Annotated in this window: 61 protein-coding genes, 1 other RNA gene and 2 pseudogenes; 33 read left to right on the top strand and 31 right to left on the bottom strand. The window is 46.8% G+C overall.

All coding sequences use genetic code 11. The features are described from left to right. Positions 1 to 174: 174 nt before the first annotated feature. Positions 175 to 1,035, bottom strand: coding sequence for an RNA polymerase sigma factor RpoD/SigA (locus tag RDN79_RS11205; protein WP_005641668.1), 861 nt, complete (start codon positions 1,033 to 1,035; stop codon positions 175 to 177). A 143-nt stretch (positions 1,036 to 1,178) separates the two neighbouring features. Further along, the gene (locus RDN79_RS11200; protein WP_298549893.1) at positions 1,179 to 2,777 is read right to left on the bottom strand and encodes a Do family serine endopeptidase; all 1,599 of its coding nucleotides are present in this window, start codon (positions 2,775 to 2,777) and stop codon (positions 1,179 to 1,181) included. Between the two features lie 453 nt (positions 2,778 to 3,230). Between RDN79_RS11200 and rnpB the strand changes: the two genes are divergently transcribed. The 3 genes from rnpB (at position 3,231) to RDN79_RS11185 (ending at position 6,443) form a co-directional block, all read left to right on the top strand. Continuing rightward, an RNA gene (gene rnpB / locus RDN79_RS11195) (RNase P RNA component class A) lies at positions 3,231 to 3,589 on the top strand. 95 nt (positions 3,590 to 3,684) lie between these two features. Further along, the gene (locus tag RDN79_RS11190; protein ID WP_298549892.1) at positions 3,685 to 5,043 is read left to right on the top strand and encodes a YihY/virulence factor BrkB family protein; all 1,359 of its coding nucleotides are present in this window, start codon (positions 3,685 to 3,687) and stop codon (positions 5,041 to 5,043) included. A 35-nt stretch (positions 5,044 to 5,078) separates the two neighbouring features. Then, positions 5,079 to 6,443, top strand: coding sequence for an MATE family efflux transporter (locus RDN79_RS11185; protein ID WP_298549891.1), 1,365 nt, complete (start codon positions 5,079 to 5,081; stop codon positions 6,441 to 6,443). A 178-nt stretch (positions 6,444 to 6,621) separates the two neighbouring features. On the opposite strand, the gene RDN79_RS11180 is transcribed toward RDN79_RS11185, so the two are convergent. Further along, entirely contained in the window at positions 6,622 to 7,224 is a 603-nt protein-coding gene (locus RDN79_RS11180; protein WP_298549890.1) for a riboflavin synthase, read from the bottom strand. A 79-nt stretch (positions 7,225 to 7,303) separates the two neighbouring features. On the opposite strand from RDN79_RS11180, the gene RDN79_RS11175 reads away from it, so the two are divergent. The 6 genes from RDN79_RS11175 (at position 7,304) to RDN79_RS11150 (ending at position 9,768) form a co-directional block, all read left to right on the top strand. Beyond that, entirely contained in the window at positions 7,304 to 7,735 is a 432-nt protein-coding gene (locus tag RDN79_RS11175) for a nucleotidyltransferase substrate binding protein (protein WP_298549889.1), read from the top strand. Beyond that, entirely contained in the window at positions 7,732 to 8,040 is a 309-nt protein-coding gene (locus RDN79_RS11170) for a nucleotidyltransferase domain-containing protein (RefSeq protein ID WP_298549888.1), read from the top strand. The genes RDN79_RS11175 and RDN79_RS11170 overlap by 4 nt, the downstream gene beginning before the upstream one ends. 6 nt (positions 8,041 to 8,046) lie before the next feature. Continuing rightward, a complete protein-coding gene (locus RDN79_RS11165; protein WP_298549887.1) occupies positions 8,047 to 8,388 on the top strand; it encodes a TM2 domain-containing protein in 342 nt (113 codons plus the stop codon). Positions 8,389 to 8,435: 47 nt separating this feature from the next. Continuing rightward, positions 8,436 to 8,735 (top strand): nucleotidyltransferase family protein, encoded by a 300-nt coding sequence (locus tag RDN79_RS11160; protein WP_298549886.1) that lies wholly within the window; start codon positions 8,436 to 8,438, stop codon positions 8,733 to 8,735. After that, positions 8,728 to 8,919 (top strand): HepT-like ribonuclease domain-containing protein, encoded by a 192-nt coding sequence (locus RDN79_RS19075; protein WP_298549885.1) that lies wholly within the window; start codon positions 8,728 to 8,730, stop codon positions 8,917 to 8,919. Before RDN79_RS11160 ends, RDN79_RS19075 begins: the two co-directional genes overlap by 8 nt. A gap of 636 nt (positions 8,920 to 9,555) precedes the next feature. Then, a complete protein-coding gene (locus RDN79_RS11150) occupies positions 9,556 to 9,768 on the top strand; it encodes a hypothetical protein (RefSeq protein ID WP_298552181.1) in 213 nt (70 codons plus the stop codon). A 77-nt stretch (positions 9,769 to 9,845) separates the two neighbouring features. Here RDN79_RS11150 and RDN79_RS11145 read toward each other — a convergent pair whose 3' ends face one another. From RDN79_RS11145 to RDN79_RS11090, 12 genes are all read right to left on the bottom strand, one after another. Further along, a complete protein-coding gene (locus RDN79_RS11145; protein ID WP_298552182.1) occupies positions 9,846 to 11,231 on the bottom strand; it encodes a Fic family protein in 1,386 nt (461 codons plus the stop codon). Between the two features lie 90 nt (positions 11,232 to 11,321). Then, positions 11,322 to 12,968, bottom strand: coding sequence for a diphosphate--fructose-6-phosphate 1-phosphotransferase (locus RDN79_RS11140; RefSeq protein ID WP_298552184.1), 1,647 nt, complete (start codon positions 12,966 to 12,968; stop codon positions 11,322 to 11,324). Between the two features lie 121 nt (positions 12,969 to 13,089). After that, the gene (locus RDN79_RS11135) at positions 13,090 to 13,809 is read right to left on the bottom strand and encodes a hypothetical protein (RefSeq protein ID WP_298552186.1); all 720 of its coding nucleotides are present in this window, start codon (positions 13,807 to 13,809) and stop codon (positions 13,090 to 13,092) included. 1 nt (position 13,810) lies between these two features. Beyond that, positions 13,811 to 14,833 (bottom strand): AAA family ATPase, encoded by a 1,023-nt coding sequence (locus RDN79_RS11130; protein WP_298552188.1) that lies wholly within the window; start codon positions 14,831 to 14,833, stop codon positions 13,811 to 13,813. After that, positions 14,830 to 15,978 (bottom strand): DUF262 domain-containing protein, encoded by a 1,149-nt coding sequence (locus RDN79_RS11125; RefSeq protein WP_298552190.1) that lies wholly within the window; start codon positions 15,976 to 15,978, stop codon positions 14,830 to 14,832. Before RDN79_RS11125 ends, RDN79_RS11130 begins: the two co-directional genes overlap by 4 nt. Before the next feature lie 118 nt (positions 15,979 to 16,096). After that, positions 16,097 to 18,421: a GH92 family glycosyl hydrolase gene (locus RDN79_RS11120; RefSeq protein ID WP_298552191.1), complete on the bottom strand. Its 2,325-nt coding sequence runs from the start codon at positions 18,419 to 18,421 to the stop codon at positions 16,097 to 16,099. Positions 18,422 to 18,567: 146 nt separating this feature from the next. Further along, complete coding sequence (locus RDN79_RS11115; RefSeq protein WP_298552193.1) at positions 18,568 to 20,856, bottom strand: GH92 family glycosyl hydrolase; 2,289 nt, start codon at positions 20,854 to 20,856, stop codon at positions 18,568 to 18,570. 17 nt (positions 20,857 to 20,873) lie between these two features. Further along, the gene (locus RDN79_RS11110) at positions 20,874 to 23,201 is read right to left on the bottom strand and encodes a GH92 family glycosyl hydrolase (protein WP_298552195.1); all 2,328 of its coding nucleotides are present in this window, start codon (positions 23,199 to 23,201) and stop codon (positions 20,874 to 20,876) included. 16 nt (positions 23,202 to 23,217) lie between these two features. After that, entirely contained in the window at positions 23,218 to 24,324 is a 1,107-nt protein-coding gene (locus RDN79_RS11105; protein WP_298552197.1) for a basic secretory protein-like protein, read from the bottom strand. A gap of 379 nt (positions 24,325 to 24,703) precedes the next feature. Next, the gene (locus tag RDN79_RS11100) at positions 24,704 to 26,326 is read right to left on the bottom strand and encodes a RagB/SusD family nutrient uptake outer membrane protein (RefSeq protein WP_298552198.1); all 1,623 of its coding nucleotides are present in this window, start codon (positions 26,324 to 26,326) and stop codon (positions 24,704 to 24,706) included. Positions 26,327 to 26,350: 24 nt separating this feature from the next. After that, positions 26,351 to 29,422: a TonB-dependent receptor gene (locus tag RDN79_RS11095; protein ID WP_298552210.1), complete on the bottom strand. Its 3,072-nt coding sequence runs from the start codon at positions 29,420 to 29,422 to the stop codon at positions 26,351 to 26,353. A gap of 703 nt (positions 29,423 to 30,125) precedes the next feature. Further along, positions 30,126 to 30,458 carry a hypothetical protein gene (locus tag RDN79_RS11090; RefSeq protein WP_308573227.1) on the bottom strand — a complete coding sequence of 111 codons (333 nt, stop codon included), beginning with the start codon at positions 30,456 to 30,458 and terminating at the stop codon, positions 30,126 to 30,128. A 327-nt stretch (positions 30,459 to 30,785) separates the two neighbouring features. On the opposite strand from RDN79_RS11090, the pseudogene RDN79_RS11085 reads away from it, so the two are divergent. After that, positions 30,786 to 32,030, top strand: a pseudogene (locus RDN79_RS11085) (AAA family ATPase); the annotation flags it as partial. Between the two features lie 17 nt (positions 32,031 to 32,047). Here the strand turns inward: RDN79_RS11085 and RDN79_RS11080 are convergent. After that, positions 32,048 to 36,103 carry a hybrid sensor histidine kinase/response regulator transcription factor gene (locus RDN79_RS11080; protein WP_298552203.1) on the bottom strand — a complete coding sequence of 1,352 codons (4,056 nt, stop codon included), beginning with the start codon at positions 36,101 to 36,103 and terminating at the stop codon, positions 32,048 to 32,050. 113 nt (positions 36,104 to 36,216) lie between these two features. Here RDN79_RS11080 and RDN79_RS11075 point away from each other — a divergent pair, with 113 nt between their 5' ends. The 4 genes from RDN79_RS11075 (at position 36,217) to RDN79_RS11060 (ending at position 39,341) form a co-directional block, all read left to right on the top strand. After that, positions 36,217 to 37,335: a TlpA disulfide reductase family protein gene (locus tag RDN79_RS11075; protein ID WP_298552205.1), complete on the top strand. Its 1,119-nt coding sequence runs from the start codon at positions 36,217 to 36,219 to the stop codon at positions 37,333 to 37,335. A gap of 119 nt (positions 37,336 to 37,454) precedes the next feature. After that, the gene (locus RDN79_RS11070; RefSeq protein WP_186927939.1) at positions 37,455 to 38,147 is read left to right on the top strand and encodes an iron-sulfur cluster assembly scaffold protein; all 693 of its coding nucleotides are present in this window, start codon (positions 37,455 to 37,457) and stop codon (positions 38,145 to 38,147) included. Then, a complete protein-coding gene (locus tag RDN79_RS11065) occupies positions 38,140 to 38,331 on the top strand; it encodes a hypothetical protein (protein WP_008145831.1) in 192 nt (63 codons plus the stop codon). The genes RDN79_RS11070 and RDN79_RS11065 overlap by 8 nt, the downstream gene beginning before the upstream one ends. Positions 38,332 to 38,339: 8 nt before the next feature. After that, positions 38,340 to 39,341, top strand: coding sequence for a GGGtGRT protein (locus RDN79_RS11060; RefSeq protein ID WP_008145829.1), 1,002 nt, complete (start codon positions 38,340 to 38,342; stop codon positions 39,339 to 39,341). Positions 39,342 to 39,651: 310 nt separating this feature from the next. Here the strand turns inward: RDN79_RS11060 and RDN79_RS11055 are convergent, their stop codons facing one another. After that, the gene (locus RDN79_RS11055; protein WP_298551664.1) at positions 39,652 to 41,790 is read right to left on the bottom strand and encodes a VapE domain-containing protein; all 2,139 of its coding nucleotides are present in this window, start codon (positions 41,788 to 41,790) and stop codon (positions 39,652 to 39,654) included. Positions 41,791 to 41,969: 179 nt separating this feature from the next. Here RDN79_RS11055 and RDN79_RS11050 point away from each other — a divergent pair, with 179 nt between their 5' ends. Together RDN79_RS11050 and RDN79_RS11045 are read left to right on the top strand one after the other, a co-directional pair. Next, positions 41,970 to 42,119, top strand: coding sequence for a hypothetical protein (locus RDN79_RS11050; RefSeq protein WP_298551662.1), 150 nt, complete (start codon positions 41,970 to 41,972; stop codon positions 42,117 to 42,119). Between the two features lie 221 nt (positions 42,120 to 42,340). Next, positions 42,341 to 43,738: a putative oxidoreductase C-terminal domain-containing protein gene (locus RDN79_RS11045; protein WP_298551660.1), complete on the top strand. Its 1,398-nt coding sequence runs from the start codon at positions 42,341 to 42,343 to the stop codon at positions 43,736 to 43,738. A gap of 184 nt (positions 43,739 to 43,922) precedes the next feature. Here RDN79_RS11045 and RDN79_RS11040 read toward each other — a convergent pair whose 3' ends face one another. The 4 genes from RDN79_RS11040 to RDN79_RS11025 all read right to left on the bottom strand — a co-directional run bounded on the left by RDN79_RS11040 (position 43,923) and on the right by RDN79_RS11025 (position 50,895). Then, positions 43,923 to 44,942 carry an endonuclease/exonuclease/phosphatase family protein gene (locus tag RDN79_RS11040; RefSeq protein WP_298551658.1) on the bottom strand — a complete coding sequence of 340 codons (1,020 nt, stop codon included), beginning with the start codon at positions 44,940 to 44,942 and terminating at the stop codon, positions 43,923 to 43,925. Between the two features lie 21 nt (positions 44,943 to 44,963). Next, a complete protein-coding gene (locus tag RDN79_RS11035; protein ID WP_298551656.1) occupies positions 44,964 to 46,502 on the bottom strand; it encodes a SusD/RagB family nutrient-binding outer membrane lipoprotein in 1,539 nt (512 codons plus the stop codon). A gap of 12 nt (positions 46,503 to 46,514) precedes the next feature. Next, entirely contained in the window at positions 46,515 to 49,832 is a 3,318-nt protein-coding gene (locus tag RDN79_RS11030; protein WP_298551654.1) for a SusC/RagA family TonB-linked outer membrane protein, read from the bottom strand. Between the two features lie 175 nt (positions 49,833 to 50,007). After that, positions 50,008 to 50,895, bottom strand: a complete 888-nt coding sequence (locus RDN79_RS11025; protein WP_298551652.1) for a FecR family protein — start codon at positions 50,893 to 50,895, stop codon at positions 50,008 to 50,010. Positions 50,896 to 51,135: 240 nt separating this feature from the next. Here RDN79_RS11025 and RDN79_RS11020 point away from each other — a divergent pair, with 240 nt between their 5' ends. Further along, entirely contained in the window at positions 51,136 to 51,717 is a 582-nt protein-coding gene (locus tag RDN79_RS11020) for an RNA polymerase sigma-70 factor (RefSeq protein ID WP_298551650.1), read from the top strand. A 58-nt stretch (positions 51,718 to 51,775) separates the two neighbouring features. Here RDN79_RS11020 and RDN79_RS11015 read toward each other — a convergent pair whose 3' ends face one another. Both RDN79_RS11015 and RDN79_RS11010 read right to left on the bottom strand, forming a co-directional pair. Continuing rightward, positions 51,776 to 53,356, bottom strand: coding sequence for an Rne/Rng family ribonuclease (locus RDN79_RS11015; protein ID WP_298551648.1), 1,581 nt, complete (start codon positions 53,354 to 53,356; stop codon positions 51,776 to 51,778). Positions 53,357 to 53,584: 228 nt separating this feature from the next. Beyond that, a complete protein-coding gene (locus RDN79_RS11010; protein ID WP_005636204.1) occupies positions 53,585 to 53,857 on the bottom strand; it encodes an HU family DNA-binding protein in 273 nt (90 codons plus the stop codon). Between the two features lie 48 nt (positions 53,858 to 53,905). Between RDN79_RS11010 and mutY the strand changes: the two are divergent. From mutY to RDN79_RS10985, 5 genes and pseudogenes are all read left to right on the top strand, one after another. Then, positions 53,906 to 55,135: pseudogene (gene mutY, locus RDN79_RS11005) on the top strand (A/G-specific adenine glycosylase). Between the two features lie 43 nt (positions 55,136 to 55,178). Then, the gene (gene ssb, locus RDN79_RS11000; RefSeq protein WP_298551646.1) at positions 55,179 to 55,682 is read left to right on the top strand and encodes a single-stranded DNA-binding protein; all 504 of its coding nucleotides are present in this window, start codon (positions 55,179 to 55,181) and stop codon (positions 55,680 to 55,682) included. 25 nt (positions 55,683 to 55,707) lie between these two features. Further along, positions 55,708 to 57,048, top strand: coding sequence for a gliding motility-associated protein GldE (gene gldE, locus RDN79_RS10995; RefSeq protein ID WP_298551644.1), 1,341 nt, complete (start codon positions 55,708 to 55,710; stop codon positions 57,046 to 57,048). Next, entirely contained in the window at positions 57,049 to 57,624 is a 576-nt protein-coding gene (locus RDN79_RS10990; RefSeq protein ID WP_298551643.1) for a gliding motility protein GldD, read from the top strand. Then, positions 57,624 to 58,244: a 4'-phosphopantetheinyl transferase superfamily protein gene (locus tag RDN79_RS10985; protein WP_298551641.1), complete on the top strand. Its 621-nt coding sequence runs from the start codon at positions 57,624 to 57,626 to the stop codon at positions 58,242 to 58,244. The genes RDN79_RS10990 and RDN79_RS10985 overlap by 1 nt, the downstream gene beginning before the upstream one ends. Before the next feature lie 40 nt (positions 58,245 to 58,284). Here the strand turns inward: RDN79_RS10985 and RDN79_RS10980 are convergent, their stop codons facing one another. The 7 genes from RDN79_RS10980 to RDN79_RS10950 all read right to left on the bottom strand — a co-directional run bounded on the left by RDN79_RS10980 (position 58,285) and on the right by RDN79_RS10950 (position 64,143). Then, positions 58,285 to 59,847 (bottom strand): ATP-binding protein, encoded by a 1,563-nt coding sequence (locus RDN79_RS10980; protein WP_298551764.1) that lies wholly within the window; start codon positions 59,845 to 59,847, stop codon positions 58,285 to 58,287. 88 nt (positions 59,848 to 59,935) lie between these two features. Next, positions 59,936 to 60,676 carry a shikimate dehydrogenase gene (locus tag RDN79_RS10975; RefSeq protein WP_298551639.1) on the bottom strand — a complete coding sequence of 247 codons (741 nt, stop codon included), beginning with the start codon at positions 60,674 to 60,676 and terminating at the stop codon, positions 59,936 to 59,938. A gap of 21 nt (positions 60,677 to 60,697) precedes the next feature. Further along, positions 60,698 to 61,465 (bottom strand): bifunctional demethylmenaquinone methyltransferase/2-methoxy-6-polyprenyl-1,4-benzoquinol methylase UbiE, encoded by a 768-nt coding sequence (gene ubiE, locus RDN79_RS10970; RefSeq protein ID WP_298551637.1) that lies wholly within the window; start codon positions 61,463 to 61,465, stop codon positions 60,698 to 60,700. Positions 61,466 to 61,476: 11 nt separating this feature from the next. Continuing rightward, the gene (locus RDN79_RS10965) at positions 61,477 to 62,424 is read right to left on the bottom strand and encodes a phosphoribosylaminoimidazolesuccinocarboxamide synthase (RefSeq protein WP_298551635.1); all 948 of its coding nucleotides are present in this window, start codon (positions 62,422 to 62,424) and stop codon (positions 61,477 to 61,479) included. A 21-nt stretch (positions 62,425 to 62,445) separates the two neighbouring features. After that, a complete protein-coding gene (locus RDN79_RS10960; protein ID WP_298551633.1) occupies positions 62,446 to 63,471 on the bottom strand; it encodes a PhoH family protein in 1,026 nt (341 codons plus the stop codon). A gap of 124 nt (positions 63,472 to 63,595) precedes the next feature. Further along, positions 63,596 to 63,910 carry a type II toxin-antitoxin system RelE/ParE family toxin gene (locus RDN79_RS10955; RefSeq protein ID WP_298551631.1) on the bottom strand — a complete coding sequence of 105 codons (315 nt, stop codon included), beginning with the start codon at positions 63,908 to 63,910 and terminating at the stop codon, positions 63,596 to 63,598. Further along, positions 63,901 to 64,143 carry a hypothetical protein gene (locus tag RDN79_RS10950; protein ID WP_298551629.1) on the bottom strand — a complete coding sequence of 81 codons (243 nt, stop codon included), beginning with the start codon at positions 64,141 to 64,143 and terminating at the stop codon, positions 63,901 to 63,903. The genes RDN79_RS10955 and RDN79_RS10950 overlap by 10 nt, the downstream gene beginning before the upstream one ends. A gap of 98 nt (positions 64,144 to 64,241) precedes the next feature. Between RDN79_RS10950 and RDN79_RS10945 the strand changes: the two genes are divergently transcribed. Further along, positions 64,242 to 64,910, top strand: coding sequence for a DUF5715 family protein (locus RDN79_RS10945; protein WP_308573223.1), 669 nt, complete (start codon positions 64,242 to 64,244; stop codon positions 64,908 to 64,910). A 74-nt stretch (positions 64,911 to 64,984) separates the two neighbouring features. Here the strand turns inward: RDN79_RS10945 and RDN79_RS10940 are convergent, their stop codons facing one another. Further along, positions 64,985 to 65,338, bottom strand: a complete 354-nt coding sequence (locus RDN79_RS10940; RefSeq protein ID WP_298551625.1) for a co-chaperone YbbN — start codon at positions 65,336 to 65,338, stop codon at positions 64,985 to 64,987. 152 nt (positions 65,339 to 65,490) lie between these two features. On the opposite strand from RDN79_RS10940, the gene RDN79_RS10935 reads away from it, so the two are divergent. The 10 genes from RDN79_RS10935 (at position 65,491) to RDN79_RS10890 (ending at position 82,101) form a co-directional block, all read left to right on the top strand. Further along, complete coding sequence (locus tag RDN79_RS10935) at positions 65,491 to 66,075, top strand: RNA polymerase sigma-70 factor (protein WP_298551623.1); 585 nt, start codon at positions 65,491 to 65,493, stop codon at positions 66,073 to 66,075. A 228-nt stretch (positions 66,076 to 66,303) separates the two neighbouring features. After that, on the top strand, positions 66,304 to 67,329 hold the full coding sequence (locus RDN79_RS10930) for a FecR family protein (RefSeq protein ID WP_298551622.1): 1,026 nt from the start codon (positions 66,304 to 66,306) through the stop codon (positions 67,327 to 67,329). 228 nt (positions 67,330 to 67,557) lie between these two features. Next, positions 67,558 to 71,067 (top strand): TonB-dependent receptor, encoded by a 3,510-nt coding sequence (locus tag RDN79_RS10925; protein ID WP_298551620.1) that lies wholly within the window; start codon positions 67,558 to 67,560, stop codon positions 71,065 to 71,067. Positions 71,068 to 71,085: 18 nt separating this feature from the next. Beyond that, the gene (locus tag RDN79_RS10920; RefSeq protein WP_298551619.1) at positions 71,086 to 72,927 is read left to right on the top strand and encodes a RagB/SusD family nutrient uptake outer membrane protein; all 1,842 of its coding nucleotides are present in this window, start codon (positions 71,086 to 71,088) and stop codon (positions 72,925 to 72,927) included. A gap of 91 nt (positions 72,928 to 73,018) precedes the next feature. Beyond that, complete coding sequence (locus RDN79_RS10915; RefSeq protein ID WP_298551618.1) at positions 73,019 to 74,083, top strand: family 43 glycosylhydrolase; 1,065 nt, start codon at positions 73,019 to 73,021, stop codon at positions 74,081 to 74,083. A gap of 16 nt (positions 74,084 to 74,099) precedes the next feature. Continuing rightward, positions 74,100 to 75,098 (top strand): glycoside hydrolase family 43 protein, encoded by a 999-nt coding sequence (locus RDN79_RS10910; RefSeq protein WP_298551617.1) that lies wholly within the window; start codon positions 74,100 to 74,102, stop codon positions 75,096 to 75,098. A 176-nt stretch (positions 75,099 to 75,274) separates the two neighbouring features. After that, on the top strand, positions 75,275 to 75,844 hold the full coding sequence (locus tag RDN79_RS10905; RefSeq protein ID WP_298551616.1) for an RNA polymerase sigma-70 factor: 570 nt from the start codon (positions 75,275 to 75,277) through the stop codon (positions 75,842 to 75,844). Positions 75,845 to 75,920: 76 nt separating this feature from the next. Then, complete coding sequence (locus RDN79_RS10900; protein WP_298551615.1) at positions 75,921 to 76,898, top strand: FecR family protein; 978 nt, start codon at positions 75,921 to 75,923, stop codon at positions 76,896 to 76,898. Positions 76,899 to 77,103: 205 nt separating this feature from the next. Then, a complete protein-coding gene (locus tag RDN79_RS10895; RefSeq protein WP_298551614.1) occupies positions 77,104 to 80,382 on the top strand; it encodes a TonB-dependent receptor in 3,279 nt (1,092 codons plus the stop codon). Positions 80,383 to 80,394: 12 nt separating this feature from the next. Then, positions 80,395 to 82,101: a RagB/SusD family nutrient uptake outer membrane protein gene (locus RDN79_RS10890; RefSeq protein WP_298551613.1), complete on the top strand. Its 1,707-nt coding sequence runs from the start codon at positions 80,395 to 80,397 to the stop codon at positions 82,099 to 82,101. Positions 82,102 to 82,175 lie beyond the last annotated feature (74 nt).

Raw genomic sequence — 82,175 nt, 5'->3', positions numbered from 1 at the left:
ACTTTTTTTCATCTTTATCCACATCTCTATTTTCAGGCTTTACACACGGCGTTTATGTGTGTATAATATGTATAAGAAAAGACCCAGCCTAAATCATAAACAATAATAAAAAAGGAAAGCCCCCTACCCTGACGGATAAGAGGCTTTTAATCCTTTTGTCTTCCTCCGAAGAGGTTAACCTAAATACGATTTGAGGAGCTTGCTACGTGTTCCTTGCCTTAATCTTCTAATTGCTTTTTCCTTGATCTGGCGGACGCGCTCTCTTGTGAGGCCAAATTTGTCGCCAATCTCTTCCAATGTCATTTCCTGACAGCCAATACCGAAAAACATTTTGATTATCTCACATTCTCTTTCGGTTAATGTAGCAAGTGCTCGATCAATTTCTTTTGCCAATGACTCGTTCATCAACGACCGGTCAGCGATAGGAGCGTCATCGTTAACAAGCACATCCAAAAGACTGTTGTCTTCGCCTTCTACAAAAGGAGCATCCACTGAGATATGCCTTCCCGATACTTTTAGGGTATCCGAAATCTTATCTACCGGAATATCCAGTTCGTCTGCAAGTTCTTCAGGAGAAGGTCTGCGTTCGTTTTCCTGTTCGAATTTAGAGAAGGCTTTGCTGATTTTATTCAACGAACCAACCTGATTCAACGGGAGACGTACGATTCTTGACTGTTCTGCCAAAGCTTGCAAAATAGATTGACGAATCCACCACACAGCATAGGAAATAAACTTAAAACCTCTGGTTTCGTCAAATTTCTCAGCCGCCTTAATCAACCCCAGGTTTCCTTCATTAATAAGGTCTGGTAAACTTAACCCCTGATTTTGATATTGCTTAGCTACAGATACAACAAAACGCAGATTTGCCCTGGTTAATTTTTCCAATGCTCTCCGGTCGCCTCTTTTGATAGCCTGTGCCAATTCTACTTCTTCTTCTACTGTGATCAGATCTTCCCGGCCTATTTCCTGAAGATACTTGTCAAGAGAAGCGCTTTCGCGATTGGTAATGGACTTTGTGATCTTTAACTGTCTCATCCAATAATTTTATATTGAGAATATCAGGGTGCAAAGATAATATTATTTTTATTGACAGAATTGGCTGGATGCACCCTACACCCAGCCAATTATAAACCTTTAACAATCTTCCCGCCAAATAAGACGAATATAACGTTATTTTATTATTCAGCCAGATCTATAGCATATACTTTCGTACGTCCATTATTCGGATAGAAACCTTTTACTACGATGTAACGATCATCATTGATGTAACGATCGTCATTGTTACCTTTCAAAACCTTGTCAACTATTTTTTCAAGCTGCTCAGGAGATGAAATCTTCTGATCGTTTACAACCATGATGATGAAACCTTTCTTGATACCGGCATCTTTCAGTTTACCATTCAGCAAACCGGTTACTTCAATACCATAGCTTATACCTAATTCACGTTTCTGTTCGCTTGTCAACGCACTGAAAGCGGCTCCCAAAACTTCGGCGCTGTCGGCGGCTCTTTTCACTACTGCAGTGCTGCCCTGTGCGTTACGAAGTTCTACATTAAACGTCTTGGTGCTGCCGTTACGGTCTACAGTTACCTGCACTTTGTCACCCGGACGATATTTGCTGATCTGTTCCTGCAAAGCATTCGCAGATTTTACTTTTGCACCATTTACGGCAACAATCACGTCACCCTTTTCAATACCGGCTTCCTTGGCAGTACTGCGGTCCGCGAAATCAGCCACACATGCACCTTCGGAAACTTTTATCTTGGATTTCAGGGCGCTCAGTTCATCTTTCTGTTTAGCCGGCAGATTCGGATAGCCCAGCATGTCGGCGATATCACCCACGCTCATAATCTGGACACCCAGAATAGCACGCTGTACGGCACCAAACTGTTTCAAGTCGTTTGCCACTTTCCCTGCAATGCTGATAGGCACTGCAAACGAGTAACCGGCAAAGTTTCCTGTTTCGGAATAAATAGCGGTATTGATACCGACCAATTCACCTTTTGTATTCACCAGCGCTCCCCCGCTGTTACCGGGGTTCACGGCCGCATCGGTCTGGATGAACGATTCGATCTTGCTCTTGTCTCCGCCTCCCATCGAGATGCCACGTCCTTTCGCACTCACAATACCGGCCGTAACCGTAGAAGTAAGATTGAACGGATTACCGACTGCCAACACCCACTCTCCGACTTTCAGTTTTTCAGAATCGCCGAACGGGATGGTAGGAAGATCTTTCGCATCGATCTTAAGCAAAGCGATATCCGTCGTCGGATCGGTTCCGACCAATTTGGCAGCAAACTTGCGGTTGTCATTCAATGTCACTTCCAGCTCGTCTGCCCCATCGATCACATGGTTGTTCGTTATAATATATCCATCAGTCGAAATGATCACTCCGGAACCGGCTCCTACCCGTGGTTGCGGTTGCGGACGCTGGAAACCTCCGCCTCCACGTCCTCCGAATCCGAAGAAGTATTCGAACGGATCGACATACTGCGGTTGATTGCCTCCGTCGGCATATTGTTTGGCATTTGTCGTGGCCTTAATATGCACAACGCCATGAACCGTACTTTCTGCAGCCGTAGTAAAATCTGTATTCTCTGCAGCAACCGTGTTATAACCGGCTAACCGGATCGGCTGATTGAAGGTATTTGCTGAGCCTGAAGCACTATATACCGGTTGATTCTTATGAATCAGGTAAGCACTCGTCCCAACAGCCGCCCCCGCACTGATTGCAGCTACGAGAACGATACCAAGCACATTTTTCCACATCTTTTTCATACTCTTTTTATTTTATCAAACATTTAAATTTAACATTTTTCTTTCGGCAAAGAAAACTCAAAAAACGTGCGATTATTCCATTTGCGACTGTTTTTTTATCACTTTTAACGGCACTCCGCAAGGGCTTAACTGCGATTAACAGTACTGTGTAATGCAAAGTACCTTTTTAACAATCTACCGTCTGACAAATGGTCATACATTCAATAATATAACAGCAAGAAAGGCAGAATGTTTCCCATGAGCCTGCCATTAGATGCCGATGTATTTTATTTTCGACAACGTCGAAAACATATACGACAACACCGAGCATATACACGACAACGTCGAACATATACATGACATTATCGAAAACAAATTAGACTGGCAGAAAAAGCAAAAGAGAACCTGCTCGAACCATTTTGATGTGGTGATCCATTTTCAATTGTCAATTAAAAGAATTACCTTTGTCCCATTGCAGTCTGCCGGTCTGTCGCTCGTCCTTCGGGACGGGAGGAACGTCCGGGCAACAGAGAGCACCATACTTCTTAACGGGAAGCTGTCCGCGAGGGCAGAGTAGCGTAACAGAAAACGACCGCCGGACCTGTCCGGTAAGGGTGAAAAGGCGAGGTAAGAGCTCACCGGATCTTATAGCAATATAGGATGCCGTACGTCTTATGGGTTGTAAGGTCATGTATACCGGCGCATGTAGGATTGCTCGTCCGATGCCGGGGGGTAGACCGCTAAAGCTTACTGGTGACAGTAAGACGAGATAAATGGCAGACGCTCCCGTGCAAGCGGGAGTACAGAACCCGGCTTATAGGCAGACTGCTTTTTTTATAATGTGCCAGTATACCAATTCAACAATATGCCGATTAAATGGTTTTCTATTGGTATATCGGCACATTTAATTTATTGGCACTTATTATATATGAAAACAACCGGTAAAAAGACGCTCGGAGAACGGATCAACGCTTTACTGACAAGAACGATCCGTTTCGTCACTTACGACATTTGGCGGATCACCGAAAATGAAGTAAGCGGACTGAAAGAACTTTATATAAACATCATCAAGACCATCATTCTTGCCGTCAGGGGGTTTCAGAACGAGAATCTTCAAACGAAAGCCTCTGCCCTCACCTACAGCACCCTGCTGTCCATCGTGCCTCTTTTGGCGGTTCTATTGGGGATAGCCAAAGGGTTCGGCTTCCAGAACACCGTACGCCAGGAATTGTTCGACTATTTCCCCGGGCATGAGACGGAGTTGACCAAGGCTTTCGAATTCGTCGAAAGCTATCTGGAACAGGCACAGGGCGGCGTGATCATCGGGGTCGGCCTGATCATGCTGTTTTATACGGTTGTCAACCTGATCTCGTCCATAGAAGACACGTTCAACGATATCTGGCAGATACAGAAATCGCGCCCGTGGTACCGGAAGCTATCCGACTATCTGGCCTTGTTCCTGATTTTGCCGGTCCTGATGACGGCATCCAGCGGTTTGTCCATCTTCCTGTCCACTTTGCAGAACTCATTTATCAACCAGTACTTTTTCTTCACTCCGCTGGTCGAATTCATACTGAACATTACGCCTTATATCATTACGATCCTGGCATTTACGGGACTCTACATTTCATTGCCCAACACAAAGGTCCGATTCGTGAACGGCCTCGTGGCCGGGTTCCTGTCAGGCACCGCTTTCCAGTTCTTCCAGTTTATCTACATCAGCGGGCAGATCTGGGTGAGCAAATACAATGCGATCTATGGTAGCTTTGCCGCGCTGCCTTTGCTGTTGCTGTGGTTGCAACTGTCCTGGCTGATCTGCCTGTTCGGGGCGGAAATCTCGTATGCATCCCAGAACGTGAAGAAGTTCAGTTTCGAACGGGACAGCAAGAACATCAGCCGGCGATATAAAGACTTCCTCACGTTGCTGATCGCGTCCCTGATCATCAAGCGGTTCGTGAAAGGGGAAAAGCCTTATACGGCGGATGAACTGTCGGACGCTTACCGCATACCGATCCGCATCACGACACAGATACTCTACCAGTTGACCGAACTACATATTATTATCGAAGTCAATTACGGGGATGACGAACGGGTCGTCCACTACCAGCCGGCGATCGACGTAAACAAGATCACGGTCAGTTACCTGCTGACACGCATGGACGAATACGGATCGGAAAACTTCAAGATCGACACGTCCCGGTTGTTCAGCAAAGAATGGAAAGCCTTGCTGAAAACCCGCGAAGACATGATTAAGGCGAATGACAATATTTTGTTGAAAGACCTTTGAACGATTGACAATGGAAAATTGACAATTATTAGGGGATGGATAAAAGAAAAGGGAATACGGATCTGACAGAGGGGAAGGTATGGAAGGTGATCGTTCGCTTCGCTTTGCCGTTGCTGATCGGGAATCTGCTGCAACAGCTCTATAGCATAACGGACAGCATTATTGTCGGACAGTTTCTGGGAAAAGAGGCGCTGGCGGCAGTATCGGCCTCCTTCTTCATCTATTACTTCATCATTTCGTTCGTGATCGGTGTCGGAAGCGGGACAACGGTGGTTATTTCACAACTTTTCGGAGCGAAACAGTACCAAAAGGTACAACTTGCGTTCTCCTCATTCTTCATCTTCATGTTAGTCGGGGGCGTGATACTGTCCATTGCGGGGATTATTTTCGCAGAGCCGGTTTTCCGCCTGACCAATACGCCGGAAGAGGTCATTCCGCAAGCGGTGGCTTATTTCCGCATTTACATAGGAGGGACATTCCTGTTCGTGACCTTCAACAGCATCATTTCGATTTTGCGAGGCGTGGGCGAGTCCGTCCGCCCTATGCTGTTCATTCTGATCACGACTGTCCTGAACATTGCGTTCGACCTGCTTTTCATACTCGTGTTCAAATGGGGCATCGAGGGGGCGGCACGGGCGACTGTCATTTCGCAGGGGATCGGCATGTGTATCGCCTTAGCGTATGTAAACAATACACACCCCTTGCTGTCCATCAAGAAACAAGATATGCTGTTCGACTGGAAACTGTTCAGGGAGAGCCTTAAAATCGGACTGCCGACAAGCGTACAGCAATGCGCGATCGCCCTCGGACTGATCGCCCTGTTGGGGATCGTGAACAGTTTCGGGACCAATACGCTGACGGCTTACGGGGCCGCCGGGAAAATAGACACGATCATCACGCAGGCCGTCCTCACCCTGTCGGGGGCGTTGGCGGCTTTCTGCGGACAAAATATCGGGGCCGGGAAACTGGACCGGGTGAAAAAGGGAGTACGGTTTACGATGTACACGAATATAGTCCTGGGACTGTTGACTTTTGCCGCCGTCTACCTGTTCGGCGACGAAATGATGAAAGTGTTCACGAAAGACGCAGATGTCGTGGCGATCGGGAAGGAATATCTGCTGATTATCGGCGGTTTCTTCATTGTACACGGGGCGCTGAATGTGTACAACGGGGCGCTCAGGGGAGCCGGAGACACCTTGTTCCCGATGATAACCAGCCTGGTCTGCCTCTGGCTGATCCGTATTCCCCTCGCCTATTATCTCAGTTCTTGGCTGGGACGCAGCGGGATCTGGTGGGCGATCGGTATCAGCATCGCAATCGGGCTGATCGTGACCTTTATCTATTATAAGATGGGAGTTTGGAAACGGAGGTGTATTATTAAAGAAGAGGCAAAACAATAAATGATGATTTCCAGACCATGCTTTCCTCTATCCCTCTCTACCGAAACAAAGGACAAAAGAGCAGACGGCGCGATACACGCCGCCTCCAGAATACGCTGCAATTTCTACTTTTCGACCGGCCGCGCGGGATCGGAAACCCGGTCACTTTGGCGCCTGCTTACCTAAGAAAGGAGATCTTTCATTTGAACTGCATCATTTTGCTGATATACTTGCCGACAATGTCGAATTCGAGGTTGACAACCGTCCCTTTTTCGATCTGGCAGAAGTTGGTATTGTCGTGCGTATAGGGAATGATCGCCACCTGGAAACTGTTCTGCTTCGAATTGCAGACGGTCAGGCTCACACCGTTGACACAGACGGAACCTTTCTCGACGGTTATATATCCCTGCCCGGCCATCTCCTTGTCGAACGGATATTCGAACGTATAATACCAGCTTCCGTTGGCATCTTCCACGCTTGTGCAAACGGCGGTCTGGTCGACGTGTCCCTGCACGATATGTCCGTCCAGGCGTCCGTTCATCATCATGCTGCGTTCCAGATTCACGAGCGAACCCGGTTTCAGAAGCCCCAAGTTGGAACGTTCCAGGGTTTCGCGCATGGCTGTAGTAGTGAATGTATCGCCGTCTTTGCGGACCACGGTCAGGCAGACGCCATTGTGGGCCACACTCTGGTCTATTTTCAATTCATCGACAAAAGAACATTTCATGGTGATATGAATATTGTCCTTATCATGCTCGATCGCCACGACCTGAGCTGTTTCTTCTACAATTCCTGAAAACATAAGATTGTTGTTTTAATGATTATCGGAGGGCGAAGATACGGAAAATAACTATATTTGCCACATACAAAAATCATTCAAGATGGAAGAACAAGATATACGTTGGCAACAACGCTTTTCCAATTACCAAAAAGCATTGCTCAAACTACAACAGGCGGTCGATATTTTATCGGAACAACAAAAGAGAGACGAAGAAATAGACCAACTCCTGCAAGAAGGCTTGATACAACGTTTTGAATACACGCATGAACTCGCTTGGAAAGTCATGAAAGATTACGCCGGCTACCAAGGATACACAGATATCCACGGGTCACGCGATGCTATTCGGAAAGCCCTGGAAATAGGACTTGTCGAAAACAAACGTTGGATGGAAACAATCAACGACCGCAATCTGACCTCCCACAATTACAACAACGAAGTGGCGACAGAGATATACGACAACATCGTCCATATCTATTATCCGCTGTTCAGACAATTCGAGCAAAAAATGTCTTCTTTAATTTCAAGCAAATGAAATATGGTTTAAGCGATACGGAATGGAACCGGTTGGAAACCGTCTTCAACCGGTATCCAAACATTGAACGAGCCATCTTGTACGGTTCACGTGCAAAAGGGAACTACAAGCCTTTTTCCGATGTGGACATCACGCTCGTCGGCGAACGATTGACCCGCAGTGAACTGAACCGGATCGTGCTGGACATAGACGACTTGCTTTTGCCCTATCAATTCGACGTGTCCATTTTCCACAGACTGACCAATCCGGACTTGATAGACCATATCGAACGGAAAGGAATCATTTTGTATCAAAGAAATACTTAATATAATATGGAAGCAGACAAAGTAGACAAGTTCCTTCTTGCCAATGAAAGCAAATTCCCCGATTATGAAATACCGATCCACCGGTTGCTCGACCTTCCTCCTGAAAAAGAGGCGGTTTTGGTAAAAACCCGTTTCAAAAGCCCAGGCGACATGCTGCTTGTTTCTTTTTTCTTCGGATACTTCGGGCTGGACCGTTTCATGATCGGAGACAAGATCAAAGGAATCTTCAAACTGCTCACATTCGGCGGCTTGAGCGTTTGGTACTTGATCGACTTATTCCTGATTATGGGGGCGACAAAGAGGAAGAATATGAAGAAGCTGGAAGAGATCGTGAAAAAGGATATTTGATTTTTCGGATTTAAAACATACCTTTGTTCCAAGCAAATACAACAAATATGGATTTCTTCAATAACTATCTGCCAGGTATAATAGCTTTGTGCAAAAAGCATAAGGTCAAAAAGTTATTTGCTTTCGGTTCTGTCCTGACCAATCGTTTCAATGATAAAAGTGATATCGATTTAGTTGTCGATTTTGAAAATGTTCCATTGGAAGAATATGCCGATAACTACTTTGACCTGAAAGATTCACTATCATCCATCCTCCACCGGGAGATAGATTTATTGGAAGAACAGGCAATCCGCAATCCGATTTTGAGAAAGAATATCGATAGTTCTAAACTTATCATTTATGGATGAATATATAGAAATGCATTTGAACGATGTCCTTCTTTCCATAGAAGAAGTAGAAAGTTATTTCATCGGACAACCTAAATTATTCGAGAATTTCAAAAAAGACATTCTCAGGCAACGGGCTATCGAACGTAATGTTGAAATTATGGGAGAAGCGATCAACAATTTGTCAAGATCGTCGATCTGGTGATCAAAGAACTCGACTAATGCATTCATCACCCTTCCGTTCCGGGACATGAAGACGATGCAATCCATCAGCTGGGTAGCCAGTTGGTAGGTTTTACGGGTGTTCTCCACATTCGGTTGCCGCATGTAATAAGCGAAACATCTGAAAAGGACAGTGATCAGGCGATCCCAAGGCAATTCCAGTTGCACCATCAGGCTTTTTATGCATCGTAACTGGTGAAGGAGATAATCCAGATCTTCTTCATCGCTTTTGTTGGCAAACGCTTTCCGGATACGGCTGGCTTCTTCCCTGAAAAAGATTTCTTGGACTGCTTCTTTCGGAAGTGTCAAGGTGTTTGCTGCTTCCATAATAAATAAGGTATTAAAAGTGGGGCGAAAATAGAACGGTCCCGCCTTTCCCGTTACTCAACACTTCCCAGAAGCTGGAGGCACATTAATGCTCCCCACGGGGGTACGGAACCGCCTATGGGGATAGAGACAGGCATAAAAATGCCTGCATCCATGCAGAAGCAGGTTCACTGCTTCCGGGAAATAATGTTAGTCGCTGCAAATATAAGTTTTTTCGTAAACATGCAAATAAAAAAAGGCCGAAAATATAGCGGATTCGTGCTCTTTGGCTTTCTAAAACAGCGGTCCCGACTTGGGTAAATTACTTTTTGTCACAAAAACGACCGTCCCAACTTGGGAGGACTACTTTTCATTTCAAAAGTGCCTGTCCCAAGTTGGGACGGCCACTTTCATCCGAAGCGTCAACACCCTGATCGCCGAAACTCGCACCGCCCGCAACCAGCGCGGCAGCAAGAAGAAAGGAGAAGGAGGAGGAGCCGGCGATGAACGGCCGGGCGAGCTGTAATACCGGATATGATTCCCCGAACCATCCTGGTTATAGCCTCCTTTTCCAACCGACAATCCACGAAAGACACGCAACAGCTATTCCGCTTTGGCCGCCTTTCTTATGCTTAAAAGGATACCGGCTTTTATGGACTGAATCATTCGGGCTATATCTTCCAAAGAAGGATAAGTCGCATATGGGTAAAGTTTATCCGGATCAGAGGCAAAGGTATAATAGGTTTCTTCCAGGAATATACGGCCATCTATCCTAACGGCTATCGATTCCATATTATATTCCCGCTTAGGTTCGGATAAATCGATCCGAAAAACGAATGCATGGGCATTTCCAAGTATCTCTTGTGTTTTAGGGTCATCCAACGTTTCTTTTGAAACGGAAGATGTTTGCATCATTCCATCCGCAATCAGGTCAAGCCCTTTGCTGATCCAGTCATATTTCCGGACAGACATAAAAAATACCTCCGAAGGGGCAACCGCTTCCTCTAACTTCTTCACGAAGGGTTTATACACCTTTTCCAATACATCCAAAACCATCTCGACGCTAAACTTAGGCGAATCGTTTTTCACCTCTTCTTTCCTTATCTGCCGCTGCAAAACAGCCAATTCTTTTTCAAAATCATCTTCCTCTTCTATATTCTCGCCTTTAGCAGCCTTTATGCCGATTCGCAAAGCACGTTCCGCACAATCATTCAGATAACCGACAAACGGCCTGATTTTATCCAGCGAAGCATTCGCACCATCCGAAGGAGTCAGGCCGACCGCCACATCACATTGATGCAGAACCCGCAAATAATTTTGCTTATCTTCCGTATGGATCACAATCATCGGATAACCGTTCCGAAACAATATATAATTCACCAACAGGCGTGCAATACGCCCATTACCATCTTCAAAAGGATGAATGCGGATATAGCGGTAATGCAACAAGGCGGCCAGTTCCACCGGAGATAGGACGCCTTTTGCCGCCTCCGCATTATACCAATCTACCAAATCCGTCATAAAAGCGGGTGTTTCTTCCGGCAATGCATAATGAAATTCCTCCCCTGTCGCTGTTATAACCGAATTAGGGCGGGATTTATACACTCCGATCTTTATCTCCATACGCGTCTTTGTGCCTGTAGGGGTTTTGGCATCCTTCCAATAATCCTGGACAAGAATTGTCTTATTCAGTTCACGGATAAATTGCTCGGTCAAGGGACGTTCTTTATCCATTGCTTCCTGTTTCATCATCTCCAGACCGACATTATGGGCTTTCATTTCTTCATAATCTTTCAAGGAAGCAGAGCCGGATGTCTCGCCAAACATAAACAAAAGTTTTGTTTGGCCATACGTCAGTGTATTCCCCTCCAGATGATTCGAATTATAATTAAACTCTAACCTGAACTTGCGGTCTAACCGCTTCTCATCTTCCGGCTTCAGAGGCTGAAGGGCCTGCCATTCGTCCAATAACTGCTGCAAATTATCCATATCCTTTTATTTTTCCGTAAAGATAAAAAAATAGAGGTAAAGCGAAATGCCTTACCTCTATCATTTATTGATTATATCTCGTTGGATATATTATTTAGCCTGTTCCAACTGCAATGTCTTGGTCGGTTCGTCGCATACTTCAGTCGGGCCGAAATACTGGATAGGGCCGGGATAGACATAGCTTGTCGTCATTGCCCATTCGTCGCGGTTGGCAGCGAATTTCTTGAAAGGAGCGCCGTCGAGTTTCACCAAGGCTTTCTGGATAACCGGTTTCATTTCGCCGTGACGTTTTTCCATGTTCATCATCATGGTTACGGGGATACCGCCGGCGATCCACTTGTCGGCCGGAGCAGTCGTGTTGCGCACGGAAGACATATAACCGGTCTTGCCGGCAGCGATCAGGCAGGAAGCCGTATAGCCCAAGGAATAGCAGTAGTCTGCATCGTAGTTGGACGGAGCGGCGCAACGGCCTTCATAACCGAAGAAGTGGTGCTGTGCGGCGAACTTGCCGGCGTATTTGCCTTCAGCCTTCCATTCAGCCAACTTCTTGCCGACCATTTCAGAAAGCAATTTTTCTGTTTCGATCAGAGAAACCTGTACGTTTCCGTGCGGGTCGCGATCCAAAGACAACTGACGTGCCACGCCTTCCGGCAGGGAAGCATACAAGTCGGAGTTTTCTTTTGTCAGCTTGCTGATGATATAAGCACGCTGTTCGCTCTTCTTGATCATCTTGAATTCGGTATCGTGTTTAGCCAGGAAGTCGTTCAACTCGGCGATCAGGCGTTTCATGGCCGGAACGAATTCGATCAGGCCTTCGGGGATCAGCACCGTACCGAAGTTGTTGCCCTCGGCAGCACGTTTTGCAACGATGCCGGCGATATACGTCACGATATCGTCCAAAGACATGTTCTTTTCTTCCACTTCTTCAGAGATGATACAGATGTTCGGCTGTGTCTGCAAAGCGCATTCCAGAGCGATGTGGGAAGCGGAACGTCCCATCAACTTGATGAAGTGCCAGTATTTCTGTGCGGAGTTGCAGTCACGCTGGATGTTGCCGATAACTTCCGAATAAACCTTGCAAGCCGTGTCGAAACCGAAAGAAGTTTCGATCTGTTCGTTCTTCAGGTCACCGTCGATTGTCTTCGGACAGCCGATTACCTGTACACCTGCGTTGATTGCTTTGTAATATTCGGCCAATACGCACGCATTCGTGTTGGAATCGTCGCCACCGATGATAACCAGTGCCTTGATGTCCAGTTCTTTCAGGATTTCCAGACCCTTGTCGAATTGTTCTTTTGTTTCGAGTTTGGTACGACCTGAACCGATCATATCGAAACCACCCGTGTTACGGTATTCGTCGATAATGTCAGCCGTCAGTTCCATATATTTATGATCGATCAGACCACCGGGGCCCAGGATGAAGCCATACAGACGAGAAGCTGCGTTGTTAGCCTTGATACCGTCGAACAGACCTGCAATCACGTTATGACCGCCAGGAGCCTGGCCGCCGGAAAGGATCACACCGACATTCATGGCCGGCAGCTCTTTCTTCTCGTTACTCTTTTCGAAAGTAACGACAGGCATTCCGTACGTGTTCGGGAATAACTTTTTGATTTCGTCCTGATCGGCGACTGATTGTGTGTACTCACCATCTACGGCTTTTACAGCGCCTTTCAATGCAGCGGGAACCTTTGGCTGGTAAGCTGCTCTTGCAATTTGTAATGCACTCTTTGTCATTTCTTAATCTGATTTATTTAGAAAGTATCTGATTCCTAATTAAAGGCGGTGCAAATATAGAAATTTTTCTGTATTCGCGAAAGAAGATAATACGATATAGCCCTTTATTCCGCATTTTTCTTCAGCCATTCACTAACAGCCTGTTTTCCTGAACAGGCCTAACCACATAAGTCAGTTCCTTACCCGTCAATTCCAAATACATAAAACCGCTGGATAAGATGATTTCCATTTTATTATCAATCACGATATATCGATCATGATGGGTCAACAGTGAATCATCCAAGGAAAAAGACCATTGAGGATTATACTTTTGCAAATCAGCAACAGCACTATCATTCAAATGCTTCGAATGATAGACAAGTTCTACTTTTTTGTTCGGCAAAATCAATTTCAAGACATCCTTACAGGCATTCAGGTATTGATCGTACAGGCATATTTTTTTCGCATCCTGGCATAGTGCTCTTATGTGCCTGATCGCCTTATCTCTATGGACATTTCTATAAAAACAACCGGTGATATGGCTACTGATCTGATCGGACATGATATTGACATACGGATAATCCGTTCTGTCATCACACAATATCAATTTATAGTCAGTCTTTCTTGCCAGTTCTTCCAAAGTCTGCTTTGTTAACCGGGCATACTTTAAAGAGTCATAAAGACTTTTCGACACACGATCGCCAATCCCGATATCATCTAATTGTCTGGTATTGGTCAGAAACTCGCCACAACGAAACTTAAGCAAGTGCAAGAGTATATCTTTATCATAGTCCTGATGCTCCTTAAACAAATAATATTGCTTATACAAAGTATCAGACAACACAAAACTATATTTCCCCATATTATTCCATTTCAAGCAGTTCAGCTAAAGTCGCATCGAAAAAACCTTCCGGGAAGTCACGAGTAAACTTGCCATCCTCTTTAAAACCAAGTACAATGAACGGATTCTGGATGCCCTCTTTATACAAAATGGTCACATCATCTTTCAAAAAACGCTTTTTATAAATCTCATAACCGACCTTATATATAAGGTGTTCGCAATGTGTTTCTATGATTACCTGTATACCGGCTCTAACAATAAAGGCCAAGAATTCACCAACCTTTGCCTGACTGGCCGGATGAAGATGGATTTCCGGATTTTCGATAAGAATAACATCATTCTTTTTTGCCCGCAAGCACATGATCAACATTTTGGTAAGATAACTTACGCCAGCTCCCAACTGGAAAGGCGAAATATTTCCCAACCCGTCACTTTTATACTGTACCTCGACCACATCATCCAAACGGCGTTCCGTCTGCAACTCCGTCGGTATATCTAAAATATAAGACAACCAATAATTCACCTGAGCAGATAAAGTATAAGAGGAATCATCTTTAATCAATTCCGGCATTAAAGGATTAGATTTTTCTTTTTCAAATGAACCTACTATATACTCACCGACTACGCCCACTTTAAACTGTGGCGAAATTTTGGAATGCAACTCCGCCCCGATTCTATTGGCAGACAAATAGTATAAATTTTGCTCTATGTCGATCGGCATGTCGGCATCCTCTTCCGAAGGAAGAAAAACCAAAGAGAGTTCATTTGTTCCGTGATAGGAAATATGCACATTATCGATATCGATATCGACCCTGACACTTTTTGCATTATAATACTTATTTCTAATTGTATCGAATGTCAGATTCACAATAGTATCCAGTAAAATTTGTCCATTTTTCCCTATCCTGCGAACAGGAAGTAATACCGACTGTATCAAACTTGACTTACCTGCCGAGTTAACACCCGTTACAATTGTAAAAGGCTTTATCTCCAAGTTCTCATCATGAAGACATTTATAGTCTTTTATTTGTATATGTTTTATCATAACTGAATCCTGTTTATTATTTTATCCATTCGATCAAACCTGAAAGAGACACTTGTAGTCGAGTCTATATTACCGGAAAAATAACGGGAATCATCAAACTCTTCCTTTACAGATTCTATATCCAGTATGAGTCTTGACGCCCATGTGTAATCGATTTTCTCAGGGACAAAAGAAAACAAATAACTTAATGCCTCAAAGAGAGGCATGTTTATAGGTCTTCTAATCCCATTTCCCGAAAAACGAAAACCATTTTCTCCTAAAAGATCATAACTGATCTGCATACAGCGAATAAATAGATTCTCATAATCTACAATCAATTTTTCAGGTGCATTATCATTCACATAAACCATAAAACGAGCCAGAAAATCATCTATATCCCCCCGGTATTGGAGAGCCGGAATATCTTTAAACTCTCCACGATGCAACATCAGGAAGGCCATTGCCCGTAAAACGACATATTGGTCTTTCATCCTTTCTTTATTAATAGAACGCCCTGTCGCAATCAAAAATTCGGGAGAACAGCAAAGTTTATCCAACATCCGTGTGCAACGTCCACGGTATAAGGCATTCCTCATTTCCTGCTTATTCAAAGGAGTTCCTCCGCGATTTACCCGGTCAAAGATATCATACTTTACCCGCTCAGGAGTCGGAGGCTGTATAATGTAAAAAAGTAATTGAAAGTCTTCAATAACTCCCTGTTGCTTCAAATCCAAATCCGCAAAACAACATCCATTAAACTGCTTCAATATCCTCAGATTATTCAATTTGAACTTTCCTTCCAGAAAATCCAGAATAGCACTTATCCTTTGTCGTCCGTCAACAACTTGCTTCTTCCCATTCTTATCCTCAAATAAATACATTAATGGTATAGGAATTCCCATTAGGATCGATTCGATCAGCTCGGACTTCTGCCTCTGTTTCCAGACATCATGCCTCTGGAAATCCGGATCAATTATTAATTCTTTCCGCTTCAGGCAAAGTGTATGCAAATGCATAATACTATATTGAGCCTTTTCCACCCTCACTTCGGCATTCGGATATATGGTATATGAATCATCTCCGTTTATTGACAGATCGGCTTGTTCCACATCGCTAACCACATTTTCATCACTGTTTATTATTGATGTTTCATCTTTTATATCCATATTTCCCATATATTTATCCTGATTTACGATTGAGCAATAGTCTTTAAATTAATAAAGAGATAAATGTTTCATGCAAAGATATTGAGATTTATCGGAAAATCGAATAGAAATCGTCCATTTACTTGCTATCAGATATTTGGTAAAACATCGTTTTGCCCGGTGACGACAACGAGGCGGGACGGGCGTCCGCCGAAACGGCACGCTTGTAGTTCGGTTTGCCGCTCATCACAAAGTGCAGGGTAATTCCTGCCTGCACATCCTCATAGGCCAGATAGGATTTATCATATTTCTTTCCGTTGACATATAGCTCTTTGACATAGACGTTCTCTTCCGACCAGTTTTCCGTGGTCATCTTTATTTCGTTTCCGTTGCTCATCCGGATCGAAAGCGCCTCTACACACGGAGAGCCGATGTTATAGATATTGCTGGAAGGGGCTACCGGATAAAAGCCTGCGCAGTTGAACATATACCAGGCCGACATCTGTCCGCAGTCGTCATTCCCGCTCAACGAGCCCGGTTCGTTGCCATAAAAACGGGCAACGATCTCCCTGATCCACTTCTGGCATTTCCAGGGTTTGCCTAAATAGTTGTACAGATAGGCGACATGATGGCAAGGTTCGTTACCATGCCAGTAGCCGCCGATACGCCCTTGAATATCGTGAGCGCCCGGTATATCATCCGGCAACTCGACGGTGAAGAGTTCATCCAAACGTTCCTCGAACCACTTTTTTCCTGCCAGGTTGATATATCCCTGTACGTCGTGCGGGACGGTCCAGGTGTATTGCATGGTGAACCCTTCCGTAATGTCTCCCCAGCCATTGACGGAACCCGGTCCCTGGTAGGCGATCGGGGCAAACGGCGTACGCCAGTCCCCTTTGCTGTCACGGCCACGCATATACTTCGTTTCCGGGTCGATCAAGGTCTGGTAAGACAGCGAACGGTTCAGGAAATACCGGTAATCGTCAGTCTTGCCCAACGCCTTGGCGGCCTGTGCGATGCAATAGTCGTCATAGGCATATTCCAAGGTCTTGGAAACCGACTCCGCCTCTTTGTCAAACGGGACGTAACCATTCCGCATATAGTCGGGCAGACAGTCGTAATGTTCGTTCAAGGCAGTCGTTTTCATCGCCTCATACGCCCGTTCGTAGTCGAAGCCCTTCACCCCTTTGACGATCATATCCGCCAGGACGGAAACCGCATGATAGCCGATCATGCACCATGTCTCGTTCCCGTAAAAAGACCAGATCGGGAGCATCTTCTCCACGCTCTTGTCAAAGTGGGCCAGCATCGAGTTGGCGATATCGGCATTTATGTCCTGATGCACTAAGTTGAACCAGGGATGCAAAGCCCTGTAGGTGTCCCACAAGGAAAAAGTCGTATAGTTGGTAAAGCCTTTCGCCTGCCCGATATTCTTGTCCAGGCCCCTGAAACGGCCATCCGCATCCTGGAAAACAAACGGATGGAGGGCGGCATGGTAGGCGGAAGTATAAAACGTTTCCTTTGTCTTGCGGTCGGCGGTAATCCGGTATTTTTGCAATTCTTTCTCCCACAGGTCCTCCCCTTTCTCCTTGAGGCTGTCGAATGTCAACCCGTCCAGTTCCTGCATGTTCATCTTCGCTCCGGCGGTACTGACGGAAGAGATGGCCGTTTTCACGATCACCTCCTCCCCTTCCCCGGTTGCGAAAGAGAGGCAAGCCATCAGGTTCTTCCCCCAGGCCTCGCGGTCGCTCCTGAACCGGGATGTATTATAGATCACCGGCTTTTTATCCTGCATGAAACGCAGGCCCGTCAATTTTCTGGAAAAGACAGCCGTAAAATAGACGTGGCGTTCAGGCCCCCATCCTTTCACCAGCTTATAGCCCGTGATGGTCGAATCGTTTTCCATACGCAGATTGGCCCATTCGCACGACTGCCAAAGCGTATGGTTCATATCGATCATGATAAATGATTTTTCCGATTCGGGATAGGTGAAACGGAACATTCCGCTCCGCAGTCCTGCCGTCATCTCCGCCTTTACTCCGTAGTCCTGCAAGCGAACGGCATAATAGTCAGGAGTGGCCTGTTCCTCGTCATGCGTGTACCGGGAGCGATAGCCCTCATCAGGGTTCTCACGGCTTCCGGGTTCCAGTTTCATCTCTCCGGTTCCGGGGATAAACAGGAAATCGCCCAGGTCGGGAATACCGGTCCCGCTAAGATGCGTCAGGCTGAAGCCCAGGATCGAAGTGTGGTTATATTTATAGCCGGCAGCCGCGTCATAGTATTTGGCATCCGTATCCGGACTGATCTGGATCCCTCCGAACGGGATCTGCGCCCCCGGATACACATTGCCGTAACCATCCGTTCCTACCAGCGGATTGACGTATTCCGTCAATTTTTCATTCTGTGCCGTGCCGGATAAGGCGGCACACGACGCAGCGATCAAAGTACAAATTCGTAATTTCATATTCAAACTATTGTCGTTATAAATAAAAAGGACTATCTGAAACAAGGTCCAAATAGCCCTTTTGATTATAGTTTTGCCGGAAATGCTATTATAATTAAGTGCTTATGTTAATATTAATGCTTCCGGCTAATCTATATACATTCCGATTATTTTCCCAATTCATTGGAGAATGAGTAAGGAGCGTCACTGTCCTGCGTACCCCGGCTCTTGTTCGGTGTGGCCGACATATTATAAAGAATGTTCATGCCACGCATCAGGTCGCCATGTGTCAGATAATTCTTCGTATAGTTCTTGCCATTCACTTTCATAGACGAGATGTAACGGTTCGCCTCGCCATTATTGTTGGCCTTGATCACGACCTTCTTGCCGTTTTCCAGATTCAGCGTCACGCTTTTGAACAGCGGAGACCCCAAGATATACTGGTCCGTACCCGGACAAACCGGATAGAAGCCGAGAGCCGAGAATACATACCATGCCGAAGTCTGCCCGTTGTCCTCATCCCCGCAATAGCCGTCGGGAGTCGCGAAATAGAGTTTGTCCATCACTTCACGCACCCAATACTGTGCTTTCCAAGGTTCGCCGGAATAGTTGTACAGGTAGATCATGTGCTGGATCGGCTGGTTGCCATGCGCATAATTCCCCATGTTCATAATCTGCATTTCGCGGATCTCATGGATCACGCCGCCGTAATAGCTGTCATCGAACAAAGGCGGGACATTGAATACGGAATCCATCATGGCATTGAAACCGACCTTTCCTCCCATCAGTTCGATCAGCCCCTTCGGGTCATGGAAAACCGACCAAGTATAATGCCAGCTGTTGCCTTCCGTAAAGGCGTCTCCCCATTTCAGCGGATTGAACGGAGACTGGAACGAGCCGTCCTCGTTACGACCACGCATCAACTTGGTTTCCGGATCGAACAGGTTCTTATAGTTCATGGCATGTTTGGCGAAAATGGCAATTTCGGATTCCGGTTTGCCCAAAGCCTTCCCTAATTTATAGATAGCCCAGTCGTCATAAGCATATTCCAACGTGCGGGCGGCGCTTTCGTTGATTTTCACGTTATAAGGCACATAGCCCAATTCATTGTAATATTCATATCCTAAGCGTCCGGTCGATTTCACCTTCGGATGTACGCTGTTGGCCCCATGCACGACAGCCTCCCAAAGCGTCTCGATATCATATCCGCGAAGTCCTTTCAGGTAAGCATCCGCCACGACGGAAGCCGAGTTATTGCCGACCATGCAGCCACGATGTCCCGGACTTGCCCATTCCGGCAGGAAGCCGCTCTCTTTATAGGTATTGGCAAGCCCCTCCTGCATCTTCGTATTCATATCCGGATACATCAGGTTCAGGAACGGGAACAGGCAACGGAACGTATCCCAGAAACCGGTATCGGTGAACATATAACCCGGCAACACCTCTCCGTTATACGGGCTGTAATGCACCACTTTGCCATTAGCATCCAATTCGTAGAAGCTGCGCGGGAAAAGCAGCGAACGGTACAGGCAGGAATAGAACGTGCGCAGTTTGTCCACGTCGTTATCTTCGACAGCAATACGTCCCAATGTCTCATTCCATACCTGACGGCCGGCCTCGGCTATTTCGTCAAACGAACGGCCGCCCAATTCATTCAGGTTCAATTCCGCCTGTTCAGGGCTGATAAAGGAAGAAGCTACGCGAGCATGGACAATCTCGCCCTTGCGGGTGGAAAACCCGATAATGGCACCGGTATGGTTCTCTTTCGCTTCGGTTTCGCCTTTGCGGATCTCATCGTCGCCGACAGTCGCCTTATAGGTAAACGGTTTGTCGAACACGACGACGAAATAGTTTCGGAAGTTCTGAGGAACCCCTCCGCTGTTACGAGTCGTATAGCCGACGATCTTGTTTTCTCCGGGTATGATCTTGATATAAGAACCACGGTCGAAAGCATCGACAATCACATACGAGTTGTCCGATTCGGGGAAAGTGAAGCGGAACATGGCGGCACGTTCCGTCGGCGTGATTTCCGTCACAACGTCATGGTCTGCCAGATACACCCGGTAATAATTCGGTTTTGCCACTTCTGCCTTATGGGAGAACCAGCTGGCGCGTTTATCCTGGTTAAACACCACTTTACCGGTAACGGGCATGATGGCGAACTGTCCGTAATCGTTGATCCACGGGCTGGGCTGATGAGTCTGCTTGAAACCACGGATTTTGTCCGCGTCGTATGTGTACGCCCAGCCGTCTCCCATCTTTCCGGTCTGTGGCATCCAGAAATTCATACCCCAGGGCATGGCAATCGCCGGATAAGTATTACCTGTCGAAAGGGATATTTTCGACTGGCTCCCGACCAGCGGATTCACGTAATCCACCAGGTCCTTTTTGTCGGCCGCATCCACCGTAAAGAGGCTGCTGCAAAGCGTAATCGCTAAAATAAATAATTTCTTCATGGATAGAATATGTTTAATTAATTAGAAGACAAAGAATAGGGTTTGTCAGTCCCCGTAAAGAGACGTTTCTTGTTGGGGGAAGACGACATCTCGAAAGTCAGGACACCACCATCCATGATATCCTGCTGGGTGATATATCCTTTTGTATAAGGCTTGCCGTTCAACTTGACCGACTTGACATAGCGGTTCTTGTCGCTCACCTTGTCGGCCTTTACCTCAAAAGTCTTTCCGTTTTCCAGCATAACCTTTATATAAGGCAAGTAAGGAGCTCCTAACACATACTGGTCCGTACCCGGACAAACCGGATAGAACCCCATCGAAGACAGGATATACCAGGCAGACATCTGGCCGCAATCGTCGTTACCGCACAGGCCGTCGATATTATTGCGGTACATTTTATTCATGATTTCACGCTGCCAGTATTGCGTTTTCCAAGGTTGCGAGGTCCAGGCATACAGGAACGGGATATGATGGCTCGGTTCGTTGCCATGCACATAGCCGCCCAGCAAGCCTTCCTCCGTCACATCCTCGGTCTGGGCGAAAAACTCGGCAGGCAGGTGCATCGTAAACAGGGAATCGAGCTTGGAGACAAACGACTTGTCGCCTCCCATCAGGCGGATCATATTATCCACATCCTGCGGCACATAGAAAGAATAGTTCAAGGCATTTCCTTCGATAAAACCTTCGCCATGCGTGTTCAGCAAGTTGAAATTCTCTTTCCAGCGTCCGTCGGCATAACGAGGACGGGCATACCCCATATTCGTATCGAAAACATTCGTATAATTGGCCGCCCGTTTTTTATACGTATCGGCAACAGAACGGTTGCCGGCCAAAAGCGCCGTGTGGTAGATGGTCCAGTCGTCATAGGCATATTCCAACGTCAGGGAAGCGGCGCTGCCGTTATGGTCGAGTGCGACATACCCCTTTTCCATGTATTCGCCGGTCCCGTCCAGGTAAGGGATCGTGGAACTGCTCACCATCGCTTTCAAAACCTCTTCCTTGTCTAACGGAAGACCTTTCGCCACGGCATCGGCCAAAACGGAAACGGAATGATATCCGATCATGCACCAGTTTTCATTTGCCATATGGCTCCAGATAGGCAAAGCCTTATGCACGCTTTGCTCGCAATGCTTCAGCATAGAGCGGGCGATATCCGTATTTACCCGGCGGTTGATGATGTTGAACAGCGGATGCAGGGCACGATAGGTGTCCCAAACGGAAAAGACCGTGTAGTTCGTGAAATCGTCCGCCTTGTGGATATTATGATCCAATCCGCGATACAGTCCGTCCACATCCGTATAGACACAAGGATTGATCATGGTGTGATACAAAGAGGTGTACAGCATCGCCAACTGGTCGTCCGTGCCATTGGCTTCGATAACGGACAATTCCTTATTCCAGGTTTCACCGGCACGAGCCGCCAACCGGTCGAAACTATGGCCGGAGGCTTCAGCCTGCAGATTTTTCAAAGCACCGTCGGCACTGACTCCCGAAAGCGCCACTTTCACTTCCAATTCCTCGGAAGCCGCCGGATCGAAATCGAAATAAGCGACGATCTTGCGTCCGCCTATATCCGGGAAGTTTTCTTTCATATTGAATTTGCCGTATCCGCCCCGGTAATTGACTTTTGCTTTTTCCTCGCATCCGTAATGAACGACCGGTTTGGAGAAAGACATGGCAAAGTAGGTATAGTTGGTACGCGCCCATCCGTTCGTGATACGATAGCCCGTGACCAGCGTATCGTTTTCGACCCGGATATTCGTCCAAAGGACTTTTCCGTCGTAATTGTAGATACCGTGGATCATATCTAAGATGATCCGCTGGTTCCCGGCATCTTTCGGGAACGTATATTTATGTACGCCCACCCGCTTGGTTGCCGTCAGTTGTGCTTTCACGCCGTAGTCGGCCAGCATCACTTCATAGTAGCCGGGACGGGATACCTCCGTATCGTGTGAGAAACGCGAACGGTAGCCGCCGTCCGGGTCGGTTGCCGTTCCGGGATTCAGTTTCAATTCGCCGGTAACCGGCATAATCAGGATATCGCCGAGGTCGGAATGCCCAGTTCCGCTAAAATGCGTATGGCTGAACCCGACGATACTGCTGTCCTTATGTTGATAGCCGGCACAATATTCATAAGCACGCGGCTGATACTTGCCATCCACGTTATGAGGGATCGTGTCCGTGTCCGGACTCAACTGAACCAGTCCGAAAGGCACGCAAGCCCCCGGAAACGTATGCCCCATCCCGTTCGTCCCGATAATCGGGTTCACCCATGCGGTCTTATCCTGAGCGGACAAGCTCCCAAAGGTCAGCAATGCAGAAAATAAAAGAATAGTCTTCTTCATGGATCTTGTTTCTATTTTATTTTGATAAAAAGACTTGATACTCGTTCCACAGTCCTTCAATGCTGGCATCTTCGCCGAACATACGCTTCATCGCTTTGTCGAAACTCCATTCGTCGAGGTCGCGGACCGTCTCATGGAACTTGCGGATGGCATCCGGGTCTTTGGTCGTCAGCCATTGGATAAAAAAGCCGGTCGTACGATAACCGTCCATCCAGTTTCCGCCCGGTTTACGGGTACTCATATCGAAATATCCTGCCTGGGCGCGGACGGCATCCGCCAGGCCTTCGATAGAAGCCCAGAATGTCTTGTTGGTCGAGTAGGAACCGATTCCTTTCGGCTCGAACTGGTAAGCGTGTACCAATTCATGGTAGAGAACGCCACGTGTTTCGAAATCGAGTTTATAAAGGGATTCGTTCGCTGATTTCTCGATATGTTGCGTGCTATAGACAATCGAGGTATTGGCCGGATTACCGCTCTTGGCTGAAACTCCGTCATAATCTTTCAACGTATAATGAACCTTTTGAACATCATTCATCGTATCTTTTGCCGAATAGAAAAGAATTTCGGCTACCTTTCGAGCATGATAACGTATGTATTCGTCCGGATTCTGGACAAGATCCGCATAAATGGCAGCCCCCTTAGTTTCCGGGTCAATCACTTCGTAATCGATTTCCGGATATTCGAAATCCTCCCAACCGGCATTCAAATTCTCATCAAACAACATCACATCTCCCAACACCAGCGTATCACCGGCTGCCGTTGCGGCTTCCAGCATATATTGTTTATAATTGGAAGGCTTGGCGATCGGGCAAAGGATTTCCTGATAGCGGGAACAGAACGTCTGGTCTTTCCGTTCATCCACAACCACCCAGTTCTTCCCGTCATAGGAACCTTTCAATGTCCAGGCAGACGGATCATGTACAGGCGTCTCGCCGGACGAATAGATTTTATAACTTTGGACGGGAACAGTATATTGCTGATCAAAAATCACTTTATTCACCCCTTCCGTTCCCACAAAACAGGTTGTCGGATTTCCATCAGACAATTCGGGAACATTCACCGGTAATTTTGCCTGACAAGAACACAATAATCCCCCTATCAATAACGATACATACAACTTCATATCTTCAATATATTTAATTCCGTTTTCATTCAAAAATCAAACAAACATTCTACCGGAGATCACCAAGTATCTCCGGCGAATGCTTAAAACTAAAAACACAAACTCCCTATCATTTTTACATTAAGCTATATATCTTATACCCTTATAGAATTTTCCAAATCCATAGCAATATTAGCTATATTTTTCAATAAAGAAGTAACATCCGAAGACCAAAAGAGTACCATAAACTGACATTTATCGATCATGACACCTTTTAAGACGATTATGACACTTTTCCAAAGAGTTCAATATTTATGAATAAAAGAGGCTGTGTCGTAATTATTTTTTACGTCGCAGCCTCTTTTCACATAATCAGGCCTCTCTCCTGTTTATCAATTCATCAATTCCACCCCGGATTCTGATGTCCTTGCAAAGCAGGGTTAGCCTGCATTTCATCCAAAGGAATCGGCCACAACAAGGCATATTCAGGAATAGCACCTACACGAATCTGTCCGTCCGGTTTGTTCTGGATCTTGGCAGAAGACAGGGGTACCCAATTAAGCTTACCGGAATGCGCTCCGGCTTCTTCCGGATACAAACGAGTACGACGAATATCATCCCAAACTTTAAATTCCAACGGAAATTCATGTAAACGCTCTGTCAGAATAGACTGAATCAATGCATCGCCCGTTGCAGTTTCGTTTGTCAAACCAGCACGTTGACGAACCTGATTCAAATAGCCTAATGCCGCGCTTTCTTGACCGACACGTGCCAACCCCTCAGCTGCGATCAACAATACTTCAGCATACCGGAATGTCGGCATATTATAATCACCGTCATGCCCTTCCATCAAAGCTTTTTCATCAAACCAAGCCCAGTTGCCATAATTATTCAATGTATGGTTCACACCTGTTGCATCCGTATACTCCTTAAAGAAGAACTGCTTTTCATGTCCACGGATATCGGCCGGATCATAACTGTTAATGATCATGTCGCAAGGCAAATAAATATTTTCCAGCACATCACCTCCTGGGTGGAAAATACCATTGCCAGTCGCATCTTTCCACTGGAACGCATCGGAACCCATTGAATGAACAGCATAAGAGTTACCTACATTGTGATTTGAGTAGTTATACTCTTTTGCGTAGATGATTTCGTTTGAAGTATTCGTCGTCTTGATGATGTTGAAAGCCGAATTGAGGTCATCGCTACTTCCGTTCGGCTGAATCAAGGCATGCTGACCGCCTTCAACCACCCGCAAAGCCATCTGGGCAGCCTTTTCGTAATCGGCATTCCCCCCGTTCATCGGAGCACCGGCACGTTGCAAATAAACCTGAGCCAACAGTGTCTGTGCCATCGGAAGTGTGGCATAACAACCATTGTCATAGAAAGCCTTGTTTGGCAACGCATTGTTGTTTACGATATCAAGCAAATCCTGTTCGATATAACCATAAATTTCAGCAGCCGGAACACGTTCCTTAAACATTCCCTCCGTAGAAGTATAAGGTTCAGATACATAAGGCACATCACCAAACTCCTTTACCAACCAAAAATAAGCATAGGCACGGAAGAACTTCCCTTGAGCCACATAATTCTTGATTGTTTCCGCGCTCAACACATCTGTCATATTCGGCACATTGGCAATCACGAAATTAGCACGCGAGATTCCTTTGTAAAATTCATGCCAATAGCTCATAGCCTGGCTATCGAACGATGCGACATTGAAGTTACAACCCTCAGAGGCATTCGTAAACTGACGGTCTTTCCGTCTGTCGACATACAAACCGGAGATAATACCTCCCCAACAAGTAGCCTTGGGAGTCCAACCGCCACCCGTATTGTGCAAATAAGGAACACCACCAAAATACAAGGCGTTCACACCTGTTTCGGCATCAGCCGGAGTCTGCCAGAACTGATTGGAGTCTTTCATATCCAAAGGCTTTTCTTCCAAAAAGCTATCACAAGAGCTCATCGCCAATGAACACAGACAGATGAATGAAATATATTTTTTCTTTAGTTTCATAATGATCTTTATAATTTAGACGGATTAAAATGCGACATTGATACCAAACATAAATGTTCTCGGACGCGGATAAGTAAAGAACTGACGGTTGGAACCCCAGTTATTACCACCCAAACGAGAGGAGTTGTCCGGGTCATATCCCAGATAGTCTGACGCTGTGATCAAGAAAGCATTGTTCACATTGGCATACAGACGCAATGAAGACAGACCGAGCGGTTTGATCACATTCGGATCGAACGTGTATCCAATCTGGATCATGTTGCAACGTAAGTAAGAACCATTAGCAACCCAGTCATCATCGGCCGCATTGTTAGCACCCTGTCCGAAGTTGTTCAGACGAATCGCTTGTTCCTTGCCATCCGGATTCAATGTCGGATGCCATGCTTCCATATAAAAACGGTCAAGACCGTTTGTCAAGAAACGAGCCACAGTCGAATGATAGTATTCCTGCATCACATCAGCACCCCAAGAATACTGAAGATCAAGTGTCAAATCGAAATTCTTATAGTTGAATGTATTGACAAAAGACCCCATCCAGTCAGGCAAACCGTTACCAATGATCACACGGTCCTTCGTCGTCACCTTCTCACCGATTACAGACGGGATATTCATCGTTTCCGGATCCCAATTCTCAGGTTTTCCATCATAAATGCCCACACGTTTGTAACCATAGAAAGCCGACAACGGTTCGCCTTCACGAATCAGCATATCATATCCCACAAAGCCATCGGTCGTGATCTGACGTTTTCCGGAAATCGGATCGATGGAAGCACCTTCATCCAGCTTTTCAACACGGCTCTTGTTGTAACCCAAATTGATTGTGGATGTCCACTGGAAATCTTTCGTCTGAACCGGATGTGCCGTCACCAAGATATCCACACCACGGTTAGATACAGCACCGATATTATCCATGATTGAAGAGTAGCCGGTAGATTCCGGAACCGGACGGTTAAGCAACAGGTCCGATGTATATTTATAATAACCGGAAACATCGAAACTCAAGCGGTCCTTAAACAAACCGAGTTCGGCACCAAAGTCAAACTGAGCTGTCTTTTCCCATTTCAACTTGTCGTTCGGCATATTATCCAGATAAGAAACAGTCTGCAAAGCGTTACCGATAATCGTAGTACCCTGGCTTACGGTAGCCAAAGAACGATAAGTACCTATTTCAGAGTTACCCGTCAAACCATAAGAAGTGTGCAATTTCAACTTGCTGATAGTCGGATTGTCAATCAAGAAACTTTCACGAGACATCAACCAACCCAAACCGACAGAGGGAAAGAAAGCATACTTATTTCCGGCACCGAATTTGGAAGAACCGTCATAACGTCCGGTCACCGTAGCCATATACTTACTGTCATACGAATAAGCCAAACGGAGGAAATAGGAATTCATCGTCCACTTGTCATAATCACTACCCACACTTGGGCGGTTCGTTCCTTTACCTAAGTTATAATAACCGTAGAAATCGTCCGTAAATTTGCTATCTGAAGCACTGAAATAAGTATATTCACGTCCCTGCCAAGACAATCCGAGCATGGCATTGATGGAATGCTTATCCAACAAGGTAGAATAGTTCATATAAGTTTCTTCCTGCCAGTACAACGCGTTGGAGTTATTGGCAGAGGCCGAACCTTCAGAGTTTTGATTGATCATAGGACGCGGAGTGAACGGCGTATAATTGGCATCACGGCTGTTCTGATAGTCCACACCGAACTGTGTCTTCAAATCCAACCCTTTCATCAAATGGAAAGTAAGACCGGCATTACCGAAGATTTTCGTACGATATTGCATCGCATACAATCTTTCCAACAGTTCGACTGGGTTACCGACACCTTCCGGACTGAAATTCTGATATCCACTGTTCGGATTGTCCTTATCGTTCAAAATACCACTTGTCTTGATGATATTGGTCTGCGTATAGACACCGTCCAACTTAACCGGAAGGAACGGCAACTGTTCTATCATCGTACGCAAAGCGCCCTGTCCGTATGGGTTATCGGATGTACGGTTACCCCATGTATGGTTAACCAGCAAGTTGACGGACGTAGACAACCACTTGGTCGGTTTGTCATCATACGCCAACTTTGCATTGATACGTTTGAAATAAGAATTGAGCAAGATACCCTGCTGGTCCGTATAGTTGATGAACGCACCTACAGAAGAACCGTCACCAGCACGCTGAATACTTATCTGATGATTGTGCGAAACGGCCGTTCGGGAGGTTTCGTCCTGCCAATTCGTATTGTATTTTGGAGTACCGTCAGCATTGAACAAACGTTCGTCCGTGAAGATTTGCGACAAATCGGTCGTGAAGTTCTTTCCCTGCCAAGCATTGGCATTTTCCAACCCTTGCTTGAAAGCAGCCATCCATTCGTAAGAATCCATCACATCCATCTGCTTCGCCATCATACCGACCGAAACAGAACCGTCGTAAGAGACATGAACCCCCTTTGCACCATCACCACGCTTAGTCGTCACCAAAACGACACCGTTGGCACCACGAGCACCATAGATAGCGGCAGAAGAAGCATCCTTTAACACCTCGACCGATTCGATATCATTAGGATTCAACAACTGGAAGTCAGACATAACCACACCATCGACCACATACAAAGGAGAAGTCGAAGCATTGATGGTAGACACACCGCGGATCACAACACGCATCTCGCCACCCGGTTGTCCGGTATTGGAGAAAATGTTCACACCTGCAACTTTACCTTTCAAACCATCAAGGGCATTGAACGATTGAGCTTTGATAATTTCCGTACCCTTTGCCTGGGAAATAGAACCTGTCAAATCGGATTTGCGCATCGTACCGTATCCAACGACTACAACTTCGTCCAATGTTTGGGAATCTTCTTTCAACATGACATTGATGGAAGACTGGTTACCAACCTGCACTTCTTCTGTCAGATAACCGATAAAAGAAATTTGCAGGACTGCGCCTACCGGCACATTAGAAATGGAGAAATGGCCGTTCATGTCGGTCATCGTTCCGTTTGTTGTTCCTTTCACAACAATGTTAGCACCTGCGACCGGACCAAACTCGTCTTTCACAGTACCAGTCAATGTCTTCCCCTGTTGCACCACCATTACATTGCTATCCGATTCCGGAGCAGCAAACACGGCATTAACAGAAAAAGCAGACATTAGCAAGCACAAGGCTGAGGCCTTCGCTATCCCACATGGAGATAATAGCTTAGATTCATTCATCATTTTTTGCTTTTTAATTTAACACATGTAACATATTTATTAAAGAAAGATTGAAAGAACACCATCCAATCTCTATCTTTTAATTTTTTGTAATTTGATGGCAATATTAGCGGATCTTAACACGAGAGGAGTAACACCGGAATACAAAAAGGGTGTCATATTCAGCCAATGACCGATTATGACACTCTTTTGTACAACCAAGACACCATACAAAGGCAAGCATTATACAAAAACGGTCACCCACCCTGTAACCGAACGTACTGAGCAAAAAAGACAATATCCCCTTTAAAACATGAATTATCGTATATTTATCTGATAATTAACTGTGTGACAAAAAAGGCTATTTGTTAAAAAATATTACCCTTGCGGGTAAATCGAATTAGATGGGGTAGAAAACCGGATTATATGCAGTAGTAGTTTCGATTCGAACCAATGACTTTTTTACAAATATGACAATAAGGGTGGCAACCTATGTATTACGTTTCCTAACTCATAGGTTTACGATGCCTAAAGCTATTGGCTACGGGATATAAGCAAGTACCGAACTGCGACTTGTGTGAATAAATCATTATTCCAGCCCCCCTTATTGTAAATAAAAGATTATTTCACATTTGGACACCCAGTCGGCTGAGCAACCGGAATTTCGTTTTTTGCAGGGCAAAACGATCCTTTTTTCATCAATCTGCCAGCTTTCTGCGGTGACGACCGTCTTTATCGCCTTGAAGATTGGCTTCATCGCCACGAAGACGGTCGTCACTACCCATGAACACGGCAAGTCACGGCAACGAAGACGGTCGTCATGGAAAAGTTCTGCGCACCTCATGGAGAAAAGGCAGGAAAAGGCTTTTGACGTAAATTGGAGGCGTCCCGACTTCGTTCGCAAATATTCGATTCTCCCGAAGTTGAGGTTTGTCATATTGTCACGTTTTTCCATTTATTGCGACAGACCGGCCCCGGCATCCAAACGACACGCCGAACACTTGACATACAGCGTCACTCCAAAACCGGAAAGACGAGAAAAGTGACAGTTCAAAACGAACCGGATTTTCAGTTGAAATAGAAAAATGACTGAAAAGGGGTTATTGTCTACTTTATTCTGTCACTTCGGATAAACCGAGTTTAGGATTACGGATAAAGATATCTCCATCAAACATTTTAAAGTCTACACATTCTTTGTTCTTTCCAAAAGAATAGACTATATTTGTGATACCTCGTAAACAGAAGGAATAAAAACAGACACAACATGGAAAATGTAAAAAGAATCCCGTATGGCGTATCCAACTTTGTGGAAGTGGTTGAGCAGAACCAATATTATGTGGACAAGACGATGTATCTGCCCTTGCTGGAAGAACAGCCCAACAGTTTGTTCTTCATTCGTCCGCGTCGTTTCGGGAAAAGTATCTTCCTGAGTATGCTGTGGGCGTATTATGATATTGCCCAAAAGGATAAATTCCAGGAACGTTTCGGAAATTTGTGGGTTGGCAGCCACCCTACCCTCTCTCAGGGAAAGTATCAAGTGCTTTTTCTCGACTTCTCGCGTGCCAGCGGAGGCAGCGGTTCGCTTGCCGAAAACTTCGACCGCTATTGCGGAATGGCAATGGATGCTTTCGGTAAAACGTATGAGCGTTATTATTTTCCTGGATTTGCACAAAAAATTGAAGAATTGCCCGACTTTGTCAGCAAATTGAACTATCTGAATTTCCAGACAAGGGAAAAAAACATACCTCTTTACCTCATCATCGACGAATATGACAACTTTACGAACGTGGTCCTCAATGAGCAAGGCAACGAGGTCTACCATGCCTTGACACATGCCAGCGGTTTCTACCGGGAAGTGTTCAAGAAATTTAAAGGGATGTTCGAACGTATCTTCATGACTGGCGTCAGTCCGGTAACCCTGGACGATCTGACCAGCGGTTTCAACATCGGCTGGAACATCAGTACCAGCTATCAATTCAATATGATGCTGGGGTTCAGCGAGGAAGATGTGCGTACCATGTTACAATATTATAAGGATGCCGGACAACTACCGGACAATACGGATATCGAAGCCATGATCACAGAGATGAAACCTTGGTATGACAACTATTGTTTTGCCAAAGAATGCTTGGATCGTGACCCGAAGATGTTTAACTGTGACATGGTGCTCTATTATTTGCGTAATTATATGAATTTAGGCAAGTCCCCCGAACTGATGATCGATCCGAACACCCGTACCGATTACAACAAGATGAAGAAACTCATCCAACTGGACCGCTTGGATGGTGACCGAAAAGGCGTACTGCGCAAGATCACCGATGAGGGACAGATCGTTACGACTTTGGTCACCACCTTTCCAGCCTCGGAGATTGCCAATCCTGAGATTTTCCCCAGCCTGTTGTTCTATTATGGTATGCTGACGATTAGTGCCACGCGCGGATCACGTATCGTACTAAGAATCCCGAACAATCATGCGCGTAAACAGTATTATGAATTAATGCAGGAAGAAGGCAGCGAATAGCTACTCTATTGCATCTGCCTGTACTGTCCCGGCGTAACTCCGTATTTGGCTGAAAACTCACGATAGAAATAGGATTTGTTGGAGATTCCGACCTGATAGATGATTTCCTGCACGCTCAGGTTTGTCGTGACTAAGAGCTGGGCTGCATATATCATACGGTAGTCCTTGATGAAATCGCTCGGCGTTAGCGGTGAAATCTTTTTGAAACGGCGATACAAGGCGCGGGTATTCATGCCTAATTTATCGGCTATAAGCTCAGGACGCAACGTATCCTGAGCAAGATTTTCCTTAATTATAGCTGTTACGGAATCCATAAACTCCTTATCCTCCTGATGGATCAACTGCCCGCCGGACTGTTTGTAAGCGCTTTCCGGGGAATAATAGTAGTCTTTCAGTTCTTTCTTATTCGCCATCAACCTGTTCACGACGGAATGGAGCACCACAGACGAGAACGGCTTGGTCAGGTAGGCATCGGCACCCAGATCCAGCCCCTCCGCCTGTTCGTTTTCCGAGACTTTTGCCGATACTACGATTACAGGTATATGCCGGGTAAACTTATCGGACTTGATACGGCTGATCAACGCAAACCCGTCCATGCTCGGCATCATGATATCCGTAATAATCAAATCAGGAGTTTGCTGCTCCATCAGGGCCAAAGCCTCCTCTGCATTAAATGCTTCCCGGACGACATATTCGGACGATAATGTTTCCTTAATCAACCAAACGATATCCCGGTTATCATCGACTACCAATATTACCGGATTGCCGGTATTTACTTCGGTTTCGGCTGCCGCAGCCGAAACCACCGGTTGTACAACCGGTACCTCTTCGCCGGCTTGTCCATCCGAATCCGCCTCCTCTGCTTCCAGATAAGGCAATGTTACGATAAATTCGGCAGATTCACCCTCCTTGCTTTCCACTCTTATCTCTCCACGAAGCAGTTGGACCATGCTGTGGCAGATGAAAAGTCCCAGTCCGTTTCTGGAAGTCATCTGAGTATAATTATTTCCATCCAAATCACCCAAGATTTGAAAACGGTCGAAAATCGTCTTCAAATCAGCTTCCGCTATCCCCTTGCCCGTATTATATACCTTTATTATCAGAGAATCATTTTCTATCCGGACAGAGACATCGATCGCCCCTTTCTGCTCCGTGTACTTGAATGCATTCGACACCAGGTTGCGTATAATCTTCTTCAAGCTGGGTACATCGGTATTCCAATAAACCGGTTTATCCGCTTCACTGAAGGTAAAATCGATCCCGTTGCGCTCGGCAACAGGCACAAACGATTCGCATTGCTTCCGGATCAAACCGCTTACGGACACCCGCCTGATATGTATATGGCTGAACCCGACTTCCTTTATCTTTCTGATATCCAAGATTTCCTGGATCAATTCATTCAGGTTTGTGACGTTTTCACCCAGGATACGGGCATATTTTTCCAGTTTTCCGTCGGCCAACCGTTCGGCAGATGTCTTGATATAATCGTTCACACCATTAATCAAGGTCAAAGGCGTGCAAAGCTCATGCGTGATGTTGGCAAAGAAATTCAACTTCGCTTCATACAGTTTTTCTTTTTGCTCTTCTCTGATTTTCCGGGCCACTTCTACCTGTTTTTCCACAATCCGGCGGCGCAGCCAATACACGATACCCGAACATGCAGCCGCCAACAACAGGCCATAGGCGATCATAGCCCAAGAACTGCGGTACCAGGGAGGTAACACCCGTATATGCAAAAAATACTCTTTGGTATCCGAATCGAACACATCATTCTTGTAACGGACCTTCAAAACATAATTTCCATAAGGCAACTTCGTAAAAGCGACCTCGTTATCCTTTTGCAACTCGGTCCACGATGTATTATAGTTCTCCAATAAGTACGAATACTCGTAGTTTTCCCCATGTATATAGTCGGTCGCCACAAAAGAAATTGAAAATGTGGATATACTGGGAGGTATGGCCACATATCCGGTTTTCTGATCCGTATAGTCGTACAGACTATGCGTTTCATTTCCCATCTTCAATTCAAAAAAATGCAAGGCCGGCTTATAATTCTCCTGCCGGTCGTTTTGCGGGTCTACCCATATCAATCCGTTAATTCCGCCAAAGAACAGTTTTCCCGTGTAAGGGCATTTCCAATAGGCGTCATCCGAAAATTCCGTCACATCCAAATCTGGACTTCCATAATTATGGAAAAACTGATTGTGAGGATTGTATTTAGTCAACCCTTTATTCGTGCTCAGCCAGATACAACCGTCAGGATCTTCAAGAATACCATGAACCATATCATTCTTGATACCGTCGATCCTGCTATATTGGCGTACCTCCGCCGGGATTCCCGAATGTAATTTCATCTGCGTCATGCCTGAACTGGCTCCCAGATAAAAAGTAGAATCCTGGCTATAACACATGCAAAGCACATCCCCTACCGCCCGGTTGCCGGCATTATTCATCGAAATAAACTCGTATTTCTTAGTCAACAAGTTAAAACTTACCAACCCATATCCCCCACGGCTTCCTAAGTAGAGAAGAGAAGTCTCGTCATCATAATTCATAGAATGGAACTCATTGCAAACTTTTCCATTCTTTTCAAGGATAAAAGACTCCACATATTTAATGACAGGTTCCCCACTCCTTTTACCAATGACAACTTCCAGCAAACCATCTCCGGTCGTTGCCATCCACAACGTCGAATCATTCACTTCACGGATGGCATGGACATACCGGATCTTTGTATCGACAAGACTTGCCATCGTATGGACCTGCTTGTCCACTAAAGAATAATAGGACAATCCCGGACCTTCCGTCCCGATCCACACCCAGGGATAATAGTTGCTTTTACGGAAACAATAGACACGATCGCTGGACAAGCCGTTCGACGTAGTGAAATGTTTGACCTTTTCGGCCGGAATTTCCCCTTTTTCATAGGAATCATAATCTTCCACACGTACAAAACCATTCCCTTTCGTTCCGAACCAGATTGTTTTTTCATCTTCGGTATAGATCGAACGGACCGGATTACGCATGACAATCGGCAAACTCTTAAGTTGAATCCCTGAAAACCGGTTATACTTGTCATAATACATCCGGACTCCTTGCCCGTCTGTCCCGACCCAAAGGATATCCTGCTTCCGGTCAGGCAAAACACAGAAGAGCCCGACATCGAACCCCAATGCCTCTTCCTGATTATCGATGTTTAGCAAAAGCCCATTCCTAAAAACCAGATAGGGAGCGGAATGAAACAAAGCGATGCGGGAAAGTTTTCCATATTTATCCATCCAACCGGTAAGGTCGGCCAGATACTCTTTCTTGCGGTCTTTCATCCGGTAAGAGTAAAAGCGGTTTTCCATATCCACATAGTACAGAATGCCTTCGAGGTAATAGGCACGGTCAATTTTCTTTTCATGGACCGGAGTTTTCTTTATGTCCAATGCCAAGGGGAAGGACTCGAAATCCGGACTAATCTCAAGCAGGCTGCCATCGGCGTCAAGAATAAAGAACTGCCTTTCTCCGTCTGCAAACAAGACTTTGGCCATTTCCTCATTCATCCCTTGTACATGTACATCCTGGAAAGAACCGGCTTCGGGAGAATAGCAGGAGATAAAGTCTTTTTGCTTTATGGCCAACGTATTGCCGGCCGAATCAGACGCTACGTTCAGGCATTCGGGATATTCCGTATAAGACTCCGTCACCTTCCGGTCTTTCAGCGAGAACCGATTCAATCCCATAGAAGTCGATACCCACAGATATCCGTCTCCGCCATACACGATCTTGTTGATGATATTGCTGCATAAGGTATTCTTGTTGTTCGGTTCAAAGCGAAACACATAGGTATTCTTGCCGTTATACAGGTTCAAGCCGTCGTAAGTGCCGATCCACATGTAACCGTTCTCATCCTGGTACATATCAAGGATGGCATTATTTGACAAATCTATATTATCTGCCATATGCAGGGAGATCCCCGCGGACACCGGACAAGAAAACAGAGACAAGCAGACAATCACAGACCTGACAAAACGGAGAAACGCCGCATATCTGGTATCTATATAGGATAAATTCATAATAACGGTTATTAGACTGCAAATATAGTAAATAATGTGTCAATTTTTTCTTACTTTTGCGCCAAACGTCTGTAACTAATAAAGTATTAATCGTTTTAATACAACGTAAATATATGAAAAAGTATCTTCCTATCGCCGCTTCCGTCCTGCTTCTTGCAGCCTGTAGCGAAAAACCGGGTTACGAAATTGCCGGTACCGTTTCAAACAATGATTTGAATGGTAAGTATGTGTACCTCTATGAATATGGGGTAAAAGAGGCTGCGCCGCTGGACAGCGCCTTAGTTCAAAACGGAGCTTTTGCCTTGAAAGGCACACAAAACGCCCCGGCCCTCCGTACTCTCCGTTTTTCGGAAGAAGTGGTTGAACCGGTACGTGTCGCTCCCGGTGAAAACGCTCCGTTCATGGCTACATTCGTACTTGAAAACGGGAAACTGGCAGTCGTGCTGGATTCGACTTCCACGGTTAGCGGCACACCCGAAAATGACGCACAAAAAGAGTTGCAAGCCAAGATCAAAGACTTACGCTCCGGTATCAACAAATTGGTTGCCGACATGAAGTCGGGCGATGAAAACCTGATCAAACAAGCGGAAGCTAAATATGAAGAAATCGACCGTAAGATTACGGAAGCCGTTGTCAACTACATCTTGACTCATACGGATAAACAGTCAGCCGCCAAAAACCTGTACGATTTCCGTTACAACATCGACGAAGAACAGCAAAATGAAATTATTTCCAAAGCAGATTCTTCTTTCAAATCCGTTCCGGGAATCAGCTACATGATCGATCATCTGAATGTACTGAAAAAGGTCGCCGTAGGACAGAAATTCACGGATTTCGAAATGCCGGATGCCAAAGGCGAAATGCACAAACTCTCCGAATACGTCGGTAACGGCAAAGTCGTCCTGATCGATTTCTGGGCCTCCTGGTGTCCTCCCTGCCGCGCAGAAATGCCGAATCTGGTCAAAGCCTATAAAGATTACAAAGGCAAAGGATTCGATATCGTCGGCATCTCGCTGGACAGCAAAGCCGATGCATGGGCCAAAGGCGTAAAAGACCTGAACATCACCTGGACACAGTTGTCCGACCTGAAAGGCTGGCAGAACGGCGGTGCCGCCCTTTATGGCGTCAACAGTATCCCGCACACCGTACTGGTTGACAAAGACGGCACGATCATCGCCAAGAACCTGCACGGCCAGGAGCTGGAAGACAAAATTAAAGAAGTTTTGAAATAACCGGTTCTGTTGCACGGCTGAATTAAAAATTTTATCTTTGTGCGGTCTTTAAAAGAGCGATCTTACATTAAAATTAGCATAAAGTTTTATTATCACTTTAATATAATAAATTAGCGATTATGATTTATTCACATGAAGTTCAACACATGTGTGTTGTAAAGAAGGGAGCTAACCACCAGTGTGCTCCGATTCCTGAAGAAGGAAAGTGGGTTAGAGCAACTCAGATTTCTGACATTTCTGGTTTGACTCACGGTATCGGTTGGTGTGCACCGAAACAGGGTGGATGTAAGCTGACTCTGAACGTTAAAGAAGGAATTATCCAGGAAGCACTTGTAGAAACTATCGGTTGCTCCGGAATGACTCACTCTGCTGCTATGGCTTCAGAAATCCTGCCGGGCAAAACACTGTTGGAAGCATTGAACACCGACCTCGTCTGTGACGCTATCAACACTGCTATGCGCGAATTGTTCCTGCAGATCGTTTACGGTCGTACACAGTCTGCTTTCTCTGAAGACGGCCTGCCTATCGGCGCCGGACTGGAAGACTTGGGTAAAGGTCTGCGCAGCCAGGTCGGTACAATGTACGGAACGCTGGCCAAAGGTACTCGTTACCTGGAAATGGCCGAAGGGTACTGTACCCGTATGGCTCTCGATGCTGACGACGAAGTAATCGGTTACGAATTTGTTCACCTGGGCAAGTTCATGGATATGGTAAAGAAGGGTATGGATGCTAACGAAGCACTGGAAAAAGCGAAAGGCTCTTACGGTCGTTTCAAAGAAGCTGTAAAATATATCGATCCTCGTAATGAATAAGAAAACACTGACACGCGTCCTTTTCGGGCTGATCGCTATCACCATAGTGGCAACGGTTATCGCTTACTTCGTGATTAAGCCGGACCGTCCCTGGATGGCTTTTTATGTGGCCTGCTGCGGCGGTGTGCTTGTTTTCAATTTTCTGATATCTTTATTTCTGGTAAATAAGAATTTAAAAAAGTAAAAAAGAATATGGCTTTATTTGAAAGTTATGACCGCCGTATCGATCATATCAACGCGGTTTTAAAAGAATATGGTATCAACGGTATCGAAGAAGCAAAGGCTATCTGCGACGCTAAAGGTATCGACCCTTATACAATGTGTAAGGAAACACAACCTATCTGTTTCGAAAATGCTTGCTGGGCTTACGTTGTAGGTGCTGCAATTGCAATCAAAAAGGGCTGCACAAACGCTGCCGAAGCAGCCGAAGCCATCGGTATCGGTCTGCAGGCATTCTGTATCGCCGGTTCTGTTGCCGACGACCGTAAGGTAGGTATCGGCCACGGTAACCTGGCTGCCCGTCTGCTTCGTGAAGAAACAAAATGTTTCGCATTCCTGGCCGGCCACGAATCTTTCGCTGCTGCCGAAGGTGCTATCAAGATCGCTGAAATGGCAAATAAAGTTCGTAAAGAACCGTTGCGCGTTATCCTGAACGGTCTGGGCAAGGATGCTGCCAAGATCATTTCCCGTATCAACGGATTCACTTACGTTCAGACTCAGTTCGACTATATGACCGGCGAAGTAAACGTAATCGAAGAAAAAGCATACTCAAACGGTCTGCGTGCAAAAGTCAAGTGCTACGGTGCTGACGATGTTCGCGAAGGGGTTGCTATCATGCGTAAAGAAGGGGTTGACGTGTCTATCACAGGTAACTCAACGAACCCGACTCGCTTCCAGCACCCGGTTGCAGGTACTTACAAGAAAGAATGTATGGAAAACGGCCACCCGTATTTTTCTGTGGCTTCAGGTGGCGGTACGGGCCGTACCCTGCACCCGGATAACATGGCTGCAGGTCCTGCTTCTTATGGTATGACCGACACGATGGGCCGTATGCACGGTGACGCTCAGTTCGCTGGTTCTTCATCCGTTCCCGCTCACGTGGAAATGATGGGCTTCTTAGGTATGGGTAACAACCCGATGGTAGGTGCTACGGTTGCTGTAGCTGTTGCTATCGAGGAAGCTATGAAGAAATAAAAACTATTTTTATAGTATTATTTATAGCATAAGCAGGGAGGTGTGTCAAAACTCCTTTATCACGATCTTTAAGGCACGGATTACGCGGATTACACGGAAAGATAAAACTCTATTGCATGAAATAAATTAAAAGAGGGTGTTGAAAAATGCTATTGCTGATTATCAGTGTTTTGCTATGATAGATGATAGATAAAAGCCTGTTTCTGTAAAAGTTTATGGAAAACGAATTAAAAAACGCCGCCTTTAAGGTGACGTTTCTTAATTCAAACTCGGAAAAGTTTTACAAAAAGGGCATTTTATCTATCATCTATCATAGGTCGATAGGGGGTATGTCTGAATTGCCCGGTTCGGGAAGGATGCCTTTCATCTCGTCCGTCGTGCGTTCGACGACCAGCCAGATGTTGCCATGCATGGTCCGTGTGTATGTGTAGCCAAGCTCTTTTAAAACCCTTCCGACCTGCACCGAGTTCAGCCGGATGCTGCCGCCGAAGCGGGCGACGATCTGGCTGGCGGTGACGTAAGTCCCTTTTTCGTAATCAACGGGATGGCGGTAGTACATCAGGATCAGTTCGCGTGCGGGGTTGGGCGTTTCGAAACGGCGGTTCGCGAGGTTCAGCTCCTCGATCTCGTGGTCCTGGAACCAGTAGCAGAAGCCGGTGTCGAGCAGGTGCTTCGCCTGCGCGTAGAGCCCTTCGTAGTCAATATGGGCGGTCCAGGGGTTGTCGATCGCCGTGACCTCGAACGGCAGCCAGCGGCGGTTGCCGGTGTCGTCGGTGAGGAATTGGAGGTTGTTGCCCGTCGCGCAGAACGAGGCCACGTGCGGCAGGTGCACCTTGTTGCGCCCGTAGGCAGGGCGTTCGTTCACGTAGAGCGTGGTGGTCATGGCCTTGAGCTGGTTCAGTTCGCTGCGCTGCATGGAGTCGATCTCCTCGAAGTTGACGAGCAGGTTCTCCGTCATGGTGAAGAGGTCGTCCTTCGTGAGCCGTTGCGAGTTGGTCTTGGAGGTGTAGTAACGTCGGAGGACAGGCGGCAGGAGGTTCTGGAAGAACGACGTCTTGAAGCATCCCTGCCGCCCGATCAGGACGAGTATGACATGGTTCACCACCTTCGGGTCGAGTGCGGCGGCGACCATCCCGACGAACCAGCGGCGGAAACAAAGCTCGAAACGCGCGTCGCAACCGTCGGCGGTGTGTACCATTGCGGCCAGGCCGGCGATGTGGTCCGTCACGCCGTCCCACGGTCCCGCCTTTTCGAGGAACTCTTCCAGCGGGTGGTAACGGGGCGCGAAGTCGGAGAGCAGGAGCGTGCGCAAATGGAAGAGGTCCGCCTCCAGCCCTTCGCGGCGCATGGAGCACCAAAGGGAGTTCTCGACCGTGTCGTTCATGGGCGCCCAGTCGTCGGACGCGGGGATGCCGTCGGTGACGGAGCGGTATTCGAGCTGGTGCGTCAGCTGGTTCATCCGCAGTTGCATGTAGCCGGCGATGAAGCGTTCCATCTCTTCGATCGTGGCTTTGCGTCGACGCCCGTTTCCGTCGCGTGAGGCGAGGTCGGAGAGGCGCATCGTGCCGTGCTCGGCGGTCAGCATGTAGCAGCTCTTCGCGGTGGAGCGGACGGAGGCCGTGTCGTAGTCGGAGAACAGCTCGGCGGCCCACGCCTCGGCTTCGGCCTCCGGCACGCCGAAACGGTTCATCAGGTAGAGGCACCGGCTGATGTAGTCGTTGTGGCTCCCGGCGGCATAGTGCACGCCCTCTTCTTCCACAAGCCGGCGCACGGTGCTTTCGGCCTGTGCGGCGGAGGTTTTCCACCCTCTGCGCTTTTTTCCTGCGGAGGGAGGCGGTTCTTTTCCGCCCTTGGCGCGGGGCTGGGGTGCGAACTCCAGCCGTTCCGCGTCGGGGCGGTAGAGCGCGTCGGGATCGTGGCAGATCACGGACATGCGGGTGGCGTTCTTGCACTGTCGGTCGATGGCGATGCCGGTGAGCCGGGCGTAGTAGGCGTTCACCGTCTGCCAGGCGGCGGGGAAGTTCTCTTTTGTCACTTCGCCTTCCATCCATGCGATGACACGTATGCCGCGTCCGGACAAGGTCTTGTAGGCAAGGAACGAGTGCGGGTCGGCTCTCACCTGTTCGAGGACCTTGTCGAAGATCTCTTCGGGGATGTCGTCGATGTCCACCATGATGGAGCCCGGATAGCCTTTGATATGCTTCGAGGAGCGTCCTCCCTCCAGGAGGACGGAAGGGACGAAGGCGGGTTGGTTCTGCTTGATCCGGCTTTGCTGCCGTTTCGATGTTTCGGCGTCTTGCCCTTTGCCGGCCGCAAGCGTGCGGAACAGGGCGGTGGCGGCGGCATGGCGCTCGCCGGTCAGCTCTTGTACGATTTCTTCCCATGTGCAGGGAGACGGTGCGGTCGCACGGAGCGAGACGAAGCGCGAGGGGCGGAATGTGTTTTCCATGTAAAATGTTTTATTAAATTTGTTCAATGTTCAGATATGCTGCTTGGGAACGGAGCGTCCGGAGTAGCCTCTGAAACTTTTGGCAAAGTTGTATATTTTTCCGTTCATGATGTCCCCGCCATGTCGGGGCCATTGTGAACGTATGTCAATGTATATATCAATAATTAAATATTTATAACGTGAAAACAGTGTTGACATTCCCTCTGTTGGGACTTTTCGTTGAAAAGTTGATGAGACATTACCGGATAACCGAACGTTTTTATAGAAGCGAACTGTTTGCCGGTAGCCGCAGTTACAGTGCGATTAAAAAAGGGGCGACCTCCGCCTGAGCTACTACGCCCGCCTCGCCGCCCTCCTTTACAACCTCGCCGGCGAAGAGGAGTTCCGCCGCCTGGCACATGAGGCGGTGGAACTGTTCATACGGGAGAAGAGGAAGAAGGGGGAAAACGTTTGATGTTTTTCTGCATGATGTTTTTGTTTTTATATTATCTTTGTTGCCGCAAACAGCCTAATGTAAAAAAATGCTTATCAATAATTTAATTATAATAGTATGAAAAACTATCTTGTATTTTCCATGGCGGCTCTTCTGGTCGGAGCTTCTTGTAACACAAAGCAGGAGAAGGCTGCCGAAGGCTTTACCGGCGCACCGAGGGAAGTGAAGTTGATCACGCTCGATCCGGGACATTTCCATGCCGCATTAGTGCAGAAAGTGTCGTATCCGCAAGTTTCCAAAGATGTTCATGTGTACGCACCCACCGGTTTCGACGTGGATGAGCACCTGAAGCGTATCCAGGGATTTAACACGCGTGCGGAGAATCCGACGGCTTGGAATGAAATCGTTTATACGGGGGATGATTATCTGGAAAAAATGTTGGCCGAGAAGAAGGGAAACGTGATGATCCAGGCAGGAAACAACGGCAAGAAGACCGAATACATCAAGAAAACGCTTGAGGCCGGCATCAATGTGCTTTCCGACAAACCGATGGCGATCAACAGCCAGAGCTTTAAATTGCTGGAAGAATGTTTCGCTATCGCCAAACAGAAAAACATCATGCTGTATGACATCATGACCGAACGGAATGAGATCACTACGATGTTGCAGCGCGAACTTTCCACTATCCCGGCTGTTTATGGCGAGCAGTTGAAAGGTTCTCCCGAAGAACCGGCTATCGTGAAAGAGAGCGTGCACCATCTGTTTAAACTGGTCGACAATAAACCGTTGACTCGTCCGGTATGGTATCTTGATGTGACTCAGCAGGGGGAAGGCATTGTCGACGTGACGACTCACCTGGTCGACCTGGTTCAGTGGGAAGCCTTCCCTGAGCAGGTTATCGACTATAAGAAAGATATCGAACTGATAGATGCCAACCGTTGGACTACCTCCATCAGCCCGGAAGAATTCAAACAGGTGACGGGGACGGAAGCTTATCCTGATTTCTTGAAGAAAGATGTCGAAAACGATACATTGAAAGTCTATTGCAACGGTGATATCGTGTATAAGATCAAAGGTGTGACAGCGAAGGTTTCGGTGATCTGGAATTATACCTTCCCGGAAGGTGGCGGCGATACCCACTTCTCTGTCATGAAAGGCAGCAAGGCCGACCTGGTCATTCGCCAGGGCAAGGAACAGAACTACCAGCCTGAACTGTTTGTCGAAGCAGTGAAAGGCGTGGATCTGGCCGCTTATGAAAAGGACTTGACCGCTTCGATGGAAAAGGTCTCTAAGGAATATCCGGGTGTGGCCCTGAATAAGGTCGGCGACGGCGTATGGCAGGTCGAAATCCCCGCAAAATACCGTGTAGGCCATGAAGCTCATTTCGGTCAGGTGACGGAACATTTCCTGGAATATCTGAAGGACGGCAAATTGCCGGATTGGGAAGTGCCTAATATGCTGGCGAAGTATTACACGACGACTTCGGCGTTGGATATGGCGAAGGCGAAGAAGTAATCATTGGGTTAAACCAGAAAAAAGAAGGAGGTGTGCCAAAACTCCTTTATCACGATCTTTAAGGCACGGATTACGCGGATTACACGGAAAGATAATAAATTTATCCGTGTAAATCCGTGAAATCCGTGCCTAAATTATGTCTATTGTAAGCAGGATTTTCTTTTGACACACCTCCTTCATGAAGTTAGAATCCAAACGTAATCAACACCCCTTTGTGGTCCGTCGGCCATGTGCCGGTTGGAGTGGAAAAGAGGTCTTGGCTGTCCTCTTCGACACGTTGGCTACGGACAATGGAGGACTTTGGACCTACGACAACAGCATCGTTTACTTTCCAACCTTCGGCTGGTATGTAATAGATAAAATCGATGCGGTCCCGTTCGTCGGCATCAGGCGCCCAGGTCAGCTTTTCGACCGGCATGGCCGGATTGTCCGAAGGGAAGGTGAAGCCGGGATGAGTGACGGGATTGGGATATTTCGTGCGGTAGGCATCCCGGAATCCGGCTTCGTACAGCAAAGTCGAGCAATCCCAATGGACGACTGTCCCGTTATGGTCCCACATCTCTTTCGTCTCTTCCGTCCAGTCCAAGTGGGAAGGTTCGTTGAAGTCTCCGCCCAGGATGATGAAGTCAGCCTGCTGTTTTTTCGCGTCCTCAATGACGAGACGGATTGATTCGTCTCGCAAAGATTCGTTGTTGGCTTTCTCTATTTCCGTAACGTCCGTTACCGGTGCGTCCATCTTTTTCCAAGTCACGCCGTTATAGCCGCGTGGCAGATAGCAGGCGTAATGGGTATAGTCCAAGTGTCCGGTGTAGACCACCACCTGTTTTCCCTTTACATCCAACCGGGTCCTGATGGTACGGTCTTTATGCGGGATGTTTTCTGTTTGCTCTAATATCGGATATTTGGATAGAAGGGCGACATCCAACGAACTGCTTTCCCCGAAATAGTTCTTGCCTTTTTTCTGCAAAGCCTCGATGAAGCGGGGTACGATGAGTACCCCGTCTCTATTGCCGGCTTCACTGAACATCACGATATCCGGATCTACCCGGACGATCTCATCCACTACGGCATCGAATCCGTTTTCAACGACTGTCGCATCCATCCAGATGTTCAGATGCAAGACGCTCAATTCATGCTGCTGTTTGGATGTACAACTTGTACAAAGCAAAGCGATCAGTCCGATCCAAATTATGAATTGTTTCATATTGAATTTGTTGTACGGTGATTATTTGATGATCCACATTTTGTCGTTCCAGTCGTCTTTGCCGTCATACTGACGTTGAAGCGCTTCTTCCAGGTTTTCGCGGTTGAAGTCGTATTCGCGTTGTTCGTATCGCCATCTTAGCGGCATCTGGTCCGGTTTCGTGTTCATGTTCGATTGCGGGTTGACAGGTAGCACGGGGTAGCCGGTCCTGCGGTAATCGTAATAGCAAGTGTAGGAGTTGTGCATGAACAGGTCCAGATATTTTTGAGTCAGTACCTCTTCCAAATCCTTTTCGAACGTATCGGCTTTTTTGCCCAACTGCAATTCCGGTTTTGCCAGGAAGGATTGGATATAGTCGTCTGTTATTTCCCGACCGTGGCGGTAGGCGGCAGGCGTGTAGGTAGCCGCGAACTTCATGCTGGCTTCTATCCCCGTATGGTAATATCGGTTGGCATCGCCGTCGATCCAGCCTCTGAGGCAAGCTTCGGCCAGGACGAAGTTCAGCTCGGCGTATCCCAGCTGGATAGTGGGCTGGCAAGTTTCGATTTCCCAAAAGCGGGAGTTGATGTTGGAGATATTCCCGGAAGTGTACAAATCCATGATTTCGCTGTAGATCCTTGAAGGATCGATCCCTTGATAAGCATCCCATTCGCTATCCGGCACGCCTGCTGCTGTTTGGGCTTTCGTCGGTTCGCAGTAGAAAAACAGGCGGTTGTCCTGGTATTTTTTCAATACATCCACGATTGTGACGGATACTCCCGGATAGGGGTTGAATCGTGACAGGTAGAGAGGATAAAGTTGGGAAGAAAGCGTACCGTAGATGAACTGGAAATTGTCAGCGTTCGATTCGAACAGTTCTTGCTTGGCGACGATCGAGGAGAAACGTTGTCTGACGTTCAACTCGGCATCCTGTTCCTTTTTGGACAAGTTGAGCAGGATTCTTAATTGCAAAGCCGACACGGCTCTCTTCCATTTGACAGGATCGCCTCCATAGACGATATCGCCGTCGAAATTGCGGGTGGCATTTGAAAAATGCGTATAAGCGGCATCAAGGTCGTCCAGCATTTGCAAGAATACCTCTCTCTGGGGATCATATTTTGGACGTATGTTTCCTTCTTCTCCTTTCATTGCTTCTGAATAGGGAATGTCGCCCAAAGCCATTGTCGTATCGTAGAGACGGAAAACCTTGATGAACAAAGCTAATCCTTCGTAAGCGTCTTTGTCAACATCGGCAGCCAATTCGACCATTTTGAGGCAGTTGGTCAAGTCTTTGTATACGCTGAATCCGGTTGTGGAAATTTGGTTATATTGTCTACTATCAAGGGCTTCTTGCCAACTGATCATTTTAGTGAAGAACATATCGCCGAAATACCATTTTGCATCGTATTTACCACCTGTTCGAAGTGTTTCCCTCAATTGTCCTGTTGCCAGCATACCCGGAGTTGCCGTTGTTGCCGCGTCCGGATTGGTATTGATGTCGTCGAATCCGTTACAGCTAAAAGCCATACAGGCACCGGCGATCAGCAAGAAATGGTTGATATATGATTTTATTCTTTTCATATCCTATTTATTTTAGAAATTAAACTTCAAATTAACACCTACGTAACGGATAGAGGGAGAGTTGATATTTTCCGTGTCCACATCGGGGTCGGAGAACTTGAAATCCTTTGTCCAGATCAGCAAGTTCTGTCCGACAAGAGCTATTTCAGCACCTTTCACGATGTTTGTGCAATACTTTTTCGGTAACCGGTAAGATAAAGACAACTCTCTCAGCTTGAAGAATGTCTTGCTTTTCAAGAAATTGGATTTTTGTTCGCTGCCGTTATAAGAACGCATATAGGTTTCGTAGGAAACAGCTACATCGTTCGGAACGAATACACGGGTGTCTTCCAGAATATTACCGTCTGAATCATATTTCACATCTCCCGATACGACCTTTACGCCTTCGGCGATGTACCCTTTGTGGTTTCCGTTTACGACTTCGTCAAACCGGAAATCGTTGTCCGAGTCTATATGGCGGCCCGAATGCCACAGGCGTGAACTCATGTAGTCGAACATGTGGCCACCGACACGGCCGTCGAACGAGAAGCTCAATGTGAAGTCTTTATAGCTGAACGTATTCGACCAGCCCCAGATCCATTTCGGGTTGTAGGTGCCTGCGTAAGTCGGATAGGCGCTTTTTTTCGGCATGCCGTTGTAAAGGATCAGTTGCCCGTCGGGAGCCTTTTCCCAATCGTACATTTCCAACCAGTGCCAGGTCTTTCCGGGTGCGACCCAGGGTTTTTGAGTGGAGTATTGTTCATCGATCTTGGAGTAATAGTATCTGTCGGCCGCCCAGTTGAACGAAGAGGTCCAGGTGAAGTCCTTTTGTTTGATGACATCGCCGCTGATCGTAAATTCGACACCGCGGCTCAACTGTTCTTCGCCGTAGTTGATCAGCGTGTTGGAGAAACCGCTGGCGTAGCTCATATCGACATAACGTTGCAAGTCGTACATGATCTTGTGATAGTAGGCCAAGTCGAACTTCAGACGGTTTTTGAAGAAATACAGTTCCGTTCCGATCTCGTATGAGCGGGAAGCACGTGGGCGCAATGATACGTCACGAATGGTAGAAGGATAGAAGGCGGCTGTCATGTTACCCCAATAGTTACGGGAAACACTGTATGTCGAGTTGATGTCATAAACCCCTGTCGGGAATTTGGTCTGTGTCCATGAGCCTCTTACTTTCCAGAAATTCAGGATTTCAGGAAGCTGGAGCAGTTCGGAAATGACCACGCTGCCGGATACCGAAGGATAGAAATAAGACCGTTCGGACTTCGCCAGCGTGGATGCCCAGTCGTTACGTCCGGTGACTTCCACGAAGACCGCGCTTTTCCATGACAATCCGACTTTCCCGTATAAGCTGTTGATCTGTTCTTTCGTGACAGACGAAGAGGTGCTCGCCGGATCGACCGACGCGTTCAGTGAAAAGAATCCCGGCATGTTCAAACCGTTGCTCGTGGATGAACTCTGGTAATCGTTCTCCCTGAAATAGATGGAACCGCCCAGGAAGCCGTCGACGGCGAAGTCACCGAACTTTTTGTTTGCCAGCAACATGATGTCGTCGGTCGTACTGTAGCCCGAATAGTTGGACAGGCGGAATCCTCCCTTTCTGTTGCCGCGGGTACTGATCGGTTCTTTCAACGTAAACTGGTTCCTGAAAGCATCGCCTCCGACACGCATGACCAGTTTCAGCCAGTCCGTCACGTCCAGACTCATGTCCAGGCTTCCGTTTGTCAGGTCCTGATGGCGCTGGTTCGTCCGTTCGTTTGCAAGGAAGTAGGGGTTGTCGTACCACCAGTCGTCCATCCAGTTCTGCTCTTCCTGTTCTTTTCCGGCCCGCCAATAATTGCGGTATTCCCTAAGATCATATTCCGCACCGGTCCAGATGAGCAGGTTATACATGTAACTACCCATGCCGTAGCCGGTTCCGTAGTTATTGGAAAAGATATTCTTGTTGTATGCGATGTCGGCTTTCAGATGGAACTTTTTGTAATCCATCGCGCCTCCGACGGAGAAAGTCAGTTTCTGTTGTCTGGAGTTCGGATACTGTCCTTTGTTGTAGATATGGTTCAGCGATGCGCGTACGCTCCCGTATTCGCCTTTTTGGGAGATGCTGATATTGTTGTTGGTCACCAATGCCTGTTCGAGGAAGTTCTTGAAGTTATCCTTGCCCTTGGATGTCAACGGCATCTCTTCCCATTCGTATGTGAGCGGGTTGTACTGGCTGGCGGTGCGCCCGATGTCCAGCTTGTCTCCCCATACATAATCGCCGGGTGCATATTTCCCGCTTCCTCCCGAACTGTATGAATTTTGCACTTCGGGCAACTTCAGGAAACCGGCGTGGAACATCGTGTTGGAGTTTACGGAGATGTCCAATCCGTCTTTCTGTGCCTTTTTAGTCGTGACCATGATGGCTCCGTCACCGCCTCTCGAACCGTAAAGGGCCGATGCCGTGGAACCTTTCAGGACACTGATGGATTCGATATCGTCAGCCGGGATATCCGACAGGTTGACATTGTAGTGGGGGATTCCGTCGACCACCAGCAAAGGCGTGCTCCCGCGCAACGTGATGGTCGGGGAGGCTGCAAATTCCGTACTGTTCTTGATATTCAGGCCTGCAATTTTACCCGTCAATGAGGTAGCGACGTCCGAACCTTTGGCAACGGTCAGCTGGTCGTTTTTCACTTCCTGAACGGCATATCCCAATGCTTTTTGTTCCCGTTTGATGCCTAAGGCCGTAACGACGACTTCGTCGATCATTTCGGCATCGTCGGCCAGGGTGATGTTGAACACTTGATTTTTGTTGACTGCCACCTCCTGCGTGCTGTATCCGATAAAAGAAACTTGCAGGATGTCGCCTTCGGCAGCTTCCAGGTTGAATTGGCCGTTGATATCGGTGATTGTTCCTGTCGCTGTTCCTTTTATGAGGACGTTGGCGCCGATGACCGGTTCTTTTTGTGTGTCGATGACCGTTCCGGAAATCTTTTTCATTTGTGCCAGGAACAGGGCGATGTGCTTATTGGATATGCGAAAAGAAATATTTCTTTTGCTGCGGAACAGGTTCCGCAGCACCTCGTTCAAGCTTTGATCGGTCTCTTGGATGGAGACCCTTTCGTTTTTGTCGATATCGGAGGTGCTATAAACGAATTTGTAGCCTGTTTTTGCTTCTATTTCTTTAAATACCTCTTCGAATGTCGCGTTTTCTTTGTGCAAGGAGAGCTTTGCGTTTTGGGCATTCAGGGTTGATGTGCCTGTAAAGAGCAGAAATAAGTAGAGGGCTGATATACAGACGAACCGATTCAGAGCAAAATCTTTATGATTTTGCCCGGTTAATGAATTTTTATGCATAATTTTGTAGATATTAATTTTTTGTACTTGGCAGGTTGCTCCCTGCCGGTTAACAATTGGAATTTGGGAATGGTCGCAACATTCCCAATTCTTTTTGTCCGTATATCCGATACGGACTGTATTTGTTTATCATGTACTGTTCATAATTCTGTCTTTTTGTGGTTTGACAATGTATTTACTTTAAGAATATTTCTCCTCTCTGTTTCTCTATTTTGTAGCGGGCGGATATCTGCAGGATGGATAGTATTTCATCCAAGGTCTCCTTTGCGGTGAAATCGGCATTGAACGTCTGTCGGGCCAATTCTTCGTCTTCGATGTATATTTTGACATGGAAAGCCCGTTGCAGCTCCTGCATGATCTCTTCCAAGGGACTGTCCCTGAACATGAATTTGCCCGTGATCCAAGAGGTCGTGCTTTCCGGGCGTATGGTCGAAACTTCCAGTGTGTTGTCTGGCTTGTAGAAGACTGCCCGCTCGCCGGGTGACAGTATTTGGTCTGCCGTTTGGGATTGATTCGTGTTTTTGTACAACCCGATTTTCCCGGTGATGAGAGTAACCGCGGTTTTCTCCGGTTCCGCGTCGACATTGAATGTGGTTCCTAATACTCGTATGCCGATACCGTCGGTTTGGACGATGAAAGGTTTCTTCTCGTCTTTACGGACTTCAAAGAATGCTTCTCCCTTTATTTCGACCTGCCGGATCTGTTTGCTGAACTCCCTCGGATAGCGCAGGCAGGCATTTGCATTCAACCAGACGACACTGCTGTCCGGCAATGTGATTTTTGTTTTTGCATCGGGGACGGCTGTCGTTTCATAATAGACGAGTTCCTGTTCCGGCTCCTTGTCGATCAGGATGATGCTTGTAACCAACAGGAGGGCGATGGAAGCCGCTATGGACAGGTATTTCCATGCGGGGTTCCCTTTACCGGCATAAGAAATGACGACAGGCCGTCGGATTCTTTCCGCCAGACGTTCGGACATCCGCTTTTCATCAAATGGCAAGGACTTGAAGCGTATGCGCTTTGTCAATGATTCGAGTTCTTTGTTGTTTTGTTCATTTTCCATCTTATTCCGGTTGCTTTGTGAATAGAGATGACAGGTGAAGCAAAAAACTCCTATCCGGAATGCAAAAAAAATATTTTAGCAGAAAACGACCTCCTTTGCATAACCCTATGCATTACGCCTCCTAACCCTATTGGTTACGGGGGCTAAAGAATAGGGTTACGGGAACGGACTTGTCCGATTGAATAATTTTAGCTACATTTACCGATTATTATTATATCGTAAAAGGACTATATCTAAGAGATGGAAAAAGAGAGTACCATATCTCTTTTTGAAAAAATGGTGAAAGGGGATGAAACAGCGTTCCGGGTATTTTTTGAAACCTATTCCCGGCGTTTGTTCCATCTTGCTTATTATTATTTGAACTCTCGTGAATTGGCGGAAGAAGCCGTCCTGGATGTTTTTACGGTTATTTGGCAGAAGCGGGAAACGCTTTCGCATGTAAAAGAACCGGAACATTACCTCTATGTGTCCGTCAAGAATCAGGCATTACATTATATAAGAAGGGGATATGTGCAGGAGAAAGATTCATATTCTTTATATGAAATAGAGTTGATACCAGATTCGGATTCACCTGAAAAAAGTCTGTTGGATGAAGAATATCAGGTTTTGGTCCAGCAGGCGATCGATTCGTTGCCTCCGAAGTGCAAGGAAGTGTTTCGTCTTGTCCTGTCCGATAAATTGAAAAACCGGGAAATAGCGGATGTCTTGGGGATTAGCGAGAAGACCGTCAACATTCACATTGCAAAGGCCTATCAGCGAATTGCCGAGTATGTGAACAGGCAATACAAGCAGATGAAAGGCTTTATACTCCTTTTGTTTTAGCTTTTCGGATATGGCTGAAAAAATCCCCGAAGGCTTTAACCGCTCCGGGGATTTTCAGTTACTTGATTTCCTTTTCTTCCATCATGTCCAGTTCGTTCTTGTCGGAGTCGATAAATTTATACTCCAAGAAGCCCAGACTTTGATTCGGAATCACTTTAATACCCATCGAGTATTTCAGTTTCCATTTCCAACTGAGCGGGAATCTTCCGCTCTTGATAAATGCCGCTACATAAGGATGTACGTGCAGGGCGAATTTCTTCACATTGTGTTTGTTGACCAAACAGTCGATTTTTCCTTCCAGGCTGTCGGTAAACAGGATAGAGGGTTTGATGGTTCCCGTTCCGAAGCAGGTCGGGCAGGCTTCGGATGTATCGACATCCATTGCCGGACGAACACGCTGGCGGGTAATCTGCATCAGGCCGAACTTGCTCAATGGCAAAATATTATGTTTTGCCCGGTCGCCGGCCATCGCTTTCAGCATGTGTTCATACAGTTTCTGCCGGTTGGCTGCTTCGGCCATATCGATGAAGTCGACTACGATGATGCCACCCATATCGCGCAAGCGTAATTGGCGGGCGATTTCGTCTGCCGCTGCCGTGTTCACGTCGATAGCCGTCTTTTCCTGGGCATCACTGCCTTTGGAGCGGTTCCCGCTGTTTACGTCGATGACGTGCATGGCTTCCGTGTGTTCGATAATCAAATAGGCTCCACTTTTGTACGTGACGGTGCGTCCGAATAAGGACTTGATCTGCTTTGTGATTGCAAAGTTGTCGAAGATGGGAAGTTCGCCGGTGTACCGTTGCACGATCTCTTCCCGTCCGGGGGCAATCAGGCTGACATAATCACGGATATTGTGATATACGTCCGCATCGTTCACATAAATGTTCTGAAAAGAGGGGTTGAAGATGTCGCGCAACAAAGCCACTGCCCTTGCCGTCTCTTCGTAGATGAGCGCAGGAGCTTTTACTTTGGTGATCTTAGGAATGTTCTCTTCCCAACGTTTCAGTAATGTCTTCAATTCATGATCGAGTTCGGCAACGCGCTTTCCTTCCGAAGAGGTGCGTACGATTACGCTGAAGTTCTTCGGCTTGATGCTTTGAATGAGTTGGCGTAGACGGGCCCGTTCTTCGGCCGATTTGATTTTTGTGGAAACCGATACTTTATCGGCAAACGGCATCAGCACGATGTATCTTCCTGCAAACGAAAGCTCGGAAGTCAGTCTGGGACCCTTTGTTGAAATCGGCTCTTTGGCGATCTGCACCAGCACTTCCTGTCCGACTTTGAGCACGTCGCTGATACTTCCGTTTTTTTCGATTTCGGGAAGCAGCTGCAGCTTGGAGAGGGCGGGAAGTTTTTTCTCTCCCTTCTCTTCCGCCAGTGCCTGCTTGAGGAACTTCTGCTGGGTGTTGAAATTAGGACCTAAGTCCTGATAGTGAAGAAATGCATCCTTTTTATAACCTACATCAATGAAAGCAGCGTTCAAACCCGGCATCAGTTTCTTAACCTTGCCTAAGTAGATATCACCGACGGCAAAAGAGACGTTGCGGGCTTCCTTTTGGAGCTCGACAAGGTTCTTATCCTCCAGTACGGCTATAGATACCTCTTTGGGTTGTACATCCACTACTAATTCACTAATCACTATAAAAAGAGGTGTTAAAATGCGAGACCTTATTAAATACGCAAAGAACAAACTTAAAAAGGTCTCTTATTAAGTTTGTTCTTCAGAGTTGTTCAAATAGACTTATTTTTTCTTATGTCTATTCTTCTTTAGTCTCTTTTTGCGCTTGTGCGTAGACATCTTATGTCTTTTTCTTTTCTTTCCGCTAGGCATTGTTTTAAAATTTTAAATTAAACTATAATAACTAAATTACTTTACTTCGTTCAAGAATGTCTTAGCCGGCTTGAATGACGGAATGTTATGTTCCGGGATGATGATCGTAGTATTCTTTGAAATATTACGAGCTGTCTTCTGGGCTCTCTTTTTAATCACGAAACTTCCGAAACCTCTCAGGTACACGTTTTCGCCCTGAGACAATGAACTTTTTACGATGTCCATGAAGGACTCTACGCTGTTCAGCACTGTCTGTTTGTCGATGCCAGTGCTTTTTGAAATTTCGCTAACAATATCTGCTTTAGTCATGTCTATAAATTAATTAAATAATTGATTTGGACCTATTAATTTTTTGGAATGCAAATATATAGCTTTTTATTTAAGTGGAAAAAGAATTGCCAACCAAATTTTAAGAAAAAAGTTTCCTTACAATTCGTTAGAACTGTGTATGTTTGCAGTAATCAATTAGTTGCAAGTCTTGAGAAGGCTTTAAAAGAACGATATGTCGCAGATAGAAAACGAATTAGAAATCAGCCGTTTGTTGCGTGACTGGTATCGGGAACATAAGAGAGAGCTGCCTTGGCGCGAATCTTCCGATCCTTATATCATCTGGATTTCCGAGATTATCCTTCAGCAAACACGGGTTGTCCAGGGAATGGATTACTTCATCCGCTTTACCGGACGGTTCCCGGACGTGGCTTCGCTGGCTACGGCGGAGGAAGACGAGGTGTTGAAATATTGGCAAGGCCTCGGCTATTACAGCCGCGCCCGTAACCTGCATGCCGCGGCAAAGGATATCATGGAACGGTTCGGCGGGGTATTCCCGAAACAATATAAAGATGTGATCTCTTTGAAAGGGATAGGGGAATATACGGCGGCGGCTATCGTTTCCTTTGTCTGGAACCAGCCGTATCCGGTCGTGGACGGGAATGTCTTCCGGGTGCTTTCGCGCCTGTTTGCGGTAAGCACTCCGATCGATACGCCCAAAGGGAAAAAACTTTTACGGAACTGGCCGGTCTGGTGATGGACCCGCGGCATGCCGGACTGCACAACCAGGCCATGATGGAATTGGGCGCCTTGCAATGCGTGCCGCAAAATCCGGATTGCGAAGCCTGTCCGCTGAAAGGGTGCTGTGCGGCTTACGGGGCAGGCGACGTGCAAGCCTTTCCGGTGAAGCGGAAGAAGACCAGGACGCGTGACCGGTATTTTCATTACTTATACATTATATATAAAGGTAAAACCTGGTTGTCCCGCCGGAAAGGAAAAGATATCTGGGAAGGGCTTTACGAGTTTCCGCTTATCGAAACGGACAGGGCTATGGATTTTGCGGAGTTGCAGGCGACGGATGCCTTTCGCCGCCTGTTCGAAGGGGCGGGACGGCTGGATGTCTCGCTGGATTTGCAAGGGGTGAAACATGTCCTGTCCCATCAGATCCTGTATGCGGCTTTCTACCGGATAGAGATAGAGCGGGAGAGCGATGCCTTGAAATCTTTCCTCCCTGTGGCGACGGGCGATGTGGAGAAATATGCAGTTCCCCGCCTGATACAGATTTATTTGGAGAAATTAGAAGGAAACTTGTCAGAATGACTGAATTTATGTTTCTTTGTAAACTAAATAAAAGAATAGAGCTATGTCATTGAATAAAGTTATATTGATCGGTAACGTCGGACGCGATCCGGAAGTGCGTTACTTCGACAGTGGCGCTGCTGTCGCCAACTTCCCGCTTGCTACTTCCGAGAGAGGTTATACGTTAGCCAATGGGACGGTTGTTCCCGAACGTACGGAATGGCACAATGTGGTCGTTCGCCGTGATTTGGTTTCCTTCGTTGAAAAATGGGTGAAGAAAGGTTCCGGACTCTATGTGGAAGGCAAGATCCGTACGCGCAGTTACGACGACCAGTCCGGCGTGAAGCGGTATGTGACGGAAATCCATGCCGACCGTGTCGAGTTTTACAGTACCGGTTCGGGCATGGGAAATCGCGACAATGCTTCCGGTACGGGTATGACGGGAACACAGCCGCAGACCGCCCAGCCGTCCGCCGGATATCAGCAACCGGCAGGCTACCAGCAACCCGCATCCGGACAACCGGACACATCTTCAGATTCCAACAGTGCGGACGATCTTCCGTTCTGATATTGTTTAACTAATACTGTTCCCCTTGGACTCAGACTATTATTTATCGGGCTTATTCGACCAGGTTACCATACAGGCGTTCACAGCAGGCCCTGTAATCGCGTTAAGCCTCGCAATCCTTCTGCTGTTGGTTTCCGGCTTCGTGTCGGCTTCCGAAGTGGCGTTCTTCTCGTTAACCCCGGGTGATATCAATGACATCCGGGAGGAGAATGAGCCTTCCGATCCGTTGATCCAGCGTTTGCTGGACCGTTCCGAGTACTTGCTCGCCGCTATCCTGATCGCCAACAACTTTGTGAATGTGGCTGTCGTCATGCTTTGTACTTACGGCATCAATGCGATCATCAATTTCTCTGCCGCTCCGATGTTGGGGTTCGTCCTGGAGACGATCGTCCTGACCTTTCTCCTTTTGTTGTTCGGCGAGATTATGCCGAAGATTTACGCACAGAAAAACTCGCTGCGGTTCGTGCGCAGTTCGGCTCCCGTGCTGAATGTCGTGGAGCGTGTCTGCCGCCCGCTTTCGAAAATATTGGTCACATCGACCAGCGTCATCAACAAGGCGTTGGTCAAGAAGAAGTACGACCTTTCGGTCGACGAGCTTTCCAAAGCATTGGAACTCACTTCCACCGAAATGCCGGAAGAGAAGGAGATGCTATCGGAGATCATCAAGTTCTATAACAAGACGGCCGACGAGATCATGACGCCCCGTCTGGATATGGAGGATATCGAAATCAAGACGAGTTTCCGCACCGTGGTCGATTTTATCATCCAATCCGGCTATTCCCGTATCCCGGTCTATGCCGATTCGGAGGATAATATCAAGGGAATCCTGTATATCAAGGACTTTTTGCCGTATGTGGAGAAGCCCGACACGTTCCGCTGGCAGAGCCTGATCCGTCCGGCTTACTTCGTGCCAGAGACGAAGAAGATCGACGATCTCCTGGAAGAGTTCCGTACCAGCAAGATCCACATGGCGATCGTGGTGGATGAGTTCGGCGGCACTTCCGGCATCGTGACGATGGAGGATATCCTGGAAGAGATTGTCGGCGAGATATCCGATGAATATGATGAAGATGAAAAGCAGTTCATCCGCCTGGCGGACGGCAGCCTTATTTTTGAAGCCAAGATATTACTGACCGATTTCTTCCGTGTGATCGGAGCCGATCCTGCCGAGTTCGGCAAACTGACGGAGGAGGTTGAAACCCTTGCCGGCCTTTTGTTGGAGATCAAAGGGGACTTCCCGCGACGGCGCGAGATCATCGAGTATGACGACTACCGTTTCCAGGTCTTGGAAATCGATAATCGCCGTATCCTGAAAGTCAAGTTCAACCGCATCTCAGAGCAGGCAAAGGATAAACAGGGGGAATAAATGCGTATATCAGCCGGTATAATATGGATTCTGCTGTCGGCCTTGTGTGTTTCCTGCACGGAATATACGCCGAAGCCGCGCGGCTATTTCCGTATCGAGCCGCCTGTCCCTTCCTACCAGGTGCTTCCGGTGGAGGATTTGCCTTATACTTTCCGGCTTTCCAAATGGGCGGAAGTGGAGTTGCCTCCGGTCGGGAATCCGGCGGGATGGATCAACCTCTCTTATCCGCAGTTGAACGCGAAGCTCTATTGCAGCTACTTTCCCGTCACTCCGGCCACGTTGGGCAAGGCGGAGGAGGAATGCCGCGCCTTGGTGGTCCGGCAGGCGAAATACCCGGAACGGATCAAAGTGCAGGCGTACACGAATCCGGAGGCTTCGGTGTACGGCTCGCTTTTCATGCTGGATGGCGAATCCGCTTCGCCGCTGCAATTCATGCTGACCGACAGCGTCTCCCGCTTTTTCCGGGGGGCTTTGTATTACGACTGTATTCCGAATGCCGATTCGCTGGCTCCCGTCACCGACTATCTGAAACAGGATGTCATTGAATTGATCCAATCTTTTAACTGGAAGAAATAATGCCTCTTCTCCTTCAACATATCGCTCCGCTTTGGGGGGTCTGGAAGATCGAAGAATCCTCTGAGACTCTTTTGGCCCTTCTGAAGAATGCCGAAGAATATCTTCCGGAGCTCGACGGTATCCGCACGGAACACCGTCGCCAGGAATGGCTTGCCAGCCGCGTGCTTCTGCAGGAGCTTTTGGGTAGCCCCCTTCGCATCGCCTATCATCTGAACGGTGCGCCTTATCTGCCGGATTCGCCTTTACACATCAGTATTTCGCATACGAAAGGGTATGCTGCCGTCCTGCTGCAGAACCATCCTGCTGCCGGCATCGACATCGAATATCATTCCGAACGGGTACTGAAGATTCGCAGCCGCTTTATGGCCCCGGAAGAGGAAGCCGGCATCGACAAGGAGCACGAAACGGAACATCTGCTACTTCATTGGTGTGCAAAAGAAACGCTGTTCAAGATGATCGGACAGGAAGAGGTCGATTTCCGGAAACATCTGCATGTCCGTCCGTTTCGGTATGCGGAAGAAGGAAGTTGTACCGCCCATGAAACGCGCACGGAGCAAGGCTCGGTTTATCGGTTGAACTACCTCGTTACCCCCGCTTTCGTATTGACTTGGAGTGTATGAGTTTTTCTTCATTATTATCAATTAATGTACCGGATTTGGATTAATCCCGGATTTCCCATTTCCCGATATTTCGTTCTTCTGCATCGAAGGAGACGCCAACTTTCACTAACTGCCGTCCGTCGGCTGTGTAGGGGATAAGGTATCCTTTATGCTCGATTTGTTCCAATGCTTCTGACGCGGAGCCGTCGAGCTTGAACTCGAATACATAGATGTAGTCTTTTGTTTTGACTACAGCATCGGCCCGTCCGCGGGCACTGCGTACTTCGGCGTCGCAAAACTGTCCCATCAGCTTGAACACGAGATAAAATACGACCTGGTAATGCCGTTCGGTGCGGGCGTTCAGTTCGTAAGGAAAGTCGGCGAAGAAGGCACGCAGGCGGGTGAGGAAAGCATCTACGTTGCCGGCACGAAGCTCCTGCACGAACTTGCCGATATAGAAACCCTTGTCGTCGTCCGTTATGGAAGTATAGAAAGGCGTGATGAAACTGAGGAAGCCGTAGCGCACCTCCTCGTTAGGAAACTCTAACTTGTAGAGTTGGAATTCGCGGTCGTACTCTTTTATCGTGAGGTAGCCGCTCTGGTAAATAAGCGGTATGGGGTTGTTGGCATCCACGCGGTATTCGGTGAAAGCAGATGCCTGTGTTTCCAGTCCGTCGATTAGCTTACGCAGGTCGTACTCGCTCTTTTTGAGCAATTCGACGAGGAAGGTGGGCGTGCCTGTCTGGAACCAGAAGTAGTCGAGCCGCCGGCTATTCAGTGCGTTCAGGACGCTGAACGGGTTGAACATCCCGACGGATCGTTCGTTAAAGTGATAGCCGTCGTATTTCTTTTTCATCAGTCCGACGATTTCTTTTTCAGTCAGATGGTTTTCTTGGGCGATACGTTTTAACTCCGGTTGGAAGTTGGCAGTCAGTTCTTCTTCGGTAATTCCGCAAGCCGTAATATAGTCCGGGTGCATACTGATATCCATCAGCTGGTTGAGGTCGCTGAACACGCTCACCTGAGCAAATTTTGTCACGCCGGTAAGGAACACGAATTTCAGGAACGGGTCGGCACTTTTCAGTACGCCGTAGAACGCTTTCAGTGTCGACCGGTATGCTTCGAGCAGTTCTTTATTGCCGAGAGCCTGCAAGAGTGGCTTGTCGTATTCGTCGATCAGGACGACGACCTGGCGGCCTGTCTGTCGGTTGGCATGGCGGATGATGTTGGCGAAACGTTCTTCCGGGCTTCTGTCGCTTTTCTCCTTTCCGTAGATCGTTTCCCATATTTCGAGATGCTGGTTTAGCATTGCTTCCAGATCTGCTACTTCTTTGTATTTCCGGGCATTCAGATCGAGATGCAGCACCGGATACGTCAGCCAGTCATGTTCGAGTTTCTCAATGGCTAACCCTTTGAATAGTTCCTTTTTCCCGAGGAAATAGGCTTCGAGGGTGGAGATAAGCAGACTTTTCCCGAAACGGCGCGGCCGGCTAAGGAAATAAGGCTTTCCCATCGTGACAAGTTGGTAGACAATTTCCGTCTTGTCCACATATACATAATTGTCCTTCCGTATATCTTCAAAACTCTGTATGCCGATCGGCATTTTTCTGATCGCTGTGTCCATAAGCAGGTTGCCGGTACGTTTATGTACCGGCTTTACAAAGATAGCATCTTTTAGGGTTACTATCAAACGATTCTCCGGTAACGCGGAGTTATTTCTGCCAGATCTCCCAAGCCGCAAACGCTTGCAACAGCAGCATTTCCAACCCGTTCTTGACGACAGCTCCTTTTTCTTTTCCTTTCTTCATGAAAAGGGTTTCATCCGGATTGTACAAGAGGTCGTACAGCAGATGGTCCGGAGTGAGCAGGTCGTAGGGGATGTCCGGGCAGGCGTTGATATTCGGGAACATGCCTAACGGGGTCGTATTGACGATGACGGTGTACTGTTCCATCGTCTTCGGAGTGATCTCTTCGTAGGTGATGCAGAATTCTTTCGGTTTACGGGAAACCAATGTTGCGCCTACGCCCAATTGTTTCAATCCCTGGAAAACTGCTTTCGATGCACCGCCTGTCCCTAAGATCAAGGCTTTGCGATGCGTCTCGTTCAGGAGCGGCTCGATGGAACGCTTGAAACCGATGATGTCGGAGTTGTAGCCCTTCAGCTTTTTGCCGAAGAGTCCTTTTGTGAATTTGATGACGTTGACGGCTCCGATCAGCCGGGCGTCTTCGTCCAGATCATCTAAGTAGGGAATGACTTGTTCCTTGTAGGGGATGGTGACATTCAGACCGTTCAATTCCGGGTTGTCTTTTAATACAGTCTTCAGATCTTTGATGTTCGGGATCTCGAAGTTCAGATAAGTTGCATCAATTTTCTCGGATTCGAATTTCTGGTTAAAGTAGTTCTTTGAAAAAGAGTGTCCGAGGGGATATCCTATTAAACCATATTTTTGCATGACCTGTAATTTTAAGATGATTCATATTGTTGGGGCGGTTCGTGAACTGCCCTTGCTGCCCGTGTATAGCGAACAAATACCGAAAGTGAAAGTGCGCGAACGGGCTTCGCTGAAACCAACCCGGCTGAGCAGGTCGGTCATTACCTTCCCTTGCGGGACGACCCGGATGGAAGCCGGCAGATAGCTGTAGGCCGTATGTTCTTTTGAAAGCAGGCGTCCGACGGTGGGTATCACGATTCTGGAATAGAGGTTATAGAGCTGCTTCATCGGGAAATGTTCCGGTGAGGACAGTTCCAGGATCATCAGATGCCCGCCCGGCTTCAGTACCCGGTACATCTCGGCGATCCCTTGCTCTATGTTTTCGAAATTCCGTACTCCGAAAGCGGCAGTGACGGCATCGAACGAGTTGTCCGGATAGGTCAGTGCCGTGCAGTCCTGGTATTCGAACGTGATGTGGTCCGACAATCCCGCACTGGCGACTTTCTGCCGTCCGACTTCCATCATGCCCTCCGAGATGTCGGCCCCGATGATGCGGTCGGCTTTCAGGCGGCGGTGCATGGAGATAGCCAGGTCTCCCGTGCCTGTGGCGATATCGAGGATCGAGGCGGGAGAAAAAGGACGCAGGAAAGCAATCCCTTTCCTGCGCCATATTTTGTCGATACCCAGCGAAAGCGTATGGTTCAGCCGATCGTATGTACCGGCGATGGAGTCAAACATGCGCTTGACTTGTGTAGCTTTGTGCTCATCGTTGTTGTAAGGTAGAATCTGTTCCGAACCGTACTTCGCCATATCCGTTTATCTTATTTGTTGAGATATTCGGTTACGTTCTTTTCGATGCGCGAAAGGAGGTTGTCCGTATCGCCTTTTTCGAACTTTTCGCCTGTGATGTGTTCATACAGTTCGATGTAGCGTTCGCTGATGCCGTCTACGATGGCGGGAGTCATTTCGGGAACTTTCTGGCCTGCCTTGCCCTGGAAACCGTTTTCCATCAGCCATTCGCGGACGAATTCTTTGGAGAGCTGTTTCTGCGGTTCGCCTTTGGCAAAACGTTCTTCGTAGCCTTCGCTGTAGAAATAGCGGGAAGAGTCCGGCGTGTGGATTTCATCCATCAGGTAGATCTTACCGTCGTGTTTGCCGAATTCGTACTTCGTGTCGACGAGGATCAAGCCGCGTTCGGCTGCAATTTCCGTACCGCGTTTGAAGAGGGCGAGCGTGTATTTTTCCAACAGTTCGTATTCTTCCGGAGTAGCCAGGCCCTGGGCCAGGATTTCTTCTTTGGAGATGTCGGCATCGTGTTCGCCTATCTCGGCTTTTGTTGTCGGGGTAACGATCGGTTCGGGGAAACGTTCGTTTTCACGCATGCCTTCCGGCAGCTTTACGCCGCAGATTTCGCGTACGCCACTCTTGTACGCACGCCATGCACTTCCGCAGAGGTAGCCGCGTACAATCATTTCAACCGGGAAGCCTTGGCACATCACGCCTACGGTCACCATCGGGTCGGGGGTGGCCAGTTTCCAGTTCGGGCAAATGTCGGTAGTCGCATCCAGGAATTTGGCTGCGATCTGGTTCAGCATCTGTCCTTTGTAAGGGATACCTTCCGGCAGGACTACGTCGAATGCCGAGATACGGTCTGTTGCTACCATCACCAATACGTCGTCGTTGATGTTATACACGTCGCGTACTTTACCATGATAGACACTCTTCTGTCCAGGGAAATTGAAGTCTGTTTTTGTTAATGCCTTCTTCATACCTTTGTTTTTATGGGGCGCTTATCGGGCGTCCTGATTGTTATTAATGTTGTTCGTTTTCTCTTTCTGATTATCGGCGGGAACGGTTTGCGAACCGATCCTACGGTTTTGTCTGTTGTCGAACTTATCGTAGGCTTCGACGATGCGTTGGACGAGTTTATGGCGGACAATGTCCTTTTTCTCGAACTCGATCTTGCCGATCCCTTTTACATCTTTCAGGATTTGCATGGCTTGTACAAGTCCGGAAGTGGCTGTCGGCGGCAGGTCGATCTGCGTCACGTCGCCGGTGATGATCATTTTGGCATTCATTCCGAGACGGGTGAGGAACATCTTGATCTGGTGTGTCGTCGTGTTCTGGGCTTCGTCGAGGATGATGACCGCATCGTTCAGCGTCCGTCCGCGCATAAAGGCAAGCGGGGCGATCTGTATCACGTTGTTCTCCATGTATTCCTTCAGCTTGGCTCCGGGAATCATGTCCTGCAGGGCGTCATACAAGGGTTGGAGATACGGGTCGAGCTTATCCTTCATTTCTCCGGGGAGGAAACCTAACTTTTCGCCGGCTTCCACGGCCGGACGGCTCAGGATGATCTTGCGGATTTCTTTGTTTTTTAATGCTTTTACGGCGAGGGCGATGGCGACGAAGGTCTTGCCTGTCCCGGCGGGGCCTGTGGCAAAGACGAGGTCGTTTTCTTCAAATGCTTTGACAAGGCGTTGCTGGTTTTCCGTGCGGGCGACGATCGGTTTGCCGTTCATCCCGTGGATGATCAGGTTCTCCTGTTTGGCGACCACCGGGGCTTTGCCTTTGATGATGTCCAGTATGACCTCTTCGCTCAGCGAGTTGAATTCTTCACAATATTTCTCTACCTCGCGAATTTTCTTGAGAAAGAGTTCCGATTCGTCTTCGTCTCCGATCACTTTCATCACATTTCCCCTTGCCACAATGCGTAGCTTGGGGAACAATGTCTTAATCAACTGCATGTTGACATTGTTTACTCCGTAGAATATGACAGGGTCTACGCTCTCAAGAATATAAATTCGTTCAATCATTCAATTCGTTTTAGTTCTGCCTTTGTTGCGAATTCTTTTGCCATTCTCGTTCAGGCAGACAAAATTAGTAATATTCTTTATGTAAAAATAAATTGTGAGGTATTTTGTTGTCTCTTCATGAAGATTATTTGAACATTTCTTGCAGGCGCCATCCTTCCTGACGACAATCCCATACGGCATGGATTTCGATTAGTTCGTCCGTAAATGTGTAAATCAACTTGTAATGTCTTTCGACGACAAGGGAGCGAAATTCGCAATCATATCCTTTCAGTAGCGGTTCGATAGGACCCGCTTGTGGGAAAACCCGTAAAGGTTCGGCTGAATCCAATAGTCTGTTGTATAAACGGATAGCTGCGGTCTGGCTCTTTTCACTGTAGAATCTGTAGATGTTGTCAAGTAAGGCAATGGCTTGAGGTAACCACTTTATTGTTATTCGCATAGTGGGTGTCGTTTACGTAATTCTTCCGTGGTCATGCCTAACCCTTTCCTGGATTCTTCTCTCGATTTATTCAACACTTCTTTCAATTCATCCAGCGTCATCTGTGCCGGATAGCGTGTTTCCTTCTTTTCTGTGGCAATTTTGATCAGATTCTTGATCTGTGTCAACAGCTTTACGTCATCGATCGTTTTCAACTGTTCGATAAGCGATAATCTTAACTCCAATGCGTCCATACAATTCACTATTTAGTTTATATTCGGATTCACAAAAATAGTCATTAATATTTTGAAATCAGTGAATCTTGGTTACTTTTGTTTCCGTTAAAAGAGAAATGATGAAAAAGATAGTATTTAGCATTTGGTTGATAGCGGCTGCCTGCTCGGTGGTAGCGATATGTTCGTCTTGTGGCAAGAAGGAAGAACGCGGAGAGTTGAAACGTATCTGGTATAACGGAAGCTATAACCGCGATTTCAAAGATCTGAACGATGTGCATCTGGCCGAAGCGAAACGTATCGGCATCAAACCGGCATCGAATCGTGAAGAAGCGGAGAAAGTAAAAAAGGAGATGGAGGAGATCGGAACCAACGAATATTATGAAGTGGAAAAGCTGACGCATTCCATCCCGTATCTGATTCCTTCGGCAGCCCGGTTGCTGGAAGATATCGGACATAATTTCCAGGATTCCTTACGCAATCTGAATGCTTCGATCTATAAAGTCAAAGTGACCAGTGTCACCCGCACGGTCGACGATGTCAAGAACCTGAAAAAAAGAAATACCAACTCCTCCCAAAACTCGGCCCACCGCTACGGGACGACTTTTGATGTATCCTGGGCTCGCTATGCCAAAGTAGACGAGAGCGACACCTTGAATATCGACAAAGACCGCTTGAAGATGGTCTTGGCGATGGTCTTGCGCGATTTGAAACGGGAAGAGCGTTGCTACGTCAAGCACGAACGCAAGCAAGGTTGTTTCCATATAACCGTCCGGGAAAAGAAATAGGAAGAACGCAACGCCTTACCGGTTGGATTCTGTAGAAAGGCATACCTTTTGTATGCCTCGTCTCTGAAGAGATATTATAAGATGCCTTCGATCACTTTGCGGAGTTCCGGTTTACCCATTGTGCCGAGCATCATTTCTTTGTTCCCGTCCATGCGGCAGAGGAGCAAGGTCGGGATCGTCCGGATCTTGAAGGCTGCTTCCAGTTCTTCTTCATTGTCTACATTGACTTTATAGATGTAGAGTTTTCTGTCATATTCTTTTGCGAACTCGTCGAGTATCGGCTCCAGTCGTTTGCAATAGCCGCACCAGGGAGCATGAAAGTCCACGATACAGGGCTTGTCGCCTACATATTTCCAATCTTTGGGGTTTTCTTCGAAGTTTCCTACTCGCTGTATAAATTCCGCTTTTGTTAATTCAATCGGTGTCATATTGTTTCCTTTTATTATTGATACTGCAAAGATACGGATAATATAGAGGCATTGTAAATGGCAATATTGCTTATAGAGTTGTCAATATTCCCTTTCCGGCGGTGTTAAATGAAAAATATCTGTATTTTTGCTTTTCATAAAATGATAAGCTCATGTCATCAGAAAGATATGTTCAAGATTTTACGGCGTTGGAGGCTTTGTTCAAACGCTTCTACAAACCTTTGCGAGCGTATGCTTTCCGTTTTGTTAACGACAAAGATTTGTCGGAAGATATCGTGCAGGATGTCTTTTTTGAACTTTGGCAACGGCGTGAAAGCATTCGTTTTGAAGATGCAGCAATAAAATCCTATCTTTTCAGGGCGGTTTATACGCATGCCTTGAACGCGCTGAATAAAAAGCAGCAGGATGTATGCACATTGGAACCGGCAAGGGATGCTGACATTTTGGATCAGTATGTCACTTCTTATATGCAAAATTCCGAACAGAGCCTGTTATTGAAAGAACTGGAGGAAGAAATCATGTCTTATATAAACACGCTTCCCCCTCAATGTCATAAAATATTTATGCTAAGCCGGAGCTACGGCTTGAAAAACCGCGAGATTGCGGAGCAATTGGGCATTAGCGTCAAAGCGGTTGAGAAGCAGATAAGCAAGGCTCTCTCCGGCTTGAAGCAGCATCTTGTCCAAAAAGACTTATTCCCTTTGTTGGTACTGGCAGTGACTTGCCTTTCTCATTAGCATGAGAATCTGTTCTCATCATGATGAGAAAGTTTTCTCTCCTCGGTGAGAATTTATTCTCACCAGCATGAGAAAAGATTCTCACTCATACGGGAAGTGCTGAGAAAAAGCAACGAATTATTCGTAACTGTAATGGAAAGGAATTTGTGTAATGCTTTCCTGAGTTTTTTTACAAAAGGAGGTAGGGTAAAACTACCTTTTTTTGTATTACTAATAAATGAATCTGTAATGAAAGAAGAAGCATACGATATCAATGAAATCATAATCCGCTATCTGGATGGTTCGGCAGAACTGGAAGAGAAGACGTTATTGCTTCGGTGGCTGAAACAATCGGATCATAACCGGGATGATTTTACGGCAACCCGTGACCTGTGGCTCTCTTGCAATGTCGCTGCCGGAAACGAGTTGGAGGTCGATATCGCTTTGGGAAAACTGAAAGACCGTATCTTGCGGGAGCGGGGCCGGATGGAAAGAGAATCACGTACGAAGAGAAAACGACTATCGGTGGTTTTGCGTTGGACACGGGTCGCTGCCGTGTTGCTGCTTTTGTTGGGGATAGGCTATGGCATCGGCAGTTGGAGGGAACATTCCGCTCCTGATCTCATCGTACAAAACCAACTGATAACGGCAAAAGGGAGCAAAGGCCGGTTCACGTTGCCTGACGGATCGGTGGTCTGGTTGAATTCGGAAACCAAGCTGACTTATCCGAATCAATTTGCCGGTGACAGGCGGTTCGTCTCTTTGGAAGGAGAAGCCTATTTCGAAGTGGCGAAAGATGCGAAAAAGCCTTTTGTCGTACAGGCGGGAGAGGTTGACGTCGAGGTCTTGGGCACCTGTTTCGATCTCGATAGCTATTCTTCCGGCGAATTTGTAGAGATCGCTTTACTGAACGGCAGTGTGAAAATATCAGGAAAGGCCGTGAAAGAACCGGTTTGCCTGAAACCGAATGAACTGTTCAGATACCGGAAGGCGGATCAGGCTGCTTCTGTCGAAGAAGCCAAAGCCGGTTTGTATGCCGACTGGATCAAGGACCGCCTGGTGTTCGACAACGACAGCCTGACTGATATTCTGATCAGTATGGAGGGGCGCTATAATATGGATATCGAATGCCCGAAGCAGTTTGCCGCATCCACCCGCCTTTCTTTCACGATCCGGCAGGAGAGCATCGAGGAGGTGATGGAGGCGATGAGCCAGATTGCGCCTATCAAGTATGAAATAAAGGGAAATAAAGTATATATAATCCCTCGAAAATAGATGTTTAACTTTTAAAACAAATCGCTTATGGGAATAAACAAATGATGTTATTGTGAAAAAGGAGAACAGGTGTATGCGGATTGCATTCGTCTGTCGAAAAAATTTAATTAACCTATCGTCCGGTATTTGGTTCCGGCGATAAAGTTTAACTGAAAATCTATGTAGAATATGATTTATTTTAACCGAAAGGGTCTTTTGTATTCTTTTATTCAAAAAGAAGCCAGGGTGATGAGATTAACCCTGTTTATGTTAACTGTCATGTTAAGCGGGCTCTCCGCTACCGAGTCTTATTCTCAGACTGTCCGGATTAGCCTCAATATGAAAAACTCAACAGTCAAGGAAGTTTTAAAGAAAATTGAAAATTGCAGTGAGTTTACGTTCTTTTATAATGATGAAATAATAGACGTGGACAAACGTGTCACTTTGAATGCTGAGGATCTCAGTATATCAGATATACTGACTACAATTCTCCCGAATTGTAGTTATAAGATATCGAATAAGAATATTATCATAACCGTCAAGGAAGCCGGCGTTCACCAACAGGGAAAGATTATCACCGGAGTTGTCCGCGATGTGAATGGTGAACCGGTTATCGGTGCGAATGTCTCGGTAAAGGGTACTACTAACGGGACAATAACCGATATGGACGGGAAATTTACGCTGGAAGGCGTTGCCGCCAATTCTAAACTTTCGATCTCCTATATCGGCTACATGGCCCAAGAAATCGCAGTGGGAAATAAAGGCGCCTTCGAAATTGTATTGAAAGATGACACGCAGGCTCTCGAAGAGATTGTCGTTGTCGGTTATGCAGCCCAGAAGAAGGTGAATCTGACCGGATCTGTAGCCAGCCTCAATTTTACGGACGAGAAGTTGAACCGTCCGGTTACCACGATCGCCGCATCGTTGTCCGGTATGGCGGCCGGTGTCAATGTGATGAATACCAGTAACCAGCCGAATGCCGAAGGTTCTTCCATCCTGATCCGTGGCGTGGGCACGATGAATGATGCCGGTCCGCTGATCCTCGTGGACGGAATGGAGATGAGCCTCAATGAAGTGAACCCGAACGACGTGGCTTCGATCTCCATCTTGAAAGATGCCGCCTCTTGTGCCATCTACGGTAACAGGGGTGCCAACGGGGTAATCTTGGTTACGACAAAACGTGGTTCGGACGGGAAGATCAACGTGACTTATTCGGGCAAGTTCTCTTACCAGACTCCGGCCAAGCTGATCCGCCAGGTGACGGATTATGCAGATTATATGGAGTTTGTCAACGAAGGATACCTCAACACGAATCAAGCCGCCAAGTTCTCCCAGTCGACAATCAACGAATGGCGTGAAGCTGGCAAGAACCCGAACGCGACGAATGCTGCCGGCATACCGAATTATGTGACGCATCCGAATACGGACTGGTATGATGTCGTTTATGATCCGAAATGGATGCAGGAACATACCATCAGCCTGACCGGTGCGGAAAAACGTACTAACTATGCGATTTCGGGTACTTACCTGAACAATCCGGGGTTGGTCATCGAGTCGGGAGTAAAGAAATATTACCTGCGTAGTGACATCGAGTCGAGAGTGACCGATTTCCTGACTGTCGGAATGCGTGCCTGGGGATATAACGCCGATCAGGATCGCAATAACTTGGGTGATATGTGGGGACTGAACATGCAGAAGGTGACTCCCGGCGTTTATCCTTATTATGACGGCAAATATGGCGGAATCGAAACCAACGAGGAAGACGGGCAGGCCGGCAACCCGTTGCTGAACATGAGTAACTCGTATGGTTATTACAAGCAAAACAAGTATTTCGTGAATCCTTATCTGGAAGCGAAATTCTTGAAAGACTTCAAGTTTACGGCCAATTTCTATTACGATCAGTTCACGAACCATCACAGATGGCAACCGTCCGACTATAAGGAACAGTACAGTTTCAACCGCACGATGACCTTGAGCACGCCTCCGACCTCTACGGATATGTCGACTTATAAAGTGTATGACTGGCAAAGACGTGAAAAATACTGGAAGACCAATATGCTGGTAAGCTGGGCGCATACATACGGAAAACACGATGTGGGTGCACTGGTCGGTTACGAAGAATCGCGTAACTGGGGCGACGAAGTGGATATCTGCAAGGAAGGGATGTCAAGTGTCAATTTGACGGACTTCAATGCCATGACCGATCCTTATTATATCAAGGGCTCTTCATACGAATATTCTTCCCGTTCCTGGTTCGGCCGTATCAATTATGCGTTTGACAATCGTTACCTGTTCGAAATGAACATGCGTTATGACGGCTCTTCCCGTTTCTCTCCCGATTCCCGTTGGGGGTTGTTCCCCTCTTTCTCTGCCGGTTGGCGTATTTCCGAAGAAGGATTCATGAAAGATGTGGATTGGCTGAGCAATTTGAAGTTGCGTGCATCTTGGGGTAAGTTGGGAAATAACTCCATCGGCAACTACGAGTGGCAGGCGCTTTACGGTTCCGGCTACAACTATGCGTTCAACGGTAACAAATCCAACGGTCTGGCCATGACGACTTTCTCCAACTATGCTTTGGAATGGGAAGAAACGGCTATCACCAACATCGGTTTGGATTTCGGTGTCTTGGACAACCGTTTGAACGGAACGATCGAAGTATATGACAAGAAGACGGATGGTATCTTGTATCGCCCGACGCTCCCGGAATCTCTGAACCAGTTTACTTCTCCGCTTCAGAATCTGGCAGGTGTCAACAACAAGGGTCTTGAACTTACCTTGGGCTGGAATGACCGTGTCGGAGACGTCTCTTACTCGGTTTCCGGAAACTTCACTTATAACAAAAATGAAGTGACGAAATACAAGGGCGAGTTGGTACGTGAATGGCGTACGGATGCCAACGGCAACAAGGTCTGGTATCAGAATGTCGGAACAGTGGCCAACGGTTCGTCCAACCTGATCGTGGAAGGCCATGAGATGAACGAATACTTCATGATGAACCCGTACAAAGGTAACGGTTCTTACTTCAATGCTGACGGGTCTGTGAATATCAATGGTGGACCGAAAGATGGAATGATCCGTACCGAGGCTGATATGAAATGGTTGCAAGCGATGTTCGACGCCGGTTACAAGTTCTATCCCAACCAAGGAATCGGCAAGGACAAGATCTGGTATGGCGATATGATCTATGCCGACTATAACGGAGACGGCATCTACGGTAACGACGACGACCGTGATTTCCAGGGTGTTTCCTGGAGACCGAAATACTACTTCGGCTTGCAGGCAAGCATGACGTGGAAAGGTTTCGACCTGTCGATGAACTGGGCGGGGGCTGCCGGATTCAAGATCGATTATTACAAGCAGACACAAAACAGCGTCAGTGTCACGCACGGATACGGTCTCGGCTATGATATCGCTTACGACCACTATTTCTTCGATCCTGAAAATCCGAATGATCCGCGAACAAACATTTATTCCGAAACACCGCGTCTCGTCGGCTATGCAAACAGCGGCCAGGCAAGTGCTACCAGCTCTTGGCATCTGAAAAATGGTAACTACATGAAGCTGAAAAACCTGACGATCGGTTACACCTTCCCGAAAGAGTGGATGAAAGTTGCCTTCATCCAGAACGCACGTGTCTATCTGTCTGGCGAAAACTTGCTGACGATCACGAAATTCGAGGGCAGCGATCCTGAACGTATGGCAGGTGACGGTTATCTGCCGATCCGCCAGTATACGGTCGGTGTTAATGTGACATTCTAATTAAATTGTGAAAAAAGTATGAACAAGAATAATTTTGGAATTATGAAAGGAACGGCAAAACTTTTCTCAGCAACAGTTTTGTCCGGTTTGTTCCTTGCCGGTTGCGTGGACATGGATCTGACTCCGAAGAACCAGCCGAGCGAAGGAGAGGTTTGGGCGGATGCTACGATGGCTGAACAGACCGTGACCGGCCTTTACAATGGACTGAACCATTTGTATAACGATAATTATAATATGTGGTTCGACTGCTTCTCGGCAACGATGGACCGCGATGCGAACTGGCGTAACTTCGGTATGCTGTTCGGCAACCAGACAACATCCGGAGACGGGCCGAGCTGGATTTGGCATGACAACTATAAGTTTATCATCCGTTGCAATGACGTGATTGCCAATATGCCGGACGTGGCAGGGCTTTCGGAAGCGAAGAAAGCGCGTCTGATCGCCGAAGCCAAATTCCTTCGGAGCTATTGGTATTATGAACTGAACTTGCTGTTCGGCGGTGTGCCTTACTATACGGACCCGATCAAGAATATCGATGAAGCCAAAGGCAGCCGTCTCTCCATGGCGGATCTCTGGAATGAGCTGGTCAAAGATTTGACCGATTGTATCAACGAGCCTAACTTGCCGGATAAGTATAACAGCGGCGATAATGATTATGGCCACATCACGAAAGGAGCTGCATACGCGCTCAGAGGCAAGATCTACTTGTGGCAGGAAAACTGGGCCTCTGCCGAAGCCGACTTCAAAAAGGTCGGTGATTGTGGTTACCGCCTGTTTACTTCCGGTGCGGATGCCTATAAGATGTTGTTCAAAGAAGCCAACGAACAGTGCGACGAGATGATCTTCTCCGTCCAGTGTATCGAAGAGGACGGTTATTGGAACTCCAAGAACCGTGGATTCGGTAACCGCTGTACCTATGGTTCGATGTGGAATAACTATTTGGTTAATCCGGATTTCGTCGATACCTACGAGTGTGCAGACGGAAGCAAGTTCGACTGGTCGAAAGTCATTCCGGAGTATTATAAGCTGACGGTCAACGAACGTCGCGTCTTCTTCCTGCGCGATAACCTGACGGAATCTGAAATCGCCAACGCGAAAGAGCAGGGCGCCAATATGGATTATTACCTGCCGAACGGCAATGAAGCCCGTATCCGCAAGGCTTACGACCAGCGTGACCCGCGTTTGGAGATGAGTGTCATAACGCCGTATGCGACCTATTTGGGCGGTGATGGAGGTGCTGATAACTACTTTACAAGCCGTTATCCGTTCCGTAGCCAGTGGATAGAAATACAAAATGCGGATGGTACGGTTACGCGCGAGCCGAGTGACTTGCGTACCGATACGCAGGCAATGTTCTATTACCTGAACCGCAAGTTCGTGACCGAAGGTGTCGGCGAAGGCAACCAGAAAGGAACCGGAATCGACATGCCGAAAATCCGGTATGCCGATGTCCTGTTGAACCTTGCCGAGGCGTTGAACGAACAAGGCAAGACAGACGAAGCGATCGCGGTCGTCAACCAGGTACGCGCCCGTGCCGGTGCTCAGTTGCTCAACTCCAACGGACCGACGACCGTGAAAGGTCAGGCCGATATGCGTGAACGCATCCGGAATGAGCGCTATTGGGAATTGCTTGGTGAAGACCTGATCTACTTCGACGAACTTCGTTGGAAGACTTGGAAGGAAAAGAAGTTCTCTACATACGATGACAACGGTAAGCAGGTGGTGAACGGTCTGCGCCAGGTTTGGGGACAGGCCACTTATCATTATGCCTGGGGTGGAGACCACTATTGGTTGTACCCGATTCCGTATAACGAGACGCAGATGAACCCGAATATGGTCCAGAATACGGGGTGGAAGTAATTAATCACTGAAAAGAAGAAGCTGTTACAAAAGTTTAGGTTTTTGATTCGTACTTTTGTAACAGCTTTTTTTGTAAATAAAACAGATAGGAATGATGAATGTAAAAAATTTTTTCTTGTTGTCGTGTGCTCTCTGCTGCACGGCTTGCGGCGGAAACAACAATTCCGGAGATTCGGGTAAACAGGAGATCCCGGAAGTCAATGATTCGCAACTTGCCTATCACAATCCTGTGATACGGGTGGCCGCACCGGACCCGACCGCTATGCGTGCCAATGACGGGTATTATTATTTGTATGCGACCGAAGATATCCGCAACCTGCCGATCTTCCGGTCGAAAGACATGGTGGAATGGGAGGAGATCGGGACTGCCTTCACCGATGAGACTCGTCCGGACTTCTTGCCCGGTAACAAGGATGTCAAGGAACATGCCCATCTTTGGGCACCGGAGATCCGTTATGTGAAAGGCAAATACGTGCTCTTTTATTCCTTGGCGCAATGGGGCAACCATTGGGTCAGCACCATCGGGTATGCCGTATCCGATTCTCCCGAAGGACCGTTCACGCCGAAAGGTAAAGTGTTCGATAGCCGTGAAGTGAACGTGGAGAACTCCATCGACCAGTATTTCTACGAGGAAGGCGGCAAGTATTATATGCTTTGGGGCAGCTTTTTCGGAATTTACATCATGGAATTGGACGTGACGGATGATGTGACGATCACGCCGAAACTCGACACCAAGCGCCAGATCGCCGGCAACGCTTACGAAGGGATCAACCTGTGGAAACGCGACGGGTACTACTACCTTATCGGCTCCATCGGCTCTTGTTGCGAAGGGCAGAAAAGTACTTACACCACAGTCGTGGCCCGTTCGAAAGACCTTTTCGGCCCGTATGTCGATAAGCAGGGAGGACAAATGTTGGATAACAAGCATGAAGTAATCCTGCATAAGAATGACCGTTTTGTCGGGACCGGCCACAATTCCACCCTTCTCGAAGATGACGAAAAGAACACGTGGATGCTTTACCATGCTTTTGAACTGGAACGTTTGGACGCGCAACGGCAAGTCTTGTTGGACCGCATTTTGTGGGATGAAGAAGGCTGGCCCTACGTGGATAAGCTGGAGCCTTCTTACGGTGCGTTTCGTCCTGTCATTAAATAATTAAACTGATGATTTTATGAATAAGAAATGGATTGCTTTATTGTTCTCGTTCTCCCTTTGTTTTTGCATGAGTTGTTCGGATTCCGAATCCGGTAAAAAGGAAGAAGGGAAAGTAGAAGAAGAAAAACCGGTAACCGTCTTGTCCAAGACGGTCCCTCTGGCTGATCCTTATATCTTGGTACATGACAGCCTGTACTATATCTACGGGACGAATGTCGGAACCGGTTTTGACGTCTATTACTCCAAGGACCTCGAATACTGGGAACGTGCCTCGGCTTTGTCGCTTAGCCACACGAACTCCTACGGTGAATCGATGTTCTGGGCGCCGGAAGTCTATTATGTTGAAAAAGATAAGAAGTTCTACATGTTCTATTCGACAGAAGAGCATATTTGTGTCGCTACGGCAGATTCTCCTTTGGGTCCGTTCAAACAGGACGAGCATAAGCCGATCCGCGAAGAGAAGAGCATCGATACTTCCGTTTTTTTTGACGAAGACGGGAAAGCCTATCTCTATTTCGTCCGTTTCAACGACGGCAATGTCATCTGGTGCGCGGAGCTGAAAGAGAACCTGAAAGAGATCAAGGAAGAAACGTTGACGCAATGTTTCAAGGCTGAGGAACCGTGGGAACTGGTTCTTCCCAAAGTCGTGGAAGGCCCTTCCGTCTTTAAACAGGATGGCGTCTATTATCTGGTTTATTCGGCAAACGGCTATACGAGCCAGGACTATGCGGTGGGTTTTGCCACATCCGATTCTCCTTTCGGCCCGTGGAAAAAGTATGAAGGCAATCCGGTGTTGCATAAGTGCGACGGGCTGGTCGGTGTCGGCCACGGTGCTCCTTTTGTTGATATGGAAGGTAAGATGCGCTATGTTTTCCATGCGCACAAGAGCGAGACGGAGATACATCCCCGCAATTCGTTTGTCGTTGATATGTCTGTCAAGGATAGCGTTGTTTCGTTAGGAGGAAACATTGTCCGCCCGATGGTTGTGGACAGGCTGCCGGCAAATAAGAAGTAGAAAAAAAGGTATCGCTTTACAAGTGCTAACCCTATGGGTTACGATGGCTATAGCATAGGGTTAGTCATCGTAAAGCATAGGGTTACGTATTTTGAGATGAGACGCTGTATTCGATTTTGGTCGTTTTTGATGAAAATAAATTATATTTGCAGAAAATAGAATATTAACCATGATAGGTGATTTTGGATGATTCAAGTATAAATAGTAAATTCGAAGAGGTTTATCTTGCCTATTTCTCCAAGATGAAATATTTTGCCAAGGAGTATGTGGTCTCGGAAGCGGACGCTGAAAACATTGTGCAGGATGTTTTTACCGAATTATGGGAAAAGAAGGAGCTACTGACGATGCCTGTCAATCTGGTTGCCTATCTGTTTACTACCGCTAAGAACAAGTGTTTGAATCACCTTCGTCATAAAATCGTTGTCCAGGAAACAGTTAGCCTTATACAAGAAGAGTATGCCCTTACACTCCAAATGAATTTGAATTCTTTGGAAGTATTCGATGAAGATCTTTTCTCGGAAGAAGATGTAGAGAAGATAATCTCCCGTGCCCTTGATTCCCTTTCTGATAAATGTCGTGAGATTTTTATTATGAGTAAATTAGAGGGGAAAAAACAAAAGCAGATCGCCGAAGAATTGAATATCTCTATTAATACGATTGAGACACAGATGGGAATTGCCTATAAAAAACTGCGTGTGGAACTGAAAGATTATATGACTTTGTTTCTGTTTCTATTTTCTCTTTGAAAAAGGTAGAGAAAAATATTTTTTTTCTTTGGCGGATTTTCTGGACTGAAGTGTTTACTCTATACAAACGGATAATATGGACGAACGAATACAAAAATATTTCCAGACAGAACTGAGCGTGGGTGAAAGGCTTGAACTGTTACGGCAGATTGAAGCTGATGGAGAGTTGATGAGGCAATTCATCGAATATAAAAATATGAATGCCTTGTTAGCCTTGTCCGATCAGACGGATCGTATGGAGGCAAACCGACAAGGGCTACAGCGATTTAATCAAATGATTAAAAGTAATAAGATCCGAAGGTTCTTATTACATATGTCGAGGTATGCGGCAATTGCCTTATTGTTTGTAATCGCCACCTATTGGATAATAGCCAATCACTACCGGGCAGATAATGTTTTGACCGAAGTTAACAATACTTTATATGTACCGGCTGGACAACGAATCAAAATAACCTTGTCTGACAGTACTGATGTTTGGCTGAATGCCAGGACGACTTTTACTTATCCTGCGGCTTTTTCAGGGAAAGAGAGACGGGTGTCGATTGAAGGAGAAGCCTTTTTTAATGTGAAAAAGGATCAGGGAAAACCGTTTATCGTTTGTTCCGGAGGAGTGGCAATGAGAGTGTTGGGTACGAAGTTTAACGTGCATGGATATGCCGGAGAGGAATTGCAAACCAGTTTGCTGGAAGGCTCCTTGCAAGTTTATTTGCCGGATATTGATGAAAATGGAGTTGTTCTTAAACCGGACGAACAGGTAACAATCAATGGAAACACCATGAAAGTTGATAAGATACCCTATAACGATTATTTTTTATGGACGGATGGAATTTATAGTTTTGATAACGAACCATTGGGTAATATCTTGAAAAGAATGGAACTTTATTACGATGTTAGGATAGTGGTAAAGGATCTGTCTATTTCCAACTGGAAATATCGGGGAAAGTTCCGTCAGCGTGATGGCATTGATGAAATCCTACGGATGATCCAACGGATTCATAGATTCAAAATTGAGAAAGACGAAGAAAATAATACGATCATATTAAGTAAAATGTAAACCGTTTAAATCATAATGCCTATGATATAGAAAAAACAATCCGACAAGATAACGGCAGATGATTCCAGCACCTGCCGTTAGACATCAAGAAAACACTAGTATCAATTTTAGTATTCACTTAATTTTAAGCAAAGGTATGAATTTAAAAACTTTGTTACGGCTCTTTATTGTACAAAATCAATGTATTAAAGATTTTTTTAGAATCATGAGAATCTCACTCTTTTTGCTTTTCGTTTGTCTGGCTCAAATGTTTGCTGTCAATACGGAGGCGCAGAATGTTGTTATTACTTTGGAAACGGATGTACTGTCTGTCGGCCAGTTGATCAATCAAATTGAAAAGCAGACGGATTATTTGGTTGTTTTTCGTAATCAGGAAGTAAACACTGACCGAATGGTCGCTTTGCATAAAAAATCTGGTAAAATAGGTTCTTATTTGAATGAAGCTTTTGAAAACACCGATATTGTGTATGAGATAGACAATAAGTATATATTGCTTTATCGGAAAAATAACGAAACAGGCTCTGAAGAGGTGGTTCAGCAGGGAAAACAGGTCACAGGTGTTGTGATGGATACGTTCGGACCGGTGATAGGTGCCAATATTGTGGAAAAAGGAACCATGAACGGCGTTATTTCCGATTCGGAAGGACGCTTCGTCCTTAACGTTGCACCTGGTGCAACGTTAATAGTTTCTTATATCGGATATATTTCTCAAGAAATAAAAATTACGGATCAAACCTCCTATACGGTTACTCTTCATGAAGATACGGAAACATTGGAAGAGGTAGTGGTTGTCGGTTATGGAACTATGAAAAAGAAGGATTTGACGGGGGCGGTGAAAAGGGTTAACTTGGAAAATTCGCCGGCTGTCGCTAATACCAACTTATCTCAAGCTCTTGTCGGATCTACCGCCGGTGTCAATACTGCTCAGAGCGGATATGCCGGAGAGGATGTAAGTTTGAGTATTCGCGGGACAAATTCGTTTTCTGCCTCTCAAAATCCTCTGATCGTTCTGGACGGTATTATTTATAATGGATCAATGTCTGATATCAATGTAAACGACATCAGCAGCATCGATATCTTGAAAGACGCAAGTGCGGCGGCTGTCTATGGCGCTCGTTCGGCCAATGGTGTCATTCTTGTAACGACCAAAAAGGGAAAAACAGAGAAACCGACTGTTTCGTTCAATATGTCGATAGGGACACAATCCGCTTCTAACCACAAAGCAAAGTATATGAATGCGGAAGAATACACCATGCGTTTGGCCGACTATGCTTATCAGCAGGATCTGCACAAATGGTATCAAACGAAGCCGACGAGCGAAGCAGGCCGTCCGGTCTATCCGGATGTTTCGACAAGAGAGGCGAGAGCTTATTACCTGAGATCGCAAGAAGAAAAAGATAACTATATGTTAGGTACGGATATAGATTGGGTTGATAAAGTGATGCAGACCGGTTTGACACAGGATTATAATTTGGGTGTCGGAGGAAGTTCCGATTATGTCAATTATTATTTGTCGGGTGCTTACCATGATGAAGAAGGTTTGTTGCTGAACGATCAATTCAAGCGTTATACATTCAATGCGAAAGTGGATACGAAAGTGACGGATTGGTTGAAAATCGGTGCAAATGTCAATTTTTCGCACCGTGATTATTCGGGCATTCCGGCAAACTTTGATTATGCGACAAAAGCGACTCCTATGGCTACCTATGATTTCGATACGCCGGGATATTATCGGATGGAGTTTGCCAATGAATCGGCCATGAAAGACCCGTTGCAATATCTGGCAATCGACAATTCGGATTTACGGAATACGCTTTTCCTAACGTTGACCGGGCGTGTGGATGTTCCTTTTATCAAAGGTTTGTCTTATGATTTCAACTATTCTACGACTCGCTATCATCGGGATAATAATACGTTCTATCCGGCAGATGTGGATGGTGGTTTTGTCAATAACGGAAAGGCAGTGAAAGAACCGGAAAATGAAAATGCCTATTTGTTCAACCATATTTTCGCTTACCAAAGAGAGTTCGGTGATCATTCGTTGAATGCTACATTTGTTTATACGACGGAAAAAAGATGGGGAGATAAGACTACTGCCACTGCCGAATCGTTTGATACAGACAATTTGGGATATAACAATTTGGGTATAGGAACCTTGTTTACCGAAGCAAGCACGGCCTGGCAGGAATCTAATGTCGGTCTGATGGGACGTATCAATTACAGTTACAAGAATCGTTATTTATTGACGGGTACGGTTCGTCGGGATGGTTACTCCGGTTTCGGAAGTAATAATAAATATGTGACACTTCCTTCCGCATCTATCGGTTGGGTGATTTCGGAAGAAGATTTTAATCCGTTTGAAGATACTTATTTGAAGTTGCGTCTTTCTTATGGACAGAACGGAAACCAGGGAATCGGCCGTTATGCTTCACTTGCCAAGTTAGGATTAGGCGCCTATAACTATAATGACGACAAAGTGATCTCTTTATATCCTTCTGCGATGGCAAATAAGGACTTGAAATGGGAACGTACCTCTTCTTGGAACTTCGGTATCGATTTCGGTCTTTTTAACCAGCGTCTGAACGGTTCGTTTGAAGTGTATAAATCAAAGACGTCGGATGTGTTGGTTAAGCGTACGTTGCCGAATGTCACCGGATACAGTTGGGTTTGGGCCAACTTAGGGGGTGTGGAGAATAAAGGTCTGGAAGTCGAACTTAATTCCGTGAACATCCAGAATAGCCATTTCTCTTGGACATCGGGCTTTACTTTCTCGTTGAACCGGGATAAGATTACTGAACTTTATGGGGATGGGGCTACACAGGATTTGACGAATGGTTGGTTTGTCGGCGAATCGATCAGCGCTATTTATTCGTATGAGATGACCGGTGTTTGGCAAGAGGAGGATTTGTATTCCGGTGAAATTTATGACGGTTGGTATCCGGGGCAGCAGAAGTTTGCCGATCTGAATGGAGATGGAAAGATCGATGCGGAAAATGACCGTAAGATTATCGGTAACAAGAATCCGAGTTGCCGCTTCAGCTTTAACAATACGTTGACATGGAAAAACTGGTCTTTGTATTTCATGTTGAACTCGATGTTGGGCGGAGGTGGCTATTACCTTGCAGGCAATAGGCTTTTGTCTCCTGACAATAGTTCCGATTATGTCATTCGTTTGAACCAGCCTTCTACGAGAGAGTATTGGACTCCGGAAAACCGTTCGAACGAAAGTGTGGCTTTGTTTAGAAACCAGCAGATCGCTACCAACATCAATCAAAGCCGGAGTTTTGTTCGCCTTCAGGATGTATCCTTGATGTACACGTTTGATAAGAAGTTATTGCAAAAGACTGGGGTTATCGGCCAGTTGCAACTGTTCCTGACAGGAAAAAATCTCTATACATTTACCGGTTGGGAAGGATGGGACCCTGAATATACGACATTCCCGTTGACCCGTAGTTTGCAATTTGGAATCAAGTTATCACTTTAATTATATAGAATCATGAAATACAATTTTATATCAAATACGATCTTTTCTAAATTGGTGGCCGTGACACTCCTTTTGGGTGGACTGTTTGGATGTAATGACGATTTCTTGGAAGAGAAACCGTTGGATTTTCTGTCACCGGAGAATACATATACCGAGGCATCGGGTATTAAATTAGGAATAAACGGACTTCACAACTATCTGCGTGATGCGTTATACTATGGGGGGGATGCCATTGTCTATTTTTACAGTTCGATGGCTGATGTCAGCTATAACGGGGAGAATCCGGGAGGTGTGACATATGAAGTGCTGACCCCGACTAATAGCTTGTTTTATAAATTGTGGAACAATATGTATATGCTGATCAGCCGTTCCAATGAATTGTTGCTTTATATCGATGATGAAGCTACGACTGGCTGGGAAAGTGCTGAACAGCAGGCAATGTACAAAGGAGAAGTGCTTTTTTTCCGTGCATACGCTTATCGTTTGCTCGCTTCATTTTATGGAGATATTCCTTTGGTGACAGAGGCGGTGAGTACGCCTAAGACTGATTTTGTCCGTACCCCTTTGAAAGAGGTGTATGCCCAGGTGGAAAACGATTTGCTTTTTGCGACCCAGCATCTTCCTGATCCCGGTAAAGAAGATGAAAAGGGGCGTATCACGAAAGGCGCTGCTTTTCAGTTATTGTCTGAGGTCTATTTGCAAGCAGGTGAGTATCAGAAAGCGGTCGATGCTTCTACGCATGTGATTGAGGATTTTGGTTATCGGTTGATGACCGAACGTTTCGGTTCGACAAACGATGTGTTTGGTACGGGAGATGTCTTCTTGGATCTGTTTGCTTATGGGAATCAGAATTTGAATGAAAACAAAGAGGCTATCTGGGTCGCTCAGTTTGCTGCTAACCTGTCGGATGGAGGGGGCAAAAATAACGGTCCTCGCCGTCATGGTCCCCGTTATTATTCTTTGGGAAATGATCCTGCCGGATATACTTGCATCTTGGGTGAATTGATCGATGGCAAATATACGGGATATACAGATACGTTGAGCCGTCCGGTTTCCTGGTCGCGTCCGACTTACTATGTAACACATAAAGTTTGGGAATCGGATTGGGATAATGATATGCGGAATGCTCCTCATAATATCAAACGAACTTTCTATTTCCAAAATCCGGAATCCCCTTATAACGGACAAGCGATCGATTTCAGTTTGTGGGGCAGTTATGAAACGAATGGCCGTAACCAGATGAAGGATACATGTAACTATATTTATCCTTATTGGATCGGAAAGGTCGGTGATCCTTGTCATATTCAGGCCGAACCTCTTCGCAGTGGTGCCGGATATACGTGGAAAGATTGTTATTTTATGCGATTGGCGGAAACTTATTTGAACCGTGCTGAAGCATATATCCAGTTGGGTGAAATGCAAAAAGCGGCGGATGACATCAATGTGGTCCGTTCACGTGCGAACGCTAAGCCGATCACCGCAAGTGATGTCTCGATCGATTATCTGTTGGACGAGCGGGTCCGTGAATTATATACGGAAGAAATCCGCGATGTGGTTTTGCGTCGTACAGGCAAGTTCCTTGAATATCTGCGGAAGTACAACGATAACCCACAGGCTCCGGCTATGAATGTAAGAGACTATAACATTTTGTGGCCGATCCCTCAGACGGAAATAGACGCTACCGGTGGTGCGTTGACACAAAATCCGGGTTATAATTGATGGGTAGGCATTTATAAAGAAAAGAAGGTGTGTCAAAAGAAAATCCTGCTTACAATAGACATAATTTAGGCACG

The organism is uncultured Parabacteroides sp., from assembly GCF_902493135.1.
GTDB lineage: Bacteria > Bacteroidota > Bacteroidia > Bacteroidales > Tannerellaceae > Parabacteroides.
This window is presented reverse-complemented; position numbering and strand designations above follow the sequence as displayed.

Coding starts and splice junctions, on each gene's coding strand:
- RDN79_RS19075 (WP_298549885.1), top strand. CDS start 8,728: ATGGATGAATATATAGAAATGCATTTGAACGATGTCCTTCTTTCCATA.
- RDN79_RS11130 (WP_298552188.1), bottom strand. CDS start 14,833: ATGATAAAACATATACAAATAAAAGACTATAAATGTCTTCATGATGAG.
- RDN79_RS11110 (WP_298552195.1), bottom strand. CDS start 23,201: ATGAAGAAGACTATTCTTTTATTTTCTGCATTGCTGACCTTTGGGAGC.
- RDN79_RS11160 (WP_298549886.1), top strand. CDS start 8,436: ATGGATTTCTTCAATAACTATCTGCCAGGTATAATAGCTTTGTGCAAA.
- RDN79_RS11020 (WP_298551650.1), top strand. CDS start 51,136: ATGGAAAAAGAGAGTACCATATCTCTTTTTGAAAAAATGGTGAAAGGG.
- RDN79_RS11045 (WP_298551660.1), top strand. CDS start 42,341: ATGAAAAACTATCTTGTATTTTCCATGGCGGCTCTTCTGGTCGGAGCT.
- RDN79_RS11080 (WP_298552203.1), bottom strand. CDS start 36,103: ATGAATTTATCCTATATAGATACCAGATATGCGGCGTTTCTCCGTTTT.
- RDN79_RS11090 (WP_308573227.1), bottom strand. CDS start 30,458: ATGACAAACCTCAACTTCGGGAGAATCGAATATTTGCGAACGAAGTCG.
- RDN79_RS10910 (WP_298551617.1), top strand. CDS start 74,100: ATGAATAAGAAATGGATTGCTTTATTGTTCTCGTTCTCCCTTTGTTTT.
- RDN79_RS11035 (WP_298551656.1), bottom strand. CDS start 46,502: ATGAAAAGAATAAAATCATATATCAACCATTTCTTGCTGATCGCCGGT.
- RDN79_RS11185 (WP_298549891.1), top strand. CDS start 5,079: ATGGATAAAAGAAAAGGGAATACGGATCTGACAGAGGGGAAGGTATGG.
- ssb (WP_298551646.1), top strand. CDS start 55,179: ATGTCATTGAATAAAGTTATATTGATCGGTAACGTCGGACGCGATCCG.
- RDN79_RS11145 (WP_298552182.1), bottom strand. CDS start 11,231: ATGGATAATTTGCAGCAGTTATTGGACGAATGGCAGGCCCTTCAGCCT.
- RDN79_RS10985 (WP_298551641.1), top strand. CDS start 57,624: ATGCCTCTTCTCCTTCAACATATCGCTCCGCTTTGGGGGGTCTGGAAG.
- RDN79_RS10960 (WP_298551633.1), bottom strand. CDS start 63,471: ATGATTGAACGAATTTATATTCTTGAGAGCGTAGACCCTGTCATATTC.
- RDN79_RS10930 (WP_298551622.1), top strand. CDS start 66,304: ATGAAAGAAGAAGCATACGATATCAATGAAATCATAATCCGCTATCTG.
- RDN79_RS11170 (WP_298549888.1), top strand. CDS start 7,732: ATGAAATATGGTTTAAGCGATACGGAATGGAACCGGTTGGAAACCGTC.
- RDN79_RS11065 (WP_008145831.1), top strand. CDS start 38,140: ATGAATAAGAAAACACTGACACGCGTCCTTTTCGGGCTGATCGCTATC.
- ubiE (WP_298551637.1), bottom strand. CDS start 61,465: ATGGCGAAGTACGGTTCGGAACAGATTCTACCTTACAACAACGATGAG.
- RDN79_RS11190 (WP_298549892.1), top strand. CDS start 3,685: ATGAAAACAACCGGTAAAAAGACGCTCGGAGAACGGATCAACGCTTTA.
- RDN79_RS11010 (WP_005636204.1), bottom strand. CDS start 53,857: ATGACTAAAGCAGATATTGTTAGCGAAATTTCAAAAAGCACTGGCATC.
- RDN79_RS10955 (WP_298551631.1), bottom strand. CDS start 63,910: ATGCGAATAACAATAAAGTGGTTACCTCAAGCCATTGCCTTACTTGAC.
- RDN79_RS11125 (WP_298552190.1), bottom strand. CDS start 15,978: ATGGATATAAAAGATGAAACATCAATAATAAACAGTGATGAAAATGTG.
- RDN79_RS10940 (WP_298551625.1), bottom strand. CDS start 65,338: ATGACACCGATTGAATTAACAAAAGCGGAATTTATACAGCGAGTAGGA.
- RDN79_RS11105 (WP_298552197.1), bottom strand. CDS start 24,324: ATGAAGTTGTATGTATCGTTATTGATAGGGGGATTATTGTGTTCTTGT.
- RDN79_RS10900 (WP_298551615.1), top strand. CDS start 75,921: ATGGACGAACGAATACAAAAATATTTCCAGACAGAACTGAGCGTGGGT.
- RDN79_RS10980 (WP_298551764.1), bottom strand. CDS start 59,847: ATGGACACAGCGATCAGAAAAATGCCGATCGGCATACAGAGTTTTGAA.
- RDN79_RS10950 (WP_298551629.1), bottom strand. CDS start 64,143: ATGGACGCATTGGAGTTAAGATTATCGCTTATCGAACAGTTGAAAACG.
- RDN79_RS10920 (WP_298551619.1), top strand. CDS start 71,086: ATGAACAAGAATAATTTTGGAATTATGAAAGGAACGGCAAAACTTTTC.
- RDN79_RS11180 (WP_298549890.1), bottom strand. CDS start 7,224: ATGTTTTCAGGAATTGTAGAAGAAACAGCTCAGGTCGTGGCGATCGAG.
- RDN79_RS11095 (WP_298552210.1), bottom strand. CDS start 29,422: ATGGTGGTGCAACAGGGGAAGACATTGACTGGTACTGTGAAAGACGAG.
- RDN79_RS11205 (WP_005641668.1), bottom strand. CDS start 1,035: ATGAGACAGTTAAAGATCACAAAGTCCATTACCAATCGCGAAAGCGCT.
- RDN79_RS11100 (WP_298552198.1), bottom strand. CDS start 26,326: ATGAAACTAAAGAAAAAATATATTTCATTCATCTGTCTGTGTTCATTG.
- RDN79_RS11030 (WP_298551654.1), bottom strand. CDS start 49,832: ATGCATAAAAATTCATTAACCGGGCAAAATCATAAAGATTTTGCTCTG.
- RDN79_RS11025 (WP_298551652.1), bottom strand. CDS start 50,895: ATGGAAAATGAACAAAACAACAAAGAACTCGAATCATTGACAAAGCGC.
- RDN79_RS11165 (WP_298549887.1), top strand. CDS start 8,047: ATGGAAGCAGACAAAGTAGACAAGTTCCTTCTTGCCAATGAAAGCAAA.
- RDN79_RS11140 (WP_298552184.1), bottom strand. CDS start 12,968: ATGACAAAGAGTGCATTACAAATTGCAAGAGCAGCTTACCAGCCAAAG.
- RDN79_RS10975 (WP_298551639.1), bottom strand. CDS start 60,676: ATGCAAAAATATGGTTTAATAGGATATCCCCTCGGACACTCTTTTTCA.
- RDN79_RS11135 (WP_298552186.1), bottom strand. CDS start 13,809: ATGGGGAAATATAGTTTTGTGTTGTCTGATACTTTGTATAAGCAATAT.
- RDN79_RS11040 (WP_298551658.1), bottom strand. CDS start 44,942: ATGAAACAATTCATAATTTGGATCGGACTGATCGCTTTGCTTTGTACA.
- RDN79_RS11075 (WP_298552205.1), top strand. CDS start 36,217: ATGAAAAAGTATCTTCCTATCGCCGCTTCCGTCCTGCTTCTTGCAGCC.
- RDN79_RS10915 (WP_298551618.1), top strand. CDS start 73,019: ATGATGAATGTAAAAAATTTTTTCTTGTTGTCGTGTGCTCTCTGCTGC.
- RDN79_RS11060 (WP_008145829.1), top strand. CDS start 38,340: ATGGCTTTATTTGAAAGTTATGACCGCCGTATCGATCATATCAACGCG.
- RDN79_RS10965 (WP_298551635.1), bottom strand. CDS start 62,424: ATGAAGAAGGCATTAACAAAAACAGACTTCAATTTCCCTGGACAGAAG.
- RDN79_RS11175 (WP_298549889.1), top strand. CDS start 7,304: ATGGAAGAACAAGATATACGTTGGCAACAACGCTTTTCCAATTACCAA.
- RDN79_RS10890 (WP_298551613.1), top strand. CDS start 80,395: ATGAAATACAATTTTATATCAAATACGATCTTTTCTAAATTGGTGGCC.
- RDN79_RS11115 (WP_298552193.1), bottom strand. CDS start 20,856: ATGAAGAAATTATTTATTTTAGCGATTACGCTTTGCAGCAGCCTCTTT.
- RDN79_RS10945 (WP_308573223.1), top strand. CDS start 64,242: ATGATGAAAAAGATAGTATTTAGCATTTGGTTGATAGCGGCTGCCTGC.
- RDN79_RS11055 (WP_298551664.1), bottom strand. CDS start 41,790: ATGGAAAACACATTCCGCCCCTCGCGCTTCGTCTCGCTCCGTGCGACC.
- RDN79_RS11120 (WP_298552191.1), bottom strand. CDS start 18,421: ATGAAATTACGAATTTGTACTTTGATCGCTGCGTCGTGTGCCGCCTTA.
- RDN79_RS11070 (WP_186927939.1), top strand. CDS start 37,455: ATGATTTATTCACATGAAGTTCAACACATGTGTGTTGTAAAGAAGGGA.
- RDN79_RS10935 (WP_298551623.1), top strand. CDS start 65,491: ATGTCATCAGAAAGATATGTTCAAGATTTTACGGCGTTGGAGGCTTTG.
- RDN79_RS10990 (WP_298551643.1), top strand. CDS start 57,049: ATGCGTATATCAGCCGGTATAATATGGATTCTGCTGTCGGCCTTGTGT.
- RDN79_RS11200 (WP_298549893.1), bottom strand. CDS start 2,777: ATGAAAAAGATGTGGAAAAATGTGCTTGGTATCGTTCTCGTAGCTGCA.
- RDN79_RS10925 (WP_298551620.1), top strand. CDS start 67,558: ATGAGATTAACCCTGTTTATGTTAACTGTCATGTTAAGCGGGCTCTCC.
- RDN79_RS10895 (WP_298551614.1), top strand. CDS start 77,104: ATGAGAATCTCACTCTTTTTGCTTTTCGTTTGTCTGGCTCAAATGTTT.